Here is a 109,838-nt window from a genome sequence, read left to right as displayed (position 1 = left end):
CCGACACCCTCCGAGCTCCGCAAGGACCGGCGCCGCGCCACCGTGGCGCGGATTGCGGACGCTCATTTGTCCGCCATGGGTGGCACCCTGGCCGACACCATCGGTCACGACAGCCGGCAGCGCCTGGTCTGGCTGGCGCTGCTGGCCATGCCCCTGCTGTTTCCGGTGGCGCTGCCGGGCATGGGCTCGGCTGTCGGGGTCTTCTGTCTGGTGATCGCCTTCGGTCTCTGCGCCGGCCGGTCGGTGCCCCTGCCCGCTTGGCTCGGTGAGCGGACGCTGAACGACCGTGTCCGGGAACTGCTCACCCGCATGCTCGCCCGCGTCATCCATCTCATTGCGCGTCTGGGGCGGCCCCGGCTACTGGGCCTGAGCCACCACTCCGCGCGCTGGGCCAACGGCCTGATGCTGTCGGTGGCGGGGGTCTCCATGGTGGTGCCGGTGCCCGTCATCAGTTTTGACAACGTGCTGCCCGCCCTGGCCATGGTGCTGACGGCCTGGGGCCTGCGCCTGCGCGATGGCCTGATGCTGCTGGCCGGGCACGTGGCGACGCTGGTGGCCGCCGCGTCGGTGGTGCTGCTGTGGTGGGGAGGCTCGCAACTGGTGGTCGACCTGCTCACGAGACTTGGCGTCCCCGCCCTGCTGTGACCGCGTCGGGCGCCCGCGCCCGCTTCATCCGCCGGGTCGTCCGTCCCGTGTGTTCACCGCCGCCGGCGCCTGTGGCTCGGTCAGCAGCCGCACGCTGAACACGGCACCGCTGTGGCCATCCTCCCGGTTCCCCGCGACGATGCCGCCGCCGTAGCGCTCCACCAGCCCCAGGCTGATCCACAGGCCCAGGCCGTTGCCGTCGTTCTTGGTGGTGAAGAAGGGCCGGAACAGGCGCTCGGCCACGCCCGGTGCCAGCCCCGGCCCCGAGTCCTGCACCTGCAGCAGCGCACCGCACGCGCCCTGCTCGTCGGTCCAGTCCCGCGTGACCAGCCGCAGCGTGCCGCCCTGCGGCATGGCCTGGATGGCGTTGATGAGCAGGTTGATGATGACCTGCTGCAGCTCCTGCCGGTTCAGGCCCACGCGCTGCGTGGCCTGCAGGTCGCGCACGACCTTGATGCGGGTCTGCGCCAGCAGGTGCGCCACCAGCACCAGGCTGTCGTGCACGGTCTGGTTGAGGTCCAGCGTCTCCACGTAGCCGGCGTACTCGGTGGGCCGCGCGTACTGCAGCAGCTGGGTGACGATCAGGCGCATGCGCTCGACCTGTTCGTCCAGCAGCCTGAACTCTGCTGTCACCGGCTGGGCCTGCGGGCCCAGGGTGTCGCGGATCAGGTCGAGGTTGCCCTGCATCACCGCGATCGGGTTGTTGATCTCGTGCGCGATGCTGGCCGTGAGCTGGCCGATGGCGGCGAGCTTTTCGCTCTTGACCAGTTGCTGCTGCGCCAGCCGCAGCGAGGCGTTGCTCTCCTCCAGTTCGCGCGTGCGCTCGGCCACCTTCTGGTCCAGCTCTTCGCCCCAGCGGCGCAGCGCGGCGGTGTTCTCGTCGATCACGTCCAGCAGCTGGTCCAGGTGGCCGGCCAGGGCACCGAGCTCGTCGCGCGCCGGCAAGGTGCCCACACGGGCCGCGGCCTCGCCATCCTCCACGCGCTGCATGGTGCGGTTCATCTGCTCCACCGGTTTGAAGATGCTGCGCGCCCAGCGCACCGAGAACCAGGCCGACACCGCCATCACCGCCAGGAAGATCAGGCCCATGACGGCCAGCATGGCGTGGCGCACCCAGCGGAAGGGCGACTCCAGGAAACCCACGTAGAGCATGCCCACACGCTGTCCCGCGGCGTCCAGCAGCGGTTCGTAGGCCGAGACGTACCAGTCGTTGACAACAAAGGCGCGGTCCAGCCAGGTCTCGCCCTGTCCGAGCACCCGGTCGCGCACGGTCTGCGACACGCGGGTGCCGATGGCGCGCTGGTCCTGGAACAGGCGCACGTTGGTGGTGATGCGCACGTCGTCGAGGAACAGGGTGGCGGTGCCCTCGCTGCCGAAGGGCAGGGCGCCTTCGGGATAGACGATGCGGTTGATGTGGTCGATGAAATCCAGGTTCTGGTTGAGCAGCAGACCGCCCACCAGCAGGGCCTGAGGCTGGCCCGCGGCGTCCCGCACCGGCTGCAGCGCCAGCAGCACCAGGGCGCGGTCTTCCGTGGCGCGGGCATCGGGCGCGGCGTTGCGCGTGCTCACCAGCGGGATGTGCAGGCGAGGCAGCAACCGCGGGGCGAGGGCCGCGAGTTCGTCGCGCGAGAGGCGCACGATCTGCGCGGACCTTGCGGGCGTCGTCGCGGCCGTTTGCAGCAGCGACGCCACACCGGCGGGCAGGGTGGCGCTCGGGTCGTCCTGGCGCATGAGCAGCAGGAAGTCCAGCCCCAGCTCCTGCCGGTCGGCCGCCAGGCGTGCGGCCAGGTCACCACCGGCCATGGCCTGCAGCAGGCGCTGCGAACGCGCCACGCCGCGCGTGCCGCTGCCCACCTCGGCCAGGGTCTGGTCGAAGTAGCCGCGCGCCACGGCCAGATCGCTGCGCACCTTGGTGATCAGCAGCCGGTCGTAGGTGACGCTGCTCCACACCGCGATGGCCAGCACCAGGAGGGGGAACACCACCAGCAGCGGCAGCAGCGCCATGGCCAGCAGCTTGTTGCGCACCGAGGTGGCGAGCCAGTGCGGCGTGGGCAGCTTCATCAGCGGCCGAACGCCTGTGAGCCATGACCCCACTCGGCCACGCGCCGCTCCAGCGTGCGGCGCGACACGCCCAGCAGTTCGGCCGCGCGGGTCTTGTCGCCCTGCACCGAGTCGAGCACGCTGAGGATGTGCTGCTTCTCGAGCGTCGCCAGATCCATGGGGGCCCCTGCCTCGGTGCCGGCGCTGCGCACAGGGTCCCCGGGGTAGAGGGCCGAGATGTTGAGCGAACCGAGGATGAGCGAGCGCTCGATCAGGTTGCGCAGCTCGCGCACATTGCCCGGCCAGTCGTACTGCGCGAGGTAGTCGAGCTCCTGCGCACTGATCGCCAGCGGCGCCACGCCGAGCGCGGGCGCGAGCTGCTCCATGAAGTGCTGCACCAGGGCCGGGATGTCGGCCTTGTGCTCGCGCAGTGGTGGCAGGCTCAGCTCCACCACCTGCAGCCGGAAATACAGGTCCTTGCGGAAGCGGCCCGCGGCCACCTCGTCCGCCAGGCGGCGGTTGCTCGCGGCCATGATGCGCAGGTTCAGCGGCACCAGCTGTTCGCTGCCCACCGGGCGGATCTTCAGGTCTTCGATGGCCCGCAGCAGCGTGGCCTGGATCGGCAGGGGCAGTTCGGCCACTTCGTCGAGGAACAGCGTGCCCCCCTGTGCGTAGTGGAACAGGCCCTCGCGCGCCCGCGCAGCGCCGGTGAACGCGCCGCGGGCGTGGCCGAAGAGTTCGCTCTCCATCAGCTCGGGCGAGACGGCGGCGCAGTTGAGCGGCACGAAGGGGCCGTTGGCCCGCGGGCCGTTGGCGTGCAGGGTGCGGGCCACCAGCTCCTTGCCGGTGCCGGACTCGCCCTGCAGCAGCACGGTGCTGTCCACCGGTGCCACGCGAGCCACCGAGGCGCGCAGCCGCTGCATCGCTTCGGACGCGCCCACCAGCGCCTGGTTGCGGCCGTTGGAGCTGGCCACCGCGCGGCGCAGCACGAAGTTCTCGCGCCGCAGCCGCGAGCGCTCGAAGCAGTGCTTCACGGCGTTGAGGATCTGGGGTACGCGGAAGGGCTTGAGGATGAAGTCCGACGCACCGGCGCGCAGCGCCTCGATGGCGGTGTCCAGGTCGGCAAAGGCCGTGATCAGGATGACCTCGCCGCTGAAGCCCTGCTCGCGCAACTCCTTGAGCCAGGTCACACCGCTCTTGCCGGGCAGCGAGATGTCGAGGATGACCAGGTCGGCGTGGTGGCCGTGCAGCCAGTCGGCGCCTTCCTCGGCGCTGGTGGCGCTCATCACGAAGTGGCAGCGTGGCGCCAGCGTCTTGACGAGGAAATTGAGCATGCCCTGCTCGTCGTCCACGACCAGGATGGACCAGTCGGGCCAGCCTTCAAGGCCTTTGTCGGGGGAGGAGATAGGCGCAGGTGAGGTGTCCACCCGGCGGCATTCTACGGAGGAGGTGGAGCAATTCACTCGGATATTGGCGCCGATCCGACAACGTGGCCCACCGGAGCAGCGGTGATGGTGGGATGTGGGTCGCGACAAATTGTCGCGACTGGCCTCGACAGCTTGTCGGCGTGATGGGCGACTGCGGTGCCTGAGGTGCGGGTATTCCCTTGAATTCGGATGTTTCAAGGGCGATCAAGCGCCCCGGATACCGTCACAGGTGCTGGTGTCGGGTTGGCATGGTTCTCGCTGGGTTGTCGTCGCTTTCATGCCGGCGCAAATGGGGCGCGTCGGCCGGGTTGTCAACCCGCTCCGGCGCTGAGGGTCGGCACATGGCGTCGGCTTGCGCCGGCACTGGGCCTTGGTTAGATTCCACATATGCAAAAAGTCCACATGATGTGCCGTGCACGCCAGCCGGACGTCGTTCCACAGGAGACACGCATGAGCAAGCCCCAACCCGAATCCCGCGGCCGCCTGAGCCGCCGCACGCTGTTTGCGGGCGCTGGCACCGTCGGTGCGCTGGCCGCTGCGACCAGCCTGTTGCCCTCAGTGCAGGGCACGCCCGAACCCGAGGCTGCCGCCCGCCCGGCTCCCGAGCGGGGCGGTGGCTACAGCCTGACCGATCACGTCAAGCAGTACTACAAGACCACCCGGATCTGAACCCGAGGAGCCCCACGATGTTGCTCACCAAAAAAACCGCGGGCGCGGCCGCCACTGGCCGCAGCCACGCCTTTGTTCACAGCCTGCAGCGCGGCCTGGCGTCGGCGCTGCCCACCATGGACCGCCGGTCCTTCCTGCGCCGCTCGGGCCTGGGTGTCGGCGTCGGCATCGCCGCCTCGCAGCTGACCCTGGTCAAGAAGGCCAAGGCCGCTGCGGGTGGCTCGATCGACGGCACTGGAAAAATCGAGGTCCGCCGCACCGTCTGCACCCACTGCTCGGTGGGCTGTGCGACCGACGCCATCGTGGAGAACGGCGTCTGGGTGCGCCAGGAGCCGGTGTTCGACTCGCCGATCAACCTGGGATCGCACTGCGCCAAGGGCGCGGCCCTGCGCGAGCACGGCCACGGTGAATACCGCCTGCGCTATCCGATGAAACTGGTCGACGGCAAGTACCAGAAGATCAGCTGGGACCAGGCGCTGGACGAAATCACCGCCAAGATGAAGGCGCTGAAGGAAGCCAGTGGCCCGGATTCGGTCTACTTCATCGGCTCGTCTAAGCACAACAACGAACAGGCCTACCTGCTGCGCAAGTTCGTGAGCTTCTGGGGCAGCAACAACTGCGACCACCAGGCGCGCATCTGCCACTCCACCACGGTGGCCGGCGTCGCGAACACCTGGGGTTACGGCGCGATGACCAACTCGTACAACGACATGCAGAACAGCAAGTGCGCGTTGTACATCGGCTCCAATGCGGCCGAGGCGCACCCGGTGTCCATGCTGCACATGCTGCATGCCAAGGAGAACGGCTGCAAGATGATCGTGGTGGACCCGCGCTTCACCCGCACAGCCGCCAAGGCCGACGAATACGTGCGCATCCGCTCAGGCACCGACATTCCCTTCCTGTTCGGGCTGCTGCACCACATCTTCAAGAACGGCTGGGAAGACAAGCAGTACATCAACGACCGCGTCTATGGCATGGACAAGGTGCGTGAAGAGGTGCTGGCCAAGTGGACGCCGGCGGCCGTCGAAGAGGCCTGCGGTGTCAAGGAAGAGCAGATGGCCAAGGTGGCCAAGATGATGGCCGAAGCCAAGCCCGCCACCATCGTCTGGTGCATGGGCCAGACCCAGCACTCGATCGGCAACGCCATGGTGCGTGCATCCTGCATCCTGCAGCTGGCGCTGGGCAACGTGGGCAAGAGTGGTGGCGGCACCAACATCTTCCGCGGCCACGACAACGTGCAGGGCGCCACCGACGTCGGCCCCAACCCCGATTCGCTGCCGGGTTACTACGGCCTGGCCGCCGGCTCCTGGAAGCACTTTGCGGCCGCCTGGGGTGTGGAGTACGACTGGATCAAGGCCCAGTACGCCGAGGGCATGATGGAAAAGCCCGGCATCACCGTCTCGCGCTGGATCGATGGTGTGCTGGAGAAGAACGAGCTGATCGACCAGGAGAACAACCTGCGCGGCGTGTTCTTCTGGGGCCACGCGCCCAACTCGCAGACCCGCGGTCTGGAGATGAAGCGCGCGATGGACAAGCTGGACCTGCTGGTCGTGGTCGATCCCTACCCCTCGGCCACCGCGGCGATGGCCGCCATGCCCGGCAAGCCTGAAGACCTGAACCCCGACCGCGCGGTCTACCTGCTGCCGGCGGCCACGCAGTTCGAGACCAGCGGTTCCTGCACCGCATCCAACCGCTCCCTCCAGTGGCGCGAGAAGGTGATCGACCCGCTGTGGGAGAGCCGCAGCGACCACATGATCATGTACCAGTTCGCGCAGAAGCTGGGCTTCGACAAGGAGCTGTGCAAGAACTACAAGATGCAGCAGGTCAAGGGTCTGGACGAGCCCGTGCCCGAGGACATCCTGCGCGAGATCAACCGCAGCGTCTGGACCATTGGCTACACCGGCCAGAGCCCCGAGCGCCTGAAGGCCCACATGCGCAACATGGGCGCCTTCGACATCAAGACGCTCAAGTGCAAGGGCAAGGTGGTGGACAAGGAAACCGGCTACGACATGTCCGGCGACTACTTCGGCCTGCCCTGGCCCTGCTACGGCACGCCCGAGATCAAGCACCCGGGCTCGGCCAACCTGTACGACACCTCCAGGCACGTGATGGACGGTGGCGGCAACTTCCGCGCCAACTTCGGCGTCGAGCGTGAAGGCGTGAGCCTGCTGGCCGAGGACGGCTCGCATTCGCTGGGTGCCGAGATCACCACCGGCTATCCCGAGTTCGACCACCTGCTGCTCAAGAAGCTGGGCTGGTGGGACGACCTGAGCGATGCCGAGAAGGCCAAGGCCGAAGGCAAGAACTGGAAGACCGACCCGACGGGCGCCATCATCCGCGTGGCCATGGCCCACGGCTGCCACCCGTTCGGCAACGCCAAGGCGCGCGCGATTGTCTGGAACTTCCCCGACGGCATCCCTCAGCACCGCGAGCCGATCTACGGCATCCGTCCCGACCTGGTGGCCAAGTACCCGAGCCACGACGACCAGAAGAACCGCTGGCGCCTGCCCATCCTCTACAAGTCGCTGCAGCAGAAAAACGTCGAGGACAAGGTCCACGAGAAATTCCCGTTCATCATGACCTCGGGCCGGCTGGTCGAGTACGAAGGTGGCGGTGAAGAGACGCGTTCCAATCCTTGGCTGGCCGAGCTTCAGCAGGAGATGTTCATCGAGCTCAACCCGGCCGCTGCGGCGGCGCGCGGCATCCGCAACGGCGAGCGCGTCTGGGTCAGCACCCCCACCGGTGCGCGCCTGAACGTGCAGGCCCTGGTGACCGAGCGGGTGGACGAGCACACGGTGTTCATGCCCTTCCACTTCTCCGGCCGCTGGCAGGGTGAGGACATGAAGGCTTACTACCCGGCCGGCGCCATGCCGGTGGTGCGCGGCGAGGCCATCAACACCGCCACGACCTACGGTTACGACATCGTGACCATGATGCAAGAAACCAAGACGACGGTCTGCAACGTCGAAAAAGCATAAGGAGACGCGCGATGGCACGAATGAAATTCATCTGTGACGCCGAGCGCTGCATCGAGTGCAACGGCTGCGTCACCGCCTGCAAGAACGAGCACGAGGTGCCCTGGGGCGTGAACCGCCGCCGCGTGGTCACGCTCAACGACGGCGTGCCGGGCGAGAAGTCGATCTCGGTGGCCTGCATGCACTGCAGCGACGCGCCCTGCATGGCGGTCTGCCCGGTCAACTGCTTCTACCGCACCGACGAAGGTGTGGTGCTGCACGACAAGGATGTCTGCATCGGCTGCGGCTACTGCAGCTACGCCTGCCCCTTCGGCGCCCCCCAGTTCCCCAGCCAGGGCACCTTCGGTGTGCGCGGCAAGATGGACAAGTGCACCTTCTGCGCCGGTGGCCCGGAGGAGCACGGCAGCGAAGCCGAGTTCGAGAAGTACGGTCGCAACCGCCTGGCCGAAGGCAAGCTGCCGGCCTGCGCCGAGCAGTGCTCGACCAAGGCCCTGCTCGCGGGTGACGGCGACGTGGTGGCCGACATCTTCCGCAGCCGCGTGCTGCGCCGTGGCAAGGGCGCCGAAGTCTGGGGCTGGGGCACGGCCTACGGCACCGCACAGGGAGGGACCAAGTCGTGATGCGCAAGACCCTGACGATCCTCGGGCTGCTGGCGTCCGCCACGGTCCTCTCCGCCTGTGGCGAGAAGCCCAAGGAAACCACCGGTGTGCGCCAGGACACCGCGCCGTATGCCGGCGTCGGCAAGAGCCAGTACCAGCAGCCGGGATGGACGGTCGGCGACAAGGCCAGCTGGGAGCAGCAGCTCAAGGCGCGGGCCCAGTACGGCATGAACGACTACACCCGCGTCAGCTCTCAGTGAGGAACCGCGCATGAGCCAACCTACCTTTGCCCGACTGCGCGGCTGGGGCGTGGCGCTGTCGCTGGCCGGGACGCTGGGCCTGGTCCACGCACAGGCCGCCAGCACCCCGCCCGACGATCCCGCACCGCCCGCCACCCAGCAGGCGGCCCCGGCCGTGGGCGGCGTCAAGAGCGCGAACATCTTCGAGATCGCGCCCGACGCCAGCTCCGACCCGAACTACGCCAGCCAGACCAATGCCCAGCGCAAGCTGGTGCAGCCCGGCAACAACGCGCCCATGTGGCGCGATGTGGGCAAGGGCGTGACCGGCTACAGCAGCCTGCCGGTGACGCAGGCGCCCGAGGCCGGCAACCTGATCCAGCCCTTCGTGCAGTACCCGGGTTCGCGTCTGACGACCGCGGGCGAGGCCTGGCGCCAGGTGCGCAACGACTGGCTGATCCCCTACGGCGGTGCGCTGCTCTTCATCGTGCTGCTGACGCTGGCGATCTTCTACAAGACCAAGGGCCCGCTGGGCGGCCACCTGCCCGACACGGGCCGCAAGATCGAGCGCTTCACCCCGTTCGAGCGCGCCGCCCACTGGTCCAACGCAGGCGCCTTCATCGCGCTGGCGGTTTCGGGCATCGTCATGGCCTTCGGCAAGTTCTTCCTGCTGCCGGTGATCGGCAGCACGCTGTTTGGCTGGCTGACCTTCGCGCTGAAGAACGTGCACAACTTCGTCGGTCCGCTGTTCGCGGTGTCGCTGCTGATCATCGTGATCACCTTCATCAAGGACAACATCGCCAACGCCGCCGACTTCGTCTGGCTCAGCAAGGCCGGTGGCATGCTGAGCGACAAGGAAGTGCCTTCGCACCGCTTCAACGCGGGCGAGAAGGGTCTGTTCTGGTGGGGCGTGACCATTCCCGGCATCGTGGTGGTGGGCTCGGGCCTGTTCCTGGACAAGCTGCTGCCGGGCATGCTGTACCTGCGTGGCGACATGCAGATCGCCCACATGCTGCATCTGGTGTGCGCACTGGTGATGATGACGCTCATCATGGGCCACATCTACATGGGCACAGTCGGCGTCAAGGGCGCCTATGGCGCCATGAAGACGGGCTACGTGGACGAGGCCTGGGCCAAGGAACACCACGAGCTGTGGTATGACGACGTCAAGGCCGGCAAGATCCCCGCCCAGCGCAGCAAGTCCGGTCCGGCCGCACCGCTGCAGGCGCCCGCCAAGGCCTGATCCCGAGGACGACATGATGAAGAAGACATTCCTGCTGATGGCGCTGGTCGCCTTGTCCACGGCCGCGCTGGCCAAGTTGCCCGCCCCCGTGCTGGACGACGCCGCCAAGGCCAAGGCCGAGGAGGCCAAGGCCAAGACCGCACACGCCGGCAAGGTGGACGCCTACAAGCTCTGCCTGTCGATGGACAAGGCGGCGGCCAACCACCAGAAGACCCTGGCCGCCGCGGGCAAGGCGGCCAAGCCGGCCACGGCCACGCCGCCCTGCGCCGATCCGGGCCCCTTTGTCTGGCCGGCGCCGGCTTCGGCGGCGGCTCCTGCAGCCCCGGCGGCGCCCGCACCTGCCGCGGCAGCCCCTGCCAAGAAGTCCTGACGGCTGTCGCCGCCCGCGCGGCGGCGTATCCTCGACCGCATGAACCTGGCCGATCTGCCCCACGCCGTCGCTCCCGACCAAGCTGCTGCGCTGCGGCCGCGCCTGACGCAGGCCAATGCCGACCTCACCCGCGAGGTGACGGTGGTGGACGAGTCCGGCCAGCCGCGCGCCATCCGCATCCCGGCCGAGCGCGACCTCACGGTCTACGTGGACAAGCGCGAGCTGGTCACCCTCATGACCCTGGGGGCCAACCCCGAATGGCTGGTGCTGGGTTACCTGCTCAACCAGCGGCTGGTGGGTGGCGTGCACGACATCGAGTCCATCACCGTCGACTGGGACGTGGGCGCCGCCGCCGTGGTGACGCGCGCGGGCATCGACCGCATCGAGGAGCGCACCGCACGCCGCGTGGTCACCACCGGCTGTGGCCAGGGCAGTGTGTTCGGTGGCCTGATGGACGATGTGGACCGCATCGTGCTGCCGCCGCAAGCCACGCTGCGTCAGTCGCAGCTGTACGACATCGTCAACACCATCCGGCTGCACGACAGCACCTACAAGACCGCCGGCTCGGTGCACGCCTGTGCGCTGTTCGTCAACGAAGACCTGCAGCTGTTCGTGGAAGACGTGGGCCGCCACAACGCGGTCGACACCATCGCGGGCTGGATGGCCCTGCAGCAGCCGCTGCCCGCAGGCGAAAAGGTGTTCTACACCACCGGCCGCCTGACCAGCGAGATGGTCATCAAGTCGGCCCAGATGGGGGTGCCGGTGGTGGTTTCGCGCAGCGGCATCACCGAAATGGGACTGCACGTGGCCCAGCGCGTGGGCCTGTGCGCCGTCGGCCGGGCCACGCACAGGCGCTTCCTGTGCTTCTCGCACCCCCAGCGCATCGTCTTCGACGACATGCCGCCCCCCGCGGCATAAACTTGCGGCAGCGCCAGCCCAGGGTGGCTGGCCATTCATTTTTTCGAGTCCCCGTTCATGAGCCGCGACGTCCACATCATCGATCACCCCCTGGTCCAGCACAAACTCACGCTGATGCGCAAGAAGGACACCAGCACCAAGAGCTTCCGCGAGCTGGTGCACGAGCTGTCGGCGCTGCTGGCCTACGAGCTCACGCGCGACATGCCGATGCAGTTGATCGAGATCGAAACGCCGCTGGAGAAGATGATGTCGCCGGTGATCGACGGCAAGAAGATCGTGCTGGCCTCCATCCTGCGCGCCGGCAATGGCTTTCTGGACGGCATGCTGCAGGTGCTGCCCGGCGCCCGCGTGGGCCACATCGGCCTGTACCGCGACCCGGCCACGCTCAAGGCGGTGGAGTACTACTTCAAGATGCCCAGCGGCATGGAAGAGCGCGACGTGATCGTGCTCGACCCCATGCTGGCCACCGGCAACTCGGCTGTTGCCGCGGTGGACCGGCTCAAGGCCACGAACCCGCGCTCGATCCGTTTTGTGTGCCTGGTCACCTGCCCGCAGGGCATCAAGACCTTCCACGACGCTCATCCTGACGTGCCGATCTACACCCCGGCGGTGGACCGCGAGCTCAACGAACATGGTTACATCGTGCCGGGTCTGGGCGACGCGGGCGACCGGATCTTCGGCACGAAATAAGGTCCACCCCCATCGCCGGCTCACTGCGTGTAGCCGGCTCCGCCCCTCAAGGGGCAATGCCTGCGGGCCGGCGGAGCCGGACCCACGGCATTCTCGACGGGAATGTGCGCCCCGGCTGCGTTTCATGCTTATCCATACGGACGCGCGCGGTTGATGCGCTTGCGGTAAGGTCGCCGGATGGCTGCTGCTTCTGATTCCCTTCCGGTCTCGTTCTGGTCCCTGGGCTGGCGCTCGCTCTGGCGCGACTGGCGCGCGGGCGAGTTGCGGCTGTTGCTGCTGGCGGTGACGCTGGCGGTGGCGGCGCTGACGGCGGTGGCGTTTTTTGCCGACCGGCTGCAGGGTGGCCTGCAGCGCGACGCGCGGGCGCTGATCGGTGGCGATGCGGTGATCCAGAGCGACCAGCCGGCGCCCCCAGCGTTCGCCACCAAGGCCGCCGAGCTGGGCTTGCAGACGGTGCAGACCCTGAGTTTCCCGACCATGGGCAGGGCGCGTGACGAAGAGGGCGGCGCGGCGCGCCTCGTGGCGCTCAAGGTGGTGGCACCTGGGTATCCGCTGCGCGGCAGCCTGCGCGTGGCCGACGGCCCCGAGGCGGCCGACGCGCCCACCCGCGACATTCCCGCCCCCGGCACGGCCTGGGTCGACGCGGCCCTGCTGTCGGCGCTGCAGCTCCAGATCGGCCAGCCGCTGCTGCTGGGCGACGCGAGCCTCACGCTGGCCAAGGTGATCGTGGTCGAGACCGACCGCGGCGCCGGCTTCATGAGCTTCGCGCCGCGCGTCATGATCAACGCCGCCGACCTGCCCGCTTCCGGCCTGGTGCAGCCGGCCAGCCGCGTCGGCTACCGGCTGGCAGTGGCGGGTGCCGACCCCGCAGTGAAGCAGTACGTGGCCTGGGCAGAGGCCGAACTGAAGAAACCGGAGATTCGCGGGTTGCGGCTGGAGTCGCTCGAAGGCGGCCGGCCCGAGATGCAGCAAACGCTGGAACGCGCCGAAAAATTCCTCAACCTGGTGGCGCTGCTGGCGGCCCTGCTGTCGGCGGTGGCGGTGGCCATCGCGGCGCGCGGCTTTGCCCAGCGCCACCTGGACGACTGCGCCATGATGCGCGTGCTTGGCCTGTCGCAGGGCACCATGGCGCGCGCCTACGCCTTCGAATTCACCGTGGTCGGCCTGGTGGCCAGCGGCCTGGGGGTGCTGGCGGGCTTCGGGTTGCACTATGTGTTCGTGCTGCTGCTCTCCGGGCTGGTCGAGTCGGCCCTTCCCGCGGCCAGCATCTGGCCGGTGCTGCTCGGTCTGGGCATGGGCCTGACGCTGATGATGGCCTTTGGCCTGCCGCCGGTGCTTCAGCTGGCGCAGGTGCCGCCGCTGCGGGTGATCCGGCGCGACGTCGGACAGCTCAAGCCCGCCACGCTGGCGGTGCTGGGGCTGGGCGTGGCCGGCTTTGCGGTGCTGCTGCTGGCCGCCAGCCGCGACCTCAAGCTCGGCGGCATCGCGGTCGGTGGTTTTGCCGCCGCGGTGGCGGTGTTTGCGTTGGTGAGCTGGGCGGCCGTCTGGCTGCTGCGCCGCAGCGTCAACGAGAGCACCGCACCGCGCGCGCTGGTGCTGGCCACGCGCCAGCTCTCCGCCCGGCCGGCCTACGCCGTGGTGCAGATCAGCGCGCTCGCGGTGGGGCTGCTGGCCCTGGTGCTGCTGGTGCTGCTGCGCACCGACCTGATCGCCAGCTGGCGCAACGCCACGCCGCCCGATGCGCCCAACCGTTTCGTCATCAACATCCAGCCCGAGCAGGCCGATCCGTTCCGGCAGGCACTGACCGACGGCGGTATCGGCCAGTACGACTGGTACCCGATGATCCGCGGCCGCCTGGTGAGCGTGAACGGCGCTGCGGTGCAGCCGGAGAACTTCGAGACCGACCGCGCCCAGCGCCTGGTCGAGCGCGAGTTCAACCTCTCGCACAGCGCCCAGCCGCCGGTCCACAACGACATCGTCGCCGGCCGCTGGACGCCAGAGGAACAGGACGGGCTCAGCGTGGAAGAAGGGCTGGCCAAAGAACTGGGCCTCAAGCTCGGCGACCGGCTCGGCTTCGAGATGGCGGGCATCCCGGTCGAGGGCCGCATCACCAGCCTGCGCAAGGTCGACTGGGGTTCGATGCGGGTGAACTTCTTCGTGCTGTTCCCGGTGTCGCAGCTGCCCGATCTGCCGACCACCTACATCAGCGCCTACCGCGTGCCCGACGCGAACAAGACCTTCGACAACGCGCTGGTGCGCCAGTTTCCGAACATCACCAACGTCGACATGAGCCAGACCATTGCGCAGGTGCAGCGTGTGCTGGGGCAGGTGATCAGCGCGGTGGAGTTCCTGTTCGGTTTTGCGCTGGCCGCCGGCCTGGTGGTGCTGCTGGCCACGATCACGGCCACACGCGGCGAGCGCGAGCGCGAGTTCGCGGTGCTGCGCGCGGTGGGCGCGGGTTCGAAGCTGCTGCGCGACGTGCAGCGGGTCGAGCTGCTCGGTGTGGGCCTGCTGGCGGGCGTGCTGGCTTCGGTGGTGGCCATCGCCGTCGGCTGGGCGCTGGCGAAATACGCCTTCGAGTTCAGCTGGCAGCCGTCGCCCTGGGTGCCGTTGGCCGGCGGCCTGGCGGGCGGCGTGCTGGCGCTGGCGGCGGGCTGGTGGGGGCTGCGCAGCGTGTTGCGCACCCCGGTGGTCGAAACGCTGCGTCGAGCTGCAGTCTGAACTTCAAACAACATGAACGAACAAGAAACGCCCGTCCCCGTATCCCCCGCCACACCGTTCGAATGGATCGGCGGCGAAGCCCGTGTGCGCGCCCTGGTCGACCGCTTCTACGACCTGATGGACATCGAGCCGGGTTACCACGAGCTGCGGGTGGCGCACGGCAGCACGCTGGACGATGCGCGCCAGAAGCTGTTCTGGTTTCTCTGCGGCTGGCTCGGCGGCCCCTCGCACTACGAAGACCGCTTCGGCCACCCGCGCCTGCGCATGCGGCACATGCCCTTCAAGATCGGCATTGTCGAGCGCGACCAGTGGCTGGCCTGCATGGACCAGGCGATGGGAGAGACCGGCGTGCCTGAAGATCTGCGGTCCCGGTTGCGCGAGAGCTTCTTCAAGACCGCCGACTGGATGCGGAACACGCCGCAGTGAGTCGGCGGGGCTCAGCGCCCCACCGGCTTGAGCAGCACCACCAGCGCCCCGGCGCCACCCTCGGCCGGCCGCGCCTGCACGAAGGCCAGCACTTCCTTCTTCTGCACCAGCCAGCGCTGCACCCGGCCCTTGAGCACCGGCGTGCGGCCCGGCGAGCCCAGCCCCTTGCCGTGCACCACGCGCACGCAGCGCAGTCCCAGCTGGTGGGCCTCGCGGACGAAGCGGCCCAGCGCCTCGCGCGCCTCGTCGGTGCGCAGGCCGTGCAGGTCGATGTGCTTCTGGATGCTCCAGTGACCCTCGCGCAGCTTGCGCGTCACATCCGGACCCAGGCCCGGTCGGCGGAAGCTCAGCGCCTCGTCGGTGTGCAGCAGGGTCTCGACGTCAAACTCGTCCGACAGCGCCTCGCGCATCACCGCGTGCTCGTCGAGCTGCCGCTGCCGCGGCTCGGTGGAGACCGGCGCGGGTGGATGGATCACACGCCGGTGATGGGGCAGGGGCCGCACCGGGCCGACCGCCAGTTCAAACAGGCGCTTTTCGCGGTCCATGCGCAGCGCGTGCAGGCGCTCGGCCTCGCGCGCCGCGGCTTCGGCCGCCGCCCGCTGGGCGATCACCTTCTGCAGCGTCTTGAGGTCGGCGAGGGCGCGCACTTTCATGGTGGCGCGATTCTCGCCCAGGGGGCATGACCTGTCAGACCAGGCCCATTTCGGCCATCGAGGCGGCCTGGTCGCGGGTGACGATGAAGTGGTCCAGCACCCGCACGTCCACCAGCGCCAGCGAGGCCTTGAGCGACTGCGTCAGCGATTCGTCGGCGCGCGACGGGCGGGCTTCGCCACTCGGGTGGTTGTGGGCCAGCACCACGGCGGCTGCATGGTGGTGCAGGGCGCGCAGCACCACTTCGCGCGGATAGACCGAGGTCTGCGACAGGGTGCCGCGGAACAGCTCCTCCAGCGCCAGCAGCCGGTTCTGGCTGTCCAGGAACAGCACGCAGAACACCTCGTGCGCGCGGGCGCCCAGCTGCAGCTGCAGGTACTCGCGCACCGCCTTCGGGCTGTCGAACAACGGGCGCTGCTGCAGTTCCTGCGCCAGCGCCCGGCGGGCCAGTTCCAGCACCGCCACCACCTCGGCCCGCTTGGCCGGCCCCAGGCCCTTGACGGTCTTGAGCGCCTCCGCGCTGGTGTGCAGCAGCCCGCCGATGCCATCGAAGCGGTCGAGCAGTTCCTGTGCGAGCTGGATCACGTGTTTGCCGCTGATGCCGGTGCGCAGCAACAGCGCCAGCAGCTCGGCGTCTCCCAGTGCGCCGGGGCCCCGGCTGAGCAGTTTTTCGCGCGGGCGCGCGTCGGCGGGCAGGCTCTTGAGCCCGGTGGCGGCCAGTCCATTCATCTGTGTGTACTCCCTGTTGCCGCCGGGGCGGTCGCCGGTTTTTACAATAGAGGCCCTCGCCCGGCGCCGTCGCCCGGGCCGTTCTGTGCGCGCTGCGTTCGCCGCACCCCCTGTTTCATCCCCCATTTGTCCATGACACACGTCCAAGAAGGCTCCTTTCTCACCCTGCACTACCGCCTGTCCGGCCCGCAGGGCAAGGTGGTGATCGACACCTTCGAGCAGGGCCAGCCCGCCACCCTGAGCCTGGGCGCCGGCGAGCTCTCGCCCGCCATCGAGCAGCGCCTGATCGGCCTGGAAGAGGGCACGACCACGGTGATCGACCTGGCCGCTGGCGAGGCCTTTGGCGAACGGCAGCCCGAGATGGTCCAGTGGGTCGCGCGCAAGCTGCTCAACGAACTGGGCGACCCGCACGAGAAGTACACCGCGGGCGACGTGGTGCAGTTCCCCACACCCGACGGTCTGGGCCAGTACGCCGGTTCCGTGGTCGAGGTGCGCGAGGACGGTGCGGTGCTGTTCGACTTCAACCACCCGCTGGCGGGTCAGCCGGTGAAATTTGAAGTCCAGCTGATCGGGGTGCTCTGATGAGCGAAAAATCGAGCGCTGCGCCGGGCCGCCCCAAGCAAGCGAGGGCCCCCTCGGGGGGCAGCGAACCACACGAAGTGGGGAGCGTGGGGGCTGAGATCCTTCTGGCGGAGCCGCGCGGGTTCTGTGCCGGTGTGGACCGCGCCATCGAGATCGTCGAGCGCGCGCTGGCCAAGTTCGGCCGGCCCATCTACGTGCGCCACGAGATCGTGCACAACACCTACGTGGTCAACGACCTCAAGGACAAGGGCGCGATCTTCATCGAGGAGCTGGACGAGGTGCCGCCCGGCGCCACGCTGGTGTTCTCGGCCCACGGCGTGAGCCAGGCCGTGCAGAAGGAGGCCGAGCGGCGGGGCTTTCGCATCTTCGACGCCACCTGTCCGCTGGTGACCAAGGTGCACGTCGAGGTGGCCAAGCTGTTCAAGGAGGGCTACGAGTTCCTGATGATCGGCCACAAGGGCCACCCCGAGGTCGAAGGCACCATGGGCCAGCTCAGCGAAGGCATCCACCTGGTCGAAGACATCGACGACGTGGCCAAGGTGCAGCCGAAGCAGACCGAGCTGCTGGCGGTGGTGACGCAGACCACGTTGAGCGTGGACGACACGGCGGGCATCCTGGCCGCGGTGAAGGCGCGGTTCCCGAAGGTGCGCGAACCCAAGCAGCAGGACATCTGCTACGCCACGCAGAACCGGCAGGACGCGGTCAAGCTGCTGAGCCCGCAGGTGGACATCGTGATCGTGGTCGGCAGCCCGACCAGCAGCAACAGCAACCGCCTGCGCGAAGTGGCCCACCGCCTGGGCACCGAGGCCTACATGGTCGACAACGCCAGCGAGCTGAAGGCCGAATGGTTCAATGGCAAGCAACGTGTGGGCCTGACGGCTGGTGCCTCGGCGCCCGACATCCTGGTGCAGCAGGTGATCGACCGCCTGCGCGAACTCGGCGCGATTTCGGTGCGCAAGCTCGACGGCATCACCGAGACCATCAAGTTCCCGCTGCCCAAGGGGCTGAAGATCGACGGCGAGGGCGCCATCGACCATCTGCACTGAACCCGGTCCCTACAATTCCCCCATGCTAGACATCCTCCAACTCCGCAAAGACCTGGACGCCGTCGTCGCGCGCCTGGAAACCCGCAAGAACCCCCAGCCCTACCTCGACGTGTCCGCCTACCAGGCGCTGGAACACGAGCGCAAGGCGCTGCAGACCCGCACCGAAAGCCTGCAGGCCCAGCGCAACAGCCTTTCCAAGCAGATCGGCATGCTCAAGGGCAAGGGACAACACGCCGAGGCCGACGCGGTGATGGCCCAGGTGGGCGAGATGAAGGCCGAGCTGGAAGCCTCGGCCGCGCGGCTGGACGTGATCCAGGGCGAGCTGCAGACCCTGCTGCTGGCCGTGCCCAACCTGCCGCACGAGAGCGTGCCGGTGGGCGCGGGCGAAGAGGGCAATGTGGTGGTGCGCCAGTGGGGCACACCGAAGACCTTCGACTTCCCGGTCCGCGACCACGTGGACATCGGCGAGAAGCTCGGCCTGGACTTCGACACCGGCACCAAGCTGGCCGGCTCGCGCTTCACCTTCATGCGCGGCCCCATTGCCCGCCTGCACCGCGCGCTCGCCCAGTTCATGCTGGACACGCAGACCCAGCAGCACGGCTACACCGAGTGCTACACGCCCTACATCGTCAACGCCGACACCCTGCGTGGCACCGGCCAGCTGCCCAAGTTCGAGGCCGACCTGTTCGCGGCGAACAAGGGCGGGCAGGAGGGCGCTGAGGAGAACCAGGCGCTGTACCTGATTCCGACCAGCGAGGTGACGCTGACCAACGTGGTGCGCGACACCGTGCTGGCCGAGGCCGACCTGCCGATCAAGATGACGGCGCACACGCCGTGTTTCCGCTCCGAGGCGGGCAGCGCCGGACGCGACACGCGCGGCATGATCCGCCAGCACCAGTTCGACAAGGTGGAAATGGTGCAGATCGTGCACCCCGAGAAGAGCTACGAGGCGCTGGAAGAGATGACCGGCCACGCCGAGGCCATCCTGCGGGCGCTGGGCCTGCCCTACCGGGTGATGAGCCTGTGCACGGGTGACATGGGCTTTGGCGCCAGCAAGACCTACGACCTGGAGGTCTGGGTGCCGGCGCAGGGCACCTACCGCGAGATCAGCTCGGTGTCCAACTGCGAGGCCTTCCAGGCGCGTCGCCTGCAGGCGCGCTTCAAGAACGCCCAGGGCAAGAACGAGCTGGTGCACACCCTCAACGGCTCCGGCCTCGCCGTGGGGCGTGCGCTGGTGGCGGTGCTGGAAAACTTCCAGAACGCCGACGGCAGCGTGACCGTGCCCGTGGTGCTGCGGCCCTACATGGGTGGCCTGGAGCGCATCGGCGGCTGAGCCGGGCCATCAATTCAGCCGGAACCCCTTCGCCTGCATGCAGTGGCGAACCAGTTCTTCGGCCTGGTCGCCCTTGATCTTGGCAAGTCCGGTCTGGAACTTGCACTCCGACTCCACGTTGGCGGTGTCGAAGGCGCTCACACCTTCCTTCTGCCATTGCCGCTTGGTCGATGAGCACGCCGCCAGGGCGATGAGGACGGCGATGGCGAGCGGCAAACGGTACACGGGGCCTCCGGGGCGGACATTCGGGCAACAAGGGGAGCGCGCATTGTGCCCGCGGCGCTCCGGCCGGCCGCCATTCCCCGCCCCAAAAAACGGGATCAAGCGTGAATAAACAACGCCGGGTCCACCGAGGTCCGGTTGAGCAGCACACTCCAGTGCAGGTGCGGGCCGGTGACGCGGCCGGTGGCGCCCACCGCGCCCAGCGGCTGGCCGGCCGCCAGCGAATCGCCCGCCCGCACATCGGTGCGGCTGAGGTGGCACAGCATGGACAGCAGGCCACCGCCATGGTCCAGCCAGACGGTCTGGCCGTTGAAGAAGTAGTCGCCCGTGTCGGCCACCCGGGCCGCCAGCGGGGCCACCACCGGCGTGCCGGTCGCGGCCGCGATGTCCATGCCGCTGTGGGGCTGGCGCGCCTGCCCGTTGAACACGCGCCGCAGCCCGAAGGAGCTGGAGCGGCGCCCGTCCACCGGCGCCTGCATGCGCAGGTCGCGCGGCACCGGTTCGGTGAAGCGGGCGATGACGGCCTGCTGGTGGAGCCGTTCGCGCTCGTGCCGCGCCAGGTCCTTGGACGAGAGTTCGACCGTGCGTGGGGCCACCGTCAGGCGCTGCTCGGCGTAGGCCTTGGGGCCGATCCGGTAGGGCAGGGCGCGCCGACCCCCACCGGTCTCAACCTCGATCTGTGCGTCCCCGGGGGTGGCCGACAGCGGTATACCGACCAGCGCGGTCCAGCCCGCCGGATCGCCCACCACCAGCAGGGGCGCCTCGCCGGCCCAGGCCCTGGGCCGGTCCGTGGCTGGGCCGAGGGCCAGCCGGGCCACGCCGCCGGGCACGGCCGATGCCTGTGGCCAGTCGGTGGTCGGCAGACCTGTGGTGTCGGCCCGGGCCACGCTGAGCGCACCCAGACCCATGGCGGCCAGGGTGCCGAGCACCTGGCGGCGGGAGCGCGTGGGCCGCGTCATGCGGCCGTCCAGGCGCCACCGGCCTGCGCCGAGCGGATCACCGCGTCGACGAAGCGCATGCCCATCCAGCCGTCGTGCGCGTTGGGGAAGTGCAGGGCCAAGGGGTCGGGGTTCTGGCCGGTGCGCCGCGCCGCGATGGCCTCGGCCGCGTCCGAATAGAGGTTGGCGAAGGCCTCGGGGAAGCCCTCGGGGTGGCCGGCGGCCACGCGGGTGCCGCGCAGCGCCAGCGGCAGGGCGCCCGGGCCGCGCGGCGTCAGGCGCTGGGCGGGGGCGTCCAGCGGCTTGAAGTCCAGCACCTGCGGATGTTCCTGCTGCCATTCGAGCGAGCCGCGCGAGCCGCTGACGCGGATGCGCAGGCCGTTCTCCACCCCTGCGGCGGCCTGGGTGACCCAGAAGCTGCCGCGCGCACCGCCCGCCATGCGCAGCAGCACACCGGCGAAGTCGTGCGCGCTGCGCTCGGGCACCACGCAGCCGAGCTCGGCCGCGACCTCCCCGACCTCCAGCCCGCTGATGAAGCGCAGCAGCTGGTGGGCGTGGGTGCCGATGTCGCCCATCACCAGCGAAGGGCCGCCGCGCGCCGGGTCGGCCTTCCAGGCCACGCGGCCGGGGCCGGGCTTGGCACGCCCGCCCTGCACGTACTCCACCTGCACCAGACGGATCTCGCCGAGCTGGCCGTCGGCCACCATGGCGCGCGCCTGGCGCACCATCGGGTAGCCGCTGTAGTTGTGGGTCAGGCAGAACACCCGGCCGCTGGCCTGGACCTTCTCGAGCAGCGTCTGCGCCTCCGCCAGGGTGTTGGTCATGGGCTTGTCGCAGATGACGTCGAAGCCGTGCTCCAGCGCCGCCATCGCAGCGGGAAAGTGGCCGTCGTTGGGCGTCATGATCGCGACCGCGTCGATGCCGTCGGGGCGCTGCGATTCGACCGCCAGCAGGGTGGACAGATCGGGGTGGCAGCGGTCCGGGGCCAGGCCCATCGCCAGGCCGGCGGCCACCGAGCGCTGCGGGTCGGACGAGAGCACGCCGGCGACGATGTCGTAGCGGTCGTCCAGGCGGGCTGCCATGCGGTGGATGGGCCCGATGAAGGAGCCCGGGCCGCCGCCGATGACAGCGAGGCGAATGCGGCGCCCGAGCAGGGCGATGACGGGGTTGAGGTCGTTCACGGCAGGATCTAGAGAGGAAAGAACAAGAAACGACCTCCAGCATACGCAACCAAGGTGACAGCCGGCGGGCCTGCCACCGGTGATCCCCTCTGGCCGGACGAAGTCTTTCGGCGTACAAGCGGGGTCCATTCCAACACAGAGGAGTCCTGCCATGGCCGTTGCTTCCCGTCGCCTGCTGCTGTCGCTGTCCCTGGTGCTGCCCCTGGTGTCGTTGCCCGCCGCCGCGTTCACGCAGAACGTGTCGGTGCGCGACGACGACACGGCCGGTCCGTTCCCGAGCAACCGCCACACGGTGGTCGACTTCGGCAACGCGACCTTCCGCCGCGTCAACCTGCCCCGGCCCGACTGCGCGGTGCGGGTGAGCGACTGCCAGGACATCGACGTGATCAACACGCTGGACGGCTTCTCGACCCAGCCGCGCATCACGGTGCCGTTCACCGGCGACATCGATGTGGCCTCGGTCAGCAGCGAGACCGTGTTCCTCTACAACCTGGGCGACACGCAGACCCTGCGCGGTTTCGGCCAGAAGGTGGGCATCAACCAGGTGCTGTGGGACCCGGCCACGCGCACGCTGGTGTTCGAGCCCGACGAGCTGCTGGCCGAGCGCTCGCGCTACGTGCTGGTGGTGACCAACGGCGTGCGCGACACCAGGGGCCGGCGCATCGTGCCCGGTGCCGCGCTGGGCGGCGGGCGCCACCGCGCCGAACACCACCGCGAGATGCACGAAGGGGCGTCGGCGGTGCGCCTGGGGCGCGGGCTGGCGGTGGCGGCGGCCTCGGTGTTCACCACGCAGAGCGCCACCGGGGACCTGGTGAAGGTGATGCGCCGCATCAAGGCAACGAACCCGGCGCCGGTGGACTTCATGATCGGCAGCGCGGCCGGCGCACCGGTGCGCGCGGTGTTTCCGCTGAACGGTGTGGCGGCGGTCGACCTGCAGCGCCAGGTCGGGGCCGCCCCGGGCGCGCTGGCGCCGCAGGCCGTGCCGCTGGGTGCGCTCTATGTGGTGCCCGGCGCCGTCGGCCTGATCGCCTACGGCCGCTACCAGTCGCCCAACTACCTCGCCGCCGGCCAGTACATCCCCGCGACCCCGACGCTGGTGGGCCGGCCGCAACCGCAGGGCACGAACGAGCTGGTGTTCCAGCTCTTCCTGCCGGCCGGCGCCAAACCCGCGGCGGGCTGGCCGGTGGCCATCTTCGGCCACGGTTTCACCGACAGCATGTTCGGCGCGCCGTGGACGGTGGCCTCCGTGCTGGCCTCGCGCGGCATTGCGACGCTGTCGATCAACGTGGTGGGCCACGGCGGCGGCGCGGCCGGCGTGCTCAACCTGACCACCGCCGGCGGTGTGGTGTCGGTGCCTTCCGGCGGCCGCGGCTTCGACCAGGACGGCAACGGCGCCATCGACAGCACCGAGGGATCGAGCGCCGCGCCGCCGCGCACCGCGGTCTCCAGCCGCGACGGCTTGCGCCAGACCGCCATCGACCTGATGCAGCTGGTGCGCCAGGTGGAGGCGGGCATCGATGTCGAAGGCGATGGCAGCGCCGACCTGGACGCCCAGCGCATCTACTACGCCGGCCAGTCCTTTGGCGGCATCTACGGCACCATCCTGCTGGGCGTCGAGCCGTCCATCCAGGCGGGTGTGCCCAATGTGCCGGGCGGTTCGATCACCGAGGTGGCGCGGCTGGGCGCGTTCCGCGGCCTGACCGGCTTTGCGCTGGCCACCCGGGTGCCGCAGCTGCTGAACCTGCCGCCGTCGGCCAGCCTGCCGGTGCCGTTCAACTTCTTCGAGAACATGCCGCTGCGCGACCTGCCGCCGGTGGTCAACAACGTGCCGGGCGCAATGGAGATCGCGCAGGTGATCGACCGCTGGGAGTGGGTGCAGCAGGCGGGCAACCCGGTGTCCTACGCCCACCTGATCCGCCAGCAGCCGCTGCCGGGCAGCGCGGCCAAGCCGGTGATCCTGCAGATGGCCAAGGGCGACCAGACGGTGCCCAACCCGACCACCACCGCCATCGTGCGCGCCGGTGGCCTGCAGGCGCAGACCACCTACTTCCGCAACGACCTGGCCTTCGCCGCGAACCCGGCGGTGCCGAAGAACCCGCACACCTTCCTGACCGGGCTGGCGAGCCCGGCGGGTCCGACCATCGCGGTGCTGGCGCAGACGCAGATCGCGGAGTTCTTTCGCAGTGGCGGCAGCCTGGTGATCGACCCCGACGGGCCCGGGCCGCTGTTCGAGGTGCCGCTGGTGCCGCCGCTGCCCGAGGGGTTGAACTTCCTGCCCTGAGGCGCGGCCGCCGCCGCGCCGTCAGAGCGTCTGGCGGTAGCGCTCGAGCATCTGCTCCTGCGTTTCCGCGGCGACCTCCTCGCCGCGGAATTCGCGGATCTGGTCGCGCATCATCTCGGTCATGCTGGGCAGCGCTGAACGCTCGACCTGGTGTTGTGCGTCCCAGAGGTGCGAGCGCATCAGCGCCTTGGCGCAGTGCAGGTAGCAGGCTTGCACGGTGACCCGGATCGCGAGCTTGGGCAGGCGGTGCGGTTCGGCGCAGCGCTGCAGATCGTCCGGGTCGGTGCTGAGCAGGGCGCGGCCGTTCACGCGCAGGGTTTCGTCCACGCCCGGGATCAGGAACAGCAGCCCGACCGGCGCGCCTTCCTCGCCGCCGCGCACGATGTTCTCCAGCGTGTCCAGCCGGTTGTTGCCCGGCGCGTCGGGGATCAGCAGGGTGTGGACGTCCGGCGCGTGCACGAAGCCGGGCGCACCACCGCGCGGTGAGGTGTCCATGCCGTGCGCGGCATCGCCGCTGCCGATCACCACGAAGGGCGAAAGCCCGATGAAGCGGCGCGCGTGAGCGTCGAGCTGCGGAATCTCTTTCTTGGACGAGCGCTCGCGCACCGGGTCGTAGAGCGCGCGCAGGGCGTCGAGGGAGGTCAGGATGTTCATCGCGGGGAGCATACATTTGACGGATGTCTCCTGCCACCCCGGAAGCCGTCGCTCCCTCCTTTCCCCACGCGGTCGCGCGCCAGCGCACGCTGCGCCTGGCGGCGTCCAGCAAGCCCTATGTCGCCCGCGGCGCCGGCCTGGTGCGCTGCAGCGGCTGCCGCCTGCCCGCCACCCATTGCATCTGCGCGCTGCGGCCGGTGGTGCCGTCGAACGCGGGCTTCTGCCTGCTGCTGGGTGACATCGAGGCCCTCAAGCCCACCAACACCGGCTGGCTGATCGCCGACGTGGTGCCCGACACCTGGGCCTTCGGCTGGTCGCGCACCGAGGTCGACCCCGCCCTGCTGGCGCTGCTGGCCGATCCGCAATGGCGACCCCATGTGGTGTTCCCGACCGAGTACGCCGCGCCGTCGCGCGCCGTGACGGCGCCGGTGGTGGACGACGGGCGCCGGCCGCTGTTCGTGCTGCTGGACGGAACCTGGTCCGAGGCGCGCAAGATGTTCCGCAAGAGCCCCTGGCTGGACAGCGCGCCGGTGCTGGGGCTGCAACCGGCGCACGCCTCGCGCTACAAGCTGCGACGCTCGGCGCAGGACCACCACTTCTGCACCGCCGAGGTTGCGGCGATGTGCCTGGACCTGGCCGGCGATTACGCCGCCGCCGACGCGCTGGACGCCTGGTTCGGCCTGTTCAGCGAGCGCTACCTGAGCGCGCGGGGCCACCAGCCGCTGTCGGTGGACAGCGAGGCGACGCAGCGAGTGCGCGCGCTGCCCACGAAGTGAGTTTCGGCGCCGGGCCGCCCCAAGCCGAAACAGCCCCCTCGGGGGGCAGCGACCCGCGCAGCGGCGGAGCGTGGGGGCCTGTTCAACCCGGGATTTCGGGTTCGACCAGCTGGGCCAGCAGCGCCAGCGTCTCCTGCCAGCCGAGGTAACACATCTCGACCGGAATGGCCTCGGGGATGCCTTCCTGCACGGCCGTCAGCTCGGTGCCGCAGGAGACGGCCTTGAGGCTGATGGTGGTGATCATCTGGCCGGGCAGGTTGGGGTCGTCGAAGAGGTCGGTGTTGACGATCTTCTCGTTCGGCACCAGTTCCAGGTACTTGCCGCCGAAGGCGTGCGTGTGGCCGCTGGAGAAGTTGGTGAACTGCATGCGGTAGACGCCGCCGACGCGCGCGTCCATCTCCAGCACGCGGCCGGTGAAGCCGTGCGGCGGCAGGAATTTGGCCATCGCGTCGGGGTCGAGGAAAGCGCGGTAGACGCGCTCGGGCGGCGCCTTGAGGATGCGGTGGAAGCGGACGGTGCCGGTGCTCATGGGAAGCTCCTTTCAGGTGCCGCAGAAGGTGCGGTAACCCTGGGTCTGTTCGGGCGTGCCGGGCAGGGCGGCCGGGGCGTGTTCGCTGCGCTCGGTGTAGGGGTCGGTCACGATGGCCAGCAGACGCTCGAAAGGCCGCAGGTCGCCGGACTCGCTGGCGGCGTCCAGTGCGTTCTCGACCAGGTGGTTGCGCGGGATGAACAGCGGGTTGGTGGCGTCCATGCGGGCGGCCACTTCGTGCGCCGGCTCGCCTTGCGCGGTCAGGCGCTGCTGCCAGCGCGCCAGCCAATCGCCGGCGACGGCGGGCTGATCGCCCCAGAGCACGAGCCAGTCCCGCGGCGCCTCGCGCAGCACGGCCGAGAGGCGACGGAAGCCCAGCGTGAAGTCGACATGGTGTTCGTGCATGCGCTGCAGCAACTCGTTGACCAGGGCGCGGTCGGCCTCGTCGTCGGCGCTGTCGCTGCGCAGGCCCAGCTTGAGGCGGTGCAGGTTCAGCCAGTGCCGGTCGAAATGCCCGCCGAAGCCGTCCAGCACCCGGGTGGCGGCGGCCACGGCCTGCTCGTCGTTGGTGTGGAACAGTGGCAGCAGGGTTTCGGCCAGCCGCGCGAGGTTCCACTGCGCGATGCCCGGCTGGTTGCCGAAGGCGTAACGGCCGTGGGTGTCGATGGAGCTGAAGACCGTCTGCGGGTCGTAGGCCTCCAGGAACGCACAGGGGCCGTAGTCGATGGTTTCGCCCGAGACCGTCATGTTGTCGGTGTTCATCACGCCGTGGATGAAGCCGACCGACATCCACAACGCGACCAGTTTCGCCTGGCGCTGCACCACGGCCTCGTAGAAAGCGAGGAGCCGGTCCTCGCGGCCGACCAGCGCCGGGTCGTGGCGGGCGATGGCGTGTTCGGCGAGCTGCTGGACGCGTTCGGTGTCGTTGCGCGCGGCGAAGAACTGGAAGCTGCCGACGCGGATGTGGCTGGCCGCCACGCGCGTGAGGATGGCACCGGGCAGCGGGCGCTCGCGGCGGATGGTTTCACCGGTGGCCACGGCCGCCAGTGCGCGCGTGGTGGGGATGCCCAGCGCGTGCATGGCCTCGCTGATCAGCACCTCGCGCAGCACCGGCCCGACGGCCGCCTTGCCGTCGCCGCCGCGCGAGAACGGTGTGCGCCCCGAGCCCTTGAACGCGATGTCGCGGCGCTGTCCTCGAGCGTCCAGCACCTCACCCAGCAGCAGCGCGCGACCGTCACCCAGCTGTGGCGAGAAGCCGCCGAACTGGTGGCCGGCGTAGGCCTGCGCAATTGGCGTGGCACCCTCGGGCACGCGGTTGCCCGCGAACACCGCCAGGCCCTCGTCGGACGCCAGGGCATCGGCATCGAGCCCGAGTTCGTCGGCCAGCCCACGGTTCAGGTGCAGCCAGCGCGGCGCCGGCACCGCCGCCGGCTGCCAGGGCACGGACATGCCCTCCATCAGCGCGTAGGAGTTGTCGAAGGAGAAGAGGGGGGAGGACACGGGCAGGCCAAGAGCAGGAAAGCATTCATTGTGACCAGACCCCAAAAACCTTGAGGAACGCGTGTCTGCCTCCAGGGCACCCGTGGGACCGGCTCCGCCGGGCCACAGGGTGCGTCCCCCCTCCCAGCGCCGCAGGCGCGCCAGAGAGGGGGGAAGCCGCGCAGCGGCGCAGGGGGGCGTTACAGCGCTTTCACCACCGCGTCGCCCATCTCCACGGTGCCGACCTTGGTCGTGCCCTCGCTCCAGATGTCGCCGGTGCGCAGGCCCTGGGCCAGCACCTTCTGCACCGCGGCTTCGATGCGCTGGGCGGCTTCTTCCTGGTTGAGCGAGAAGCGCAGCATCATGGCAGCCGACAGGATGGTCGCCAGCGGGTTGGCGATGCCCTTGCCGGCGATGTCGGGCGCGCTGCCGTGGCTGGGCTCGTACAGGCCCTGGTTCCTGCTGTTGAGCGAGGCCGAGGGCAGCATGCCGATCGAGCCGGTCAGCATCGAGGCCTCGTCGGACAGGATGTCGCCGAACATGTTGCCGGTGACGACCACGTCGAACGCCTTGGGTGCCTTGACCAGCTGCATCGCGGCGTTGTCGACGTACATGTGCTGCAGTTCAACGTCGGGGTACTGGGCATGCACCTCGATCATGGTGTCCTTCCAGAACTGGAAGGTTTCCAGCACGTTGGCCTTGTCGACCGAGGTGACCTTCTTGTTGCGCTTGCGCGCGGCTTGGAAGGCGACGTGGGCGATGCGCTCGATCTCGGGCTTGGAATAGCGCATGGTGTCGAAGGCCTCGGGCGCGCCCTTGAACTCGCCGTCCGGGGCCTCGCGGCGGCCCCGCGGCTGGCCGAAATAGATGTCGCCGGTCAGCTCGCGAATGATCAGGATGTCCAGGCCGGCGATCAGCTCGGGCTTGAGGCTGGAGGCGCCGACCAGCTGCTCGTAGCAGATGGCGGGGCGGAAGTTGGCGAACAGGCCCAGGTTCTTGCGCAGGCCCAGGATGGCCTGCTCGGGGCGCAGCGGGCGGTCGAGCTTGTCGTACTTCCAGTCGCCGACGGCGCCGAACAGGATGGCGTCGGCTTCCTTGGCCAGCTTGAGCGTGGACTCGGGCAGCGGGTGGCCGTGCGCGTCGTAGGCGGCGCCACCGACCAGGGCCGATTCCATCTCGAACTTCAGGTCGAGCGCGTCGAGGACTTTGACCGCTTCGGCGACGATTTCGGTGCCGATGCCGTCACCGGGGAGAACTGCGATTTTCATTGTGTCTTGCTGTTGAAGTGGATTACATGGTGTGCGCGAGCCAGGGCTTGGTCGCCAGGCGCTCTTTCTCGAACGCCTCGATCTTGTCCTTGTGGCGCAGCGTCAGGCCGATGTCGTCCAGCCCGTTGATCAGGCAGTACTTGCGGAAGGCGTTGACCTCGAAGGGGATTTCTTCACCCTGCGGCTTGACGATGACCTGGCGCTCCAGGTCGATGGTCAGCTGGTAGCCCGGGAAGGCGTACACGTCGTTGAACAGCTGGTCCACCTGTGGCTCGCTCAGCACGATGGGCAGCAGGCCGTTCTTGAAGCAGTTGTTGAAGAAGATGTCGGCGTAGCTGGGCGCGATGATGGCGCGGAAGCCGTACTGGTCGATGGCCCAGGGCGCGTGTTCGCGGCTGGAGCCGCAGCCGAAGTTGCGGCGCGTGAGCAGCACCGAGGCGCCACGATAGCGCGGCTGGTTCAGCACGAAGTCCGGGTTGGGCTTGCGTGCGCTTTCGGGCACGCCGGGTTCGCCCGGCTGGTCCAGGTAGCGCCACTCGTCGAACAGGTTGGGGCCGAAGCCGGTCTTGCGGATCGACTTGAGGAACTGCTTGGGGATGATCGCGTCGGTGTCGACGTTCTCGCGGTCCATGGGGGCCACGAGGCCCTGGTGAATGGTGAATGTCTGCATGGTGTGGATGTTCAGTTGGTCGCGCCCTTGACGGCTTCGCCGGCTTTCTCCAGCCCGGAGCCGACCGCCTGGCCGGCGGACTTGCCGCCCTCGACGGCCTTGTCCTTGATCTCGATGGCCTTGTCGACCACCACGTCCTTGACCTCGATGGCTTTGTCCTTGACGACGTGGGCGTCCTGTTTGACACCTTGCACGGTGTTGGTGCTGCAGGCGGCCAGGGACATCAGGGTGGCGGTGGCGAGCAGGGTCTTGAACGAGGACATGGTGGGCTCCTTGGGAAAGTGCTCGGGAAAGACGTTCAGGCGATGGTGCGGATGTCGACGAAATGACCGTGGATCGCGGCGGCGGCGGCCATCGCAGGCGAGACCAGGTGGGTGCGGCCACCAGCGCCCTGGCGGCCTTCGAAGTTGCGGTTGCTGGTGCTGGCGCAGCGCTCTCCCGGCTCCAGCCGGTCGGCGTTCATGGCCAGGCACATCGAGCAGCCGGGCTCGCGCCATTCAAAGCCGGCGGCCTTGAAGATCTCGTGCAGGCCTTCGCGCTCGGCCTGTTCCTTCACCAGACCGGAGCCCGGCACGACCATGGCCAGCTTGATGTTCTTCGCGACCTTCTGGCCCAGCTTCTTGACGACCGCGGCGGCTTCGCGCATGTCTTCGATGCGGCTGTTGGTGCAGGAACCGATGAAGACCTTGTCGACGAAGATGTCGGCCAGCGGCTTGCCCGGTTCGAGCGCCATGTAGGTCAGCGCCCGCTCCATGGCGCCGCGCTTGCTGGCGTCCTTCTCCTTCTCGGGATCGGGCACGCGGGCGTCCACGCCCAGCACCATCTCGGGCGAGGTGCCCCAGGTGACCTGCGGCAGGATCTGCGTCGCATCGAGTTCGACCACGGCGTCAAACACCGCGTCGGCGTCCGAGTGCAGCGACTTCCAGTAGGCGACCGCCTGGTCCCACTCCACGCCGGTCGGGGCCAGCGGGCGACCCTTGACGTATTCGATGGTCTTCTCGTCCACGGCCACCAGACCGGCGCGCGCACCGCCTTCGATGGCCATGTTGCAGACCGTCATGCGGCCTTCCATGGACAGCGAGCGGATCGCGCTGCCGGCGAACTCGATGGTGTAGCCCGTGCCGCCGGCGGTGCCGATCTTGCCGATGATGGCCAGCACGATGTCCTTGGCGGTCACGCCCTTGGCGAGCTGGCCCTCGACCTTGACCAGCATGTTCTTGGCCTTCTTGGCCAGCAGGGTCTGCGTGGCCATCACGTGCTCGACTTCCGAGGTGCCGATGCCGTGCGCCAGCGCGCCGAAGGCGCCATGGGTGGAGGTGTGCGAGTCGCCGCAGACCACGGTCATGCCGGGCAGGGTGGCGCCGTTCTCGGGGCCGATCACGTGCACGATGCCCTGGCGCTTGGACATGAAGGGGAAGAACGCCGCAGCGCCGAATTCCTTGATGTTGCTGTCCAGCGTGGTGATCTGTTCCTTGCTGATCGGATCGGTGATGCCGTCGTAGCCCAGTTCCCAGCCGGTGGTGGGCGTGTTGTGGTCGGCGGTGGCGACCACCGAGCTCACGCGCCAGACCTTGCGGCCGGCCTGGCGCAGGCCCTCGAACGCCTGCGGGCTGGTGACTTCGTGCACCAGGTGGCGGTCGATGTAGAGGACGGACGTGCCGTCTTCCTCCGTGTGGACGACGTGTTCGTCCCAGATCTTGTCGTAGAGCGTGCGGGCCATGGGGTGGGGTTCTCCTGTGGGGCTTGAAATTCTAGGTCGGGGTTGCGGACCCGGCGGGCGGTGTGGACAGGTGGTCCACCAGCAGCCGGGCACTGACGGGCAGGCTGGAAAAGTCGCGCGCCACCAGGTCGATGTGGCGCGTGGCCCAGTCGTCGGTGAGATCGACCGCCTGCAGGTCGCCGGCGCCCTGCATCAGATCGAAGGCGCGGCGCGGCATCAGGCCGACGCCCAGTCCGTTGTGGATCATGCGGCACATGGCGTCCAGGCCCGAGACGCGGATGCGCAGCCGGATGTTGCGGCCGCTGGCGGTGGCGGCGGCGTGCATGGCACGGTAGATGGAACTGTTGGCGTGCAGGCCGACGTGGTCCCATTCGAGGCTGTCGGCGAAGGCCATGGCCGTGTGTCCGGTCAGCGGATGGCGGGCCGGCACGATCAGCACCAGGCGGTCCTGCCGGTAGGGCAGGGTCTGCAGGCCCTGGATCGGGTCGTCGCCGCCGACATGGCAGATGCCCAGGTCGGCCGCGCCTTCCTGTACCGCCCGCAGCACCTCGGTGGACAGGTGTTCTTCAAGGTCGATCTTGATCGCGTCGTGCGCGCGGATGAAACCGCCCAGGTCTTCGGGCAGGAACTGCACCGTGGCCGAGATGTTGGCGTGCACCCGCACATGGCCGCGCACGCCGTCGGCGTACTCCGAGAGCTCGCCCTGCATCTTGTCGAGGCTGAACAGCACCGAGCGGGCGTGGTGCAGCAGGCTCTGGCCAGCCGGGGTGGGCGTGACGCCGCGTGCGTGGCGCATGAGCAGCGGCGTGCCGACCGTGGTCTCCAGATCCGACAGCCGCTTGCTGACCGCCGACGGTGCCATGAACTCGGTCTCGGCCGCCTTGCCGATGCTGCCGCGCTCGCACACCGCCACGAACAGCTGCAGCGTGGTCAGGTCAAGTCGGCGGGTGAAGGCGCGGTCGGGGGCGTTCATGAGAAAGTCATCGTGTTTCAAGATGACTTCATGGATTCTCTTGATTTTGAGGTGACTTTGGCATCGTCATTGGCGATGTCAGGCCCCGCAAAAAACAAAACCCGCCAGAGGCGGGTTTTGTGGGGCAAGGCGGGATCAGCGCTTGAAACTGGCGGGGACGTCGCGGCGAGCAGCACCCGTGAACAACTGGCGCGGACGGCCGATCTTGTACTCGGGGTCGGCCAGCATTTCGTTGAGCTGGGCGATCCAGCCGACGGTGCGGGCCAGCGCGAAGATGCCGGTGAACAGGCTGACAGGAATGCCGATGGCGCGCTGCACGATGCCGGAGTAGAAGTCGACGTTCGGGTAGAGCTTGCGCTGCACGAAGTAGTCGTCTTCCAGGGCGATCTTTTCCAGTTCCTTGGCCAGCTTGAACAGCGGGTCATTTTCCAGACCCAGCTCGGCCAGCACCTCGTTGCAGGTTTCCTGCATCAGCTTGGCGCGCGGGTCGTAGTTCTTGTACACGCGGTGACCGAAGCCCATCAGCTTGACGCCGCTGTTCTTGTCCTTCACCTGGTTCATGAACTCGCCGACCTTGGCCACGCCGCCGTTGCGCTGGATGTCTTCCAGCATGTTCAGGCAGGCTTCGTTGGCGCCACCGTGGGCGGGGCCCCAGAGGCAGGCCACACCGGCTGCGATGGCGGCGAACGGATTGGTGCCCGACGAGCCGCACAGGCGCACGGTGGAGGTGGAGGCGTTCTGCTCGTGGTCGGCGTGCAGGATGAAGATGCGGTCCAGCGCTTTTTCCAGCACCGGGTTGACCTTGTAGTCCTCGCAGGGCGTGCCGAACATCATGCGCAGGAAGTTGCCCGAGTAGCTCAGGTCGTTGCGCGGGTACATGTAGGGCTGGCCCACACCGTATTTGTAGGACATGGCCACCAGCGTGGGCATCTTGGCGATCAGGCGGATCGCGGCGATGCGGCGGTGCTCGGGGTTGTTGATGTCGGTGCTGTCGTGATAAAAGGCCGACAGGGCGCCTACCAGACCGGTCAGCACGGCCATGGGGTGGGCGTCGCGCCGGAAGCCACGCAGGAAGAACTGCATCTGCTCGTTGACCATCGTGTGGTTGGTCACGAGCTTGTGGAAGTCGCCTCGCTCCGTCTCATTGGGTAGTTCGCCATTGAGCAGCAGGAAGCAGGTGTCGAGGTAGTCGGCCTGGGTGGCCAGCTGCTCGATCGGGTAGCCGCGGTACAGCAGTTCGCCCTTGTCGCCGTCGATGTAGGTGATGGCCGACTGGCAGGACGCCGTGGACAGGAAGCCGGGGTCGTAGGTGAACATGCCGGTCTGTGCATACAGCTTGCGGATGTCGATCACGTCCGGACCGATGCTGCCGCCGTACACCGGCATCTCGACGCTGGGGCTGCCGTTGGAGAACGACAGGGTGGCTTTGTTGTCTACGAGTTTCATGCGGTTTCCTGGTAGAGGTTAATCGGGTCGTCGGGCAGCGCGCAGCATGCCCAGCACCTGAGTGACGTCGTCACTGGCCTGTAGGCCCTCGGGCTTCTTGCGGCCGAGCAACAGATCAAGCAGATCGTTGTCGGAAAGGTCCATTAGAACCCCCAGAGCTTCGGCCTGCCTGACAGTCAAGCCAGACTCATGTCTGGCAAAGAACTGCTCGATGAACAGGTCGTTCTCGAGCAGCCCACGGCGGCAGCGCCAGCGCAGCTTGCTCAATGCCGGGGCATCGAGCACGGCGTCACCGGGGCTGGCATTCATGGTCATATAACGCGGGATCAGACGGCGCGGCGCACCATCAGTTCCTTGATCTTGCCAATGGCCTTGGTGGGGTTCAGGCTCTTGGGGCAGACGTCCACACAGTTCATGATGGTGTGGCAGCGGAACAGACGGTACGGGTCTTCCAGGTTGTCCAGACGCTCGGCGGTGGCCTGGTCGCGGCTGTCGGCGATGAAGCGATACGCCTGCAGCAGACCGGCGGGGCCGACGAACTTGTCGGGGTTCCACCAGAAGCTGGGGCAGCTCGTGGAGCAGCTGGCGCACAGGATGCACTCGTACAGGCCGTTGAGCTCTTCGCGCTCTTCGGGGCTCTGCAGGCGCTCGCGCTCGGGGGCGGGGGTCTCGTTGATCAGGTAGGGCTTGATGCTGTGGTACTGCTTGAAGAACAGCGTCATGTCCACGATCAGGTCGCGAACGACCGGCAGGCCGGGCAGCGGCTTGAGCACGATGTCGCCCTTGAGCGTGTTCAGGTTGGTCAGGCAGGCCAGGCCGTTCTTGCCGTTGATGTTCATGGCGTCCGAACCGCACACGCCTTCGCGGCAGGAGCGGCGGAACGACAGCGTGGGGTCCACGGCCTTGAGCTTGATCAGGGCGTCCAGCAGCATGCGCTCGGTGCCGTCCAGTTCGACCTGGATGGTCTGCATGTACGGCTTGGCGTCCTTGTCCGGGTCGTAGCGGTAGATCTTGAAAGTGCGTTGTGCCATTTTTCAGTGTCCTTGTGTTCGCTGATTCCGGTCAGAAGGTGCGGGGCTTCGGGGGCACCGTTTCGGCGGTCAGGGGCTTCATGCGCACCGGCTTGTAGTCCAGCTTGTTGCCGTCCTGGTACCAGAGGGTGTGCTTCATCCACTCGGCGTCGTTGCGGCCCAGCGGGCAGGTCGGGTGGTTGACGTCGTGTTCGTAGTCGCGCACCAGGTGGGCGCCGCGGCATTCCTTGCGGGCGGCCGCGCTGGTCATGGTGGCCTGGGCGGCCTCCATCAGGTTCTCGACTTCCAGCGCTTCGATGCGCGCGGTGTTGAACACCTTGGAGTTGTCCTTCAGGCCGATGGCGCCCACGCGCTCGCGCAGGGCGTTGATCTTCTGCACACCGGCGTCCATGGACTCCTGGCTGCGGAACACGCCCGCGTGCGTCTGCATGATGGCGCGCATGTCGTTGGCAACGTCCTGGGCGTACTCGCCGTTCTTGGCGCTGTCCAGGCGGGCCAGGCGGGCCAGGGTCTTGTCGGCGGCGTCCTTGGGCAGGTCCTTGTGCTCCTGCTTGGGGTTGACGTTGGCGATGATGTGGTTGCCGGCGGCCTTGCCGAAGACGAGCAGGTCCAGCAGCGAGTTGGTGCCCAGGCGGTTGGCGCCGTGCACCGACACGCAGGAGCATTCGCCCACCGCGTAGAGGCCGTTGACCGGACGGTCTTCACCGTTGAAGCGCTCGACCACCTGGCCGTGGATGTTGGTCGGGATGCCACCCATCTGGTAGTGGATGGTGGGCACGACCGGGATCGGCTCGCGCGTCACGTCGACGTTGGCGAAGTTCACGCCGATCTCATACACCGAGGGCAGGCGCTTGTGGATGGTGTCGGCACCCAGGTGGTCCAGCTTCATGTGGATGTAGTCCTTGTTGGGACCACAGCCACGGCCTTCCAGGATTTCCTGACCCATGCAGCGGGACACGAAGTCGCGCGGTGCCAGGTCCTTCAGCGTGGGCGCATAGCGCTCCATGAAACGCTCGCCATTGCTGTTGAGCAGGATGGCGCCTTCGCCGCGGCAGCCTTCGGTCAGCAGCACGCCCGCGCCGGCCACGCCGGTGGGGTGGAACTGCCAGAACTCCATGTCCTGCAGTGCGATGCCGGCACGGGCGGCCATGCCCAGGCCGTCACCGGTGTTGATGAAGGCGTTGGTCGAGGACTGGAAGATGCGGCCGGCACCACCGGTGGCCAGCAGCACGGTCTTGGCTTCGAGCACGTAGGTGTCGCCGGTTTCCATTTCGAGAGCGGTCACGCCCACCACGTCGCCGCTGGCGTCGCGGATCAGGTCCAGCGCCATCCACTCCACGAAGAAGGTGGTCTTGGCCGACACGTTGGCCTGGTACAGCGTGTGCAGCATGGCGTGGCCGGTGCGGTCGGCCGCGGCGCAGGCGCGCTGCACGGGCTTTTCGCCGTAGTTGGCGGTGTGGCCGCCGAACGGACGCTGGTAGATCGTGCCGTCGGGGTTGCGGTCGAACGGCATGCCGAAGTGTTCGAGCTCATACACGACCTTGGGCGCTTCGCGGCACATGAACTCGATGGCGTCCTGGTCACCGAGCCAGTCGGAACCCTTGACGGTGTCGTAGAAGTGGTATTCCCAGCTGTCTTCGCTCATGTTGCCCAGCGAGGCGGACACGCCACCCTGCGCTGCAACGGTGTGCGAGCGGGTCGGGAAGACCTTCGAGAGCACGGCCACCTTGAGGCCGGCGCGGGCCAGTTGCAGCGAGGCACGCATGCCGGAGCCGCCGGCTCCGACGATGACCACGTCGAACTTGCGCTTGGAAAGGGATGCGGTGGTGGTCATGGATCAGAGTCTCCAGAGAACTTGAACAGCCCAGCCCAGGCAGGCCACGAGCCAGACGATGGTGAAGATGTGCAGGGCCAGGCGGATGCCGGTGGGCTTGACGTAGTCCATCCAGATGTCGCGCATGCCGATCCAGATGTGATAGGCGATGGCGATGAAGGCCGCGAAGGTCAGTGCCTTCATCCACTGGGGGGCGAAGATGCCGGCCCAGCCCTCGTAGCCCAGAGGGCCGCTGGTGAGCAGCACCTTGGCCAGCACGATGAGGGTCAGCAGGGCGAAGAGCGCGCCGGTGATGCGTTGGGCGAGCCAGTCGCGCAGCCCGTAGTGGGCGCCAGTGACGACGCGTTTGGAACCGTAATTGACGGACATGTTGGTCTCCTTCTTTCGCGGGATCAGTACAGGCCGAACAGCTTGGCGCCGAGGATCAGCGTCAGTCCGATGGACAGGGCCAGCGTCACGATGGCGGAGGACTTGCCGAACTCCTTGGTCACCGAGTGCGTCATGTCCATGTACAGGTGGCGCAGGCCGGCAATCAGGTGGTGCAGGTAGGCCCAGATGATGGCCAGCACCACCAGCTTGAACAGCCAGCCGGGAACCAGTCCGATGCCGCCCGAGAAGGCTGCGCTGAAACGTTCGTAAGAGATCTCGGACGACACCGAGGTGTCGAACAGCCAGACGATCAGGGGCAGCAGGATGAACATCAGGCCACCGCTGGCGCGGTGCAGGATCGACACCCAGCCGGCCAGAGGCAGGCGGTAGGTGGTCAGATCCTTGAAGGCGTTGATGTTGCGGAACTCAGGCCGCTTCTTGGTCAACTCGGTCATGGTGGGGCTTTCTTCCGTGGGGTTCGGGGTTGGAAGGGAGCTTGTAACTCGGTGGTAACCCGAATTACAAACCTTGAAATTCTATTGCAACGCAGCATACCCAGGCCTGACATCTGGCCTTGGCATGTCGGGCTCCGGCGCGTTGGCGACTCAGTTCAGTTCGTTGTGATAGTGCCGGGTTTCCGTGCGGTAGAGGCCGCGCCGCAGTTCCATCGGCACGTCGTTGTAGGTGTAGGCCAGACGTTCCACGCTCAGCAGCGGGTGGCCCACTTCGACCCCCAGCAGTGCTGCGGCATCGGCATCGGCGGCCACGGCCTTGATCTTCTCGGTCGCGCGCACCATGCGCACGCCGAACTGTGCTTCGAACAGGGCGTACATGGGGCCCTTGTCGCTGGACAGGGTTTCGAGGCTCAGGCCCTTGAACGGCGCGCCGGGCAGCCAGATGTCTTCCAGGATGGCGGGCGTACCGGAGAACGAGAGCACGCGCCGGACCTGCACCAGCGAGTCGCCGCCCTTGAGGTCGAGTTGCCGGGCCACCTCGGCCGGCCCACGCAGGCGGCGGCATTCGATGATGCGGCGCTCGGCCGGACCCTGGGCTTCCGGCGCGCTCGCGTCGGGCAGCACGCGCAGGAAGCGGTACTGGATGTGCTGTTCGGCGTGGGTGGCGACGAAGGTGCCCTTGCCCTGGCGGCGCACCAGCAGGTTGTCGGTGGCCAGTTCGTCGATCGCCTTGCGCACCGTGCCCTGGCTCACGCGGAAGCGGGCGGCCAGATCGAACTCGCTGGGGATCATGTCGCCCGGTTTCCATTCGCCCGCCTGCAGGCTGCGCAGGATCAGCGACTTGATCTGCTGGTACAGGGGGCTGAAAGCTGGTGTTGGCGGAAGAGGCGCGGCCGGTCCGGTGCCCGCCGATTCGGCGGGCACACGCGAGTCCTCCGGGGACAGGTCGGGCTGCGAAGGGTGTGCGGAGGCCATGGTGTCGGTGGATGAACGGGCGAACGACCCAGCGTCGTGGCCCGCAGTTTGGTGTGCAATCATATCTTATATAAGACATAAGACAAATTGACGCCTACGGGTTTACGCGGGTACACTCGGGGGCTATCCAAGGGGTCACACCCCGCCGATTTTTCAACTTCCCAACGTCCCTTCTGGAGTTTTCACCATGAGCAAGAAGCCCGTCCGTGTTGCCGTCACTGGCGCCGCAGGTCAGATCGGTTACGCCCTGCTGTTCCGTATCGCCTCCGGCGAAATGCTGGGCAAGGACCAGCCCGTGATCCTGCAGCTGCTGGAAATCCCGGACGAGAAGGCCCAGAACGCGCTCAAGGGCGTGATCATGGAACTGGAAGACTGCGCCTTCCCGCTGCTGGCCGGCATCGAAGCTCACAGCGACCCGATGACCGCCTTCAAGGACACCGACTACGCCCTGCTGGTCGGCGCCCGTCCCCGTGGTCCCGGCATGGAGCGCGCCGACCTGCTGGCCGCCAACGCCCAGATCTTCACCGCCCAGGGCAAGGCCCTGAACGCCGTGGCCTCGCGCAATGTGCGCGTGCTGGTGGTCGGCAACCCCGCCAACACCAACGCCTACATCGCCATGAAGTCGGCCCCCGACCTGCCGGCCAAGAACTTCACCGCCATGCTGCGCCTGGACCACAACCGTGCCGCCAGCCAGATCGCCGCCAAGATCGGCTGCGCCGTGGGCGACATCGAGAAGCTGGCCGTGTGGGGCAACCACTCGCCCACCATGTACGCCGACTACCGCTTCGCCACGGTGAACGGCAAGTCTGTCAAGGACACCATCAATGACCACGACTGGAACGCCAACGTGTTCCTGCCCACCGTGGGCAAGCGCGGCGCCGCCATCATCGCCGCCCGTGGCCTGTCGTCGGCTGCTTCCGCCGCCAACGCCGCCATCGACCACATGCGCGACTGGGCCCTGGGCACCAACGGCAAGTGGGTCACCATGGGCATTCCGTCCAATGGTGAATACGGCATCCCCAAGGAAGTCATGTTCGGCTACCCCGTCACCTGCGAAGGCGGCGAGTACAAGATCGTCGAGGGCCTGCCCATCGACGCCTTCTCGCAAGAGTGCATCAACAAGACCCTGGCCGAGCTCGAAGGCGAGAAGGACGGCGTCAAGCACCTCCTCTGAGCTGGTAACCGCCTGGTAACTCCGTGAAACCTCACCCGCGTGACATCCTTGCTGGGGCCCAGGCCGGTGCGTTTGCGCTGCCGGTCTGTGACCACTACAGCGGTGTCGAGGCGCGGATGAGGAAGAGCCTGCAGCTGCAGGCCGAACTGAGTGCTGAGTTCGGCGCCTGCGTCTTCGATGTCACGCTCGACTGCGAAGACGGGGCGCCCGTCGGTGGTGAGGCCGAGCACGCGGCCCTGGTCACGGAACTGGCGTTGGGCGCCCCAGCAGCCGCCCGCGTCGCCGCCCGGGTCCACCCGGTGAACCATCCCCACTTCGAGGCCGATGTGGCCACGATTGCCGGTCAGGCCGGCGCGCGGCTGTGCCACCTCATGGTGCCCAAGGTGGAGTCGGTGGCCGACGTCGAACGCGCCGTGGCGGCCATGGACGCCGCTGGCGCCGCCGCCTTGCCGCTGCATGTGCTGATCGAGTCGCCGGCCGCGGTGCACCGCGCCTTCGACATCGCGGCCCACCCGCGCGTCGCATCCCTGAGCTTCGGTCTGATGGACTTCGTCTCGGCCCACGGCGGGGCGATTCCCGCCTCGGCGATGACGCTGGCGGGGCAGTTCAGCCACCCGCACGTGCTGCGGGCCAAGATCGAGATGGCGGCGGCATGCCACGCGCACGGCAAGGTGCCTTCACACAACGTGGTGACCGAGTTCAAGGACCTGCCTGCGCTGCAGAACGCCGTGCGCAAGGCGGCCACCGAACTCGGCTACACCCGCATGTGGAGCATCCACCCGGACCAGATCCGCGCCATCGTCGCCGCGTTTTCACCCGCCGAGGCTGAAATCGAGACCGCGCTGGCCATCGTCGAACGCGCCGCGGCCGCTGATTGGGCGCCGGTGCAGCACGAAGGCCGGCTGCACGACCGCGCCAGCTACCGCTATTACTGGCAAGTGATCGAGCGCGCGCACCAGACCGGGCATGCCCTGCCCGAGACCGTGCGCGGCTGGTTTCTTGCATGACTTTCGAACACCAACCATCACCCACCCCACCGGAGAACGCCATGTCGACCTTCCTGACCGACTACCGCGCCCACGTCGCTGAACGCGCCGCCCTGGGCATTCCCCCGCTGCCGCTCGACGCCAAGCAGGTCGCCGCCCTGATCGAACTGATCAAGAACCCGCCCGCCGGTGAAGACGCCTTCCTGCTGGACCTGCTGACGCACCGCGTGCCGCCGGGCGTGGACGACGCCGCCAAGGTCAAGGCCTCGTTCCTGGCCGCCGTGGCCCACGGTGACGAAAAGGTCGCCCTGATCTCCAAGGCCAAGGCCACCGAGCTGCTGGGCACCATGGTGGGTGGCTACAACGTGCACCCGCTGATCGAGCTGCTGGACGACGCCGAAGTGGCAGGCGTCGCCGCCGAAGGTCTGAAGAAGACCCTGCTGATGTTCGACTTCTTCAACGACGTCGCAGAGAAGGCCAAGGCCGGCAACGCCAAGGCCAAGGAAGTCATGCAGTCGTGGGCCGACGCCGAGTGGTTCACCACCCGCCCCGAAGTGCCCAAGAGCATCACCGTCACCGTGTTCAAGGTGCCCGGCGAGACCAACACCGACGACCTGTCGCCCGCTCCCGATGCCTGGAGCCGTCCCGACATCCCGATGCACTACCTGGCGATGCTGAAGAACACGCGTCCTGACGCGGCCTTCAAGCCGGAAGAAGACGGCAAGCGCGGCCCGATGCAGTTCATCGAAGACCTGAAGAAGAAGGGCCACCTGGTTGCCTACGTGGGTGATGTGGTTGGTACCGGTTCGTCGCGCAAGTCGGCCACCAACAGCGTGATCTGGGCCACCGGCCAGGACATTCCGTTTGTGCCGAACAAGCGCTTCGGAGGCGTCACGCTGGGCGGCAAGATCGCTCCGATCTTCTTCAACACGCAGGAAGACTCCGGCGCGCTGCCGATCGAAGTGGACGTCTCCAAGCTGGAGATGGGCGACGTCATCGAAGTCATGCCCTACGACGGCAAGATCGTCAAGAACGGCGAGACCGTCACCGAGTTCAAGCTGCGCAGCGACGTGCTGTTCGACGAAGTGCGCGCCGGCGGCCGCATCAACCTGATCATCGGACGCTCGCTGACCGCCAAGGCGCGCGAGTTCCTGGGCCTGCCCGCCTCGACCCAGTTCCGCCTGCCGCAGGCGCCCGCCGAGAGCAAGGCCGGCTTCACCCTGGCACAGAAGATGGTCGGTCGCGCCGTCGGCCTGCCGGAAGGCCAGGGCGTGCGCCCCGGCACCTACTGCGAGCCCAAGATGACGACCGTCGGTTCGCAGGACACCACTGGCCCGATGACCCGCGACGAGCTGAAGGACCTGGCCTGCCTGGGCTTCTCGGCCGACCTCGTGATGCAGTCCTTCTGCCACACGGCGGCCTACCCGAAGCCGGTGGACGTGAAGACCCACCGCGAACTGCCGGCCTTCATCAGCAGCCGCGGCGGCGTGTCCCTGCGCCCGGGCGACGGCGTGATCCACAGCTGGCTCAACCGCCTGCTGCTGCCCGACACCGTGGGCACCGGCGGTGACTCGCACACCCGCTTCCCGATCGGCATTTCCTTCCCAGCCGGTTCCGGTCTGGTGGCCTTCGGCGCCGCCACCGGCGTGATGCCGCTGGACATGCCCGAGTCGGTGCTGGTCCGCTTCAAGGGCCAGATGCAGCCCGGCGTCACCCTGCGCGACCTGGTGCACGCGATCCCGCTGTACGCTATCAAGGCCGGTCTGCTGACCGTGGCCAAGGCCGGCAAGAAGAACATCTTCTCGGGCCGCATCCTGGAAATCGAAGGTCTGCCCGACCTGAAGGTGGAACAGGCCTTCGAGCTCTCCGACGCCTCCGCCGAACGCTCGGCCGCCGGCTGCACCATCAAGCTCAACAAGGAGCCGGTGCAGGAGTACCTGAAGTCGAACATCGTTCTGATGAAGAACATGATCGCCGACGGTTACCAGGACGCGAAGACCCTGGCGCGCCGCATCGAGAAGGTCGAGGCCTGGCTGGCCAAGCCCGAGCTGCTCGAAGCCGACAAGGACGCCGAATACGCCGCCGTGATCGAGATCGACCTGGCCGATATCACCGAGCCGATCGTCTGCTGCCCGAACGATCCGGACGACGCCAAGTTCCTGTCCGAAGTCGCCGGCACCAAGATCGACGAGGCCTTCATCGGTTCGTGCATGACCAACATCGGCCACTTCCGCGCGGCCGCCACCGTGCTGGGCGGCGCGCGCGACATCCCGGTCAAGCTGTGGGTGGCACCGCCGACCAAGATGGATGCGGCCGAACTGACCAAGGAAGGCCACTACGCCAACTTCGGCGCCGCCGGTGCCCGCACCGAAATGCCCGGCTGCTCGCTGTGCATGGGCAACCAGGCCCAGGTGCGCGAAGGCGCGACGGTGATCTCCACCTCCACCCGCAACTTCCCGAACCGCCTGGGCAAGAACACCAACGTGTTCCTGGGCTCGGCCGAGCTGGCCGCCGTGGCGTCCAAGCTGGGCAAGTTGCCGACCAAGGAAGAGTACCTGGCCGCCACCGGCGTGATCACCGCCAAGGCCGACCAGATCTACAAGTACATGAACTTCGACCAGATCGAGGAGTACGTGGAGACCGCGAAGACGGTGGCCTGATCGGCATCCCTTCGATGAATGAAAAACGGCCCTTCGGGGCCGTTTTTCATGGCTGGTGACGGTTTGGCACAGGGTGGCCGCCGCTAACATCCGGCCCGGACGTGGCGGGACGTCCTGCCACGCCTTTCAATACATCAGGAGGAACTCACAATGAACAAGCCATTCCGCTATCCCACGCTGAGCCGTCGCCAGCTGGGTCTGGGTCTTCTGTCCGGCCTCGGGCTGGCGCTGGCCGGTTGTGGTGGTGGCGATGACGACGACGACCAGCCGCTCTACGCCGCCTTCAACGACCTGCGCGCCGGCATGACCCGGGACGATGTGCAGCGCCTGGTCAACCGGGCGCCGGTGTCCGGTACCTCGGCCTCGGTGCTGCGCTGGGAGACCGATACAGAAATCCTGGAGGTGACTTTCTCCGGCGACCGGATCGCGACGGCCCGCTGGACCGACCGCACCACCGGGCGCTCCTATCTGCGCACCTTCCGCTTTGCGGGCAATGGCGGTGGCGGCACCGGCACCCTCTACCAGGCCTTCCTGGCCTTGCGCCCTGGCATGACCCGGGGGGAAGTGATCCAGCGGGTGCCCGTGGCCGTGTCGCAGGGGGCCACCACCAGCCAGGTGCTCTGGATCGATGGTGAGGAGGCGCTGGGCGTGCGCTTCAACGGCTCCTCCGACGGTTCCACCATCACCTTTGCGCAATGGGGACTGTCCATCGCGGCGGGCAGCCGCAACGAAACGCGCACCTTCTGATCGGGTGTCCGTTTCAGGCCGGGCCGCCCGTGAGGGCCGCCCAGCCCGGCCAGCCGTCGCGCGCAATCGCAAACTTGCGACTGGCAGAACTCCACGACGCACCGGTGGCCATGGCCTCGGCGAAGGCGGCGCCATCGACCACCTGCGTGCCGCCCAACAGCGTCACGCCACGATCAAACAGCGCGTCGGGCCAGAGCCCGGCCGAGGGGCCGATGACGGCAAAGCGTGTGGCGTTCGGTGCCGCCGCCAGCATCTCGTCCAGAGAATCGTTGAGCAGCATGGTCGAGGTGCCGACCACGGTGTTGCAGGCGGCCAGCGCCGAGCGGTCCAGCGTGATGTGGACCTTCGGAAAACGCTCCCGCTGCCGCGCCACCATCTCCGCGTTCATCTCCACCACGGTGAGGCGTCCGCCGGCTTCGTCGACACGCCGCACCAGCGGCGGGAAGAAACCGATCATGCCCAGGTGGTCCTGCGGACCGAGCACCACATCGCCCAGCGAGTTGCCGGCCGGCGGTGGCGTGTAGCCGATGCGTCGCCAGACCGAGTCGGTCAGCGCGTTGACCGCGGCCAGCGCGACCGCGCGCTCCACCTCGTCGCCACCGGCCAGCCGCTGCGCCAGTGCCATCGGGTCGGCGCCCGCCAGCGCGTCGTGCCGGTCGCTGCCGTGCCGGGCGAGCAGGTGGTCGAGCGTGCCCCCGAGCAGGATGTAGGACAGGCCGAAGGCGCCGTCTTCCAGCTCGATGGCGCAGAACTCGGCGTCGTGTTCGCCCGGTTCGCCGGGGCGCTGCGGGATGTGCAGGCGCCGGACCTTCGGACTCGGCCATCGGGTGGCGATGGCGGCGAGCTGCTGGAGCAGGGCGGTGGAGATCGGAGTCCGGTTCTGGCGCTGGTTCATGCAGCCATGGTAGCGGCGAGCGCGCGCAGCGCCTGTGCCGTGGCTTCGTCGCCGGGAAAGAAGGTCTCCAGCGCCAGTTCCTGCAAGGTGATGTCGGCGGGCGAGCCGAACACGGTGGTGGTGCTGATCAGGTGCAGCACGCCGGCCGGGGTATGGACCAGGAAGGGCATCAGCACCCCCGGGTGCTCGCCGGCCAGGCGCGCCGCCGCCCCGGGCGCCTGCCCCGGGTAGGCGCGCAGCTCGGCGAGCAGGTCCGCCAGGGCCTCGTCGCCGGTGGCGCGGATCTGCTGCTGCAGCCGCGCGAACAGGTGCTCGCGCCACTGGTCGAGGTTGGCAATGCGCGGCGCCAGGCCGCCCGGGTGCAGGCTCACGCGCAGCAGGCTCACCGGCGGCTGCAGCAGGGCCGGGTCGACGCCGCTCAGCAGCGGCGCGACCATGCGGTTGGACAGCACCATGTGCCAGTGGCGGTCGAAGGCCACGGCGGGCCAGGGCTCGTGGCTGTCGAGGATGTGCTGCACCGCACGCCGCGCCGCGTCCATCGCCGGCTCGTCCAGCCGCTGTTCGCGGTACATGGGCGCGTAGCCGGCCGCGACCAGCCAAGCGTTGCGCTCGCGCAGCGGCACCGCCAGCCGTTCGCACAGGCGCAGCACCAGCTCGCGACTGGGGCTGGCCTTGCCGGTCTCCACGCAACTGAGGTGGCGGGTCGAGAGTTCGGCGTCGAGCGCGAGGTCCTGCTGGCTGAGGTGGCGTAGCTGGCGCCAGTGGCGCAGGTGGTCGCCGACCGAGAGGCGGCGGCTGGCGTGGGGAAGGGCGGCGTTTGACATGGGCGCATGGTAGGCCCGGACGCCGCGCGAACCATGACCTGCGAGGTCATGGACGCCATGCCCTGGCGCCGCGAGCATCGGGCTCCCATCGTTTCACTTCAAGGAGTCCACCATGTTCACTGTCTCTGCTTCCACCCTGCGCCGCGTGCTCTGGCTCGATGCCGCCAGTGGCCTGGGCATGGGCCTGTCCCATCTGGCGCTGTCGGAACCGCTGTCCGGCTGGACCGGCATTCCGGCCACCTGGCTGCAGGTGGCGGCGCTGGTCGTGTTCGGCGCGGCCTCACTGGCCGCCTGGCTCGCGAGCCGGGCCGAACCCCCGGCGGGCGGCGTCAAGCTGCTGGCGGTGGGCAACTTCGCCTGGGTCGCGGCGAGCCTCTGGCTGGCCTTCGGTGCCGGCCTGTCGCTGACCGCGCTGGGCCTGGGCTGGGTGCTGGCGCAGGCGCTGATGGTGCTGGTCCTGGCCGAGCTGGAGTGGGCCGGCGCACGACGGGCGCAGGGCCTGGCAATGGCCTGAGCCTTCGGTCCGCCGGGCGGGTTCCGGGAGGCGACAGCCGCGGCGGGACGCCGGTGGCAGGGAGGCACAATGCCGCGTCTGTCACCACTGTCCCGCTGTCACATGCCTTTCAACGACAACCACATCGAGCCTTCCTCCGTCGCCACCGTCCGCCGCCTGCCCATCGAATTCACCGGCTCCGGCAGCGAGTACTTCCGCATCTGGATCGTCAACCTGCTCCTCCTCCTGGTCACGCTGGGCCTGTACTGGCCCTGGGCCAAGGTGCGGCGGCAGCGCTACTTCTGGGGCAACACACTGGTCGATGGCGATCCGCTGGGTTTTCACGGCGACCCCAAACAGATGTTCAAGGGCTGGGCGCTGGTCGGGGTGCTGTTCGTGCTCTACAACTGGGCCAGCAGCTTCTCCGCCGTGGCGAGCCTGGTGGCTTTCGTGGCGCTGGCCGCGCTGTGGCCGGCCCTGTGGCGCTCGTCCATGGCCTTCCGCATGGGCAACACCAGCTGGCGGGGCTTGCGGTTCCGCTTCGTGGGTTCGCTGCGCGACGCCTACCTCGCGCACCTGCCGCCGTTTCTGGTGGTGCTGCCGATGGTGCTGCTGACCTTTGCCATCCCCGAAGACCAGGAGCAGGCCCCGCCCGAATGGGTGATGGCGTCCTTCGGTGGGGCGTTTGTGCTGCTGGTGCTGACGCTGCCGTGGCTGCTGTGGCGCATGAAGGCCTACCAGCACCGGCACTACGCGCTCGGCCCCTTGCAGACCGATTTCCGCGCCACCGTGGGTTCGTTCTACCTGCTGGCGATCAAGCCGTTCCTGCTGTTCGCCGGTGTCATGGCCTTGATCGCGCTGTACATCGTGGCCAGCTTCGGCAGCGCCGACGCGCTGGGCGGCTTGCTGGGCGAGATGATGTGGGTGCTGCCTGTCCTGGTGGTCGGCTTCTGGGTGCTCATGTTCCTGGGCATCGGTCCCTGGATCACCACCCGCCTGCAGAACCTGGTCTGGACCAAGACCGGCAATGGCCAGATGCGCTTCATCAGCCAGCTGCGTTTTCGCGACATGCTCTGGCTGAGCGTCAAGAACGGGCTGCTGATCGGCATTACCCTGGGGCTGTACTGGCCCTTCGCCAAGGTGGCCATGGCGCGCCTGCGGCTGGAGGCGGTGCACGTGCGCACCGTCACCGACATGCAGGCCCTGCTGGCTGCGGAACATGATCGGCCCGCCGAGGCGGCGGGTGACGCGGCCGGCGATTTCTTCGGTCTGGACGTGGGCCTCTGAGCACGGCACGCATGGCCACCTCAACCCCGTCCGCGAGCCAGGGCCTCGCGGTCCGCTATTTCGACGGCCGCAGCAGCCGCCCGCGCGAGGTGCTGGCCTCGCTCGAAGGTGGGAGGCTGCACCTGAAAGGGCCGGACGTGGACCGCGTGATCGAGGCCCGGCGGGTGCAATGGCCCGAGCGCACGCGGCGCGGGCCGCGCATCGCCCAGCTGCCCGACGGCGGCAGCATCCAGTCCGACGACGCGGCGGCCTGGGACGCCTGGGTCCGCGATGCGGGTCACGTGGAATCGGTGGTGGTGCGGCTGCAGCAGAGCTGGCGCGGCGTGCTGGCCAGCCTGCTTCTGCTGGTGGCAGTGAGCGTGGCTGGCTACGTCTGGGGCCTGCCCTGGGCGGCGCGTGCGGTGGCCGACCGCTTCCCGGAAGGTGTCGAGCAGCAGATCGGCGAGACGGTGCTGGATCAGGTCGACGATTTCGTGAAGCCCAGCCAGCTGAGCGCCCAGGAGCAACAGGCCATCGAGCAGGCCTGGCAGCGGGTGCTGCGCGCGCACACGGCGGCCCAGGCGGCGCGCGGCGTGGCGGTGCGGCCCTCGCGCCTGCTGATCCGCGCCAGCGAGGACATCGGCCCCAACGCGCTGGCTCTGCCGGGCGGCACCATGCTGCTGACCGACGACATGGCGCGGCTGCTGCAGCACGACACCGAGGTGATCGCGGGCGTGCTGGCGCACGAACTGGGCCATGTGCAGCATCGGCATGGCGTGCGCATGCTGGTGCAGGTGGGCGTGCTGGGCTTCGTCACCTCGACGCTCTGGGGCGACTACAGCGGCGTGCTGGCCACGGTACCGCTCTGGCTGGGCCAGGCCCACTACTCGCGCGAGGCCGAGCGCGAGGCCGACGCCTACAGCGTGACCGTGCTGCGCGACGCGGGTCTGTCGCCAGCGGTGATGACCCGGCTGTTCGAGCGCTTTGCGCTGTTCAAGCGCTGCGGCGACGACATCCTCAAACCCGTGCCGGCGGGCAGCGCGCCGGTGTGCAAGGCCGAGCAGAAGACGGGCTCCGACGGCGATGAGGACATGGGCGGCTTCTGGGGCCTGGGCTTCGCCTCGCACCCGGCAGACGAGGACCGCACCGCCTTCTTCCGCGACGCGGCGCGCTGAAAGCCAATCAGGCGATCAACCGGGCGATCAGCGCGCCTTCGCTGGGCGCCGCCAGCGGCACCCAGACCTTGATGGGGCTGCCCTGGGCCACGTCGATGGCCTCGCCGTCCTGGTTGCGCATGGCGTCCAGCTGCACCACGCGGTTGCCGCTGGGGTGGATGACTTCCAGCCGGTCACCCACCGCAAAGCGGTTCTTGGTCTCGACCTGTGCCCAGCCGTCTTCGCGCACCTGCAGCACCTCGCCCACGAACTGGCTGCGGTGGCTTTCGCTGTGGCCGGTGATGTAGTTCTGGTAGTCCTGCGCCGGGCGGCGTTCCATCAGGCCGCCGGTGTAGCCGCGGTTGGACAGGCCTTCGAGTTCGAGCAGCAGCTCGGGGTTGAAGGGCTTGCCGGCCATGGCGTCGTCGATGGCGCGGCGGTAGACCTGCGCGGTGCGCGCCACGTAGTAGTGGCTCTTGGTGCGGCCCTCGATCTTGAGCGAGTCGATGCCCATGGCGGCCAGCTTGCCCACGTGCTCGACGGCGCGCAGGTCCTTGCTGTTCATGATGTAGGTGCCGTGCTCGTCTTCCATGATGGGCATCAGCTCGCCGGGGCGGCCGGCTTCCTCGATCAGCCAGACCTTGTTGGCCTCGGGGTGGCGCTGGCCGCTGCCGGTGGTCGAGAAGGCGCTGGCGGCTTCCTCGTCTTCCTGCGCGAAGTTGAAGCCGTCGAGCTTAGCCACCGGGGCAGCGTCGCCGGTGTCGGTGTCGGTGGTCGCGGCCTGGGTCTTGTATTCCCAGCGGCAGGCGTTGGTGCAGGTGCCCTGGTTGGGGTCGCGCCGGTTGAAGTAACCGCTGAGCAGGCAGCGGCCCGAATAGGCGATGCACAGCGCGCCGTGCACAAACACTTCCAGCTCGATGTCCGGGCAGTCGTTGCGGATCGCCTGCACCTCGTCCAGGCTCAGCTCGCGGCTGAGGATGATGCGGCTGACGCCCTGTTTCTGCCAGAACTTCACCGCCGCGCTGTTGGTGGTGTTGGCCTGCACCGAGAGGTGGATCGGCACCTCGGGCCAGAGGCCTTTTTCCATCTGCTCGCGCACCAGCATGATCAGGCCGGCGTCGGCCATGATCAGCGCGTCGGGCCTGAGTTCCACCACCGGCTGCAGGTCGCGCAGGTAGGTGCGCAGTTTGTCGTTGTGGGCGATCAGGTTGCTGGTGACGAAGAATTTTTTGCCGCGCTGGTGCGCCTCGGCGATGCCCTCCGCAATCTGTTCGAGGCGGAATTCGTTGTTGCGCGCGCGCAGGCTGTAGCGCGGCTGGCCGGCGTAGACGGCGTCGGCGCCAAAGTTGTAGGCGGCGCGCATGCGGTGCAGCGAGCCGGCGGGCAGGAGCAGTTCGGGGGCTTTCATCAGGGTGTGGATTGTCCCGCATCGACCGGTTGTGTGCTTGCCGGATACCCGCGCGCCCCGCACAGGCATTCGCCCTGACCACAATGGGCCGCGTATTCCAAGGAGACGCCCCCGTGCCGAACACCCGCTTCCAGCATCCGTTTTCCAGCACTGTCAAAACCTTTCGAACTGCGTCCGGCAAGTCGGGGCGCTTCTATTCGCTGCCCGCCCTGGCGCAGCAGTTCCCCAATGTGAGCCGACTGCCGGTGTCGCTGCGCATCGTGCTGGAGAGCGTGCTGCGTCACTGCGACGGCGAGAAGGTGCTGCCCGAGCAGGTGGCGCAACTGGCCAACTGGCAGCCCGACGCACCCCGCACCGACGAGATCCCGTTCATGGTGGCGCGCGTGGTGCTGCAGGACTTCACCGGCGTGCCGCTGCTGGCCGACCTGGCCGCCATGCGCAGCACCGCGCAGCGCCTGGGCCACGATCCGAAGCGCATCGAACCCCTGGTGCCGGTGGACCTGGTGGTGGACCACTCGGTGATGGTGGACCACTACGGCACCAAGAACGCCCTGGACCTGAACATGAAGCTGGAATTCCAGCGCAACAAGGAGCGCTACCAGTTCCTCAAGTGGGGCATGCAGGCCTTCGAGACCTTCGGCGTGGTGCCGCCGGGCTTCGGCATCGTGCACCAGGTCAATCTCGAACACCTGGCGCGCGGCGTGCACCTCAAGGGCGGGCTCTACTACCCCGACACCCTGGTGGGCACCGACAGCCACACGACGATGATCAACGGCATCGGCGTGGTGGGCTGGGGTGTGGGCGGCATCGAGGCCGAGGCCGCCATGCTGGGCCAGCCGGTGGCCTTCCTCACGCCCGACGTGGTGGGCTTCGAGCTGACCGGCCGTCTGCGCGAGGGCTGCACCGCCACCGACCTCGTGCTCACCGTCACCGAGATCCTGCGCAAGCACAAAGTGGTGGGCAAGTTCGTCGAATTCTTCGGCGAGGGCACGGCCTCACTCTCCCTGCCCGACCGCGCGACCATCGCCAACATGGCGCCCGAGTACGGCGCGACCATGGGCTTCTTCCCGGTCGACGGCAAGACCATCGACTACTTCCGCGGCACCGGCCGCAGCAGCGTCGAGATCGAGGCCTTCGAGGCCTACTTCCGCGCCCAGGGCCTGTTCGGTGTGCCGGGGGCCGCGGGGGCCTCTCAGGCGGCGGGCGACATCCACTACTCGCAGGTGGTGCGGCTGGATCTGGGGCAGGTGACGCCCAGCCTGGCCGGTCCCAAGCGCCCGCAGGACCGCATCGAACTCGGCTATGTGGCCCGGCAGTTCGCCGACCTGTTCAGCCGGCCCGCCGCCGAAAACGGCTTCAACCAGCCGGCGGCGCTGCTGCACACGCGCCACCAGCCCGATCCGGGTGAGCCGGCCGACACCCTGGCACCCGAGAAGGCCACGCCCACCCCGCCTGGCGCACCACGCTTCGTGGCCGAGATGGAGGCCAACAGACCCGCGCGCGCCACCGCCCACGCCCCGGCCGACCCGCCCCTGCCTGCGGCGCAGAAGAAGCTGACCATCGGCAATGGCGACGTGCTGATCGCCGCCATCACCAGCTGCACCAACACCAGCAACCCCAGCGTGATGCTGGCCGCCGGGCTGCTGGCGAAGAAGGCCGTCGAGGCCGGGCTGAAGGTGCAGCCGCACATCAAGACCTCGCTCGCGCCCGGTTCGCGGGTCGTCACCGAGTACCTGACCCGAACCGGCCTGTTGCCGTACCTGGAGAAACTGGGTTTCGCCCTGGCCGGCTATGGCTGCACCACCTGCATCGGCAATGCAGGGGACCTCCGGCCGGACATCGGCGAGGCCATCGCCCGGAACGACCTGGTCTGCGCGGCCGTGCTCTCGGGCAACCGCAATTTCGAGGCGCGCATCCATCCCCGGCTCAAGGCCAACTTCCTGGCCAGCCCGCCGCTGGTGGTGGCCTATGCCATCGCCGGAACCGTGCTGCGAGACCTGATGACCGAACCGGTCGGCTTCGGCACCCGGGGGCAGGCGGTGTACCTGGGCGACATCTGGCCCTCAAGCGACGAGGTGCATGCGCTGATGAAGGCCGCGATGCACGGCAAGGCCTACCGGGAGAACTACGAGCGCATTGCCACCGAGCCGGGCCCGCTGTGGGAGCGCATTCGTGGCGTGGACGGCCTGGCCTACACCTGGCCCCAGAGCACCTACATCGCCGAGCCGCCGTTCTTCGACGGCTTTGCGCTGCAGGCGCCGGAACAGACCGACCCCGGCGTGCGCGCCGCGCGCGTCATGGCGCTGTTCGGCGACTCGATCACCACCGACCACATCTCGCCCGCGGGCTCGATTGCCGAAGCTTCGCCGGCCGGCCAGTGGCTGCTGGCCCACGGTGTGCAGAAGGCCGACTTCAACAGCTACGGCGCACGGCGCGGCCACCACGAGGTGATGATCCGCGGCACCTTTGCCAACGTGCGCATCAAGAACCTGATGTTGCCGGCGGGCGCCGACGGCTCGCGCGAGGAGGGCGGCTGGACGCTCTACCAGCACGAGGGCACGGGCCAGGGCCAGAAGATGAGCATCTACGACGCGGCCATGCGCTACCGCGCGGCCGGCGTGCCGACGGTGGTGTTCGCGGGCGAGGAGTACGGCACCGGGTCGAGCCGCGACTGGGCCGCCAAGGGCACGCAGCTGCTGGGCATCCGGGCGGTGGTGGCGCGCAGCTTCGAGCGCATCCACCGCAGCAACCTGGTGGGCATGGGCGTGCTGCCGCTGCAGTTTGCGCCGGGCGATTCCTGGGAGTCGCTGGGCCTGCGCGGTGACGAGCAGATCGACGTGCTGCCCCGGCCCGACCTGCGGCCGCTGAGCGAAGCCACCCTGGTGGTGACCCGCGCCGATGGCACGCGCCTGACCCGTCCGCTGGTGCTGCGCATCGACACGCCGGTGGAAGTGAACCAATTCCGGGCCGGCGGAATCCTCCCCTACGTGTTGAGGCAGTTGCTGGGCGCTTGAGCCCGGCGCCGCAAACCGGCATCATCCGTTCAACGCGCCCGCGCCGGGCGCATCAGGAGTCCGCCATGCGCCAGACCCCGCTCTACAGCCGATCGGCCCGCCCCGGCCCAGCGCCGGAGGCGGCGCGGGTGAAGAGCGATGTGGTCCAGGGCGAGGCGCCACCGGCACCGGCACCCGCAGCGCCCCGGCCGCACTGGCGCCAGCGGCTGGCCGGCGCCGGCCGGGACCACCGCGTGATCTGGAGTGCTTGGCTGCTGGTGCTGGCACTGCTGGGCGGTCTCTGGTGGCAGCAGTCCGCGAAGGCGCCCAGGGCCCTGACACAGAAGGACATCGACGCCGCCGTCCTGCGCACCCTCACCACCCAGAACCTGCCCTCGCGCGCCGCGCGCGCCGCCGAGAAGATCCGCCCCGCCGTGGTGCGCGTGGTGGCCTACGACAAGGACAAGAAGGGCGAGGAAGTGGAGCAAGGCGTGGGCACCGGCGTGGTGATCCAGGACGAGGGCATCATCCTGACCAACCTGCACGTGGTGCAGTCCGCCCAGGGCATCAAGCTGACCTTCGCCGACGGCAGCGAGTCCCGGGCCAGCGTGGTGGGCGTGCAGGCCCAGCACGACCTGGCCGTGCTGCAGGCCCACACCCTTCCAGACGACCTGCACGCGGCCACGCTGCGCACCACGGCCGACCTGGTGCCCGGTGACGAGGTGGTGGCGGTGGGCTTTCCCTTCGGCATCGGCCCCTCGACATCGGCCGGCGTGATCTCCGGCCTCGGCCGCTCCTTCAAGTCGCCCGAGGGCACGCAGGAGATCGACAACCTGATCCAGTTCGACGCCGCCGCCAACCCCGGCAACTCCGGCGGCCCGCTGGTCACCATGGACGGCGAGGTGGTGGGTGTGGTCACCGGCATCCTCAACCCGACACGGGCGCGGACCTTCCTGGGCATCGGTTTTGCTGTGCCCATCGAGAGCGCGGCCTCCGCCGCCGGACTTCCTCCCTTCTGACACCAAGGAGCGTTTCATGAGCGACCACACCAGCCCCGACACCGCCCAGCTCATGGAGCAGATCCTCTACGAGGTCAAGCGCGTGGTGGTCGGGCAGGACCGGTTCCTGGAGCGCGTCATGGTCGCGCTGCTGGCGGGCGGGCACCTGCTGGTCGAGGGCGTGCCCGGCCTGGCCAAGACACTGACGGTCAAGACCCTGGCGAACGTTGTGCAGGGCCGCTTCAAGCGCATCCAGTTCACGCCCGATCTGGTGCCCGCCGACCTGGTGGGCACGCGCATCTACAACCAGAAGACGGGCGACTTCTCCACCGCGCTCGGCCCGGTGTTCGCCAACCTGCTGCTGGCCGACGAGATCAACCGCGCGCCGGCCAAGGTGCAGAGCGCGCTGCTGGAGGTGATGCAGGAGCGGCAGGTGACCATCGCCGGCGAGACGCACCGTGTGCCCGAGCCTTTCCTGGTGATGGCGACGCAGAACCCGATCGAGACCGAAGGCACCTACCCGCTGCCCGAGGCGCAGGTGGACCGCTTCATGATGAAGGTGCTGGTGGACTACCCGACCGACGAGGAGGAATACGTCATCGTCGAGCGCGTCACCGGCCCGGCGGTGCAGGTCAACGCCGTGGCCACCACCGACCAGCTGGCGGCGCTGCAGGCCCAGTGCCGCGAGGTGTATGTCGATCCTTCACTGGTGCAGTACGCGGTGAAGCTGGTGTCGGCCACACGCACGCCCGAGAGGCACGGGCTCAAGGACGTGGGCCGACTGATCACCTACGGCGCCAGTCCGCGTGCCACCATCGGCCTGGTCGAGGGCGCGCGGGCGCTGGCCCTGCTGCGCGGCCGCAGCTACGCGCTGCCCGAGGACATGGTGGCCTTGGTGCCCGACGTGCTGCGCCACCGCGTGGTGCTGTCCTACGAAGGCCTGTCCGAAGGGCTGAGCAGCGACGCCCTGATCGAGCGCATCATGAAGGCGGTGCCGGCCCCGGCCAAGCCGCTGGAGTATGAGCGCAAGGTGGCCTGACCGGAGCACCGCCATGCTGCTGAGCCTGTTCAAGCGAAAGGCGCCACCGCCACCGGCCGATCTGCCGGTGGGCGACGGCGGGCGCACGGAGGCCTTGCTGCGGCGTCTGGAATGGACGGTCCTGAAACGGCTCGACGGCCTGCTGCAGGGCGACCACCGCACGCTGATGCGCGGCACCGGGCTGGACCTGGCGGACCTGCGCGAATACCAGCACCACGACGACGTGCGCCACATCGACTGGAACGTCACCGCGCGGCTGCAGACGCCGCACGTGCGCGTGTTCACCGAGGACCGCGAGATGGCCGCCTGGTTCCTGCTGGACCTCAGCCCCTCGGTCGATTTCGGCTCGGGCGAGCAGCGCAAGCGTGAGCTGCTGCAGGGCTTTGTCGGCGTGCTGGCGCGCCTGATCAGCCGCCACGGCAACCGCGTCGGCGCGATGCTCTATGGCGCGCGCGGTGGTGCCGCGGTCGACACCGTGCTGCCCGCGCGCGGCGGGCGCCTGCAGGTCTTGCGGCTCTTGCAGCTCATCGGCGCCGATGCCTCGGCGCCGCCCCCGCGTGGCACGAAGGAAGCGGGTGCCACCCGCCTGGCCGACCTGCTGCACGCCGCGACGCTCAGCGTGCGCCAGCGCTCCACGGTGTTCGTGGTGTCCGACTTCATCAGCGAGCCCGGCTGGGAGAAGCCGCTGGGTGAGCTGGCGCGGCGCCACGACGTGGTGGCGGTGCGCCTGCTGGACCCGCTGGAGCTGGAACTGCCCGACCTTGGCATGATCCCCATCCGCGACGCCGAAACCGGCGAGCAGCTGATGGTGGACACCGCCGACAAGGGCTTCCGCCAGCGCTTTGCCCGCCTGGCCGCGCAGCGCGAGGCCACGCTGCGCGAGAGCCTGGGCCGCGCTGGCGTGGACACGCTGGAGCTGTCCACCGGCGACGACCTGGCCGACGCCATCCTGCGTTTCGTGGACCTGCGCAAGCGCCGCAGCAGCCTGTGGCAGGGCCGGCCCGCCCACCTCGCGCCCACGCTTTCCGGAGCCGCCGCATGAAGGACCTGCCCGTCAACTTCCTCTGGCCGCAGTTCCTCTGGCTGCTGGCCGTGCTGCCCTTGCTGGTGCTGCTGTACTGGTGGATCCTGCGCCGCCGCAAGAAGGTGGCGCTGCGCTACGCCAGCCTGTCCATCGTGCGCGAAGCCATGGGCCGCACAACCGGATGGCGGCGCCACATCCCGCCCCTGCTGCTGCTGCTGGCGTTTGCCGCCATGCTGCTGGCCGCGGCGCGACCGGTGGCCACCGTCACGCTGCCCTCGACCCAGCAGACCATCATCCTGGCCATGGACGTCTCGGGCAGCATGCGCGCCACCGACGTGCAGCCCAACCGCCTGGTGGCCTCGCAGAACGCGGCCAAGGCCTTCCTCAAGGAGCTGCCGCGGCATGTGAAGGTGGGCATCGTGGCCTTTGCCGGCTCGGCCCAGGTGGTGCAGCCGGTCACGCTCAGCCGCGAAGACCTGAACGTCGCCATCGACAAGTTCCAGCTGCAGCGCGCCACGGCCATCGGCAGCGCCATCGTGGTCGCCCTCTCCGAGCTGTTTCCGGGCGAAGTCGATCTGGCCAGTGTGACCTACGGCCGTGCCAGCAACGACCCGTTCGCGCCGCAGGGCCGGGCCATCGACCAGCCGCAGACCGAGAAGAAACCGTTCGAGCCAGTGCCGCCGGGCTCCTACGGTTCGGCCGCGATCATCCTGCTGACCGACGGCCAGCGCACCACCGGTGTCGACACGGACGAGGCGGCCAAGATGGCGGCCGACCGCGGCGTGCGCGTCTACACCGTGGGTGTGGGCACGGTGGACGGCGAGGTGATTGGTTTCGAGGGCTGGTCGATGCGGGTGCGGCTGGACGAGGACACGCTCAAGGCGGTGGCGCGCGACACCAAGGGCGAGTACTTCTACGCCGGCACGGCCGAGAACCTCCAGCAGGTGTACGAGTCGCTGAGCACGCGGCTGACGGTAGAGAAGAAGGAGACCGAGGTCTCGGGCCTGCTGGCGCTGGCGGCGGCGGTGCTGGTTCTGTTGTCTGCGGGCTTGTCGCTGTTCTGGTTCAACAGGGTGCTGTAGCCCCCACGATCCGTCGCTGCGCGGGTCGCTGCCCCAGGACCGGGGAGGGCCCCGGTCCTTGCCGGGTCCGGGGGCTGGTCCGGCTTGGGGCGGCCCGGCGCCGGACCGTCGCAAACAACCCTGACATTCGTCAACGCCGGCGGGTGGCGCACCGGCACAATCGCCGCCATGAATCAAAAGGTCGTCGTCGCCGGTGGCGGCATCGGTGGGCTGGCGTGTGCGCTGGCCCTGTCGCGCGCTGGCGTGGGGGTGGACCTGCTGGAGCAGGCCGCCGCGTTCGGTGAGGTGGGGGCCGGTCTGCAGCTTGGTCCCAACGCCGTCCGGGTGCTTGAGGCCTGGGGCCTGTCCGGTGCGCTGCGCGCCTGCGCAGCCTTCCCCGAGTCGCTTCAGGTGCGCGACGCGCACAACGCGGCCTCGCTGGGCATCCTCCGTCTGGGGGCCGTCAGCCGGGCGCGCTACGGCGCGTCCTACGCCACCGTCCACCGCGCCGACCTGCACGGCCTGCTGCTCGAAGCGGTGCAGCGCGAGCCCCGCATCCGGCTGCATCTGGACACCCGGCTGGCCGGGTACGAGGAGACGGCCGACGGCCTGCGCGTGACCTGCGAGAGCGACGCCGTCTACGAGGCCGATGCCCTGGTCGGGGCCGACGGGCTCTGGAGCCGGGTGCGCATCGGCCTGCTGGGCAACCGGCCGGCGCGGGTGAGCGGCCACCTGGCCTACCGCGGCATGGTGGCGGCCAACGAGTTGCCGGACGTGATGCGAGCACCGGTGGTCACCGCCTGGCTTGGGCCCCGCCTGCACGTGGTGCACTACCCGGTGCGGCGCGGTGAGTGGTTCAACGTGGTTGCGGTGGTCGAGGGGCTGCTCGGTCGCGGCCACGGCGGCCCGCCCGGCAGCGACCCCCAGAGCTGGAGCCACCAGGCGCGGCAGGCCGACCTGTTGCGCGCGCTGGGGCCGGTCTGCCCGGACCTCAGGGCCATGCTCGACCGGGTGGGGGAGTGGAAGCTCTGGGCGCTGAACGACCGCTCGCCGGTGGCCGGACCCGGCGAACACGCCCGCGGCCGCGTGGCCCTGCTGGGCGATGCGGCCCACCCGCTGCGGCCCTACCTGGCGCAAGGAGCGGCCATGGCCATCGAAGACGCCTGGACGCTCGGTCGCCTGGCCGGCGCGGCCCAGGGCCCCATCGACTGGGCCACGCTGTTTGCGCGCTACGCGCAGACCCGCTGGCAGCGCAACGCGCGCGTGCAGGCCCGCTCGCAGCGCAACGGCACCATCTTCCACGCCAGCGGGGCCCTGCGCCTGGCGCGCAATGCGGCCATGGCGGTGCTGGGCGAATCGCTGATGGACAATCCCTGGCTGTACAGCGGGCCGCCCGATCCCCTCGCGGCCTGATCACTTTCCAAGGAGCCGACCCATGCCCAGCCAGCCACGCCGCCAAGCCATTGCCGCCACCATCGCCGCAGGGATGTTTTTTGCACTCGGTGCGTCGTCCACCTTCGCCCAGACCGCCTGGCCCAGCAAGCCGCTGAAGATGGTGGTCGGTTTCCCGGCCGGATCCTCGCCCGACCTGACCGCGCGCCTGCTGGCCGAGCCGCTGTCGCAGGCGCTGGGCCAGCCGGTGATCGTCGAGAACAAGGCCGGCGCGGGCGGCAACATCGGTGCCGACGCCGTGGCCCGCGCCACCGACGACCACACCATCGGGCTGATGATCAACGGCAACCTCACCATCGCCAAGATCCTCAACCCCGCCACCACCTACGACCCGCTCAAGGACCTGCAGCCGGTCTCGCTGATCGCGGTCTCGCCGCTGGTGCTGGCGGCGCCCGCAGGCGCACCGGTCGGCAAGGCCTTCTTCGACCAGGCCAAGGCGCAGGGCGACAAGCTCAACTACGGCACCCCCGGCGTGGGCACGGTGGCCCACCTGGGCATGGAACTGCTCAAGGCCAAGGCCGGCATTGCGCCGGTGCATGTGCCCTACCCGGGCAACCCGCAGGTGATCACCGGGCTGATCGGCGGCCAGGTCCAGATGGCCCTGCTGCCACCGGGACTGGCGATGGCCCAGGTCAAGGGCGGCAAGCTGCAGGCTGTCGGCGTCACATCCACGGGCCGCAGCAGCGTGGTGCCCGAGGTGGCGAGCCTGGCCGACGCGGGTGTGCAGGGTCTGCAGCTGGAGATCTGGAACGCGGTGGCCGCACCGGTGGGCATGCCCAAGGCCCATGTGCAGAAGCTGGCCACGCTGCTGGCCGAGATCGTGCGCCGCCCCGAGATCCGCCAGAAAATCCTGAACCAGGGCTGGCAGGTGGCGGGCACGTCGCCGGAAGGTCTGGCCAAGCGCATCGCCGCCGACACCGCGGCCATGGCCGACGTGATTCAGAAGAACAACATCAAGGCGAATTGACGCCGAGACAAGCGGCCATGTCCGCCAGCTCGGCATCCAGCGCCTGCCGGAACTCCTGGTCTTTCGGCGCCTGTCCGTTGACATGGCCGATGTCGGGCTGCAGGCGCCCACCCACCACCGACAGGTTGCCCCAGCCGATCACTTCGTCGCGCCACAGCAGCGGCAGCGCGTAGTAGCCGCGCACGCGCTTCGCGGGCGGGGTGTAGGCCTCGAAGCGGTAGGCCCAGCCCCACAGCCGCTCGAAGCGGCCGCGGTCCCAGACCACGGGGTCGAAGGGGGCGAGCAGGCGTACGCGCTCTTCCACTTTCCAGCGGCGCGCGGCCGGGTCTTCGCCCTCAGGCCAGAACCAGCGCACGCCGTCCAGCTCGGCATTCGGCAGGCGCTGGGTGGCGCGTTGCAGCGCCGCGCGCAACAGGCCCTTCCACTGCGGCACCGCGTGCTGCAGCATGGCCACCAGCTGGCGCAGGCCGGGCTGGGGCAGGGGCGCGTACTTGTTCACCAGCACGTCCACCAGCCGGTCCAGCGTGGCGGGCACATCGTCGGGCGCGGTCTGCGGCTGGTGAGCCGTATAGAGGCGGATGCCGTTGTCGCGCCGCGCCACGCGCAGCAGGCCGCGGTAATGCATCGCGTCCAGCAGCTGGGTGCTGGCCTTGGACCGACCACCGAAGCCGTTGGTGGTGTGGCCGTGGGCGAAGTGCTCGTCCACCTCGCGTGGGTGGGCCTCGCCGCGTGCGTGCACGAAGTGCCACACCGCTTCCGCTTGCGTCCAGCGCTCGGCCGGCCATTCGCGCAGCGCGCTGCGCGGGTGCATGAGCGCGTGCAGTTCGGGTGTGACGAAGCCGTAGTTGACGAAGAAGTCCTCTTCGACCTGGAGCCTCGGATAGCGCCGTTCCAGGTCACCGACCCGGTAGCCCTGGACGCGGTGGCGCAGCGTCAGGTCCTGCGCGCGGGCGGGCGAACGGATCGGGTCGGCCTGCACGAAGCCCAGGCGATCGATGGCTTTGGGCAGGGTGGTGGGAGGGAACAGGCTGCGCGCCACGGCGTGGCGGCGCAGGTGGGCGAGGGTGATGGCGGCCATGCGCCATCATGCCGGAGCGGGGAGATCAGAGCGCCGTGCGCAGGGTCCAGATCTCGGGGAAAAGAACGACATCGAGCATCTTGCGCAGGTAGCTCACGCCGCCGGTGCCGCCGGTGCCGCGCTTGAAACCGATCACGCGCTCGACCGTGGTGACGTGGCGGAAACGCCAGAGGCGGAAGGCGTCTTCCAGGTCGGTGAGTTCTTCGCCGAGCTGGTACAGATCCCAGTGCTGCTTCGGGTTGCGGTAGACCTGCAGCCAGGCCTGTTCGACCGCCTCGCTGGCCTCGTAGGGCTGGGTCCAGTCGCGCTCCAGATGGCTGGCCGGCACGGCGATGCCGCGGCGCGCCATCAGGCGCAGACACTCGTCGTAGAGCGAAGGCGCTTCGTAGGCCGCCTGCACCATGGCCGCGCGCTCCGGGTGGTGCGCGTGCGGCTTGAGCATGGCGGCGTTCTTGTTGCCCATCGCGAACTCGATGCAGCGGTACTGGAAGCTCTGGAAGCCGCTGGAATGGCCCAGGTAGGGGCGGATCGCGCTGTACTCGGGCGGCGTCATGGTGGCCAGCACGTCCCAGGCGTGCACCAGCTGCTCCATGATCTTCGAGACGCGCGCCATCTGCTTGAAAGCGGGGTTCAGCTCGTCGGCCGCGATGTTGCGGATCGCGGCGGTCAGCTCGTGCAGCATCAGCTTCATCCAGAGCTCGCTGGTCTGGTGCTGCACGATGAACAGCATCTCGTCGTGGGCGGGCGAGAGCGGCTTCTGCGCCGTCAGGATGGCGTCGAGCTGCAGGTAGTCGCCGTAGCTCATGTCGTGGCTGAAATCCAGCTGCGCCTTCTCGTCGCGCACGATGGATTCGGTGGCCGAGGCGGGCGTGCTGCCGCCGGTGTCGTGGTAGGGGCAGGTCATGGCGTCTCCTCTCAGGTCACCGCATGTTTCTGGTTGAACTCGGGGCGCTTCCACTCGCCCGATTCGAGCACCTGCTTCAGGTACTCGACCGCGTTCCACACGTCGACAAAGCCGATGTACAGCGGCGTGAAGCCGAATCGCAGGATGTCCTTGTGGCGCCCGCCGTCGCCGGCGCGGTAGTCGCCGATCACGCCGCGCGCGATCAGGGCCTGCACGATGGCGTACGCCCCTTCGTCTCGGGTCAGACAGACCTGGGAACCGCGCAGCGCGTGTTCCCGTGGCGTCGCCAGACCCAGGCCGTGGCCCGCGCAGCGCTCTTCGACGAGTTGAATGAAGAGGTCGGTCAGCGCCAGCGACTTGGCGCGCAGCGCGGCCATGCCGCCGAAGGGCTCGGCGCCCAGCACGGTGTCCACACCGCATTCCAGCGCGGCCAGGCTGATCATGGGTTGCGTGCCGCACTGGTAGCGCGTGATGCCCGGTGCGGGCTGGTAGTCGGGCGTGAAGGCGAAGGGCGCGGCGTGGCCCCACCAGCCGGCCAGCGGTTGCCAGAAGCGGTCGGCGTGCAGCGGGTTGACCCAGACGAAGGCGGGCGCGCCGGGGCCGCCGTTGAGGTACTTGTAGCCGCAGCCGACCGAGAAGTCGGCCTTGGCCTTCTTCAGGTCCACCGGCACCGCGCCCGCGCTGTGCGCCAGGTCCCACACGGTCAGGATGCCCTCGGCGTGCGCGGCCGCGGTCACGGCCGCCATGTCGTGCATGGCGCCGGTGCGGTAGTTCACGTGCGTGAGCATGAGGATGGCGACCTCGGCGGTCAGCGAGGCGGCAATCTCCTCGGGCTCGACCAGCACCAGTTCCATGCCGTGCTGCTTGCACAGCGCCTCGGCGATGTAGAGGTCGGTCGGGAAGTTGCTGCGCTCGCTCACGATGCGCTTGCGCTGGGGTGCGTCGGCGGCGGCGATGTTCATGGCCGCGCTCAGCACCTTGAACAGGTTGACCGAGGTGCTGTCGGTGGCCACCACCTCGCCCGGGCCGGCGCCGATCAGTCGGGCAATCTTGTCGCCCACCTTGCCCGGCATCTGGAACCAACCGTGCTTGTTCCAGCTTTGAATCAGGTCGGTGCCCCATTCCTGCGTCACCACCTGGGCCACGCGGCCGGGGGCGGCCCGCGGCATCACGCCCAGCGAGTTGCCGTCGAGGTAAATGGTGTCGACGGGCAGGTTGAACTCGTCGCGCAGGTCGCGCAGCGGGTCCTGGATGTCCCTCTGCAGGCAGTCTTCTTTGGTGGTCATCGGTGGGTCTCCTTCGGGTTCACAGTTCACGCAACACCGCGCGCACCGGGCTGGCGTCGGCGGTGGTCAGCTTCAGGGGCAGGGCAATCAGCTCGTAGTCGCCCTCGGGCACGTCGTCCAGCAGCAGGTTCTCCAGCACGCGCAGGCCGCGCCGGCGGATGGTCTGGTGGCTGTCCAGGGTCTTGCTCTCGGCCGGGTCGATGCTGGCGCTGTCGATGCCGATCAGCACCACGCCGCGGTCGGCCAGCAGGGCCACGGTCTCGGGTGCGAAGGCGGGCAGGGCGGTATCGAAGCGGTCCTGCGGCATGCGCTCGTAGACCCTGACCAACACCCGTGGCGGGAGGCCGTCCATCGCGTGCGCGATGTGCTCCGGCCGCACCAGCGGCCCGCAGCCGATGGCGTGGACCACCCGGCACGGGCCGATGAAGGCCTGCAGGTCCACAGCGCCGATGGCCGCGCCCTCGGGGTCGTAGTGCAGCGGCGCGTCGGCGTGGGCGCCCACGTGCGGGCTCAGCGTGATGGCACTCACGTTGACCGGGCAGCCGGGGCCGATGCGGGCCACCCACTGTTGCGAATAGGCCGTGTCGCCCGGAAACACGGGCGATCCGGCATGCACAGGAGGGGAAATGTCCCAGAGCTTTTTCATGGTTAGCGGAAGGTAGCACCCACGAAAAAACCGTGGTGTCGGTTATTCCCAACGATCAGAAAATAATTTAAACCTAAAGCAAATTGGATGCAGGGCAAAGAAATCGGCCAGACTTTGATTAAAAGCAAATGAGAACCACTCTCGTTTGATTACATTGAGAACATCTCTTCTTCCAATGTCGGGTTCCACCATGTCCACTGCCCCGTCCCCTTCCTGCACCGGCGCCTGCCCGGACGCCCGCGACACCGCGCCGCGCACGCTCGACGCTTGGCCCCTGCGCACCCCGGCGCTGCTGCAGGGTTTTGCGACGGTGCACGACCCCGAGGTTCGCCGGACCCTGCACCGCCTGGCCGAGATCGGCTTCCTGCCCGGCGAGGTGGTCGAAATCGTGGCGCGCGCCGGCGGCCGTGGTGGGCCGATCGCCGTGCGCGTGGGTGGCTCGACCTTCGCGCTGCGGGCCCACGAGGCGGCGCTGCTGCGCGTGCGGGAGGCGGCATGAACGGCGCTGTGGCACTGCCCCGCCTGGCGCTGCTGGGCAACCCGAACTGCGGCAAGACCGCGCTGTTCAACCTGCTCACCGGTGCGCGCCAGAAGGTCGCCAACTACGCCGGCGTGACGGTCGAGCGCAAGCAGGGCTGGCTCGAAACCCCGCAGGGCCGGCGGGCCCAGGTGCTGGACCTGCCGGGCACCTACAGCCTGGAGCCGCTGAGCCAGGACGAGTCGGTCACGCGCGACGTGGTCACCGGCCGCCTGCCCGGCGAGGCGCGGCCCGACCTGCTGGTCTGCGTGGTCGACGCCACCCACCTGCGCCTGAACCTGCGCCTGGTGCTCGAAGCCCAGGCGCTGGGCCTGCCGATGGTGCTGGTGCTGAACATGGCCGATGTGGCGCAGGCGCGGGGGCTGCGCATCGACACCGCCCGCCTGGCCGAAGAACTGGGCCTGCCGGTGGTCACGGCCGTGGGCGTGCAGCGCGACGGTGCCCAGGCCCTGCTGCGCCAGCTCGACGAACTGATGGCGGCCGGTCTGCCGCCAGCGCAAGCACCCGGCGACCTGGGCGTGGCGACCGACCCCGGGCAGCTGAACCTGCGCGTGCGCACCCTGCTGGCCGCGGTGCTGGACGAGCCGCCGCGCCGCTGGACCGCCGACGACCGCATCGACCGCTGGGCGCTGCACCCGGTCTGGGGCTACGTGCTGCTGGCGGGCCTGTTGCTGCTGATGTTCCAGGCGGTGTTCGCCTGGGCCGCCTGGCCCATGGACCTGATCGAAGCGGGCATGGGCTGGCTGGGCGAACAGGTGGCTGCGCACATGGCCGAGGGGCCGCTGCGCAGCCTGCTGGTGGACGGCGTGATCGCGGGCGTGGGTGGCGTGCTGGTGTTCCTGCCGCAGATCCTGGTGCTGTTCCTGTTCATTTTCCTGCTCGAAGACTCGGGTTATCTGCCGCGCGCGGCTTTCCTCATGGACCGGCTGATGGGCAGCGTGGGGCTCTCGGGCCGCTCGTTCATTCCACTGCTGTCCAGCTTCGCCTGCGCGGTGCCCGGCATCATGGCCACGCGCACCATCAGCCACTGGCGCGACCGCTGGCTCACCATCCTGGTGGCGCCGCTGATGACCTGCTCGGCGCGGCTGCCGGTGTACGCGCTGCTGATCGGCGCCTTCGTGCCTCAGCGCAGCGTGGCGGGCCTGTTCAACCTGCAGGGTCTGGTGCTGTTTGGGCTGTACGCGCTGGGCATCGCCAGCGCGATGGCGGTGGCTTTCATCGTCTCGCGCCGCGGCGCCGGCCGCCGGTCGACGCCGCTGCTGATGGAGCTGCCGGCCTACCGCTGGCCCAGCGTGCGCAACATCGCGCGCGGCCTGTGGGAGCGCGCGCTGATCTTCATCCGGCGCGTGGGCGGGATCATCCTGGCGCTGATGGTGCTGCTGTGGTTCCTCTCCAGCTACCCGGCGCCGCCGGAGGGATTCACCGGCGCGCCGGTTGAGGCCAGCTTCGCCGGCCGCCTGGGCCTGTTGCTGGCGCCGCTGTTCGCGCCGCTGGGTTTCGACTGGCGCATCGTGGTGGCGCTGATCCCGGCCATGGCCGCGCGCGAGGTCGTGGTTGCGGCGCTGGGCACGGTGTACGCGCTGAGCGCCAGCGGCGACCAGGTGGCCGACGCACTCGGTGGCCTGATCGGCAGCCAGTGGTCACTGGCCACGGCGCTGTCGCTGCTGGTGTGGTTCGTCTACGCGCCGCAGTGCGTGGCCACGCTGGCGGCGATCCGGCGCGAGGCGGGGGGTTGGCGCCACGCGGCCATCGTCACGGTCTACCTGTTCGCCCTGGCCTGGGTGGCCTCGTGGTTCACCTACCGGCTGGTGCTGGCCTGGAGCGGTTCATGAACATCCAGTTTCTGATCGTGCTGCTGTGCGTGGGCGGCGCGCTGGTCTACCTGCTGCAGCCGTGGTGGCGCCGCGTGCGGTCCGGGTCGCCGCTGCGCAACCCGGCGGAGGCCGAGGCCCCACCACCGTCGGCCTGCGGGGCCTGCAAGGGCTGCAGCGGCCGCTCGGGCGGCTGCCACTGAAGCCGGTCAGGCCAGCGCCGGCAGCCGCACCACCAGCACCTTCAGCGCGCGGTCGGGCGACACGTCGGCGAAGGCGGCGGGGTTGGGCAGGCGCTGCTCGATCACCAGTGCCTGCGCCTCGGCGGCCAGCTGGTCGCGCAGGAACTGTTCGGGGATCTCCGGCGCATTCAGGCAGAGCAGGGCACGGCCGCCGGGCTTGAGCAGGTCGGGCAGGCGGCGCAGCAGGCGCGGCCAGTCCTTGGTCGCCACGAAGCTGCCCTTCTGGTAGCTCGGCGGGTCGGCAACCACCAGGTCGTACGGCCCCATGCGCGTGACCTTGCCCCAGGAACTGAACAGGTCGTGCGCGAGGAACTTGGCGCGGCCGTGGATGCCGTTGAGCTGGTGGTTCTGCTGGCCGGTGGTCAGCGCGCCCTGCGCCATGTCGAGGTTGATGACCTCTTTCGCGCCGCCCTGCAGCGCGGCCACCGAAAAGGCACAGGTGTAGGCGAACAGGTTGAGCACCTTGGCGCCTTGCGCATGCGCGCGCACCCAGCGCCGGCCTTCGGCCATGTCGAGGAACAGGCCGTGGTTCTGGCCGCGCTGCACCTGCACGCGGTAGCGTGCGCCATCCTCGCTGACCAGATGCGGATCGGGCACATCGCCCGCCATCACGTCGGTGACGGGGCGGCTCACCGGGCCGTCGGGCTGGCGGCGCTGGAACACCCAGTTCAGCGGCTGGCCGGGCGCGACTTGGGCCTGCCGGGCGGCCAGCGCCTCACCCACGGCACGGGTCTCGTCGTCGGTGGCCTCTCCGAACTTGGTGAGCACCCACACGGGCGGGTACCAGTCGAGTGCCCAGTCCTCGCTGCCGGGGTGCAGGCCACCGCGGCCATGGAACAGGCGTTGCGCGTCGGAGCCCGGTGTGGTGCGGGCGATGGCGTCGAGCAGGGCTTGCATTGGGGCGCGTGTTCAGAGAGACCGGCCATCGCCCAGGGCAGGCAGGCCGTGGCGGCGGCGCGCCGACGCACAGGCGTCGCTGCCTTCCTCGAACTCGCGGCAGGGGCTGGGTCGCCATTCGTAGATGCCGCAGGTCGCCTTCTGGCCCACGGGGCCGTACAGCGCCGCGCAGCGCGGACGGCCGTGGTCGGTGCCGCGCATGCGGCTGATGCCGTCGGTCACCGGCACCCACAGGCCATCGGGCACGCTGCCGCCTTCGGATTGCGTCTCGAACACCGAGAAGTCCACGCGGAAGCTGGCGCAGCAGGCGCCGCAGGTCGTGCAGGCGCTCACGGGACGGCTCAGGCCAGGTGGCCCAGCAGCAGGTATTCCATCAGCGCCTTCTGCACGTGCATGCGGTTCTCGGCCTCGTCCCAGACCACGCTCTGCGGGCCGTCGATGACCTCGGCGGTCACTTCCTCGCCGCGGTGGGCGGGCAGGCAGTGCATGAACAGCGCGTCGGGCTGGGCCACGGCCATCATGGCCTCGTCCACGCACCACTGCTTGAAGGCGGCACGGCGCACCTCGTTCTCGGCCTCGTAGCCCATGCTGGTCCACACGTCGGTGGTCACCAGGTCGGCGCCCTGGCAGGCTTCCTTCGGGTCCTTGAACACCTTGTAGCAGGCCGGGTTGCTGATGCCGGCCAGCTTCGCGTCCACCTCGTAGCCGCTGGGCGTGCTCACGTGCACCGTGAAGCCCAGCAGCTCGGCCGCCTGCAGCCAGGTGTTGGCCATGTTGTTGCCGTCGCCCACCCAGGCCACCACCTTGCCGCGGACGGCGTCCAGCGGGTCGCCGCTGGGGGCCGGGCGGTACTCGGTCAGGGTGAACAGGTCGGCCAGGATCTGGCAGGGGTGGAATTCGTTGGTCAGGCCGTTGATGACGGGTACGCGCGAGAACTGCGCGAACTTCTCGATCTTGTCCTGGCCGAAGGTGCGGATCATCACGATGTCGACCATGCGGCTGATCACGCGCGCGCTGTCTTCGATCGGTTCGGCGCGGCCGAGCTGGCTGTCGCCGGTGGTCAGGTGCACCACCGAGCCCCCCATCTGGTACATGCCGGCCTCGAAGCTCACGCGGGTGCGCGTGCTGGCCTTCTCGAAGATCATGGCCAGGGTGCGGTCCGGGTCGGCGAAGGGCTGGTACTTCTCGACCGCCTTGAACTTGGCCTTGATGAAGGCGGCGCGGCGCAGCAGGTAGCCGTATTCCTCGGCGCTGAAATCCTTGAACTGCAGGTAGTGGCGGATGCTCATGCGGTGCGCTCCGGGCGGTCAGCCCTGTTCTTTCAGGAAGGTCTCGATGATCGGCAGCAGGCGGGCGACAATTTCGTCGGCCTCGGCGCCGCTGATGATCAGCGGCGGCACCAGTCGGATCACGTTGTCGGCCGTGACCGACAGCAGCAGGCCGGCGTCGGCCGCGCGCTGCGTGATCACGCCGCAGGGCTGCTCCAGCTCGATGCCGATCATCAGGCCTTGGCCGCGCACCTCTTTCACGCCCTTCTTGCCCATCAGGGCGGTGACCAGCTTGGTCTGGATCAGCGTGCCCATCCTGGCGGCGTTCTGCAGCAGGCCATCCTCTTCCATGATGCGGATGGTCTCTATGCCCGCGCGCATGGACAGCGGGTTGCCACCGAAGGTGGTGCCATGGTTGCCCGGACCGAAGATGTTCGCGGCCTTGGGGCCGGCGACGACGGCGCCAATCGGCACGCCCGAACCCAGGCCCTTGGCCAGCGGCATCACGTCCGGCTTGATGCCGGCCCACTGGTGGGCAAACCACTTGCCGGTGCGGCCCATGCCGCACTGCACCTCGTCGATCATCATCAGCCAGTCGTTGGCGTCGCACAGCGCACGCACGCCCTGCAGGTACTCGGCACGCATGGGGTTGATGCCGCCTTCGCCCTGGATGGTCTCGAAGAACACGGCGACCACGTTCGGGTTGCCCTGGGTCGCTTTCTTCAGTGCCTCCAGGTCGTTGGCCGGCACGCGGATGAAGCCTTCGACCAGCGGGCCGAAGCCGGCCTGCACCTTGGGGTTGCCCGTGGCCGACAGGGTGGCGATGGAGCGGCCGTGGAAGGCCTTCTCGTAGACCACGATCTGCGGCTTCTCGATGCCTTTGTCGTGGCCGAACTTGCGCGCCAGCTTGAGCGCGGCCTCGTTGGCCTCCAGCCCGGTGGAGCAGAAGAAGGCATTGGTCAGGCCCGAACGTTCCACCAGCAGCTTCGCCAGTTCTTCCTGGCCGGGCACGTGGTAGTAGTTGCAGCAGTGGATCATGTCCGCCACCTGCTGCTGCAGCGCCTTCACCAGTTTGGGGTGGCCATGCCCGAGGGTGTTCACCGCGATGCCGGCCAGCGCGTCCAGGTACTCCTTGCCGTTGACGTCCCAGACACGGCAGCCCTTGCCGTGCGTCAGGGCGATCGGCAGGCGGCCGTAGGTGTTCATCACATGGGGCGAAGACGGAACGATGGGGGCGGCTTTCATGAGGGAACTCCGGAAGCAGGGGCCAGAAAAAGAAGCGGCTCAACGCAGGTTGAGCCGTTGAAAGGCGATTTTAGGGGCAGGCACCGGCATCTTCTTTGCTTGTTCTGCATCACAGAGATGCGGCACAGTACCGTCAGCCGCCGTCGGCCGGGTTAACCCTGATCTCAAGTCTTATATAAGATAGAATACCGCCATCCGCAACGGCATTCCATTCCATGGCCGACCGCCCCACCACCAAACAAGTGTTCATCCAGGGAATCACCCGGGATGGGCGCACGTTTCGCCCCAGCGACTGGGCGGAGCGTCTGGCGGGCGTGATGAGCCCGTTCGGCCCGGGTGGTGCGTCCGGCCGCATCGGCAGCCACATCGCCTACTCGCCCTGGTGCGTGCCGACGGTGATGAACGGCACCAAGGTGGTGATCGTGCACACCGACCTGCGCGAGGCCGAGCCCATGGCCTGGGACTTCGTCATGAACTTCGCCAAGGACAACGACCTGCAGGTCGTCGAAGGCTGCCTGCTGCCCGAGCCGCCCGCCAAGGGCTGAAGCCCGCGTTTCTTCGCGGGTATGCTCCCGCTCCGGATTTCTTCCCAACCGAATCAGGAGCGTGTTCCCATGGCAATGGACGTTGTTGACTACTACCTGCACGGCGACGACATGCAGTTCGTCGAGATCGAGCTGGACCCGGGCGAGGCCGCGATCGGCGAGGCCGGCAGCATGATGTACATGGAGGACGGCATCGGCATGACCACCGTCTTCGGTGACGGCTCGGCCGGGTCGGGCGCCGGCGGCCTCTTCGGCAAGCTGCTGGGTGCGGGCAAGCGCCTGATCACCGGCGAGTCGCTGTTCACCACGGTCTACACCAACCAGGGCAGCGGCAAGCGCAAGGTGGGGTTCGCGGCGCCCTACACCGGCAAGATCATTCCCTTCGACCTGTCGCAGATCGGCGGCACCCTGATCTGCCAGCGCGACGCCTTCCTCTGCGCGGCCAAGGGCGTGTCCCTGGGCATCGCCTTCCAGCGCAAGCTGGGCACCGGCTTCTTCGGCGGTGAAGGGTTCATCATGCAGAAGCTCGAAGGCGACGGCCTGGCCTTCGTGCACTCGGGCGGCACGGTGCTCAAGCGCGATCTGGCGCCGGGCGAGGTGCTGCGGGTGGACACCGGCTGCGTGGTGGCCTACACCACGGGCATCGATTTCGACATCCAGTTCGTGGGGGGCGTGAAAACCGCGCTGTTCGGCGGCGAGGGCCTGTTCTTCGCCACCCTGCGAGGCCCCGGTACGGTCTGGATCCAGTCGCTGCCGTTTGCGCGCCTGGCCTCGCGCATCTTCGCGGCGGCGCCGCGCACGCAGGGCGGCGGTGGCTCGGGTGGCGAGCAGGGCGGTCTGGCCGCGGGCATCCTGGGTGGCGGCCTGCTGGGTGGGCTCATCGGCGGGGACGGTGACTGAGCGTCCCGAGCGCCCAAAGAAAAACCGCCCCGGAGGGCGGTTTTCTTTTTTTGCTGGCAGCGCACCGTTTCAAACGGCGGACCGGAGAACCGGTCCGGGCTGGTGCACGTCGCCCGATCAGGCTGCGGCGGTGGCCAGGGCCTTGACCTTGGCGGACAGGCGGCTCTTGTCGCGAGCGGCCTTGTTCTTGTGGAAGATGCCCTTGTCGGCGACGCTGTCGACCACGGCCTGCATCTTGCCGAACAGCTCGGCGGCCTTGGTCTTGTCACCGGCCAGAACAGCCTTCTCGACGTTCTTGACGGCGGTGCGGTACTTGGAACGCAGCGAGGTGTTGGCGGCGTTCAGTTTGACGTCCTGGCGGACGCGCTTGCGGCCAGACGCCAGACGGGGGTTCTTTTTCTTCGGCTTGGTTGCCATGTGTATATCCTTTGAGTGTTTGGGGATGTTGCCAGCAAAGCCAGCAATTCTATCACGCACCCCCAGGTGAGGCCAGTTCTGGCCGCCGGGCGGCGACCGGGTGGTTACACTGCCGCGGTGTCGCTCTTCAAGTCCGCCTCCCTGGTTTCCCTGTTGACCCTGGCCTCGCGCATCACCGGTCTGGTGCGCGAGCTGCTGATGGCGTCCACCTTCGGCGCCAGCGCCCTGACCGACGCCTTCAACGTCGCCTTCCGAATTCCGAACCTGCTGCGCCGCCTGTTCGCCGAGGGCGCGTTCAGCCAGGCCTTCGTGCCGGTGCTCGCGGGTGTGCGTGCCAAGGATGGCGACGACGCCACCCGCGAACTGGTGAACCAGATCGCCACCGTGCTGGTCTGGGCCTTGGTGGCCACTTGCGTGGTGGGGGTGGCGATCTCTCCGGTGCTGGTCTGGGCCATGGCCAGCGGCCTCAAGCAGAGTCCCCAAGGCTTCGAGTCGGCGGTGCTGATGACGCGCTGGATGTTTCCCTACATCGGCTTCATGTCGCTGGTGGCGCTGTCGGCGGGTGTGCTGAACACCTGGAAAAAATTCGCCGTGCCAGCTGCGACGCCGGTACTGCTGAACGTGGCCATGATCGGGGCCGCCTGGCTGGGCGCACCCTGGTTCGAGTCCTTGGGCATCGAGCCGATCTACGCGATGGCGGCCGGCGTGATGCTGGGTGGTGCCCTGCAGCTGGGGGTGCAGATCCCGGCGCTGTTGCGCATCGGCATGCTGCCGCGCGTAGGCCTGCGCTGGTCGTCGCTCAAGGCGGCCTGGGCGCACCCGGGCACGCGGCGCGTGACCACGCTGATGCTGCCGGCCTTGCTGGGTGTGAGCGTGGCGCAGGTCTCGCTGCTGATCAACACGCAGATCGCATCCCACCTGGCCACCGGCAGCGTGAGCTGGCTCAGCTACGCCGACCGGCTGATGGAGTTCCCGACCGCGATGCTGGGTGTGGCGCTGGGCGTGGTGCTGCTGCCTCAGTTGGCGGCCGCCCGGGCTGCCGACGACGGCGAGCGCTACAGCGCGCTGCTGGACTGGGGTCTGCGGCTGGTGGTGCTGCTGGCGGTGCCCTGCGCGGTGGCCCTGTTGACCTTTGCCAAGCCCCTGGTGGCGGTGCTCTACCACTACGGCGCGTTCTCCGAGCGCGACGTGGCCCAGACCACGACCGCCCTCATGGGCTACGGCGCCGGCCTGCTGGGCCTGGTGGCGATCAAGGTGCTGGCGCCGGGCTTCTATGCGCGCCAGGACATCCGCACGCCGGTGAAGATCGCCATCGTGGTGCTGCTGCTGACCCAGGCCATGAACCTGCTGTTCGTACCCCGTTTGGCCCATGCCGGCCTGGCGCTGGCCATCGGCCTGGGCGCAATGGTCAACGCGCTGTGGCTGCTGATCGGTCTGGTGCGGCGCGGCGCCTACCGGCCGGCCCCGGGCTGGGCACGGTTTTCGATGCAGGTGCTGGCCGCCAGCGCCTTGCTGGCGGTGTTCCTGATGTGGAGCGCCGGTTCGGTGAACTGGGTGGCGTTCGAGGGCGGTGCGCTGCTGCGGGTCGGCCTGATGGCCGCGATCGTGGTGGGGGCGGCGCTGCTGTACTTTGTCGCGCTGATGCTCTCGGGTTTAAAACTTCGGCAATTCGTCCGAAAATGAACCCATCATGCCTTCTGCCTTTGAACTCCCTTCGTCGACGCCGCTGGCGTATTTCGCCTCGCTGGTGAAGGACGACGACAGCCTGCCCCTGCTGGAGGCGGCGGCCTCCATCGCCCAGGACGAGTACCCGGACCTGGATGTGCAGGAGGTGCTGGGTGAGGTGGATGTGCTGCTCTCGCGCCTGCGCCGGCGCAGCCCGTCGGACGCCGAGCCCCTGCAGCGCCTGCGCGCGCTCAACCAGTTTTTCTTCCGGGATCTGGGCTTCGGCGGCAACGTCAACGACTACCACGACCCGGACAACAGCCACCTCAACGTGTTGCTCAGGACGCGCCGCGGCATCCCGATCTCGCTGGCGGTGCTGTGGCTGGAGCTGGCGCAAGGCCTGGGCCTGAAGGCGCGCGGCATCAACTTCCCCGGGCACTTCCTGGTCAAGATCAATCTGCCCGAGGGGCAGGTGGTGATTGACCCCTTCACCGGCCAGTCGCTCAGCCGCGAGGAGCTGTCCGAGCGGCTGGAACCCTACAAGCGGCGCAACGGGCTGGTCGACGACTTCGACGTGCCGGTGGGCCTGTACCTGCAGGCGGCGCCCTCGCGCGACATCATCGCCCGCATGCTGCGCAACCTGAAGGAAATCCACCGCACGCAGGAAGACTGGCTGCGCCTGATCGCAGTGCAGGACCGGCTGCTGATCCTGCTGCCCGACGCCTGGATCGAGTACCGCGACCGGGGCCTGGCCTGGGCCGAAATGGGCGATGCCGCCCTGGCCGCGCAGGACCTGGAGGTCTACATCGCCCACACCGACGATGCGCTGGACCGCGACGCCATTCAGTCGCGGCTGAACGAGCTGCGCCGCGCCCGGGGCTGAGCGCTCAGCGGGCCGCCGCTCTGTGCGTGGTGCCGGGCGTGCCCGGCTGTCCGTGCCGGTGCCAGGCGCGGCGCAACTGGGTGTCCGACCCGAACCCCGAGATCTGCGCGGCCTGCGTGACGTTGTGCCCGCTGTGCAGCGCCGCCTGGGCCACCGCGAGCCGGATGCGCTGCAGGTAGGTGAGCGGTGACACCCCCGCGTGTTCTTCGAACAGGCGGGTCAGGTGGCGCGCCGAGGTGTGGCCCCGGTCTGCCATGCGCGGCACGGTCCAGGCCTCCTGCGGCGCCTGGCTCACCGCGTCCTGCACCCGGTGAAGGACGGGGTGCAGGTGGTCGCGGTGGTGCAGGAAGGGCGAGAGTTCGGGGTCCTGCGGGCCCCGGCGCAGCGCCACCACCATGGTCTGTGCCACTTCGGCTGCGAGTGCCGGCCCCAGACGGGCGGCGATGCGGTGCAGCGTGAGGTCGATGCCGGTGGTCACGCCGGCGCTGCTGAACACCGGAGCGTCCAGCACGAACACCCGGTTGGCCAGCACCTCGCAGTCGGGCGCGGACTGGCGCAGCTCGTCCAGGTGGTGGTGGTGCGTCGTGGCCTTGCGGCGCGTCAGCAGGCCGGCGCGGGCGGCCACCACGGCACCTGCGCAAATGCACATCAGCTCCACCTGTCCCTCAGTCAGGCGCAGGCCGCGCAGCCAGTGCAGCAACTCGCGCGCCGCAGGGCTGTCCAGCTCCACCCGGTCGCCCGGCTGGCCCACCAGCACCACCCACTGCGGGCGCTGGGGCTGAGACAGGTCGGGCAGCGGGGCCAGATGCGACACCCGGGCACCCACCGAACTGACCGTTTCGGCGCGGGGGCCGGTGAAATGCAGCACAAAGGCCGCCGGCCGGCCTTTGGCCAGCAGCGACTGGTTGGCCATGCGCAGCGCCTCGGCCGGGCCCGCCCAGTCGAGGATCAGGCTGTCGTCCAGCAGCACAAAGTGCACGTCCACCAAGGTGGGTGGTGTCAGTCGGGTCGGCTCATCCATCGGTAGTCCATCTGTCGCGCGGTGCGTTCGGCCAGTTCGGGGCAGATCAGGCGGGCCACGAGGTGCAGCGACAGGTCGATACCGGCGCTGATGCCCGCCGAACTGAACACGCGGCCGTCCTCGACCCAGCGCACGCCATCGACCACGTCCAGCAACGGCCACTGGCGACGCAGGTCGGCCAGGTCCTCCCAGTGCGTCGTCACCCGGTGGTTGGTCACCACCCCGGCGGCGGCCAGCACGAACACGCCCGTGCAGACCGAGGCCGTGAGCGTCGCCTGAGCGCCGGCGCGCCGCACCCAGGCCAGCGTGTCCGGGCAGCGGGCGGCGGCGTCGACCACACCACCGGGCACGACCAGCAGGTCCACCGTCGTCTCGTCGCTGAAATCCCGGGTCGGCAGCACCTGCAACCCGGCCCGGGCGCGCACCGGCGCCCGGGTGCGCGCCACACAGGCCACCTGCCATCCCGCTGCGACGGGTTGACCGGGCCAGTCCGCGGCCTCGGGGCGGGCCGCCATGCGGGCGGCCGTGGTGAACACTTCGTAGGGACCGGCCAGGTCCAGCGTCTCGACATCGTCGAAAGCCAGGATGGCGATTCCGAACGGACGGGTCACGCCGAGGCCCCGGCGCGTGCCAGCGCCTCGCGCACCGAGGTGAGGGTGCAGAAGCGGCCCTGCAGCACGGTGGCGGTGCGCGCCTTGATCTCGGCCGCGGTCAGGGGCGAGCCGTCGGGCTGGGTCATGTCGAAGGTCAGCGTGGCGTCCAGCACATAGTCGACCTCCCAGCCGAGATCGGAGGCGTGGCGGGTGGTGGTTTCGCAGCACTGCTCGGTGCGGATGCCACTCACGATCAGCCGGCGGATGCCGTTTGCGGTCAGCCAGACGTCCAGCCCGGTGCCGACCAGGGCACTGTGGCGGTGCTTGACGAAGCTGGCGGCCGGATCAAAAACGGACAGCTCGGCCAGCGGACGGACATGGCCGCTGGCGTGCGAGAAGGGGTTGTCCAGTGTCTCCGGTCCGTCGCTGTGCAGGATGCGCACCACGGGGATGCCCTGGGCGACGCAGCCGTCGATCAGGGCGTTCTGCTCGGCCATGTAGGCCGGCAGTGCCGTGGCGTCAAAGTAGGGACGGTGGCGGAAGGATTCCTGGACGTCGATGACCAGCAGGGCGGTGTTCATGGGGCAGCTCCTTTGAAAAGATGGCCGCATTGTTCCCGCCGGGGCGTCCCCTGTCCGCCACTGCTGCGGACAGGTTTCGATCAGATCAGGACATCAGGCCACGACCACCGCGGCAGCGTCGCCCTTGGGCGCGATGGCGCCGATCTCGTAGACCGTCTCGCCCAGTTCGCGCAGCGTGGCGGCGCAGGCCGCGGCTTCGGCGGCGCCGATCACCACCACCATGCCGATGCCGTTGTTGAAGGTGCGGTTCATCTCGATGTCGTCGATGCCGGCGACCTTCTGCAGCCAGGCGAACAGCTCGGTCTGCGGCCAGCTACCCTTCCTCAGGTGGGCGGCCGTGCCCTCGGGAAGCACGCGCGGGATGTTCTCCAGCAGGCCGCCGCCGGTGATGTGGGCCAGGGCCTTGACGGGGTGCTTGGCGAGTGTGGCCAGCACGTTCTTCACGTACAGGCGGGTCGGGGCCATGATGGCCTGCTTGAACGGCTGGCCGTCCAGCGTGGCGGGCAGGTCGCTGCCGGCGCGTTCGATGCACTTGCGCACCAGCGAGAAGCCATTGGAGTGCACGCCGTGCGAGGCCAGGCCCAGCACCACGTCGCCCGGTTTCACGTCCTTGCCGGTCAGGATCTTGGACTTTTCGACCGCGCCGACGCAGAAGCCGGCCAGGTCGTATTCGCCGGCTGGGTACATGCCGGGCATCTCGGCGGTTTCGCCGCCGATCAGGGCGCAGCCGGAGAGTTCACAACCCTTGGCGATGCCGCCGACCACGGCCGCAGCGGTTTCCACGTCCAGCTTGCCGCAGGCAAAGTAGTCGAGGAAGAACAGCGGCTCGGCGCCCTGCACCAGCACGTCGTTGACGCTCATGCCCACCAGGTCGATGCCCACGGTGTCGTGCAGGTTCCATTCAAAGGCCAGCTTGAGCTTGGTGCCCACGCCGTCAGTGCCGCTCACCAGCACCGGCTCCTGGTAGCGCTTGGGCACTTCGAACAGCGCGCCGAAGCCGCCGATGCCGGCCAGCACGCCTTCGCGCATGGTCTTCTTGGCCAGCGGCTTGATGCGCTCGACCAGCGCGTCGCCCGCGTCGATGTCGACGCCGGCGTCTTTGTAGGAAAGGGGGGTGGTGCTGGAGGTCATAGGGGGGAGGGCGGGGAGAGGGCCCGCGCGGGCCGGGGACTAGAATTTGCGGCTGATTTTAAGGGTTCGCCCTCCGGCCCCCGTTCACCCGAGCTTGCACCCCATGACCCTTTCCCCCGCGCAGATCCGTTCCCTGACCTGGGTCGCCATCGCCGTGGCGATCTGGGCGCTGCTGACGGTGCTGGCGCCGGTGCTGATGCCCTTCGTGCTGGCCGCAGTGATGGCCTACGCGCTGCATCCCCTGGTGGAAAAGCTCAACGACCGGCGGATTCCCCGCTGGCTCGGGGCGGGTGTGGCCATCGCCCTGCTCATGCTGGTGCTGCTGGCTGTGGTGCTGCTGATCGTGCCGGTGATCACCAAGCAGGTGCCGCTGCTCAAGGAGCAGGTGCCGGCGCTGCTGGACCGGGTCAACGACAGCCTGGTGCCGCTGGCGGGGCGCTTTGGCATCGACCTGCAGATCGATGTGGCCCAGGTGCGCGAGTGGCTCAAGGATCTTGTCACCGGGCACGAACAGGAACTGATCAACGGCCTGCTGTCCTCGCTGCGCATCGGCGGCAGCGCGCTGGCGGCGGTGTTCGGCAACCTGGTGCTCACGCCCATCGTGGCCTACTACCTGCTGCTGGACTGGGCGGGGCTGGTGGAACGCAGCAAGCGGCTGATTCCTCCCCGCTGGCTGCCTTCGGTGCAGAGCTTCCTGGACGAAACGGACGAGGTGCTGGGCCAGTACCTGCGCGGCCAGCTGCTGGTGATGGGGGTGCTGGCGGTGTTCTACACCGTGGCGCTGGCCCTGGTGGGCCTGAAGCTGGCGCTGCCGATCGGCGTGTTCACCGGTCTGGCCGTGTTCGTGCCCTACCTGGGCTTCGGCCTGGGCCTGGTGATGGGCCTGCTGGCGGCGGTGCTGCAGTTCCAGAGCCTGACCGGCGTGGTGCTTGTCGGTGTGGTCTACACGGTGGGCCAGGTGGCCGAAAGCATGTACGTGACGCCGCGCCTGCTGGGCGAGCGCATCGGCCTGCACCCCATCGCGGTCATCTTCGCCCTGATGGCCTTTGGTCATCTGTTCGGCTTCGTGGGGGTGCTGATCGCGCTGCCGGCCAGCGCCGTGCTGCTGGTGGCGATCCGCCGCGCCAGGGCCGGTTACCTGGCCAGCGACCTGTACCTGCCCGGCGCAGCCACCGCCCCGGCCGCGCCGGCCCAGCCGAAGGACGGCGCGGAATGAAACCGGTTCAGCCGCCCATGAAACAGATGGCGCTGGACATCGGGCTGGCGCCCGTGCCCACGCTGGACAACTTCGTGGCGGCGGGCAACGAGGCCGTGCTGGAGCACCTGCGGCTGTGGACCTACAACCCCTTGCGGTCGCCGGTGCCCACCTATCTCTGGGGCGAGCCCGGCAGCGGCAAGACCCATTTGCTGCGGGCGGTGCGCGAAACCCTGCGCGACCTGGGCGCCCGCACCGGCTGGATCGGGGCGGGCATCCTGCACCCGATCGAGTTCGACGAGAGCTGGGACGCGGTGATCCTCGACGACTGCCACCTCTACACCGCCGAGCAGCAGGCCGCGGCTTTCAACTGGTTCGTCAACGCCCAGACCCCGGCCCACGGCCCGGCGCGCTGGGTGCTGGCCGCGGCCGACCGGCCGCCGGCCGACCTGCGCCTGCGCGAAGACCTGCGCACGCGCCTGGGCTGGGGCCATGTGTTCCAGCTCAAGGCCCTGGGCGAGACCGAGCGCCGCTCCGTGCTGCGGCGGGCCGCCGACGAGCGCGGCGTGTTCCTGGGCGACGAGGTCATGGACTTCATGCTCAACCGCTTCTCGCGCGACCTCTCCAGCCTGATGATGCTGCTGGACCAGCTCGACGCCTACGCCCTGCGCACGCAGCGCGCCATCACGATTCCGCTGATCAAGTCCATGCTGGACAACGAATGAAACTCGCTCTTTTTGACCTGGACCACACCCTGCTGCCCCTGGACTCCGACCACGCCTGGGGCCAGTTCACCGTGGAGCTGGGCTGGCGCGACGCCGAAACCCACACCCGTGCCAACGACGCCTTTTACGAGCAGTACAAGGCCGGCACGCTGGACATCCACGAGTACATCCGCTTCTCGGTCGCCCCGCTGGCCGAGCACGGGGTGGACAAGTCCAACGCTGCGCACCGCCGCTTCATGGACCAGGTGATCCGCCCCGCCATCCGGCCGGTGGCCGTCGAGCTGGTGCGCCGCCACCAGGCGGCGGGCGACCAGGTGCTAATCGTCACCGCCACCAACGAGTTCGTCACCCGGCCCATCGCCGCGGCCTTCGGTGTTTCCGAGCTGATCGCCATCGACCTGGAGCGCGACCCGCAGGGCAACCCGACCGGTGCCATCTGGGGCACCCCCTCGTTCCGCGAGGGCAAGGTCGCGCGTGTGGAACAATGGCTGGCTTCCCGCGGCCTGTCCTGGGCCGACGTGGAGCACAGCAGCTTCTACAGCGACTCCCTCAACGATCTCCCGCTGCTGGAGAAAGTGACCGAGCCGGTGGCGACCAACCCGGACCCCCGCCTCAGCGCCATCGCCACCGAGCGAGGCTGGCGCATCCTGAACCTATTCGAATGATCAAGAAATTCATCGACAAGCTGCTGGGCAAGGCCTCCGGCAAAAGCGCCAAGGCCAGCAAGTTCGGCAAGCGCGAGGACGTGCCGGTTTCCGTCCACGGCATCGACCCGAAGCTGGTCGACCAGCGCGCCCTGGACGTGGTGCGCACCCTCAAACAGGCCGGCTTCGAGGCCTACATCGTCGGCGGCGCGGTGCGCGACCTGCTGCTGGGCCTGCGGCCCAAGGACTTCGACGTCGCCACCAGCGCCACGCCCGAGCAGGTCAAGAACCTGTTCCGCCGCGCCTTCATCATCGGCCGGCGCTTCCGCATCGTGCACGTGATCTATGGCCGCGGCCGTGAACACGAGGTGATCGAGGTCTCGACCTTCCGCGCCTACCTCGACAGCGCCGACGCCGAGCAGGTCAGCGGCAACGAGCGCACCAGCAAGGGCGAGCTCTCGGGCATGAAGCACGCGGTGGACGCCAGCGGCCGGGTGCTGCGCGACAACGTCTGGGGTCCGATCGAGCAGGACGCCGCGCGGCGCGACTTCTCGATCAACGCCATGTACTACGACCCCGAGGCGCAGATCGTGGTCGACTTCCACCACGGCATCCGCGACGCGCAGAAGAAGACGCTGCGCATGATCGGCGACGCCGCCACGCGCTACCGCGAAGACCCGGTGCGCATCATCCGCGCCGTGCGTTTCGCCGCCAAGCTCAATGCCCTGGGTTTCAAGTTCGACGCCAAGACGCGCGAACCCCTGGTGTCCTCGGTGGATCTGCTGAAAGAAGTCCCGCAGAGCCGCCTGTTCGACGAGATGCTCAAGCTGCTGCAGACCGGCCACGCGCTGGCCAGCGTCGAGGCGCTCAAGACCCACGGCCTGGCTCGCGGCATCTACCCGCTGCTCGACCTGGTGGTCGAGCGGGCCGAGGACGACTTCGTCAAGCTGGCGCTGCAGGACACCGACCGCCGCGTCGGCGAGGGCAAGCCGGTGGCGCCCAGCTTCCTGCTGGCCTGCGTGCTCTGGGCCGACGTGCGCAAGGGCTGGGAGCGGCGGCTGCAACCGCGCGGCAACCAGCGCCCGCCCACGCCGTTCGCGGCGCTGCAGGACGCGGTGGACGAGGCCTTCGACGCCCGCATCGGTGATGTGTCCGGTCGCGGCAAGCTGGGCACCGACATGCGCGAGATCTGGATGATGCAGCCGCGCTTCGACAAGCGCGTGGGCACCGGTCCGTTCAGCCTGGTTGAACAGCCGCGCTTCCGCGCCGGCTTCGACTTTTTGCGCCTGCGCGCGCAAACCGGTGAAGTCGACGAAGAGCTGGCGCACTGGTGGGAAACCTTCAGCACCGCCGACGACGACCACCGCCAGGACATGGTCGACGCGCAGCGCAAGGCCGGTCAGCCCAAGGGGGCTGGCGGTGGCGGCAAGGCGCGCCGCGTGAAGAAGACCGACGCCGACCATCCGGCGTCGGGCGTCGCCGAGCCGGTGCGGGACGATCCGCGTTTCCGCCCCGCGGAGGGCGGTGACGAGCAGGACGAGAGCCCTGCGCGCACCGTGTTCTATGGCAGCGCTTTTGCACCCGACAGCGACCATGTCGACGACGCCGCCGCGCCCGGCGAGGGCGAGGCGCCGGCCCGCAAGCGCCGCCGTCGCCGCCGCAAGGCGTCCGGTGGTGGTGAAGGCGCCCCTCCTGCGCCGTCGGCCGACTGACAATAGACCTCTTGCAGATATGAGCGACACCGGGCGCCCCGAGGTCACGGCCTACGTGGCCCTCGGTGCCAACCTCGGAGATGCCGCCCGCACGCTGCGTGATGCGCTGCAGGCGCTGGGCAGCACGCACGGCCTACGGCTCGTCAAGGCCTCCAGCCTCTACCGCACCGCCCCCATCGAGTCCAGCGGCCCCGACTACCTCAATGCCGTGGCCGAAGTGGCCAGCACGCTCACTGCGCCCGCGCTGCTGCACGCCTTGCAGGCGATCGAAAACGCCGCCGGCCGCGAGCGCCCCTACCGCAACGCCCCGCGCACGCTGGACCTGGACCTGTTGTTGTACGGCGGCGCCCGCATCGACTCACCCGCACTGACCGTACCGCACCCGCGCATGTGGGAACGGGCGTTTGTGCTGGTGCCGTTGCACGAGATTGCGCCCAGTCTGGTGACCGGGCAACGCCTCTCAGCCGTTGCCGACCAGGCGATCGAACGTCTCTGAAAAGGGGCTCACGGCGCCAGCCGCTCCCGCAACCACTGACCGTCGGCCTGCAGCGAATAGCGCAGCCGGTCGTGCAGGCGGCTTTTGCGACCCTGCCAGAACTGCCAGGTGTCGGGTTTGAGGCGGTAGCCGCCCCAGTGCGGCGGGCGGGGCGGGCGCAGCATGAACTGGGCGCCGTACTTCGCGGCGTTGGTCACGAGCACCGTGCGGTTCTCGATCACCTCGCTCTGCGGGCTGGCCCAGGCGCCGATGCGGCTGTCCAGCGGGCGGCTGTGGAAGTACTCGTCGCTCTCTTCGTCGCTGACCTTCTCGACGAGGCCTTCGATGCGCACCACGCGCTCGAGTTCGACCCAGTGGAACTGCAGCGCGGCGTACGGGTTGCCAGCCAGCTGCCGGCCCTTCTGGCTGTTGTAGTTGGTGTACCAGACGATGCCGCGTTCGTCGTACCCCTTGATGAGCACCACGCGCGTGGTGGGCCGCAGGTTGGCGCCCACGGTGGCCAGCGTCATGGCGTTCGGCTCGGGCACTTCACCACGGATGGCCTCGTTCAGCCATTGGTCGAATTGCTGCAGTGGGTCGGCGTGCGAGGCGGATTCGCTGAGTTCGGCTTTTTCATAGCTCTTGCGCAGGTCGGCGATGTTCATGGTGGGTCCTGGTGGTGTCGTGTTCAGGGCAGATCGTTTGCGATGCTGAGCAGCCGCGCCAACGCACGGTCTTCAATACCGTGCGCGCGCAGGCCCTGCAGGGTCTGGCGTGCGTAGTCCAGCGTGGTGCCGTAGCGGCCGCGTGCGTGTTCGAAGATGTCGCGGTACTGAGCGTCGCTCAGCGGTCCGGTGTGGTTGGGGCTGCGGGGCGAGAGGGTGAAGGCCAGGGCGCAGACCGGCCCCTGCGCGGTCCGGCAGAGCAGCCACTTGGGGTCGTAGACCGGGTTCGGCATCTCGCGCGCCCACAGTGCGGGCATGGCCGCCTCGACCTGGTCGTGCGGCAGGCGCAGCGCCATGCCGGTGCAGCTGCCGCCGGGCATGAGCGCGAACACCAGGCCCGGGCGCTCGGGCGTGCCGCGGTTGACGCGGCTGTACATGTTCAGGCAGCGGTGGTAGCCGTGCACCTGGGCCAGGCGCTGCTCGGCGGCCTCGAACTCGGGGCGCCAGACCAGCGAGGCGTAGCCGAACACCCAGAGGTCGGCGTCGGGGCCGAGCGAGCGCCACTGCGCCAGGGTGTCCGCCATCATCTGCCGTCCATCGCGTTGCGAGGGTTCCCAGGTGCTCTGGGGGCGGTTGCGGGGCATGAAGGGCAGCGGTCGGGCGCGAGGGGCAGCCATTTACAATCTTCGGGTTTTTGCGCCTGTCGGACTCCTTCAGGGAGGAGCTGCAGGGGGCTGAAGTTCAATCCCTCATTATTCTTCACGGAGTGTTGCCCATGTCTTCCCAGGACGAACAACAGGAATACCGCGTCGCGGCGGTGGTGCTGATCGCAGTGGTGCTGATGGCGGTCGGTCTGGCCATCGGTGTGGCGATCCAGAAGGTGCGTGGCTCGGGCGCAAAGGCAGCCCCGGCCGCGGTGGCTGCAGCGACGGCGGGCGACGCCTCCGCAGGGGCAGCGAACGGTGCCGCGGCCAGCGCCCCGCCCGCGGCGGCACCCGAGGCCGCGGCCCCGGCGGCGGGCAGCGACGATGCCAGCGTGGTGGTGGAAAACGGCGTGGTGAAGTTCTACTTCGCGTCGGGCAAGTCCGACCTGGCGCCGGGCGCTGTGGAAGCGCTGGCCGATGCCATCGCCGCCGGCAAGGCGGGCCAGAAGCTGGTGATCTCCGGTTTCCACGACTCCACTGGCGATCCGGCCAAGAACGCCGAGCTGGCCAAGCAGCGTGCCCTTGCGGTGCGCGACGCGCTCAAGGCCGCCGGCGTGGCCGAGTCGGGCATCGAACTCAAGAAGCCCGAGACCGCCACGGGCTCCGGCAACAACGCCGAGGCCCGCCGTGTGGAGGTGGTGATCGCTCCCTGAGCGACCCCTTCGCCAACAAAAAAGCCCGCTGTCCAGCGGGCTTTTTTGTTGGTGGTCCGGCTCAGCGCAGGCCCTGACCGGCGCCGGTGTCGGCGCGCTGGATGAGTTCGATCTTGTAGCCGTCGGGGTCGGTGACGAAGGCGATCACCGTGGTGCCGCCCTTGACCGGGCCGGCCTCGCGCGTGATGGTGCCGCCGGCGGCGCGGATCTTGTCGCAGGCCGCATAGGCGTCGGGCACGCCCAGCGCGATGTGGCCGTAGGCCGTGCCCAGCTCGTACTGCTCCACGCCCCAGTTGTAGGTCAGCTCGATCTCGGCCTGGCCGGGGTTGCCACCGTCGAAACCGAGAAAGGCGAGGGAGTACTTGTATTCCGGGTTCTCGGACGTGCGCAGCAGCTGCATGCCCAGCACCTGGGTGTAGAAGTCGATGGAGCGTTGCAGGTTGCCGACGCGCAGCATGGTGTGGAGGATTCGCATGGTCTTGATGGTCAGGGAAGAGTGGCGCGCACGCCGGTGAGGGCCTGATAGCCCTCCCGCGTGGCAGGGGAAACCGCCTGCAGCACCTGCGCGTAGGCGGTTTTGTGGCGGGCCAGCAGCCGAGCCGACGCCAGAGCGTGCGAGCGGCAGAACCAGTGGCAGCTGTGCTGCATCAGGTAGAGCTCGGCCAGCAGGGTGCGGGCGCGCTCGCGCACCGGCCACTGCTGCGGGTTGGCGACCACACGCGCGATGCCCTGCGCGTGCAGCTGCATCAGGGCCCGAGCATCGAAGCCCGGGGCCAGCCAGGCGGGCAGCCAGCGGTGGGCCTGGGGCAGCGGGTTGCGGTTGACCCAGGTGGAGGAGGCGTCGGCCTGCGAGAACGTCTGCGCAAAGCGCTCGAACTGCTGGGCCAGCGCTTCCTCGGTGGCGGTGTGCAGCGACCAGATCTGCTGCTGGCGCTGCTCGTCCGGCTCGTCCAGCGCCCTCAGGTAGCCGTCGTTGAGCCGCTCCATCAGCTTCTCGATCTGGAACTGTCCGAGGTGGGCGCCCAGCAGGGCGATGCGCTGGCGCTGTTCGCGGGTCTTGAGCAGGAAACTGCCCACCGCAAACAGCAGGGCGAGGGTGAGGATGTCCATGCAGCGGGCCGGCGCGTCAGGGCTGCATGCCCAGCCAGCTGGAGAGGCTGGCGGTGTCCATGGAGCCCGCGCGGGTGATCACCTGGCCGCTGCCCGCGTGGCGCGCCACGATGAAGGGCACAGAGTCGGCGCCCAGCCGGTCCAGCAGGCCGGTGTTGGCCTTGATGGTGGCCTCGATCTCGGCCGGGATGCTGGCCGAGGCGGACATGCCACCCTGTCCCGCCAGCAGCGATTTTTCGTGCGCGGTCATGGTCTCGACCGGGTTGGCCGCCTGCATCAGCGCCGCGCCCTGCGGCAAGCTCTTGGGCCCGATGATGGCCACCGGCGCCCAGACGAATTTCACCTTGGTCTGCAGCGGCAGGGACGACGCCCAGAGGTGGCTGCAGTGCGGGCACTGCGGGTCGAACAGCACATAGACCGTGTGGGCACTCATCATCGCGCCGGCGGTGAACCCCTTGGCCTCCCGGGACACGGTGTCGTAGGCCTGGGCGGGATCGATCGGGGCGGCGGCCGCGGGCTGTCCGCTGGCAGCATCTTCTTTGGAGCAGGCCATCAGCCCGAGGGCGGAGGTGGCCAGCAGGGCGAGCGAGAGGCGGCGGGTGATCATGGTGTTCTCCGGAAAATGGGTTGGGATCGGCCGGCAGAGAGGAAGTTCGTCAGGCGCGGGCGCGCAGGCCCTGCAGCAGGGCGCCCAGGGCAATGCCGCCCAGCGCCCACAGCAGGTCCCAGTTGCCGGTGCCCAGCCCGGCGATGGCCGGACCCGGGCAGACGCCACACAGGCCCCAGCCGGCACCGAACAGGGCGGCACCCATCAGAGTGTCGCGGTTCCAGACACTCACGTGCTGGTGAAAGTAGCCGCCCAGCAGCGGCTGGCGCAGCAGTGCAGGGCTGAAGCGGTAGGCCAGCAGGGTGACCAGCACCGCGCCACCCATGACCAGCATCAGCCCCATGTCCTGAAAGCGCAGGAAGCTCAGCACCACCTCGGGCCGGATCATGGTGGCCAGCGAGAGCCCGAAGCCGAACAGCGCCCCGCTGGCGAGCACGGCCAGGGCTTTCGAGGGGGTCAGAGAAAAACCGCTCATGCGAAGCTTCCGACCAGATTGGCCACCAGAAAGGCGGTGGCCATGAAGGTCAGCACCGCCCCCAGCGAGGGCAGTTGCAGCGAACCCAGGCCGCAGATGCCGTGGCCCGAGGTGCAGCCGTTGCCAAGTCGCGCGCCGTAACCCACCAGCACGCCCCCCAGCAGCAACTGCCAGGCCGGGATGTCGGTGGAACCGGGCGTGCCATCGGAAAATCCGAGCCACCAGACCAGCGCTCCCAGGACCAGGCCGGCGGCGTAGACCAGGCGCCAGACCCGCGAATCGGTGAACCGCGCCTGCTGGAAGAACGGCCGCCGCACGACGAACGACCAGGTGGACGAGAACACCGTGCTCATGCCGCCCACCAGGCCGGTGCAGACGAACAGCAGGGCCACGCCCGCGCCGATCAGCAGCCCGCCGGCCAGGTAGTGGATCCAGCCCAGGGGGAACAGGGCGGCAATGGAAGAGGCGATGGCGTCCATGGGGTGAATGAAATGAAAAAGCCCTGAGTCTTTCGAGTCAGGGCTTTGAGATTGGTGCCGGAGAGAGGAGTCGAACCCCCGACCTTCTCATTACGAATGAGCTGCTCTACCAACTGAGCTACACCGGCGAAGCCCGAGATTCTAGCAAAAACTCATTTGGCCGCTTCGGCCTCGAGGTGGTAGGCCGTGATGCGCTCGACCTCGTTCTTGGAACCCAGGATCACGCTCACGCGCTCGTGCAGCTTGGTCGGGGTGATGTCCAGGATGCGACCGTGGCCGTTGGTGGCGGCGCCACCGGCCTGTTCCACGAGCCAGCCCATGGGGTTGGCCTCGTACAGCAGGCGCAGCTTGCCCGGCTTGTCCGGGTCGCGCTTGTCCCAGGGGTACATGAAGACGCCGCCGCGGGTGAGGATGCGGTGCACATCGGCCACCATCGAGGCCACCCAGCGCATGTTGAAGTCCTTGCCGCGCGGGCCCTCCTTGCCGGCCAGGCATTCGTCCACATAGCGCTTCACCGGCGGCGCCCAGTGGCGCATGTTGCTCATGTTGATCGCGAACTCCTTGGTGTCGGCCGGGATCGTCACGTTTTCCTTGGTCAGCACGAACGAGCCCTGCTCGCGGTCCAGCGTGAACATGACCACGCCGTCGCCCACGGTCAGCACCAGCGTGGTCTGCGGGCCGTAGACGCAGTAACCGGCGGCCACCTGCTGGCTGCCCGGCTGCATGAAGTCGGCCTCGCTGACGCCCGGGCTGCCCTCGGGCTTCTTCATCACGCTGAAGATGGTGCCGATGGAGACGTTGACATCGATGTTGGACGAGCCGTCCAACGGGTCGAACATCAGCAGGTACTCGCCCTGCGGGTAGCGGTTGGGCACCAGGTAGATGCTGTCCATTTCCTCGCTGGCCATGGCCGCCAGGTGGCCGCCCCATTCGTTGGCCTCGATCAGCACCTCGTTGGCGATGATGTCCAGCTTCTTCTGGACCTCGCCCTGCACGTTCTCGGTGTCGGCCGTGCCCATGACCTCGCCGAGGTCGCCCTTGTTGACGGCCTGGCTGATGCGCTTGCAGGCGCGCGCGACCACTTCCAGCAGCAGGCGCAGGTCGCCGGGGATGTGGCCGTCGACGCGCTGCTGCTCGACGAGGTAGCGGGTGAGGGAAATGCGTTTCATGGGAGCTCCAGAGTTTTCTATTCGGCCAAGGCGCGGGTGACGACTTCGCGCACGTCGGCGCTCAGGTCGGACTTGGCGGCCACGCGGGCGATGGCCTCGCGGGCGGCGCTGCGGTAGGGTTCGGCCAGCTTCTTCCAGCGGTCCAGCGCGCGCGCCAGGCGGGCGGCGACCTGCGGGTTGATGGCGTCGAGTTCGAGCACGCGCTCGCTCCAGAACACGTAACCCGCCGCGTCGCTGCGGTGGAAGCCGGCCGGATTGGCACTGCAGAAGCTGAAGATCACGCTGCGCGCGCGGTTGGGGTTCTTCAGGTTGAAGTCGGGGTGGTTCATCAGCTGGCGCACAGCGGGCAGCACGTTGCCGCCGCGGTCGGGGGCGCCGGCCTGCAGCGCGAACCACTTGTCGATCACCAGGGCCTCGTCCTTGAACATCGCGTGGAAGCGCGCCAGCGCCTCCTGCGCCAGCGGCTGGCCGCTGACCACCAGGGCCGACAGCGCGTTGAAGCGGTCGGTCATGTTGCCCGCGTCCTTGAAGCGCTGGTAGGCCTTGCCGGGCCAGACGGTGTCGCCGGTCTCGCGCGCTGCGATGCATAGCATGGTCAGCGCCATGCCCGCCAGGGCGCGGCGGCCGCTGCTGAGCGGGTCGGGCCGGTAGGCGCCGTTGTCCTTGTGCTGTTCATAGGCCCAGGCCCAGTCGGCCTGCAGCGCTTGGGCCAGCTGCTCGCGCATGATTTCGCGCACCGCGTGGATGCGCTGCGGATCGACCACGTCCAGCTGCTCGGCGATGTAGGTTTCGGCCGGCAGGGTGAGCACCAGCTCCTTGAGCGCGGCGTCCAGCGTGGGGTGGCGCAGCACGGCGCGCATCGCGCCGATGAAGGCTTCGTCCAGCGGCGCAGCGCCCACCGGACCCTCGGCGCGCACGGCCTGCACCGCGCGGCGCAGGGCCAGTTGCTGGCCCGCTTCCCAACGGTTGAAGGCGTCGCTGTCGTGGGCCAGCAGGTGCAGCAGCTGGTCGTCGGTCAGACCGTTGTCGACGATCACCGGCGCAGAGAAGCCGCGCAGCAGGGACGGCACCGGCTCGGCGTCGATGTCCTCGAAGGCAAAGCTCTCGCTGGCCTGCGTCAGCACCAGCAGGCGGGTGCCGCGGCTGGTCTGCGATTCGCCCTGCAGCCGCAGCGCCAGGTCCTGGCCCTGGGCGTCGATCAGGCCGAGCGTGACCGGGATCACGAAGGGCTGTTTCTCGCTCTGGCCCGGTGTGGCCGGGCAGCTCTGGCTGAGCGTGAGGGTGTAGCGGCGCTCGGCGGCGTCGTAGTGGCCGCTGGCCTGCAGCCGCGGCGTGCCCGACTGGCTGTACCAGCGCTTGAACGGCACGAGCTGGCGCGCCAGTTCGCTGTCGGGGTTGGCGTCGGCGATGGCCTGCGCGAAGTCGTCGCAGGTGACGGCCTGGCCGTCGTGGCGCTGGAAGTACAGGTCCATGCCCTTGCGGAAGCCGTCGCGCCCCACCAGGGTCTGCATCATGCGCACGACCTCGGCGCCTTTTTCATAGACCGTGACGGTGTAGAAGTTGTTGATCTCCACGTACTGGTCGGGCCGCACCGGGTGGGCCATCGGACCGGCGTCCTCGGGGAACTGCATGGTGCGCAGCACGCGCACGTCCTCGATGCGCTTGACCGCGCGCGCCGAAGGCTCGGCGCACAGATCCATGCTGAACTCCTGGTCGCGGAAGACGGTCAGGCCTTCCTTGAGCGAGAGCTGGAACCAGTCGCGGCAGGTGATGCGGTTGCCGGTCCAGTTGTGGAAGTACTCGTGGCCGACCACCGACTCGATGTTGGCGAAGTCGGTGTCGGTGGCCGTGGCGCTGTTGGCGAGAACGTACTTCGTGTTGAAGATGTTGAGGCCCTTGTTCTCCATCGCTCCCATGTTGAAGTCGCTGGTGGCGACGATCATGAAGCGCTCCAGATCCAGCGGCAGGCCGAAGCGGGCCTCGTCCCAGACCACGCTGGCGATCAGCGAGTTCATGGCGTGCTCGGTCTTGTCCATGTCGCCCGGGCGCACGTAGACCTGCAGCAGGTGTTCCTTGCCGGCGCGGGTGACTATGCGCTGCTCGCGCGAGATCAGGCGGCCGGCCACCAGGGCAAACAGGTAGGACGGCTTGCGGTGCGGGTCGACCCACTTCGCGAAGTGGCGGTTGTCGGGCAGTTCACCCTGCTCGACCAGGTTGCCGTTGGACAGCAGGACGGGGTATTTGTCCTTGTCGGCGCGCAGCGTCACGGTGTAGCTGGCCATCACGTCGGGACGGTCCAGGAAGTAGGTGATGCGGCGGAAGCCCTCGGCCTCGCACTGGGTGAAGAAGTCGCCCTGGCTGAGGTACAGGCCCGAGAGCTGGGTGTTCTTCTCGGGCGAGCAGGTGGTGAAGATCTCCAGTTCGAAGGGCTCGGGTCCTTCGGGCAGGCTGCCCAGCACCAAGGCGTCGCCGTCCATCTTGAACGAGCAGCCGCCGCCATTGAGCACCACGCGCGCCAGGTTCAGCTCTTCGCCGTCCAGGCGCAGAGGCTGCGCCGGCACCTCGGTGTTGCGGCGCAGGACCATCTTGTTGAGCACGCGGGTCTTGGCCGGGTCGAGGTCGAACGTGAGTTCGATGCGGTCGATCCAGAACGGGGGCGGGGTGTAGTCTTCGCGACGGATCACCATCGCAGGGCCGGTGGCCTCACGCAGTTGCATGGACGGTCTCCAGAAAACGGGTTTTGATCAGGGTCTGGTAGTCGGGAACACGGGCCAGCACATGGGGCCCGTCGAGTTCGTCGGCGTGGTGCGAGCTGCAGATGCCCACGGCGCGCATGCCGGCGCGGCGCGCGGCCTCGATGCCCAGCGGCGCATCCTCGAACACGATGCAGTGTTCGGGCTGCACGCCGAGCCGGCGCGCCACCTCCAGGAAGATCGCGGGTTCGGGCTTGCCGGGCAGGCCTTCGTCACCGCCCACGGTGGGCAGGGTTTGGCCCAGCGCCAGGTGCCGGTAGGCAAAGGCCTGGTTGTGGCGGTCACCGGCCGTGCCCACGCCGACCGCCAGTCCGCGCGACTGCGCCTGGCCGAGGAAGGCCTTGAAGCCGGCGATCTCGGCGAACACGGGGGCGAACAGCTCGCGGTAGATGCCTTCTTTCTCGTCGACATAGGCCTGCGCCTGTTCGGGCGGCAGGCCGCCGAACAGCTCGACCATGCATTCGATGCCGGTGCGGCCGGTGGTGCGGCGCATCAGGTCGGGCACGTCGATGTCCAGGCCGCGGCGTTCGCAGAACGCGACCCAGCTCTTCTGGTGCCACGGCATCGAATCGATCATCGTGCCGTCCATGTCGAAGATCAGCGCGCCGACCATCACACGCCCTGCTTGAGCGAGGCTTCGATGAACGGGTCCAGATCGCCGTCAAGCACCTTCTGTGTGGCCGAGATTTCGACGTTGGTGCGCAGGTCCTTGATGCGGCTGTTGTCCAGCACGTAGCTGCGGATCTGATGGCCCCAGCCCACATCGGTCTTGGTGTCTTCCAGCTTCTGCTGCTCTTCCTGGCGCTTGCGCATCTCGTGGTCGTACAGGCGCGAGCGCAGGCGTTGCCAGGCGACGTCGCGGTTGCTGTGCTGGCTGCGGCCGTCCTGGCACTGCACGACGATGCCGGTCGGAATGTGCGTCAGGCGCACGGCCGAGTCGGTCTTGTTGATGTGCTGGCCACCGGCGCCGGAGGCGCGGAAGGTGTCCACCCGCACGTCGGCGGGGTTGATGTCGATCTGGATCGAGTCGTCGATCTCGGGGTAGACGAACAGCGAGGCGAACGAGGTGTGACGGCCGCCCGAGCTGTCGAACGGGCTCTTGCGCACCAGGCGGTGTACGCCGGTCTCGGTGCGCAGCAGGCCGTAGGCGTATTCGCCCTCGACCTTGATGGTGGCGCTCTTGATGCCGGCGGTGTCGCCCGGGGTCTCGTCCTCGACCGTGGTCTTGAAGCCCTTGCGCTCGGCGTACTTGAGGTACTGGCGCAGCAGCATGCTGGCCCAGTCGCAGGCCTCGGTGCCGCCCGCGCCGGCCTGGATGTCGACGAAGCAGTTCAGCGGGTCGGCCGGGTTGTTGAACATGCGGCGGAATTCGAGCTTCTCGACCTCGGCCTGCACGTTCTTCGCTTCGTCCTCGATGGTCTCCAGCCCGGCGTCGTCGCCCTCGGCCTCGGACATCTCGAACAGCTCGCTGTTGTCGGCCAGTTCACTGGTCAGGCGGTCGAGCACGAGCACCACGTCTTCCAGCGATTTCTTTTCCTTGCCCAGCTCCTGGGCGCGTTTGGGGTTGTCCCAGACGGTGGGGTCTTCCAGCGCGCTGGTGACCTCCGACAACTTCAATGCCTTGGCATCGTAGTCAAAGATACCTCCGGAGCTCGACCACGCGTGCGCTGAGGTCGGCCAGTTGATTGCGGATGGCGTTGATGCGTTCGGCTTCCATGGTGTGTTCTCGCTGACGGTGGCGCGGGGCGGGCCCGCGAAACCAGCGATTTTCTCACGCCAGGAAGTTTTCGATCAGCTGTGCCAGTTCTTCCGGCTGGTCGTGGTGCAGCATGTGGCCCGCGTCGTCGATGTGGGCTTCGGTGAGCCGGGGCACATGGCGCAGGCGCTCGCGGTACTGCTCCAGCGTGAACCGGCCCTTCCACCACTGGCCCAGGCTGTCGTCGCCGGCCGTCACCGAGAGCACCGGCGCACTGATCCGCTCGTACAGCGCGAGCGCCTCGGGCACCTGGTAGAGGTGGGCGTTGACCACCTTGTGCGCCGCGTCGCCCAGGATGGTCCAGCGCCCCTGGGCGTCGGGTGCGGCCCACTGGCGGGCCAGCCAGTCCGCCTTGTCTTGTGTCAGGCGCGGGTTGGTCTTCATCAGCCGGCGCGCCACACCCTCGGCGCTGTCGTAGGACTTGAGGTCCATCTCGCCACGGTGCAGCGCCTTGAGTTCGTCGATCCACTGGGCGTAGCGGCCGGGCGCCTGGGCGGGGCGGGTTTCGGGCATGCCGAAGCCTTCGAGGTTGACCAGGCGGCGGATGCGCTCGGGCCGAACGCCCGCGTACATCATGGCCACATTGCCGCCCATGCTGTGGCCCACCAAGTCCACCGCCTGGCCGGGCGCGAGCGCGTCGAGCAGGAAGTCCAGGTCGGCCAGGTAGTCGGGGAACCAGAAGTTGTCGGCCGGAGGTCCGTCGCCGATGCCCGACTTGGTGAGGCCGTAGCCGCGCCAGTCGGGCGCCAGGATCCAGCGCGGCGTGCGCAGCGCATCCACCATGAACTGCCACGAGGCCGCGACGTCCATCCAGCCATGCACCAGCACCAGCGGCGGTTCACCGGCCACCGGTGTGCCCCATTCGCGCACGTGGTAGGACAGGTGGCGCACGGGCACGAAGCGGCTGCGGGAGGCGTTCAGGGCTTGATACATTCGATCCATCATAAGGAACGAGACGGAGACACGCGATGCGGCAGCGTCAACACAGCGACACCCACAAACCCCGCCCGCAGGCCGATGGCTACGCCGATCTGCACCGGCGTTTCGGCTGGAAGGTGCCGAGGCACTTCAACATGGCCGAGGTCTGTTCGCGCCGCTGGGCGGCTGACCCCGCCACGGCCTCGCAGACGGCGGTCATCGCCTGTTCGCCCGACCGTGAGGACCGTTACCACGGCTATGCCGAGCTGCAGGCGCAGGCCAACCGGCTGTCCAACGCGCTGCAGGCGCTGGGTGTGCGCCGCGGCGACCGTGTGGCCATCGTGCTGCCGCAGCGCTTCGAAACCGCCGTGGCCTACATGGCGGTGCTGCAGATGGGCGCGGTCGGCATGCCGCTGTCGCAGCTGTTCGGCCCCGAGGCGCTGGAGTTCCGCCTGCACGACAGCGAGGCCGTGGTGGCCATCTGCGACGCCAGCACCCTGCCGGCGCTGCAATCGGTGACGGCGCAGTGCCCGCTGCTGCGCAGCGTTATCGCGGTGGAGGCCGGGGCGCCTGGTGTGCTCGACTGGTCGGCGTTGCTGGCGCAGGAGCCGGCCTCCTTCAACCTGGTGAACACCTTGGCCGAAGAGGCCGCGGTGCTGATCTACACGAGCGGCACCACCGGCAACCCGAAAGGCGCGCTGATTCCTCACCGCGCGCTGATCGGCAACCTCACCGGTTTCGTCTGCAGCCAGAACTGGTTCGGTTTTGACCCGTTCGATGCGTCGGTGCCCTCGCAGGCGGTGTTCTGGTCGCCGGCCGACTGGGCCTGGACCGGTGGCCTGATGGACGCGCTGCTGCCCACGCTGTATTTCGGCCGCCCCATCGTTGGCTTCAACGGCCGCTTCGCGCCACAGACCGCGTTCGAGCTGATGCAGCGCCACGGCGTCACCCACACCTTCCTGTTCCCCACCGCGCTCAAGGCCATGATGAAAGCCTTCCCGACGCCGCGCGGACAGTGCACGCTGAAGCTCGAAGCCATCATGAGTGCGGGCGAGGCGGTGGGCGACGCGGTGTTCGCCTACTGCCGCGAGCAGCTGGGTGTGACCGTCAACGAGATGTTCGGTCAGACCGAGATCAACTACATCGTCGGCAACTGCGCGCGGCTGTACCCCGCGAAGCCGGGCAGCATGGGCAAGGGCTACCCGGGTCACCGCGTGGCGGTGATCGACGAGGAAGGCCACGAGTGCCCGGTCGGCGTGCCGGGCGATGTGGCGGTGCACCGGCTCGACATCCACGGCGACCCGGACCCGATCTTCTTCCTGGGCTACTGGAAGAACGAGGCGGCCACAAAAGCCAAGTTCACCGGTGACATGGCGGACAGCTGGTGCCGCACCGGCGACCTCGCGGTGCGCGACGCCGACGGCTACCTCTGGTACCAGGGCCGCAGCGACGACGTGTTCAAGGCCGCCGGCTACCGTATCGGGCCCAGCGAGATCGAGAACTGCCTGGTCAAGCACCCGGCGGTGGCCAACGCCGCGGTGGTGCCCAAGCCCGACCCCGAACGCGGCGCGGTGGTCAAGGCCTATGTGGTGCTGACCCCGGGCACCACCGGCGACGAGGCGCTGGTCGCCAGCCTTCAGGCCCACGTCAAGGGCAAGCTCGCGCCCTACGAGTACCCCAAGGAGATCGAGTTCGTCGACGCCCTGCCCATGACCACCACCGGCAAGGTGCAGCGGCGCGTGCTGCGCCTGAAGGAGGAGGAGCGGGCGCGGGAACGCGCAGGACAGCGTGGGCTTTGATTCGCTTCTAAACTCGCCGGCTGTCTCGCGTTTCCACCCTTTCCAGAACCACCCATGAACCACGTCACCCTCGGCCAGAGTGGCCTGTCCGTCACCCCCATCTGCCTGGGCACCATGACCTTTGGCGAGCAGGTGAACGAGGCCGACGCCCACGCCATCCTCGACCGCTCGCTGGCGCGCGGTGTCAACTTCATCGACGCCGCCGAGATGTACTCGGTGCCGGCCAGGGCCGAGACCTGCGGCTCCACCGAAACCATCATCGGGAACTGGTTCGCCAAGAACCCCGGCGCGCGGCAGAAGGTGGTGCTGGCGACCAAGGTCGCCGGCCCGGCGCGCGGGATGCCCTGGATTCGCGGCGAAGTCAGCAAGGCCGGGATCATCGAAGCCTGCGAAGGCAGCCTCAAGCGCCTGCAGACGGACGTCATCGACCTCTACCAGATCCATTGGCCAGCGCGCAACGTGCCGGCGTTTGGCGCGATCTACTTCGATCCGGCCAAGGACCGGCCCATGCCGTCCATCGAGGTGCAGCTCGAAGCCATGGCCGAGCTGGTCAAGGCCGGCAAGGTGCGCGCCATCGGCCTGTCCAACGAGTCGCCCTACGGCGTGCACGAGTTCGTGCGCATCGCCGAGCAGATGGGCCTGCCGCGCGTGGCCACGGTGCAGAACCCGTACTGCCTGATCAACCGCGCCTACGAAAACGGCCTGGACGAAACCTGCCACCGCCTGGGGGTGTCGCTGCTGGCCTACTCGCCGCTGGGCTTCGGCCTGCTGACCGGCAAGTACGACGAAACCGGGCTGGTCGGCAACCACGGCCGCATGGCCCTGTTCGACAGCATGAAGGCGCAGCGTTGGGGCAGGCCTGAGGCGTTGGCCGCCGCGAAACGCTACAACGCGCTGGCGCGCGAACACGGCCTGACGCCGGCCCAGCTGGCGCTGGCCTTCTGCTACCACCACCCCAAGGTGGCCAGCACCATCATCGGCGTGACCTCGGTGACACAACTGGAGCAGTGCCTGGACGCGTGGGACACCACGCTCTCGCCCGAGCTGCTCAAGGCCATCGACACGATCCGCTGGGAGCTGCGCGACCCGGCCCAGTGATGGCGAAGAAGAGCTACGTCAGTGAAACGCCCGCCGCCGCCTGGCTCAAGGCCCACGGCGTGGTGTTCACCGAGCATCCCTACGAGTACCTGGAGCACGGCGGGGCCCAGCACAGCGCGGCGGTGCTGGGCTTCGACCCGTTCGCGGTGGTCAAGACGCTGATCATGCAGGACGAGGCGGCGAAGCCGCTGGCCATCCTGATGCACGGCAACCGCACAGTGTCCACCAAGAACCTCGCTCGGCAGATCGGCGCCAAGTCGGTCGAGCCCTGCAAGCCCGAGGTGGCCAACCGCCACAGCGGCTATCTGGTGGGCGGCACCTCGCCGTTCGGCCTGAAGCGCGACATGCCGGTCTACGTGGAGTCGACCGTGCTCGAATTGCCGAAGATCTGGATCAACGGCGGGCGCCGCGGCTTTCTGGTCGGCATCGATTCCGCCGTGCTCGTGGGGCCGCTGGGCGCGAAGCCGGTGCAGTGCGCGCTGGCAGAATAGTTGCCCGCGCCGCCGCCGTGCGGCGTCAACAAGGACGTCGAACGTGGAATTCCTGACCCCCGCCATCGCCACCGTCGTGGCCTACCTGATCGGATCGCTGTCGTTTGCCGTGGTCGTCAGCCGCCTCATGGGGCTGCAGGACCCCCGCACCTACGGCAGCAAGAACCCGGGCGCCACCAACGTGCTGCGCTCGGGCAGCAAGAAGGCGGCCATCCTCACGCTGCTGCTGGACGCGCTCAAGGGCTGGGTGCCGGTGGTGGCCGTGAAATGGTGGGGCGAGGCCTGGGGCCTGGGCGATGGCTCGGTGGCCCTGGTCGGGCTGGCGGCCTTCCTGGGTCACCTCTGGCCGGTGTTTTTCCGATTCGAGGGCGGCAAGGGCGTGGCCACCGCGGCGGGCGTGATCATCGGCTTCAACCCCTGGCTGGGGCTGGCCTCGCTGCTGACCTGGGTGATCGTGGCCTACGCGTTCCGCTATTCGTCGCTGGCGTCCATGGTCACGGCCATCTTCGCGCCCACGTTCTTCCTGTTCGGCAACCACGTGGCCTGGACCGCACCGTCGACCCAGGTGCTGGCGCTGGCGCTCATGGCCCTGCTGCTGATCTGGCGGCATGCGGAAAACATCAACCGCCTGCTCGCAGGCAAGGAAAGCAAGCTGGGAGCGAAGAAGTCATGAGCCACGACACCACCCGAGAGATTCAGCGCCACGGCATGGCCGCGCGCTACAGCGAAGCCGCCGTGTTCAACGGCGTGGTCTACCTCGCCGGCATGGTGCCGGAATGCGAGGCCACCGACATCCGCAGCCAGACCGCCGACGTGTTGGCCCAGGTCGAGCAACGGCTGAAGGAAGCGTGCAGCGACAAGTCGCGCATCCTGCGCACGCAGATCTACCTGACCGACATCCGCGAGATCGGGGCCATGAACGAGGTCTGGGACGCCTGGGTGGTGCCGGGCACCGCGCCGCCCCGGGCGACGGTGCAGGCCGCGCTGGCCGACCCGGTGTGGAAGATCGAGATCGTCGTGACCGCGGCGCAGGTCTAGAAACGTTTCTCCAGCGTCAGCTGGTCGTTGTTCTTCTGCATCTGGAAGCGGTTGAGGAAGCTGTTGCCCAGCAGCACGAAGGGCATGGGCTGTGGCGAGACCACGGCGTCCACGTCGTAGGCCACGACATCGCCCACCCGCACCGACGCCAGACGGATCAGGTAGCCAGTGGACAGGCCATTGGCGGTGCTCATCTGGATGCGGCGCCCGTGGTCGTACTTCAGGTTGATGCGCCGGGCTTCGGCCGCCCCGAGGGCGACGGTGGTGGCGCCGGTGTCCACCAGAAACTTCACCGACTTGCCGTTGATCTGGCCATCGGGCAGGAAGTGGCCGCTGGGGTCGGCGGTCAGCACGATGCGCTGTCCTCCCCCGTCCGAACGCCCGTTGCCGACGCTCACCGGCGCCGCGCCCACCTGCAACACGTGTCGCTGGCCCTGGATGTCCACGGTGGCCGAGTCACCATCCACCGACAGGAGCTTCACTCCCTGGTGTGTCTGTCCGGCGACCAGGAACTTTGGTGCAGCGCCGTCGACCACGAGCAAGGCCTTCTGCCCGGACACGCCGGACAGTGCCACCTGTGGTGAGGTCTGGGCGGCCGCCTGACCCGCGAGCAGGGTCAGGAGCAGGGCGGTCGACACGGCGTGAAAGACGGGCTTCGTCGACATGCATCCCCACGTGGTGAGTATCAGCGGCCGCTGCCGACCGCCGAATAGATATCGGTGTGGCGGTTGTCCAGGAAGGAGCGCAGCTTGACCGGCGCGCTCTTGCAGTTGTCCGTGTTGCGCGCCGCATCGTTGCCGGCCCGTGTTTGAAGGGACTGCTCCAGCAGGGCGACGATGTCGCTGACACCATCGGCACGCTCGCGCGTGGTGGTGTACTTCTCGATCAGCCGGTCGGCGGTGTTGATCGCCGCTGCGTGCTGCTGGCGCCACTCGCTGTAGACCTGCTCGATGCCGGCCACATGCGCGGCCGCGTGGGTCTTGCAGAACTCGATGCCTTTGCGCATGCCCAGATCAAGCCCTGCGATCTTGAGGGCCGCCATCAGCCGGTCCCTTTCTTCGGGTGTCTTGAATCGTTTGTCCAGAGGCTGGGTCAGATCGACCGGGGGGCTGTTGCCAGCTTTCGGCGCCTGCAGCGGCTGGCTTCCGGGACCACATTCGCTGTCCTGGAAGATGGTGGCGCCATCCGGGGCCTTGCACTTGAAGACAGCGGCGAGAGCCGGCCCGCCGAGCATCAGCGGTATTGCCAGGACCAGCGCCGGGACAGGACAGAAGGGGCTGCGCATGAGGCGAGGGAGCCGGTGTCGCTCAGTCGCGGAAGTTGTTGAAGCCCAGCGGCAGTTCCTTGAGTTCGCTGCGGATCAGGGCCATCGCCGCCTGCAGGTCGTCGCGCTTGGCGCCGGTCACGCGCACCGCGTCGCCCTGGATCGCGGCCTGCACCTTCATCTTGCTGTTCTTGATGGTCTGCTGGATCTTCTTGGCGTCTTCGCTGGCGATGCCATTGCGCACCTTGACCACCTGCTTGACCTTGTCGCCGCCGATCTTCTCGACCTTGCCGATGTCCAGGAAGCGCACGTCGACGTTGCGCTTGGTCATCTTGTTGCGCAGGATGTCCTCGACCTGCTGGAGCTGGAAGTCGGCGTCGCCGAACAGGGTGATTTCCTTGTCTTTTTCCTTGAGCTCGATGCCGGCGCTGGTGCCCTTGAAATCGAAGCGCGTGCCGATCTCCTTGGCCACCTGGTCGACCGCGTTTTTCACTTCCACGAAATCGGCTTCAAGAACGGTGTCGAAAGAGGGCATGAGTGGTACTCCCGGATGCGTGAATGAGACAATCCATGGATGTTAGTCGAGAACAATGTCGCCCTCCAGCCGATGAACACCTTCGGCATCGCCGCGCGTGCGCAACGCCTCGTTCGTCTGCGCTCCGTCGATGATCTGCTCGGCCTGATGGCCAGCCCCGACTGGCGGCAGCCGTCGGCGGAACACCCGGTGTTCGTGCTGGGCGGCGGGAGCAACCTGGTGCTGACGGGAGACCTCAAGGCCCTGGTTCTCAAGGTGGAGATCGCCGGGCGGCGGCTGGTCGAAGAAACGGACAAGGGCTGGCTGGTGGAGGCCGGCGGCGGAGAGGGCTGGCACGACTTCGTGCACTGGACGCTGGAGCAGGGCTGGCCGGGGCTGGAGAACATGGCGCTGATCCCGGGCACGGTGGGGGCGGCGCCGGTGCAGAACATTGGCGCCTATGGCGTCGAGCTGCAGGACCGGTTCCACTCGCTGGACGCGATGGACCTGGAGACCGGGCGGATGTTTTCGCTGGATGCGGCCCAGTGCGGTTTCGGTTACCGCGATTCGGTGTTCAAGCACGCACCCTCGGACGAGCGCAGTTTTGGCCTGAAAGGTCGTGCACTCATCACGCGGGTGCGCTTCTGGCTGCCCAAGCCCTGGAAACCGGTGCTGGGCTATCTGGACCTGGAGCGCAAGATGGACGAGACGGGCATCCGCCAGCCCGATGCGCGCCAGATCTTCGACTGGGTGGTCGCGATCCGCCGCGCCAAGCTGCCCGACCCGGCCGTCATCGGCAACGCCGGCAGCTTCTTCAAGAACCCGACGGTGACGCCCGAGCAGTGCGCCGACATCATCGCGCGCGATCCGAAGGTGGTGCACTACCCGATGGATGACGGCAGCATCAAGCTGGCCGCCGGCTGGCTCATCGACGCCTGCGGCTGGAAGGGCAAGACCATGGGCCATGCGGGCGTGTACGACAAGCAGGCGCTGGTGCTGGTCAACCGGGGGGATGACGAGCACCCTTGCACCGGTGGCGAGGTGATGACCCTGGCCAAGGCGATCCAGACCAGCGTCTACGAGCGCTTTGGCATCCGGCTGGAGCCGGAACCAGTCGTCATCTGAAGTCTTCGATTCTTTGCGTGCCCACGGCGGTGCCGGGGTGGGGTGCTGCAAAGCGAAGTAAAGGAGGAGGCGGCCGCAGGCCGCCGGGGGACATGAGCGGCGCAGCGCCGCACCCCGGCACCGCCCGCTCCACGAAGTCAGATCACTTCCCGCCTTCGAGCTTGAAGATCTCCGACGTGCCGTCGCCCATCGACAGCAGGCCGGTGTGGGCGTAGATGCCCAGCTTGGCGCGGGTGTCGGTGATGTCCAGGTTGCGCATGGTCAGCTGGCCGATGCGGTCCAGCGGGCTGAACGGCGCGTCTTCCACCTTTTCCATCGACAGGCGCTCGGGCGCGTAGGTCAGGTTGGGCGACTCGGTGTTGAGGATGGAGTAGTCGTTGCCGCGGCGCAGCTCCAGCGTCACTTCGCCGGTCACGGCGCGGGCCACCCAGCGCTGGGCGGTTTCGCGCAGCATGATGGACTGCGGGTCGAACCAGCGGCCCTGGTACAGCAGGCGGCCGAGCTTGAGGCCGTTGATGCGGTACTGCTCGATCGTGTCCTCGTTGTGGATGCCGGTGACCAGTCGCTCGTAGGCGATGTGCAGCAATGCCATGCCCGGGGCTTCGTAGATGCCGCGGCTCTTGGCTTCGATGATGCGGTTCTCGATCTGGTCGCTCATGCCCAGACCGTGGCGGCCGCCGATCTCGTTGGCCTTGAGGAACAGCTCGACCGGCGAGGCGAAGGTCTGGCCGTTGAGGGCGACCGGCTGGCCTTCCTCGAAGCGGATCGTGACCTCTTCGGCCTTCACTTCCACCTCCGGCTTCCAGAACGCCACGCCCATGATGGGGTTGACGATGCGGATGCCGCTGTTGAGGTGCTCAAGGTCCTTGGCCTCGTGCGTGGCGCCGAGCATGTTGCTGTCGGTGCTGTAGGCCTTCTCGACCGACATCTTGTAGTCGAAGCCGTTGGCGATCAGGAACTCGCTCATTTCCTTGCGGCCGCCCAGCTCGTCGATGAAGCGCTGGTCCAGCCAGGGCTTGTAGATCTTCAGGCTCGGGTTGGTCAGCAGGCCATAGCGGTAGAAGCGCTCGATGTCGTTGCCCTTGAAGGTGCTGCCGTCGCCCCAGATGTGGACGTCGTCCTCCTTCATGGCGGCCACCAGCATGGTGCCGGTCACGGCGCGGCCCAGCGGGGTGGTGTTGAAGTAGGTGATGCCGCCGGTGCTGATGTGGAAGGCGCCGCATTGGATGGCGGCAATACCTTCGTGCGCCAGCTGCAGGCGGCAGTCCACCAGGCGGGCTTTTTCAGCGCCGTAGGCCATGGCCTTGCGCGGGATCTCTTCGTAGTCGCTCTCGTCGGGCTGGCCGAGGTTGGCGGTGTAGGCGTAGGGCAGGGCGCCCTTCTGCTTCATCCACAGCAGGGCGGCGGAGGTGTCCAGGCCGCCGGAGAAGGCGATGCCGACTTTCTGCTGGGCGGGCAGGTTCTGAAGAATGGTGGCCATGTGTGTGCTCTCTTTGGGATCGGCCGCGGATCAGCCGAAGTGGCAGATGTAGTGGTAGGCCTCGGTCACGCGGATGTCGAAGCTGCTGTTGCCGGGCACGCTGAACTTGTCGCCCGGGCCGGACTTGATCCAGGCATCGGTGCCGGCCAGCTTGTACTCGCAGCCACCGGCCACGCATTCCATGATCTCGGGCGCGCCGGTGTTGAAGGTCAGGGTGGCGGGCAGCACCACGCCGACCGACTTTTTGGTGCCGTCGGGGAAGGTGATGCCATGGCTGACGCACTTGCCGTCGAAGTAGACATTGGCCTGGGTGGTGACGGCAACGCCGTCGATGCGCGAGGTGGTCATGAGGAGGGTCCGGAAAAAGAAACGGGCGCCGAACGGCGCCCGGGCAACCAGTAATTTTAGTGGACCACGTCCAACGCACCTGCGATGTGGTCGGCCGGATGACTCTGCCGGTATTCTGTCCAGCCCGTCCCAACCAAGGCACACGCTCGTGAACCACACCATCGTGATCATCGGCTCCGGCCACATGGGCGCTGGCATCGCTGCCATCTTCAGCGCCGCTGGCCACACCGTGGTGCTGCTCGGCCGCGATGTGGCCCGATTGCAGGCCCGGCTGCCCGCCATCGGCGCACTGGCCGCGACGCTGCAGCCGGTGCATCCACCCGGTCCCTTGTTGGCCGCCGACCTGAACGAATGGAACGACTGGGGCGGCGTGGCCCTGGTCATCGAAACCATCAGCGAGGACCTGGCCGCCAAGCGCGCCCTGTTCGCCGACCTTGACCACCGCGTGCCGCCGCACATTCCCATCGGCAGCAACAGTTCGGGTTATGGCATCGACGAGATGACCGAGGGTCTGGGCACCACCGATCGCATGCTCAACGTGCACTACTCCATGCCCGCGCACATCGTGCCCATGGTGGAGGTGGCGATGGGTTCCAGGACGAGCCTGCCGCTGGCCGAAGGCGTGTGCCGCCTCATCCAGGCCACCGGCAAGAAGACCACGCTGATCAGGCAGTACATCCCCGGCCTGCTCATCACGCGCCTGCAGCACGCGCTGATGCGCGAAGCCCTCTCGCTGGTGGATCGTGGGCTGGTCACCCCGCAGGACATCGACGACGCGGTGCGCTTCGGCTTCGGTTTCCGCTTCGCCGCGCTTGGCCCCATGGCGCAGAAAGAAATGTCCGGATGGGACACACACGTCGCCTCCGGCGCGTCGGTCTACCCCAGCCTGTCGAACATCAGCACCCCGCCGGCCTGCGTGGCCGATCTGGTGAGGCAGGGTCGCACCGGCATGAAGAGCGGCGCGGGGTTTGAGGAGTGGACGCCCGACGAAGTGGCCGCGTTCAGGCAGCGGTACGAGGCGCGCTTGCAGGCGGCGTTTGCGGTGCTGGGGGTTGCGCCTGACTGAGTCAGGCAGCGCGCCGCACCATCATTTCCTTGATCTTGCCGATGGCCAGTGCCGGGTTCAGACCCTTGGGGCACACATCGGTGCAGTTCAGGATGGTGCGACAGCGGAACAGGCGATAGGGGTCGTGCAGGTTGTCCAGCCTTGCTCCGGTGGCCTCATCGCGACTGTCCACGAGAAATCGGTAGGCCTGTAGCAGGCCAGCAGGGCCAACGTACTTGTCCGGGTTCCACCAGAAGCTCGGGCACGCGCTCGAACAGCAGGCGCACAGAATGCATTCGTACAGGCCGTTGAGTTCTTCACGGGCTTGGCTGGACTGCAGTCGCTCCCGGGATGGTGGCGGCGACTCGGTCATGAGCCACGGCTTGACCGAGTGGTACTGCTTGAAATATCCGGTCATGTCGACGAACAGGTCGCGCACCACCGGCAGCCCAGGCAGTGGCTTGAGGGTCACGGTCTGCGGCAAGGTCGTCATGTTGGTGAGGCAGGCCAGCCCGTTCTTGCCATTGATGTTCATGGCGTCTGAACCACAGACACCCTCGCGGCAGGACCGGCGGAAGCTCAGTGTCGGGTCCATGGCCTTGAGTCGGATCAGGACATCCAGCAGCATCCGGTCGCCCGGATGCACGTCGATCTGGTAGCGCTGCATGCGCGGCGCTACATCCTTGTCCGGGTCGTAGCGGAAGATGTTGAAGACCCGCATGAGCCGTTCCCTCAGCCAGCCTGCTCGGACTGGAGGCGGTCCGCGTGATCCACCAGGTGGCGCATCTGGTCTTCCGAATGGATGGTGAGTGAGTGAGCTGTGCAGCCTGGCCGAGTGGAGAGGTCGCTGGCCATTTCACGGCATTGTGCCGTTTTATGGTGTCCGCACAAGCCTGCCCGTGCGCTGACGCTTCTTGCGCATCCTGCGACTGGCTGGCGGCCAGCAGGTGCGGCGCCAGCCCTCAGAACAGCACGCGGCTGCGCAGGGTGCCCGGCACGCGCGCCAGCTCGGCCAGCGCCAGCTCGGAGTGCGCAGCGTCGATGTCCATCACCACGTAGCCCACGTCGTCGCGCGTCTGCAGGTACTGCGCCGAGATGTTGATTTGGTGGTTCGAAAAAATGCGGTTGATGCCGGAGAGCACGCCGGGCACATTGCGATGGATGTGCAGCAGGCGGTGTTTGCCGGGGTGCGCGGGCAGGGCCACCTCGGGAAAGTTGACGGCCGAGGTGGTGGTGCCGTTGTCGCTGTACTTGACCAGCTTTTCCGCCACCTCGATGCCGATGTTCTCCTGCGCCTCCAGCGTGGAGCCGCCGATGTGCGGCGTGAGGATCACGTTGTCCAGGCCGCGCAGGGGCGATTCGAACGTGTCCTTGTTGCTGTGGGGCTCTTCGGGGAAGACGTCGATGGCGGCTCCGAGCAAGGACTGGTTTTGCAGCGCGCTGGCCAGCGCGTCCACCTGCACCACGGTGCCGCGCGAGGCGTTGATCAGCACGGCGCTGGGCTTCATGCGCGCGATCTGGGCGGCGCCGATCATCCATTGCGTGGCGGGCGTTTCGGGCACGTGCAGGCTCACCACGTCGGCGGTGGCCATCAGCTCGTCCAGGCTGGTGAGCGGTCTGGCGTTGCCCAGTGGCAGCTTGGTCGCGACGTCAAAAAACACCACCTGCATGCCCAGCGCTTCGGCCAGCACCGAGAGTTGCGTGCCGATGGCGCCATAGCCCACGATGCCCAGTGTCTTGCCGCGGATCTCGAACGAGTTGCTGGCCGATTTCAGCCAGCCGCCGCGGTGCGCCACGGCGTTCTTTTCGGGGACTCCGCGCATCAGCAGGATGGCTTCGGCCAGCACCAGTTCGGCCACCGAACGGGTGTTGGAGAAGGGGGCGTTGAACACCGCGATGCCGCGTTCGCGCGCCGCGGCCAGGTCCACCTGGTTGGTGCCGATGCAGAAGCAGCCCACGGCGGCCAGGCGGTGGGTGTGGCTCAGCACCTCGGCGGTGAGCTGGGTGCGCGAGCGGATGCCCAGAAAGTGCACGTCGGCGATCTTGGCCTTGAGTTCATCGTCGGGCAGGGCCCCTGGAAGGCTCTCGATCTGGCTGTAGCCCGCCGCGCGCAGCACCTCGACGGCCGAGGGGTGAATGCCTTCCAGCAACAGGAAGCGGATCTTGCTCTTGTCGGTCGAGGTTTTCGGGCGAGGCGGTGGAGTCTGGGGCGTCGTGGTGCTTGCATTCATGGCTGATGAATGTAGTCACTTCTTTCGCTGGCGCCCTCTTCGCGGCTCATACCCCTCAGCCGGTTGCGGGTAGGCCCGTCACGCGGTCCGCGCCCGCCCACCTTTCTCCGCCCAGGTCCGCGTCCAGCGCACCTGCATCTTGCGCATCACACCCAGCATCAGCAGCGAAAACACGGCCAGCACGATGAAGCCGGTGAGGAAGCTGTCGGTGTTCTGTTTGGACTGGCCCATGAGCATGGGCACCAGGCCGCCGCCGAGGGCGCCGATCTCTCCGATCATCGAGCCGGCCACGGCGGTGGAGGTGGGCCAGCGCAGCGGTACCAACTGAAACAACGCACCGTTGCCCGCGCCCAGCGCAGCAAAACACACGATGAGCAGCAGGGTGGTGAGCACGATGGACTGCGAGGACAGGCCCACGCCGACCAGCGCCGCGGCCACCACCACCAGCACCACGGTCAGGGTGTTGACACCGCCCCAGTGGTCCGAAATCCAGCCGCCGAAGACGCGCACTGCGGCGCCCATGAAGGCGGCGAGCATGGTGAGCTGGCCGGCCTGCACCTTGCTCACGCCGAACTGGTCGTAGTAGTAGGTGGGCAGAAAGGTGGTGATGCCGATGAAGCCGCCGAAGGTGACGACGTAGATCAGGCTGAACACCCAGCCGTCCTTCTCCAGCAGGCAGGCCAGGTGGTCTTTCAGGTTCGCATGTTCGTCGCGGTCGGGCGGTTCCTTGGCCATGAAGGCCACCACCAGCATGGGCACGAAGGAGGCGAGGGCGGCGAAGCCGTACACCGTCTGCCAGCCGAACGTCTGCGCCAGCGGCGGCGCGAGCAGCGCGGCCACGGCGGTGCCCACATTGCCCGCGCCCACGAGGCCCATGGCCAGTCCCTTGTATTTCGGCGGGTACCAGCCCGCGCCCAGCGACATGGCCACGCCGAAGCTGGCGCCGGCTACGCCCAGCAGCAGCGCCATCTTCAGCAGGTCGTCGTAGCTGTGCACGAAGAAGTAGCCGAAGGCCATGGTCAGCGTGATCAGGCTCAGCTCGACCAGCGTGGCGGTCTTGCGGCCCACGTACTGCGCCAGCAGGCCCAGGGGGAAACGCATGATGGCGCCGGCCACGATGGGGATGGACAGCAGCAGGCCCTTCTGAGCGGCGGTGAGGTTGAACTCCTCGCTGATGAAGGGGGCCATGGCGCCGTTCATCACCCAGATGACGAAGGAGAACATCAGGTAGAAAAAGGCGGCGAACAGCGTGGGCGTGTGGCCACTTTGGAGGAACGAGCGGAATCCGGCCATGGTCGTGGTCTGTGGAGTGGGGCGGGGTGGATGCACCACGGCCGCAGGCCACCCGGGCGGGCGCTGCGGTCGCGGAGGCGCCTGTTCACCGCGAACGCGGCGTGGCGCAGAGAGGGAAGGCCTTCGTCAGCCTTCGCCCGATTTCTTGCAAGCTTCGTGCCCGTCGAATCACGGGCGGGATGCACCAGCTTGGGGTGCGTGCGCTCAGGCGGCTTTCTCGACGTGCGCCTGGCGCGTGTAGAGGAAGTCGATGACCGCCTTGCGGTGCTGCTGGTACTGCGGATCGTCGGCCAGGGCGACGCGGTGGCGCGGGCGCGGCAGGTCGACGCTCAGCACCTCGCCGATGGTGGCGGCCGGCCCGTTGGTCATCATCACGATCTTGTCGGACAGCAGCACCGCCTCGTCCACGTCGTGCGTGACCATGACCACGGTGGCGTGGGTCTTGCCGACGATCTCCAGCAGCTCGTCCTGCAGCTTGGCGCGGGTGAGCGCGTCCAGCGCGCCGAAGGGCTCGTCCATCAGCAGCACCTTGGGCTCCATCGACAGCGCACGGGCAATGCCCACGCGCTGCTTCATGCCGCCCGAGATTTCGCCGGGGCGCTTCTGCGCGGCGGCCTTCAGGCCCACCAGTTCCAGCGCCGCATCGGTGCGCACCTTCAGCTGGATGCGGGTTTCGGTGCGGCCGAACACCCGCTCCACAGCCAGGAAGATGTTCTCGTAGCAGGTCAGCCAGGGCAGCAGCGAATGGTTCTGGAACACCACGGCGCGCTCGGGGCCAGGGCCAGCGATTTCCTTGTCGGCGCACAGCAGCACGCCGCTGGTGGGCGTGGTCAGGCCGGCGATCAGGTTCAGCAGTGTGGACTTGCCGCAGCCCGAGTGGCCGATCAGCGCGACGAACTCGCCTTTGGCGACGGAGAGGTTGATGTCCTTGAGCGCGGGGAACAGGCCCTTTCTGGTCTTGAAGGTCTGCTCGACGCCCTGGATGTCGATGTACTTCGTGTTCATGCTTTCACTTCCTCATAGGTGAAGAGAGAGGCCAGCTTGATGAGCGCGAACTCCAGCAGCAGGCCGACGATGCCGATCACGAAGATGGCGATGATGATGCTGGAGACGTTGAGGTTGTTCCACTCGTCCCAGACCCAGAAGCCGATGCCCACGCCGCCGGTCAGCATCTCCGCCGCTACGATCACCAGCCAGGCGGTGCCCACCGCCAGGCGCACGCCGGTCAGCAGGTAGGGCAGCACGGCGGGGAACAGGATCTTGGTGAAGATCTTCCACTCGCTGAGGTTGAGCACGCGGGCCACGTTCATGTAGTCCTGCGGCACGCGCTGCACGCCCACCGCGGTGTTGATGACCATGGGCCAGATCGAGCAGATGAAGATGGTCCAGATGGCGGCCGGGTTGGCGCCCTTGAACACCAGCAGACCGATGGGCAGCCAGGCCAGCGGCGAGACCGGGCGCAGCAGGCTGATGAGCGGGTTGAACATGCGCGAGAGGAAGACCGAGCGGCCGATGGCAAAGCCCGCCGGGATGCCCACCAGCGCCGCCATGCCGAAGCCGATGGCCACGCGCTGCAGCGAGGCCAGCACGTTCCAGCCCACGCCCTGGTCGTTCGGACCGTTGCGGTAGAACGGGTCGGAGAACACCTGCACCGCCTGCGCCCAGGTCTCGGCCGGTTTGGGTATGCCGCTGTTGGAGGTGGACGCGATGGCCTGCCAGACCAGCACGAGCACCGCCAGACCCAGCACCGGCGGCAGCACGGCCATCCAGAAGCTGCGCAGATCGACCGCGGGCTTTTTCGGAGCAGGGGGCGCTGCGGCGGGCCTGGCTTGAGAGGCGGTCATGGCTTTGGCGATCGGCGAGGTGGTGGGGCTGGCGGCGGGCGGGGCCGAAGCCTCCAGCGGCATGTGAAAAACAGCGGCGACCATGGTGGTGCTCCTTGTGAAGGGTCAGGCCTTGATGGCGAAGCCGTCGGCGTACTTGGCGGGGTCCTTGCCGTCCCACACCACGCCGTCCATCAGCTTGCTGCTGCGCATCGGGTCCTTGGGCACGCTGATGCCCATGGCGCCTGCGACGGACTTGTAGAGCTCGATCTGGTTGATCTGCTTCGCGATGCCGAGGTAGTCGGGGTGGCTCTTGATCAGGCCCCAGCGCTTGTGCTGGGTGAGGAACCACATGCCGTCGGACAGGTAGGGGAAGTTGACCTTGCCGTCGTTGAAGAACTTCATGTGGTTGGGGTCGTCCCAGGTCTTGCCCATGCCGTTCTGGTAACGGCCCAGAATGCGCTGGTTGATCGCGTCGACACCGGTGTTGATGTAGGCCTTCTGCGCCACGGTCTCGGCCATCTTCAGCTTGTTCTGCAGACCGGCATCGATCCACTTGCTGGCTTCGAGCACGGCCATCATCACGGCGCGCGTGGTGTTGGGGTACTTCTTGGTGAACTCGGCCGTGGTGCCCAGCACCTTTTCAGGGTGGTCCTTCCAGAGGTCCTGCGTGGTGTTGGCCGTGATGCCGATGCCGTCCATGATGGCGCGGTGGTTCCAGGGCTCGCCCACGCAGAAGCCGTCCATGTTGCCCACGCGCATGTTGGCCACCATCTGCGGCGGCGGCACGGTGATCAGCTTGGCGCCCGACAGCGGGTTGATGCCCGCGGCGGCCAGCCAGTAGTGCATCCACATGGCGTGGGTGCCGGTCGGGAAGGTGCCCGCGAAGGTGTACTCGCGTTTGTTGGCGGCCATGAACCTGGCCAGGGACGGGCCGTCCACCGCGCCCTTGTCGGCCAGCGCCTTGGACAGCGTGATCGCCTGGCCGTTGTTGTTCAGGCTCATCAGCACCGCCATGTCCTTCTTGGGGCCGGCCGTGCCCATGTGCACACCGTAGACCAGGCCATAGAGCACGTGGGCGAAGTCCAGCTCGCCGTTGACCAGCTTGTCGCGCACGCCGGCCCAGCTCGCCTCCTTGGTCGGCACGATGGTCACGCCGTATTTCTTGTCGAAGCCCAGCACGCTGGCCATCACCACGCTGGCGCAGTCGGTCAGCGGGATGAAACCGATCTTGACCTCGGTCTTCTCCGGCGCGTCGGAGCCGGCGGCCCAGACGCCGCTGTGGCCCAGGGTGGAGAAGACGGTGGCGGCGGCCGCGCCCTTCTTGATGAAGTCGCGGCGCGAGCCGCTGTCGGC

The 109,838-nt window shown here is 68.3% G+C and carries 111 protein-coding genes and 1 tRNA gene (1 of these 112 only partly in view); 50 read left to right on the top strand and 62 right to left on the bottom strand.

Annotated features, from left to right (window positions below):
* The first annotated feature begins 75 nt into the window (after positions 1-75).
* A complete protein-coding gene (locus BC358_RS19015; protein ID WP_079367028.1) occupies positions 76-645 on the top strand; it encodes an exopolysaccharide biosynthesis protein in 570 nt (189 codons plus the stop codon).
* Positions 646-669: 24 nt separating this feature from the next.
* Here the strand turns inward: BC358_RS19015 and BC358_RS19010 are convergent, their stop codons facing one another.
* Together BC358_RS19010 and BC358_RS19005 are read right to left on the bottom strand one after the other, a co-directional pair.
* Positions 670-2,706, bottom strand: a complete 2,037-nt coding sequence (locus tag BC358_RS19010) for a cache domain-containing protein (protein WP_079367027.1) — start codon at positions 2,704-2,706, stop codon at positions 670-672.
* Positions 2,706-4,112: a sigma-54 dependent transcriptional regulator gene (locus BC358_RS19005; protein ID WP_243721695.1), complete on the bottom strand. Its 1,407-nt coding sequence runs from the start codon at positions 4,110-4,112 to the stop codon at positions 2,706-2,708. Before BC358_RS19005 ends, BC358_RS19010 begins: the two co-directional genes overlap by 1 nt.
* Before the next feature lie 450 nt (positions 4,113-4,562).
* On the opposite strand from BC358_RS19005, the gene BC358_RS19000 reads away from it, so the two are divergent.
* The 10 genes from BC358_RS19000 to BC358_RS18955 all read left to right on the top strand — a co-directional run bounded on the left by BC358_RS19000 (position 4,563) and on the right by BC358_RS18955 (position 14,959).
* Positions 4,563-4,781: a formate dehydrogenase gene (locus tag BC358_RS19000; RefSeq protein ID WP_066149667.1), complete on the top strand. Its 219-nt coding sequence runs from the start codon at positions 4,563-4,565 to the stop codon at positions 4,779-4,781.
* 17 nt (positions 4,782-4,798) lie between these two features.
* Positions 4,799-7,759, top strand: a complete 2,961-nt coding sequence (locus tag BC358_RS18995; protein WP_066149670.1) for a formate dehydrogenase subunit alpha — start codon at positions 4,799-4,801, stop codon at positions 7,757-7,759.
* 11 nt (positions 7,760-7,770) lie between these two features.
* Positions 7,771-8,376 carry a formate dehydrogenase FDH3 subunit beta gene (fdh3B, locus tag BC358_RS18990; protein WP_066149674.1) on the top strand — a complete coding sequence of 202 codons (606 nt, stop codon included), beginning with the start codon at positions 7,771-7,773 and terminating at the stop codon, positions 8,374-8,376.
* Positions 8,376-8,615 (top strand): hypothetical protein, encoded by a 240-nt coding sequence (locus tag BC358_RS18985; RefSeq protein ID WP_079367025.1) that lies wholly within the window; start codon positions 8,376-8,378, stop codon positions 8,613-8,615. The genes fdh3B and BC358_RS18985 overlap by 1 nt, the downstream gene beginning before the upstream one ends.
* A gap of 10 nt (positions 8,616-8,625) precedes the next feature.
* Positions 8,626-9,834 carry a formate dehydrogenase subunit gamma gene (locus BC358_RS18980; protein WP_079367024.1) on the top strand — a complete coding sequence of 403 codons (1,209 nt, stop codon included), beginning with the start codon at positions 8,626-8,628 and terminating at the stop codon, positions 9,832-9,834.
* A 16-nt stretch (positions 9,835-9,850) separates the two neighbouring features.
* Positions 9,851-10,204 carry a hypothetical protein gene (locus BC358_RS18975; protein WP_079367023.1) on the top strand — a complete coding sequence of 118 codons (354 nt, stop codon included), beginning with the start codon at positions 9,851-9,853 and terminating at the stop codon, positions 10,202-10,204.
* A gap of 39 nt (positions 10,205-10,243) precedes the next feature.
* Positions 10,244-11,122: a formate dehydrogenase accessory sulfurtransferase FdhD gene (locus BC358_RS18970; protein ID WP_079367022.1), complete on the top strand. Its 879-nt coding sequence runs from the start codon at positions 10,244-10,246 to the stop codon at positions 11,120-11,122.
* Positions 11,123-11,179: 57 nt separating this feature from the next.
* The gene (upp, locus tag BC358_RS18965; protein ID WP_079367021.1) at positions 11,180-11,812 is read left to right on the top strand and encodes a uracil phosphoribosyltransferase; all 633 of its coding nucleotides are present in this window, start codon (positions 11,180-11,182) and stop codon (positions 11,810-11,812) included.
* 177 nt (positions 11,813-11,989) lie between these two features.
* Positions 11,990-14,533: an ABC transporter permease gene (locus BC358_RS18960; RefSeq protein ID WP_079367020.1), complete on the top strand. Its 2,544-nt coding sequence runs from the start codon at positions 11,990-11,992 to the stop codon at positions 14,531-14,533.
* Positions 14,534-14,545: 12 nt separating this feature from the next.
* Complete coding sequence (locus BC358_RS18955) at positions 14,546-14,959, top strand: group II truncated hemoglobin (protein WP_079367019.1); 414 nt, start codon at positions 14,546-14,548, stop codon at positions 14,957-14,959.
* Positions 14,960-14,970: 11 nt separating this feature from the next.
* Here BC358_RS18955 and BC358_RS18950 read toward each other — a convergent pair whose 3' ends face one another.
* Together BC358_RS18950 and radC are read right to left on the bottom strand one after the other, a co-directional pair.
* Positions 14,971-15,612 carry a Smr/MutS family protein gene (locus tag BC358_RS18950; RefSeq protein WP_079367018.1) on the bottom strand — a complete coding sequence of 214 codons (642 nt, stop codon included), beginning with the start codon at positions 15,610-15,612 and terminating at the stop codon, positions 14,971-14,973.
* Positions 15,613-15,646: 34 nt separating this feature from the next.
* Positions 15,647-16,339 carry a DNA repair protein RadC gene (radC, locus tag BC358_RS18945; RefSeq protein WP_079367017.1) on the bottom strand — a complete coding sequence of 231 codons (693 nt, stop codon included), beginning with the start codon at positions 16,337-16,339 and terminating at the stop codon, positions 15,647-15,649.
* Positions 16,340-16,471: 132 nt separating this feature from the next.
* Between radC and BC358_RS18940 the strand changes: the two genes are divergently transcribed.
* The 3 genes from BC358_RS18940 to serS all read left to right on the top strand — a co-directional run bounded on the left by BC358_RS18940 (position 16,472) and on the right by serS (position 19,300).
* Complete coding sequence (locus tag BC358_RS18940; protein ID WP_066149701.1) at positions 16,472-16,921, top strand: peptidylprolyl isomerase; 450 nt, start codon at positions 16,472-16,474, stop codon at positions 16,919-16,921.
* Positions 16,922-17,007: 86 nt separating this feature from the next.
* A complete protein-coding gene (ispH, locus tag BC358_RS18935) occupies positions 17,008-17,967 on the top strand; it encodes a 4-hydroxy-3-methylbut-2-enyl diphosphate reductase (protein WP_256861582.1) in 960 nt (319 codons plus the stop codon).
* 22 nt (positions 17,968-17,989) lie between these two features.
* A complete protein-coding gene (gene serS, locus BC358_RS18930) occupies positions 17,990-19,300 on the top strand; it encodes a serine--tRNA ligase (RefSeq protein WP_066149707.1) in 1,311 nt (436 codons plus the stop codon).
* A gap of 9 nt (positions 19,301-19,309) precedes the next feature.
* Here serS and BC358_RS18925 read toward each other — a convergent pair whose 3' ends face one another.
* The 3 genes from BC358_RS18925 to BC358_RS18915 all read right to left on the bottom strand — a co-directional run bounded on the left by BC358_RS18925 (position 19,310) and on the right by BC358_RS18915 (position 21,641).
* Positions 19,310-19,525 (bottom strand): hypothetical protein, encoded by a 216-nt coding sequence (locus BC358_RS18925; RefSeq protein ID WP_066149709.1) that lies wholly within the window; start codon positions 19,523-19,525, stop codon positions 19,310-19,312.
* Between the two features lie 95 nt (positions 19,526-19,620).
* Positions 19,621-20,481: a peptidoglycan DD-metalloendopeptidase family protein gene (locus BC358_RS18920; RefSeq protein WP_066149712.1), complete on the bottom strand. Its 861-nt coding sequence runs from the start codon at positions 20,479-20,481 to the stop codon at positions 19,621-19,623.
* Positions 20,478-21,641: a Gfo/Idh/MocA family protein gene (locus BC358_RS18915; RefSeq protein WP_066149714.1), complete on the bottom strand. Its 1,164-nt coding sequence runs from the start codon at positions 21,639-21,641 to the stop codon at positions 20,478-20,480. Before BC358_RS18915 ends, BC358_RS18920 begins: the two co-directional genes overlap by 4 nt.
* A 151-nt stretch (positions 21,642-21,792) precedes the next feature.
* On the opposite strand from BC358_RS18915, the gene BC358_RS18910 reads away from it, so the two are divergent.
* Entirely contained in the window at positions 21,793-23,922 is a 2,130-nt protein-coding gene (locus tag BC358_RS18910) for a S9 family peptidase (protein WP_066149717.1), read from the top strand.
* 21 nt (positions 23,923-23,943) lie between these two features.
* Here the strand turns inward: BC358_RS18910 and BC358_RS18905 are convergent, their stop codons facing one another.
* Positions 23,944-24,576 carry an MSMEG_1061 family FMN-dependent PPOX-type flavoprotein gene (locus BC358_RS18905; protein WP_066149720.1) on the bottom strand — a complete coding sequence of 211 codons (633 nt, stop codon included), beginning with the start codon at positions 24,574-24,576 and terminating at the stop codon, positions 23,944-23,946.
* A gap of 23 nt (positions 24,577-24,599) precedes the next feature.
* Between BC358_RS18905 and BC358_RS18900 the strand changes: the two genes are divergently transcribed.
* Entirely contained in the window at positions 24,600-25,352 is a 753-nt protein-coding gene (locus BC358_RS18900) for a tRNA-uridine aminocarboxypropyltransferase (RefSeq protein ID WP_079367014.1), read from the top strand.
* 82 nt (positions 25,353-25,434) lie between these two features.
* Here BC358_RS18900 and BC358_RS18895 read toward each other — a convergent pair whose 3' ends face one another.
* The 14 genes from BC358_RS18895 to BC358_RS18830 form a co-directional block, all read right to left on the bottom strand.
* The gene (locus tag BC358_RS18895; protein WP_079367013.1) at positions 25,435-25,881 is read right to left on the bottom strand and encodes an SRPBCC family protein; all 447 of its coding nucleotides are present in this window, start codon (positions 25,879-25,881) and stop codon (positions 25,435-25,437) included.
* Between the two features lie 12 nt (positions 25,882-25,893).
* Entirely contained in the window at positions 25,894-27,381 is a 1,488-nt protein-coding gene (locus tag BC358_RS18890; RefSeq protein ID WP_079367012.1) for a YdiU family protein, read from the bottom strand.
* 179 nt (positions 27,382-27,560) lie between these two features.
* Positions 27,561-28,628 carry a 3-isopropylmalate dehydrogenase gene (gene leuB, locus BC358_RS18885; protein ID WP_066149732.1) on the bottom strand — a complete coding sequence of 356 codons (1,068 nt, stop codon included), beginning with the start codon at positions 28,626-28,628 and terminating at the stop codon, positions 27,561-27,563.
* 22 nt (positions 28,629-28,650) lie between these two features.
* The gene (leuD, locus tag BC358_RS18880; protein ID WP_079367011.1) at positions 28,651-29,298 is read right to left on the bottom strand and encodes a 3-isopropylmalate dehydratase small subunit; all 648 of its coding nucleotides are present in this window, start codon (positions 29,296-29,298) and stop codon (positions 28,651-28,653) included.
* A gap of 11 nt (positions 29,299-29,309) precedes the next feature.
* Positions 29,310-29,561, bottom strand: a complete 252-nt coding sequence (locus tag BC358_RS18875; protein ID WP_066149738.1) for a hypothetical protein — start codon at positions 29,559-29,561, stop codon at positions 29,310-29,312.
* Positions 29,562-29,596: 35 nt separating this feature from the next.
* Positions 29,597-31,018, bottom strand: coding sequence for a 3-isopropylmalate dehydratase large subunit (gene leuC, locus BC358_RS18870; RefSeq protein ID WP_079367010.1), 1,422 nt, complete (start codon positions 31,016-31,018; stop codon positions 29,597-29,599).
* A gap of 31 nt (positions 31,019-31,049) precedes the next feature.
* On the bottom strand, positions 31,050-31,991 hold the full coding sequence (locus BC358_RS18865) for a LysR family transcriptional regulator (RefSeq protein WP_079367009.1): 942 nt from the start codon (positions 31,989-31,991) through the stop codon (positions 31,050-31,052).
* Positions 31,992-32,126: 135 nt separating this feature from the next.
* Positions 32,127-33,437 (bottom strand): citrate synthase, encoded by a 1,311-nt coding sequence (locus BC358_RS18860; RefSeq protein WP_066149747.1) that lies wholly within the window; start codon positions 33,435-33,437, stop codon positions 32,127-32,129.
* Between the two features lie 18 nt (positions 33,438-33,455).
* A complete protein-coding gene (locus tag BC358_RS18855; protein ID WP_371836586.1) occupies positions 33,456-33,752 on the bottom strand; it encodes a succinate dehydrogenase assembly factor 2 in 297 nt (98 codons plus the stop codon).
* 11 nt (positions 33,753-33,763) lie between these two features.
* Entirely contained in the window at positions 33,764-34,468 is a 705-nt protein-coding gene (locus BC358_RS18850; protein WP_066149750.1) for a succinate dehydrogenase iron-sulfur subunit, read from the bottom strand.
* A gap of 31 nt (positions 34,469-34,499) precedes the next feature.
* On the bottom strand, positions 34,500-36,302 hold the full coding sequence (gene sdhA, locus BC358_RS18845) for a succinate dehydrogenase flavoprotein subunit (RefSeq protein ID WP_066149753.1): 1,803 nt from the start codon (positions 36,300-36,302) through the stop codon (positions 34,500-34,502).
* A gap of 3 nt (positions 36,303-36,305) precedes the next feature.
* Positions 36,306-36,671, bottom strand: coding sequence for a succinate dehydrogenase, hydrophobic membrane anchor protein (gene sdhD / locus BC358_RS18840; RefSeq protein ID WP_066149756.1), 366 nt, complete (start codon positions 36,669-36,671; stop codon positions 36,306-36,308).
* A 23-nt stretch (positions 36,672-36,694) separates the two neighbouring features.
* Positions 36,695-37,126, bottom strand: coding sequence for a succinate dehydrogenase, cytochrome b556 subunit (gene sdhC, locus BC358_RS18835; protein WP_066149759.1), 432 nt, complete (start codon positions 37,124-37,126; stop codon positions 36,695-36,697).
* Between the two features lie 150 nt (positions 37,127-37,276).
* Positions 37,277-38,101, bottom strand: coding sequence for a GntR family transcriptional regulator (locus BC358_RS18830; RefSeq protein WP_079367124.1), 825 nt, complete (start codon positions 38,099-38,101; stop codon positions 37,277-37,279).
* 187 nt (positions 38,102-38,288) lie between these two features.
* Here BC358_RS18830 and BC358_RS18825 point away from each other — a divergent pair, with 187 nt between their 5' ends.
* From BC358_RS18825 to BC358_RS18810, 4 genes are all read left to right on the top strand, one after another.
* Positions 38,289-39,275, top strand: a complete 987-nt coding sequence (locus BC358_RS18825) for a malate dehydrogenase (protein WP_066149765.1) — start codon at positions 38,289-38,291, stop codon at positions 39,273-39,275.
* 23 nt (positions 39,276-39,298) lie between these two features.
* Positions 39,299-40,282 (top strand): CoA ester lyase, encoded by a 984-nt coding sequence (locus BC358_RS18820; protein ID WP_256861581.1) that lies wholly within the window; start codon positions 39,299-39,301, stop codon positions 40,280-40,282.
* 41 nt (positions 40,283-40,323) lie between these two features.
* Entirely contained in the window at positions 40,324-42,921 is a 2,598-nt protein-coding gene (acnB, locus tag BC358_RS18815) for a bifunctional aconitate hydratase 2/2-methylisocitrate dehydratase (protein WP_079367008.1), read from the top strand.
* A gap of 150 nt (positions 42,922-43,071) precedes the next feature.
* Positions 43,072-43,668 carry a hypothetical protein gene (locus BC358_RS18810; protein ID WP_079367007.1) on the top strand — a complete coding sequence of 199 codons (597 nt, stop codon included), beginning with the start codon at positions 43,072-43,074 and terminating at the stop codon, positions 43,666-43,668.
* A 13-nt stretch (positions 43,669-43,681) separates the two neighbouring features.
* Here the strand turns inward: BC358_RS18810 and BC358_RS18805 are convergent, their stop codons facing one another.
* Both BC358_RS18805 and BC358_RS18800 read right to left on the bottom strand, forming a co-directional pair.
* The gene (locus BC358_RS18805; RefSeq protein WP_079367006.1) at positions 43,682-44,563 is read right to left on the bottom strand and encodes a Rossmann-like domain-containing protein; all 882 of its coding nucleotides are present in this window, start codon (positions 44,561-44,563) and stop codon (positions 43,682-43,684) included.
* Positions 44,560-45,387 (bottom strand): helix-turn-helix domain-containing protein, encoded by an 828-nt coding sequence (locus BC358_RS18800; RefSeq protein WP_079367005.1) that lies wholly within the window; start codon positions 45,385-45,387, stop codon positions 44,560-44,562. The genes BC358_RS18805 and BC358_RS18800 overlap by 4 nt, the downstream gene beginning before the upstream one ends.
* Positions 45,388-45,499: 112 nt before the next feature.
* On the opposite strand from BC358_RS18800, the gene BC358_RS18795 reads away from it, so the two are divergent.
* The 3 genes from BC358_RS18795 (at position 45,500) to BC358_RS18785 (ending at position 48,321) form a co-directional block, all read left to right on the top strand.
* Complete coding sequence (locus BC358_RS18795) at positions 45,500-45,901, top strand: hypothetical protein (RefSeq protein ID WP_066149778.1); 402 nt, start codon at positions 45,500-45,502, stop codon at positions 45,899-45,901.
* 102 nt (positions 45,902-46,003) lie between these two features.
* The gene (locus BC358_RS18790; protein WP_179130102.1) at positions 46,004-47,167 is read left to right on the top strand and encodes a YjgN family protein; all 1,164 of its coding nucleotides are present in this window, start codon (positions 46,004-46,006) and stop codon (positions 47,165-47,167) included.
* 11 nt (positions 47,168-47,178) lie between these two features.
* Positions 47,179-48,321, top strand: coding sequence for a M48 family metallopeptidase (locus tag BC358_RS18785; RefSeq protein WP_079367003.1), 1,143 nt, complete (start codon positions 47,179-47,181; stop codon positions 48,319-48,321).
* Positions 48,322-48,328: 7 nt separating this feature from the next.
* On the opposite strand, the gene yegQ is transcribed toward BC358_RS18785, so the two are convergent.
* Entirely contained in the window at positions 48,329-49,708 is a 1,380-nt protein-coding gene (gene yegQ, locus BC358_RS18780) for a tRNA 5-hydroxyuridine modification protein YegQ (protein ID WP_079367002.1), read from the bottom strand.
* A gap of 113 nt (positions 49,709-49,821) precedes the next feature.
* Between yegQ and BC358_RS18775 the strand changes: the two genes are divergently transcribed.
* The 7 genes from BC358_RS18775 to BC358_RS18745 all read left to right on the top strand — a co-directional run bounded on the left by BC358_RS18775 (position 49,822) and on the right by BC358_RS18745 (position 59,242).
* Positions 49,822-52,722 (top strand): aconitate hydratase, encoded by a 2,901-nt coding sequence (locus BC358_RS18775; RefSeq protein ID WP_256861580.1) that lies wholly within the window; start codon positions 49,822-49,824, stop codon positions 52,720-52,722.
* 65 nt (positions 52,723-52,787) lie between these two features.
* Complete coding sequence (locus BC358_RS18770; protein ID WP_079367000.1) at positions 52,788-53,720, top strand: S1C family serine protease; 933 nt, start codon at positions 52,788-52,790, stop codon at positions 53,718-53,720.
* 16 nt (positions 53,721-53,736) lie between these two features.
* Positions 53,737-54,738 (top strand): MoxR family ATPase, encoded by a 1,002-nt coding sequence (locus BC358_RS18765; protein ID WP_079366999.1) that lies wholly within the window; start codon positions 53,737-53,739, stop codon positions 54,736-54,738.
* 13 nt (positions 54,739-54,751) lie between these two features.
* Complete coding sequence (locus BC358_RS18760) at positions 54,752-55,780, top strand: DUF58 domain-containing protein (protein ID WP_143434367.1); 1,029 nt, start codon at positions 54,752-54,754, stop codon at positions 55,778-55,780.
* A complete protein-coding gene (locus BC358_RS18755; protein ID WP_066149801.1) occupies positions 55,777-56,844 on the top strand; it encodes a VWA domain-containing protein in 1,068 nt (355 codons plus the stop codon). Before BC358_RS18760 ends, BC358_RS18755 begins: the two co-directional genes overlap by 4 nt.
* 168 nt (positions 56,845-57,012) lie before the next feature.
* Positions 57,013-58,236 carry an FAD-dependent monooxygenase gene (locus BC358_RS18750; RefSeq protein ID WP_079366997.1) on the top strand — a complete coding sequence of 408 codons (1,224 nt, stop codon included), beginning with the start codon at positions 57,013-57,015 and terminating at the stop codon, positions 58,234-58,236.
* Positions 58,237-58,258: 22 nt separating this feature from the next.
* A complete protein-coding gene (locus tag BC358_RS18745) occupies positions 58,259-59,242 on the top strand; it encodes a tripartite tricarboxylate transporter substrate binding protein (RefSeq protein ID WP_079366996.1) in 984 nt (327 codons plus the stop codon).
* Here BC358_RS18745 and BC358_RS18740 read toward each other — a convergent pair.
* Genes BC358_RS18740 through kynB form a run of 4 tightly spaced genes read right to left on the bottom strand, consistent with a single transcriptional unit; the run spans position 59,229 to position 63,156 of the window.
* Entirely contained in the window at positions 59,229-60,320 is a 1,092-nt protein-coding gene (locus tag BC358_RS18740) for a DNA glycosylase AlkZ-like family protein (RefSeq protein ID WP_079366995.1), read from the bottom strand. The two genes, BC358_RS18745 and BC358_RS18740, sit on opposite strands and share 14 nt — an antisense overlap.
* A 25-nt stretch (positions 60,321-60,345) precedes the next feature.
* Positions 60,346-61,224, bottom strand: coding sequence for a tryptophan 2,3-dioxygenase (kynA, locus tag BC358_RS18735; RefSeq protein ID WP_079366994.1), 879 nt, complete (start codon positions 61,222-61,224; stop codon positions 60,346-60,348).
* 11 nt (positions 61,225-61,235) lie between these two features.
* Entirely contained in the window at positions 61,236-62,510 is a 1,275-nt protein-coding gene (gene kynU, locus BC358_RS18730) for a kynureninase (protein ID WP_066149814.1), read from the bottom strand.
* A gap of 19 nt (positions 62,511-62,529) precedes the next feature.
* On the bottom strand, positions 62,530-63,156 hold the full coding sequence (gene kynB, locus BC358_RS18725) for an arylformamidase (RefSeq protein WP_079366993.1): 627 nt from the start codon (positions 63,154-63,156) through the stop codon (positions 62,530-62,532).
* Positions 63,157-63,346: 190 nt separating this feature from the next.
* Here kynB and BC358_RS18720 point away from each other — a divergent pair, with 190 nt between their 5' ends.
* The 3 genes from BC358_RS18720 to BC358_RS18710 are packed head-to-tail and all read left to right on the top strand — an operon-like array spanning position 63,347 to position 65,708.
* A complete protein-coding gene (locus tag BC358_RS18720) occupies positions 63,347-63,655 on the top strand; it encodes a FeoA family protein (protein ID WP_079367123.1) in 309 nt (102 codons plus the stop codon).
* Positions 63,652-65,526, top strand: coding sequence for a ferrous iron transport protein B (gene feoB / locus BC358_RS18715; protein WP_079366992.1), 1,875 nt, complete (start codon positions 63,652-63,654; stop codon positions 65,524-65,526). Before BC358_RS18720 ends, feoB begins: the two co-directional genes overlap by 4 nt.
* Positions 65,523-65,708: a hypothetical protein gene (locus BC358_RS18710; RefSeq protein ID WP_079366991.1), complete on the top strand. Its 186-nt coding sequence runs from the start codon at positions 65,523-65,525 to the stop codon at positions 65,706-65,708. The genes feoB and BC358_RS18710 overlap by 4 nt, the downstream gene beginning before the upstream one ends.
* A gap of 6 nt (positions 65,709-65,714) precedes the next feature.
* Here BC358_RS18710 and BC358_RS18705 read toward each other — a convergent pair whose 3' ends face one another.
* From BC358_RS18705 to BC358_RS18690, 4 genes are read right to left on the bottom strand one after another with little or no spacing between them, the layout of a single operon-like run.
* Entirely contained in the window at positions 65,715-66,644 is a 930-nt protein-coding gene (locus tag BC358_RS18705; protein WP_079366990.1) for a class I SAM-dependent methyltransferase, read from the bottom strand.
* 12 nt (positions 66,645-66,656) lie between these two features.
* Positions 66,657-66,977 carry a YkgJ family cysteine cluster protein gene (locus BC358_RS18700; RefSeq protein ID WP_079366989.1) on the bottom strand — a complete coding sequence of 107 codons (321 nt, stop codon included), beginning with the start codon at positions 66,975-66,977 and terminating at the stop codon, positions 66,657-66,659.
* A gap of 8 nt (positions 66,978-66,985) precedes the next feature.
* Positions 66,986-67,933 (bottom strand): ornithine carbamoyltransferase, encoded by a 948-nt coding sequence (argF, locus tag BC358_RS18695; protein WP_066149833.1) that lies wholly within the window; start codon positions 67,931-67,933, stop codon positions 66,986-66,988.
* An 18-nt stretch (positions 67,934-67,951) separates the two neighbouring features.
* Positions 67,952-69,157 (bottom strand): aspartate aminotransferase family protein, encoded by a 1,206-nt coding sequence (locus BC358_RS18690; RefSeq protein ID WP_066149836.1) that lies wholly within the window; start codon positions 69,155-69,157, stop codon positions 67,952-67,954.
* 215 nt (positions 69,158-69,372) lie between these two features.
* Between BC358_RS18690 and BC358_RS18685 the strand changes: the two genes are divergently transcribed.
* Positions 69,373-69,702 (top strand): DUF3579 domain-containing protein, encoded by a 330-nt coding sequence (locus BC358_RS18685; RefSeq protein ID WP_079366988.1) that lies wholly within the window; start codon positions 69,373-69,375, stop codon positions 69,700-69,702.
* Positions 69,703-69,771: 69 nt separating this feature from the next.
* Positions 69,772-70,602: a TIGR00266 family protein gene (locus BC358_RS18680; RefSeq protein ID WP_079366987.1), complete on the top strand. Its 831-nt coding sequence runs from the start codon at positions 69,772-69,774 to the stop codon at positions 70,600-70,602.
* A gap of 117 nt (positions 70,603-70,719) precedes the next feature.
* On the opposite strand, the gene rpsT is transcribed toward BC358_RS18680, so the two are convergent.
* Complete coding sequence (gene rpsT / locus BC358_RS18675) at positions 70,720-71,019, bottom strand: 30S ribosomal protein S20 (RefSeq protein ID WP_066149844.1); 300 nt, start codon at positions 71,017-71,019, stop codon at positions 70,720-70,722.
* A 117-nt stretch (positions 71,020-71,136) separates the two neighbouring features.
* Here rpsT and murJ point away from each other — a divergent pair, with 117 nt between their 5' ends.
* Positions 71,137-72,702, top strand: a complete 1,566-nt coding sequence (gene murJ / locus BC358_RS18670) for a murein biosynthesis integral membrane protein MurJ (protein ID WP_079366986.1) — start codon at positions 71,137-71,139, stop codon at positions 72,700-72,702.
* A gap of 7 nt (positions 72,703-72,709) precedes the next feature.
* Positions 72,710-73,567, top strand: a complete 858-nt coding sequence (locus tag BC358_RS18665; protein WP_066149852.1) for a SirB1 family protein — start codon at positions 72,710-72,712, stop codon at positions 73,565-73,567.
* A gap of 4 nt (positions 73,568-73,571) precedes the next feature.
* Here the strand turns inward: BC358_RS18665 and BC358_RS18660 are convergent, their stop codons facing one another.
* From BC358_RS18660 to purM, 4 genes are all read right to left on the bottom strand, one after another.
* The gene (locus BC358_RS18660; RefSeq protein ID WP_079366985.1) at positions 73,572-74,588 is read right to left on the bottom strand and encodes a GlxA family transcriptional regulator; all 1,017 of its coding nucleotides are present in this window, start codon (positions 74,586-74,588) and stop codon (positions 73,572-73,574) included.
* Positions 74,567-75,199 (bottom strand): DJ-1/PfpI family protein, encoded by a 633-nt coding sequence (locus tag BC358_RS18655; RefSeq protein WP_079366984.1) that lies wholly within the window; start codon positions 75,197-75,199, stop codon positions 74,567-74,569. Before BC358_RS18655 ends, BC358_RS18660 begins: the two co-directional genes overlap by 22 nt.
* Positions 75,196-75,762: an isochorismatase family protein gene (locus tag BC358_RS18650; protein ID WP_079366983.1), complete on the bottom strand. Its 567-nt coding sequence runs from the start codon at positions 75,760-75,762 to the stop codon at positions 75,196-75,198. Before BC358_RS18650 ends, BC358_RS18655 begins: the two co-directional genes overlap by 4 nt.
* A 93-nt stretch (positions 75,763-75,855) precedes the next feature.
* On the bottom strand, positions 75,856-76,893 hold the full coding sequence (gene purM / locus BC358_RS18645; RefSeq protein WP_079366982.1) for a phosphoribosylformylglycinamidine cyclo-ligase: 1,038 nt from the start codon (positions 76,891-76,893) through the stop codon (positions 75,856-75,858).
* Positions 76,894-76,996: 103 nt separating this feature from the next.
* Here purM and BC358_RS18640 point away from each other — a divergent pair, with 103 nt between their 5' ends.
* From BC358_RS18640 to folK, 5 genes are read left to right on the top strand one after another with little or no spacing between them, the layout of a single operon-like run.
* A complete protein-coding gene (locus BC358_RS18640) occupies positions 76,997-78,109 on the top strand; it encodes an AI-2E family transporter (RefSeq protein WP_066149866.1) in 1,113 nt (370 codons plus the stop codon).
* Between the two features lie 17 nt (positions 78,110-78,126).
* Positions 78,127-78,813, top strand: a complete 687-nt coding sequence (gene hda / locus BC358_RS18635) for a DnaA regulatory inactivator Hda (RefSeq protein WP_066149869.1) — start codon at positions 78,127-78,129, stop codon at positions 78,811-78,813.
* Positions 78,810-79,478, top strand: coding sequence for an HAD family phosphatase (locus BC358_RS18630; protein WP_079366981.1), 669 nt, complete (start codon positions 78,810-78,812; stop codon positions 79,476-79,478). Before hda ends, BC358_RS18630 begins: the two co-directional genes overlap by 4 nt.
* Positions 79,475-81,169, top strand: a complete 1,695-nt coding sequence (pcnB, locus tag BC358_RS18625) for a polynucleotide adenylyltransferase PcnB (RefSeq protein WP_079366980.1) — start codon at positions 79,475-79,477, stop codon at positions 81,167-81,169. The genes BC358_RS18630 and pcnB overlap by 4 nt, the downstream gene beginning before the upstream one ends.
* 19 nt (positions 81,170-81,188) lie before the next feature.
* Positions 81,189-81,665 carry a 2-amino-4-hydroxy-6-hydroxymethyldihydropteridine diphosphokinase gene (gene folK / locus BC358_RS18620; protein ID WP_079366979.1) on the top strand — a complete coding sequence of 159 codons (477 nt, stop codon included), beginning with the start codon at positions 81,189-81,191 and terminating at the stop codon, positions 81,663-81,665.
* 8 nt (positions 81,666-81,673) lie between these two features.
* Here the strand turns inward: folK and pdxH are convergent, their stop codons facing one another.
* Together pdxH and BC358_RS18610 are read right to left on the bottom strand one after the other, a co-directional pair.
* Complete coding sequence (gene pdxH, locus BC358_RS18615) at positions 81,674-82,309, bottom strand: pyridoxamine 5'-phosphate oxidase (protein ID WP_079366978.1); 636 nt, start codon at positions 82,307-82,309, stop codon at positions 81,674-81,676.
* A gap of 23 nt (positions 82,310-82,332) precedes the next feature.
* Positions 82,333-82,953 (bottom strand): gamma-glutamylcyclotransferase, encoded by a 621-nt coding sequence (locus BC358_RS18610; RefSeq protein ID WP_143434371.1) that lies wholly within the window; start codon positions 82,951-82,953, stop codon positions 82,333-82,335.
* A gap of 131 nt (positions 82,954-83,084) precedes the next feature.
* Here BC358_RS18610 and BC358_RS18605 point away from each other — a divergent pair, with 131 nt between their 5' ends.
* A complete protein-coding gene (locus BC358_RS18605) occupies positions 83,085-83,666 on the top strand; it encodes an OmpA family protein (protein ID WP_079366977.1) in 582 nt (193 codons plus the stop codon).
* Positions 83,667-83,727: 61 nt separating this feature from the next.
* Here BC358_RS18605 and gloA read toward each other — a convergent pair whose 3' ends face one another.
* The 11 genes from gloA to BC358_RS18555 all read right to left on the bottom strand — a co-directional run bounded on the left by gloA (position 83,728) and on the right by BC358_RS18555 (position 92,948).
* Positions 83,728-84,141, bottom strand: a complete 414-nt coding sequence (gene gloA, locus BC358_RS18600; RefSeq protein WP_066149888.1) for a lactoylglutathione lyase — start codon at positions 84,139-84,141, stop codon at positions 83,728-83,730.
* An 11-nt stretch (positions 84,142-84,152) separates the two neighbouring features.
* Positions 84,153-84,776, bottom strand: a complete 624-nt coding sequence (locus tag BC358_RS18595; protein ID WP_079366976.1) for a hypothetical protein — start codon at positions 84,774-84,776, stop codon at positions 84,153-84,155.
* A 16-nt stretch (positions 84,777-84,792) separates the two neighbouring features.
* Complete coding sequence (locus BC358_RS18590; protein ID WP_256861579.1) at positions 84,793-85,383, bottom strand: thioredoxin fold domain-containing protein; 591 nt, start codon at positions 85,381-85,383, stop codon at positions 84,793-84,795.
* 49 nt (positions 85,384-85,432) lie between these two features.
* The gene (locus BC358_RS18585) at positions 85,433-85,858 is read right to left on the bottom strand and encodes a DUF6691 family protein (protein WP_079366975.1); all 426 of its coding nucleotides are present in this window, start codon (positions 85,856-85,858) and stop codon (positions 85,433-85,435) included.
* Positions 85,855-86,337, bottom strand: a complete 483-nt coding sequence (locus tag BC358_RS18580) for a YeeE/YedE family protein (RefSeq protein ID WP_079366974.1) — start codon at positions 86,335-86,337, stop codon at positions 85,855-85,857. The genes BC358_RS18585 and BC358_RS18580 overlap by 4 nt, the downstream gene beginning before the upstream one ends.
* 52 nt (positions 86,338-86,389) lie before the next feature.
* Positions 86,390-86,465: transfer RNA gene (locus BC358_RS18575), tRNA-Thr, on the bottom strand.
* 24 nt (positions 86,466-86,489) lie between these two features.
* A complete protein-coding gene (locus tag BC358_RS18570; protein ID WP_079366973.1) occupies positions 86,490-87,506 on the bottom strand; it encodes a class 1 fructose-bisphosphatase in 1,017 nt (338 codons plus the stop codon).
* A 17-nt stretch (positions 87,507-87,523) separates the two neighbouring features.
* Positions 87,524-90,223, bottom strand: coding sequence for an aminopeptidase N (gene pepN, locus BC358_RS18565; protein ID WP_079366972.1), 2,700 nt, complete (start codon positions 90,221-90,223; stop codon positions 87,524-87,526).
* Positions 90,210-90,872 carry an HAD family phosphatase gene (locus BC358_RS18560; RefSeq protein ID WP_079366971.1) on the bottom strand — a complete coding sequence of 221 codons (663 nt, stop codon included), beginning with the start codon at positions 90,870-90,872 and terminating at the stop codon, positions 90,210-90,212. Before BC358_RS18560 ends, pepN begins: the two co-directional genes overlap by 14 nt.
* A protein-coding gene (prfB, locus tag BC358_RS21985) for a peptide chain release factor 2 (protein WP_143434366.1) occupies positions 90,872-91,976 on the bottom strand; the annotation gives its coding sequence in 2 pieces (ribosomal slippage) (positions 90,872-91,894 and positions 91,896-91,976; 1,104 coding nt in all). The genes BC358_RS18560 and prfB overlap by 1 nt, the downstream gene beginning before the upstream one ends.
* 54 nt (positions 91,977-92,030) lie before the next feature.
* Positions 92,031-92,948 (bottom strand): alpha/beta fold hydrolase, encoded by a 918-nt coding sequence (locus tag BC358_RS18555; RefSeq protein WP_079366970.1) that lies wholly within the window; start codon positions 92,946-92,948, stop codon positions 92,031-92,033.
* A 35-nt stretch (positions 92,949-92,983) separates the two neighbouring features.
* Here BC358_RS18555 and BC358_RS18550 point away from each other — a divergent pair, with 35 nt between their 5' ends.
* Genes BC358_RS18550 through BC358_RS18530 form a run of 5 tightly spaced genes read left to right on the top strand, consistent with a single transcriptional unit; the run spans position 92,984 to position 97,359 of the window.
* Complete coding sequence (locus BC358_RS18550) at positions 92,984-94,732, top strand: acyl-CoA synthetase (protein WP_079366969.1); 1,749 nt, start codon at positions 92,984-92,986, stop codon at positions 94,730-94,732.
* Between the two features lie 54 nt (positions 94,733-94,786).
* Positions 94,787-95,830, top strand: coding sequence for an aldo/keto reductase (locus tag BC358_RS18545; protein WP_079366968.1), 1,044 nt, complete (start codon positions 94,787-94,789; stop codon positions 95,828-95,830).
* On the top strand, positions 95,830-96,321 hold the full coding sequence (locus BC358_RS18540; RefSeq protein WP_079366967.1) for an aminoacyl-tRNA deacylase: 492 nt from the start codon (positions 95,830-95,832) through the stop codon (positions 96,319-96,321). Before BC358_RS18545 ends, BC358_RS18540 begins: the two co-directional genes overlap by 1 nt.
* A gap of 43 nt (positions 96,322-96,364) precedes the next feature.
* Positions 96,365-96,994, top strand: a complete 630-nt coding sequence (gene plsY, locus BC358_RS18535; RefSeq protein ID WP_066149927.1) for a glycerol-3-phosphate 1-O-acyltransferase PlsY — start codon at positions 96,365-96,367, stop codon at positions 96,992-96,994.
* The gene (locus BC358_RS18530) at positions 96,991-97,359 is read left to right on the top strand and encodes a RidA family protein (RefSeq protein ID WP_079366966.1); all 369 of its coding nucleotides are present in this window, start codon (positions 96,991-96,993) and stop codon (positions 97,357-97,359) included. The genes plsY and BC358_RS18530 overlap by 4 nt, the downstream gene beginning before the upstream one ends.
* Here the strand turns inward: BC358_RS18530 and BC358_RS18525 are convergent.
* Genes BC358_RS18525 through BC358_RS18515 form a run of 3 tightly spaced genes read right to left on the bottom strand, consistent with a single transcriptional unit; the run spans position 97,356 to position 99,158 of the window.
* Complete coding sequence (locus tag BC358_RS18525) at positions 97,356-98,024, bottom strand: TIGR02281 family clan AA aspartic protease (protein ID WP_079366965.1); 669 nt, start codon at positions 98,022-98,024, stop codon at positions 97,356-97,358. The two genes, BC358_RS18530 and BC358_RS18525, sit on opposite strands and share 4 nt — an antisense overlap.
* A 20-nt stretch (positions 98,025-98,044) precedes the next feature.
* Positions 98,045-98,644: a hypothetical protein gene (locus BC358_RS18520; RefSeq protein WP_143434365.1), complete on the bottom strand. Its 600-nt coding sequence runs from the start codon at positions 98,642-98,644 to the stop codon at positions 98,045-98,047.
* A 22-nt stretch (positions 98,645-98,666) separates the two neighbouring features.
* The gene (locus tag BC358_RS18515; protein ID WP_079366963.1) at positions 98,667-99,158 is read right to left on the bottom strand and encodes a YajQ family cyclic di-GMP-binding protein; all 492 of its coding nucleotides are present in this window, start codon (positions 99,156-99,158) and stop codon (positions 98,667-98,669) included.
* 39 nt (positions 99,159-99,197) lie between these two features.
* On the opposite strand from BC358_RS18515, the gene murB reads away from it, so the two are divergent.
* A complete protein-coding gene (gene murB / locus BC358_RS18510; RefSeq protein ID WP_079366962.1) occupies positions 99,198-100,262 on the top strand; it encodes a UDP-N-acetylmuramate dehydrogenase in 1,065 nt (354 codons plus the stop codon).
* Positions 100,263-100,404: 142 nt separating this feature from the next.
* Here the strand turns inward: murB and argG are convergent, their stop codons facing one another.
* Positions 100,405-101,742: an argininosuccinate synthase gene (gene argG / locus BC358_RS18505; RefSeq protein ID WP_066149945.1), complete on the bottom strand. Its 1,338-nt coding sequence runs from the start codon at positions 101,740-101,742 to the stop codon at positions 100,405-100,407.
* A gap of 30 nt (positions 101,743-101,772) precedes the next feature.
* Positions 101,773-102,090 carry a pyrimidine/purine nucleoside phosphorylase gene (locus BC358_RS18500; protein ID WP_066149948.1) on the bottom strand — a complete coding sequence of 106 codons (318 nt, stop codon included), beginning with the start codon at positions 102,088-102,090 and terminating at the stop codon, positions 101,773-101,775.
* Between the two features lie 148 nt (positions 102,091-102,238).
* Here BC358_RS18500 and BC358_RS18495 point away from each other — a divergent pair, with 148 nt between their 5' ends.
* Positions 102,239-103,156: a 3-hydroxyacyl-CoA dehydrogenase NAD-binding domain-containing protein gene (locus BC358_RS18495; RefSeq protein ID WP_256861578.1), complete on the top strand. Its 918-nt coding sequence runs from the start codon at positions 102,239-102,241 to the stop codon at positions 103,154-103,156.
* A gap of 1 nt (position 103,157) precedes the next feature.
* On the opposite strand, the gene BC358_RS18490 is transcribed toward BC358_RS18495, so the two are convergent.
* The 6 genes from BC358_RS18490 to BC358_RS18465 form a co-directional block, all read right to left on the bottom strand.
* On the bottom strand, positions 103,158-103,856 hold the full coding sequence (locus BC358_RS18490) for a succinate dehydrogenase iron-sulfur subunit (protein ID WP_079366960.1): 699 nt from the start codon (positions 103,854-103,856) through the stop codon (positions 103,158-103,160).
* Positions 103,857-104,097: 241 nt separating this feature from the next.
* Positions 104,098-105,366 carry a phosphoglycerate dehydrogenase gene (gene serA / locus BC358_RS18485; RefSeq protein WP_079366959.1) on the bottom strand — a complete coding sequence of 423 codons (1,269 nt, stop codon included), beginning with the start codon at positions 105,364-105,366 and terminating at the stop codon, positions 104,098-104,100.
* 78 nt (positions 105,367-105,444) lie between these two features.
* On the bottom strand, positions 105,445-106,659 hold the full coding sequence (locus tag BC358_RS18480; RefSeq protein ID WP_079366958.1) for a nitrate/nitrite transporter: 1,215 nt from the start codon (positions 106,657-106,659) through the stop codon (positions 105,445-105,447).
* A gap of 204 nt (positions 106,660-106,863) precedes the next feature.
* Positions 106,864-107,664 (bottom strand): ABC transporter ATP-binding protein, encoded by an 801-nt coding sequence (locus BC358_RS18475; RefSeq protein WP_079366957.1) that lies wholly within the window; start codon positions 107,662-107,664, stop codon positions 106,864-106,866.
* Positions 107,661-108,587 carry a nitrate ABC transporter permease gene (gene ntrB / locus BC358_RS18470; protein ID WP_079366956.1) on the bottom strand — a complete coding sequence of 309 codons (927 nt, stop codon included), beginning with the start codon at positions 108,585-108,587 and terminating at the stop codon, positions 107,661-107,663. The genes BC358_RS18475 and ntrB overlap by 4 nt, the downstream gene beginning before the upstream one ends.
* Positions 108,588-108,608: 21 nt before the next feature.
* On the bottom strand, positions 108,609-109,838 hold the 3' portion of the coding sequence (locus tag BC358_RS18465; protein WP_143434364.1) for a CmpA/NrtA family ABC transporter substrate-binding protein. Its footprint extends 48 nt past the window's final position; the window shows 1,230 of its 1,278 coding nt (coding positions 49-1,278); its start codon lies off the right edge, out of view — the gene reads right to left on this strand; its stop codon occupies positions 108,609-108,611.

The organism is Hydrogenophaga sp. H7 (assembly GCF_002025745.1).
GTDB lineage: Bacteria > Pseudomonadota > Gammaproteobacteria > Burkholderiales > Burkholderiaceae_C > Hydrogenophaga > Hydrogenophaga pseudoflava.
The sequence above is the reverse complement of the archived record's forward strand: the minus strand, read 5'-3'. Positions and strand labels throughout refer to the sequence as shown.

Excerpts from the sequence above, each read along its gene's own strand:
- BC358_RS18480 (WP_079366958.1), bottom strand. The coding sequence starts at position 106,659 with ATGGCCGGATTCCGCTCGTTCCTCCAAAGTGGCCACACGCCCACGCTG.
- yegQ (WP_079367002.1), bottom strand. The coding sequence starts at position 49,708 with ATGAAAGCCCCCGAACTGCTCCTGCCCGCCGGCTCGCTGCACCGCATG.
- BC358_RS18490 (WP_079366960.1), bottom strand. The coding sequence starts at position 103,856 with ATGCGGGTCTTCAACATCTTCCGCTACGACCCGGACAAGGATGTAGCG.
- BC358_RS18865 (WP_079367009.1), bottom strand. The coding sequence starts at position 31,991 with ATGAACGCCCCCGACCGCGCCTTCACCCGCCGACTTGACCTGACCACG.
- BC358_RS18705 (WP_079366990.1), bottom strand. The coding sequence starts at position 66,644 with ATGCAAGCCCTGCTCGACGCCATCGCCCGCACCACACCGGGCTCCGAC.
- BC358_RS18755 (WP_066149801.1), top strand. The coding sequence starts at position 55,777 with ATGAAGGACCTGCCCGTCAACTTCCTCTGGCCGCAGTTCCTCTGGCTG.
- BC358_RS18595 (WP_079366976.1), bottom strand. The coding sequence starts at position 84,776 with ATGGACATCCTCACCCTCGCCCTGCTGTTTGCGGTGGGCAGTTTCCTG.
- kynB (WP_079366993.1), bottom strand. The coding sequence starts at position 63,156 with ATGAAAAAGCTCTGGGACATTTCCCCTCCTGTGCATGCCGGATCGCCC.
- BC358_RS19015 (WP_079367028.1), top strand. The coding sequence starts at position 76 with ATGGGTGGCACCCTGGCCGACACCATCGGTCACGACAGCCGGCAGCGC.
- rpsT (WP_066149844.1), bottom strand. The coding sequence starts at position 71,019 with ATGGCAACCAAGCCGAAGAAAAAGAACCCCCGTCTGGCGTCTGGCCGC.
- upp (WP_079367021.1), top strand. The coding sequence starts at position 11,180 with ATGAGCCGCGACGTCCACATCATCGATCACCCCCTGGTCCAGCACAAA.
- BC358_RS18555 (WP_079366970.1), bottom strand. The coding sequence starts at position 92,948 with ATGTATCAAGCCCTGAACGCCTCCCGCAGCCGCTTCGTGCCCGTGCGC.
- leuD (WP_079367011.1), bottom strand. The coding sequence starts at position 29,298 with ATGCAGACATTCACCATTCACCAGGGCCTCGTGGCCCCCATGGACCGC.
- BC358_RS18545 (WP_079366968.1), top strand. The coding sequence starts at position 94,787 with ATGAACCACGTCACCCTCGGCCAGAGTGGCCTGTCCGTCACCCCCATC.
- BC358_RS18995 (WP_066149670.1), top strand. The coding sequence starts at position 4,799 with ATGTTGCTCACCAAAAAAACCGCGGGCGCGGCCGCCACTGGCCGCAGC.
- BC358_RS18770 (WP_079367000.1), top strand. The coding sequence starts at position 52,788 with ATGCGCCAGACCCCGCTCTACAGCCGATCGGCCCGCCCCGGCCCAGCG.
- sdhC (WP_066149759.1), bottom strand. The coding sequence starts at position 37,126 with ATGACCGAGTTGACCAAGAAGCGGCCTGAGTTCCGCAACATCAACGCC.
- ntrB (WP_079366956.1), bottom strand. The coding sequence starts at position 108,587 with ATGGTCGCCGCTGTTTTTCACATGCCGCTGGAGGCTTCGGCCCCGCCC.
- serS (WP_066149707.1), top strand. The coding sequence starts at position 17,990 with ATGCTAGACATCCTCCAACTCCGCAAAGACCTGGACGCCGTCGTCGCG.
- BC358_RS18760 (WP_143434367.1), top strand. The coding sequence starts at position 54,752 with ATGCTGCTGAGCCTGTTCAAGCGAAAGGCGCCACCGCCACCGGCCGAT.
- leuB (WP_066149732.1), bottom strand. The coding sequence starts at position 28,628 with ATGAAAATCGCAGTTCTCCCCGGTGACGGCATCGGCACCGAAATCGTC.
- pdxH (WP_079366978.1), bottom strand. The coding sequence starts at position 82,309 with ATGAACATCGCCGACCTGCGCAAGAGCTATGAAAAAGCCGAACTCAGC.
- gloA (WP_066149888.1), bottom strand. The coding sequence starts at position 84,141 with ATGCGAATCCTCCACACCATGCTGCGCGTCGGCAACCTGCAACGCTCC.
- kynA (WP_079366994.1), bottom strand. The coding sequence starts at position 61,224 with ATGACCTGCCCCTACCACGACACCGGCGGCAGCACGCCCGCCTCGGCC.
- fdh3B (WP_066149674.1), top strand. The coding sequence starts at position 7,771 with ATGGCACGAATGAAATTCATCTGTGACGCCGAGCGCTGCATCGAGTGC.
- BC358_RS18940 (WP_066149701.1), top strand. The coding sequence starts at position 16,472 with ATGACACACGTCCAAGAAGGCTCCTTTCTCACCCTGCACTACCGCCTG.
- BC358_RS18585 (WP_079366975.1), bottom strand. The coding sequence starts at position 85,858 with ATGAGCGGTTTTTCTCTGACCCCCTCGAAAGCCCTGGCCGTGCTCGCC.
- BC358_RS18800 (WP_079367005.1), bottom strand. The coding sequence starts at position 45,387 with ATGTCAAACGCCGCCCTTCCCCACGCCAGCCGCCGCCTCTCGGTCGGC.
- BC358_RS18740 (WP_079366995.1), bottom strand. The coding sequence starts at position 60,320 with ATGGCCGCCATCACCCTCGCCCACCTGCGCCGCCACGCCGTGGCGCGC.
- BC358_RS18475 (WP_079366957.1), bottom strand. The coding sequence starts at position 107,664 with ATGAACACGAAGTACATCGACATCCAGGGCGTCGAGCAGACCTTCAAG.
- BC358_RS18745 (WP_079366996.1), top strand. The coding sequence starts at position 58,259 with ATGCCCAGCCAGCCACGCCGCCAAGCCATTGCCGCCACCATCGCCGCA.
- acnB (WP_079367008.1), top strand. The coding sequence starts at position 40,324 with ATGTCGACCTTCCTGACCGACTACCGCGCCCACGTCGCTGAACGCGCC.
- BC358_RS18860 (WP_066149747.1), bottom strand. The coding sequence starts at position 33,437 with ATGAAACTCGTAGACAACAAAGCCACCCTGTCGTTCTCCAACGGCAGC.
- BC358_RS18920 (WP_066149712.1), bottom strand. The coding sequence starts at position 20,481 with ATGACGCGGCCCACGCGCTCCCGCCGCCAGGTGCTCGGCACCCTGGCC.
- pcnB (WP_079366980.1), top strand. The coding sequence starts at position 79,475 with ATGATCAAGAAATTCATCGACAAGCTGCTGGGCAAGGCCTCCGGCAAA.
- BC358_RS18500 (WP_066149948.1), bottom strand. The coding sequence starts at position 102,090 with ATGACCACCTCGCGCATCGACGGCGTTGCCGTCACCACCCAGGCCAAT.
- argG (WP_066149945.1), bottom strand. The coding sequence starts at position 101,742 with ATGGCCACCATTCTTCAGAACCTGCCCGCCCAGCAGAAAGTCGGCATC.
- BC358_RS18590 (WP_256861579.1), bottom strand. The coding sequence starts at position 85,383 with ATGATCACCCGCCGCCTCTCGCTCGCCCTGCTGGCCACCTCCGCCCTC.
- hda (WP_066149869.1), top strand. The coding sequence starts at position 78,127 with ATGAAACAGATGGCGCTGGACATCGGGCTGGCGCCCGTGCCCACGCTG.
- BC358_RS18650 (WP_079366983.1), bottom strand. The coding sequence starts at position 75,762 with ATGAACACCGCCCTGCTGGTCATCGACGTCCAGGAATCCTTCCGCCAC.
- BC358_RS18605 (WP_079366977.1), top strand. The coding sequence starts at position 83,085 with ATGTCTTCCCAGGACGAACAACAGGAATACCGCGTCGCGGCGGTGGTG.
- BC358_RS19000 (WP_066149667.1), top strand. The coding sequence starts at position 4,563 with ATGAGCAAGCCCCAACCCGAATCCCGCGGCCGCCTGAGCCGCCGCACG.
- BC358_RS18720 (WP_079367123.1), top strand. The coding sequence starts at position 63,347 with ATGTCCACTGCCCCGTCCCCTTCCTGCACCGGCGCCTGCCCGGACGCC.
- BC358_RS18950 (WP_079367018.1), bottom strand. The coding sequence starts at position 15,612 with ATGAAAGTGCGCGCCCTCGCCGACCTCAAGACGCTGCAGAAGGTGATC.
- BC358_RS18980 (WP_079367024.1), top strand. The coding sequence starts at position 8,626 with ATGAGCCAACCTACCTTTGCCCGACTGCGCGGCTGGGGCGTGGCGCTG.
- BC358_RS18765 (WP_079366999.1), top strand. The coding sequence starts at position 53,737 with ATGAGCGACCACACCAGCCCCGACACCGCCCAGCTCATGGAGCAGATC.
- BC358_RS18900 (WP_079367014.1), top strand. The coding sequence starts at position 24,600 with ATGTCTCCTGCCACCCCGGAAGCCGTCGCTCCCTCCTTTCCCCACGCG.
- BC358_RS18805 (WP_079367006.1), bottom strand. The coding sequence starts at position 44,563 with ATGAACCAGCGCCAGAACCGGACTCCGATCTCCACCGCCCTGCTCCAG.
- BC358_RS18855 (WP_371836586.1), bottom strand. The coding sequence starts at position 33,752 with ATGACCATGAATGCCAGCCCCGGTGACGCCGTGCTCGATGCCCCGGCA.
- BC358_RS18560 (WP_079366971.1), bottom strand. The coding sequence starts at position 90,872 with ATGGTCGGCGCGCTGATCTTCGACATGGACGGCACGATGATCGATTCG.
- BC358_RS18795 (WP_066149778.1), top strand. The coding sequence starts at position 45,500 with ATGTTCACTGTCTCTGCTTCCACCCTGCGCCGCGTGCTCTGGCTCGAT.
- BC358_RS18710 (WP_079366991.1), top strand. The coding sequence starts at position 65,523 with ATGAACATCCAGTTTCTGATCGTGCTGCTGTGCGTGGGCGGCGCGCTG.
- BC358_RS18520 (WP_143434365.1), bottom strand. The coding sequence starts at position 98,644 with ATGCGCAGCCCCTTCTGTCCTGTCCCGGCGCTGGTCCTGGCAATACCG.
- BC358_RS18685 (WP_079366988.1), top strand. The coding sequence starts at position 69,373 with ATGGCCGACCGCCCCACCACCAAACAAGTGTTCATCCAGGGAATCACC.
- BC358_RS18825 (WP_066149765.1), top strand. The coding sequence starts at position 38,289 with ATGAGCAAGAAGCCCGTCCGTGTTGCCGTCACTGGCGCCGCAGGTCAG.
- BC358_RS18680 (WP_079366987.1), top strand. The coding sequence starts at position 69,772 with ATGGCAATGGACGTTGTTGACTACTACCTGCACGGCGACGACATGCAG.
- BC358_RS18790 (WP_179130102.1), top strand. The coding sequence starts at position 46,004 with ATGCCTTTCAACGACAACCACATCGAGCCTTCCTCCGTCGCCACCGTC.
- BC358_RS18850 (WP_066149750.1), bottom strand. The coding sequence starts at position 34,468 with ATGGCACAACGCACTTTCAAGATCTACCGCTACGACCCGGACAAGGAC.
- BC358_RS18550 (WP_079366969.1), top strand. The coding sequence starts at position 92,984 with ATGCGGCAGCGTCAACACAGCGACACCCACAAACCCCGCCCGCAGGCC.
- serA (WP_079366959.1), bottom strand. The coding sequence starts at position 105,366 with ATGAATGCAAGCACCACGACGCCCCAGACTCCACCGCCTCGCCCGAAA.
- BC358_RS18985 (WP_079367025.1), top strand. The coding sequence starts at position 8,376 with ATGCGCAAGACCCTGACGATCCTCGGGCTGCTGGCGTCCGCCACGGTC.
- BC358_RS18640 (WP_066149866.1), top strand. The coding sequence starts at position 76,997 with ATGACCCTTTCCCCCGCGCAGATCCGTTCCCTGACCTGGGTCGCCATC.
- pepN (WP_079366972.1), bottom strand. The coding sequence starts at position 90,223 with ATGCAACTGCGTGAGGCCACCGGCCCTGCGATGGTGATCCGTCGCGAA.
- BC358_RS18960 (WP_079367020.1), top strand. The coding sequence starts at position 11,990 with ATGGCTGCTGCTTCTGATTCCCTTCCGGTCTCGTTCTGGTCCCTGGGC.
- folK (WP_079366979.1), top strand. The coding sequence starts at position 81,189 with ATGAGCGACACCGGGCGCCCCGAGGTCACGGCCTACGTGGCCCTCGGT.
- sdhD (WP_066149756.1), bottom strand. The coding sequence starts at position 36,671 with ATGTCCGTCAATTACGGTTCCAAACGCGTCGTCACTGGCGCCCACTAC.
- BC358_RS18970 (WP_079367022.1), top strand. The coding sequence starts at position 10,244 with ATGAACCTGGCCGATCTGCCCCACGCCGTCGCTCCCGACCAAGCTGCT.
- BC358_RS18905 (WP_066149720.1), bottom strand. The coding sequence starts at position 24,576 with ATGAACATCCTGACCTCCCTCGACGCCCTGCGCGCGCTCTACGACCCG.
- kynU (WP_066149814.1), bottom strand. The coding sequence starts at position 62,510 with ATGACCACCAAAGAAGACTGCCTGCAGAGGGACATCCAGGACCCGCTG.
- BC358_RS18610 (WP_143434371.1), bottom strand. The coding sequence starts at position 82,953 with ATGCCCCGCAACCGCCCCCAGAGCACCTGGGAACCCTCGCAACGCGAT.
- BC358_RS18910 (WP_066149717.1), top strand. The coding sequence starts at position 21,793 with ATGGCCGTTGCTTCCCGTCGCCTGCTGCTGTCGCTGTCCCTGGTGCTG.
- leuC (WP_079367010.1), bottom strand. The coding sequence starts at position 31,018 with ATGGCCCGCACGCTCTACGACAAGATCTGGGACGAACACGTCGTCCAC.
- purM (WP_079366982.1), bottom strand. The coding sequence starts at position 76,893 with ATGACCTCCAGCACCACCCCCCTTTCCTACAAAGACGCCGGCGTCGAC.
- BC358_RS18580 (WP_079366974.1), bottom strand. The coding sequence starts at position 86,337 with ATGGACGCCATCGCCTCTTCCATTGCCGCCCTGTTCCCCCTGGGCTGG.
- radC (WP_079367017.1), bottom strand. The coding sequence starts at position 16,339 with ATGAATGGACTGGCCGCCACCGGGCTCAAGAGCCTGCCCGCCGACGCG.
- BC358_RS18830 (WP_079367124.1), bottom strand. The coding sequence starts at position 38,101 with ATGGCCTCCGCACACCCTTCGCAGCCCGACCTGTCCCCGGAGGACTCG.
- BC358_RS18570 (WP_079366973.1), bottom strand. The coding sequence starts at position 87,506 with ATGAAACGCATTTCCCTCACCCGCTACCTCGTCGAGCAGCAGCGCGTC.
- BC358_RS18665 (WP_066149852.1), top strand. The coding sequence starts at position 72,710 with ATGCCTTCTGCCTTTGAACTCCCTTCGTCGACGCCGCTGGCGTATTTC.
- BC358_RS18810 (WP_079367007.1), top strand. The coding sequence starts at position 43,072 with ATGAACAAGCCATTCCGCTATCCCACGCTGAGCCGTCGCCAGCTGGGT.
- BC358_RS19010 (WP_079367027.1), bottom strand. The coding sequence starts at position 2,706 with ATGAAGCTGCCCACGCCGCACTGGCTCGCCACCTCGGTGCGCAACAAG.
- BC358_RS18975 (WP_079367023.1), top strand. The coding sequence starts at position 9,851 with ATGAAGAAGACATTCCTGCTGATGGCGCTGGTCGCCTTGTCCACGGCC.
- murB (WP_079366962.1), top strand. The coding sequence starts at position 99,198 with ATGTTAGTCGAGAACAATGTCGCCCTCCAGCCGATGAACACCTTCGGC.
- BC358_RS18530 (WP_079366966.1), top strand. The coding sequence starts at position 96,991 with ATGAGCCACGACACCACCCGAGAGATTCAGCGCCACGGCATGGCCGCG.
- BC358_RS18690 (WP_066149836.1), bottom strand. The coding sequence starts at position 69,157 with ATGAAAGCCGCCCCCATCGTTCCGTCTTCGCCCCATGTGATGAACACC.
- BC358_RS18955 (WP_079367019.1), top strand. The coding sequence starts at position 14,546 with ATGAACGAACAAGAAACGCCCGTCCCCGTATCCCCCGCCACACCGTTC.
- feoB (WP_079366992.1), top strand. The coding sequence starts at position 63,652 with ATGAACGGCGCTGTGGCACTGCCCCGCCTGGCGCTGCTGGGCAACCCG.
- BC358_RS18750 (WP_079366997.1), top strand. The coding sequence starts at position 57,013 with ATGAATCAAAAGGTCGTCGTCGCCGGTGGCGGCATCGGTGGGCTGGCG.
- BC358_RS18875 (WP_066149738.1), bottom strand. The coding sequence starts at position 29,561 with ATGTCCTCGTTCAAGACCCTGCTCGCCACCGCCACCCTGATGTCCCTG.
- sdhA (WP_066149753.1), bottom strand. The coding sequence starts at position 36,302 with ATGACCACCACCGCATCCCTTTCCAAGCGCAAGTTCGACGTGGTCATC.
- BC358_RS18660 (WP_079366985.1), bottom strand. The coding sequence starts at position 74,588 with ATGGATGAGCCGACCCGACTGACACCACCCACCTTGGTGGACGTGCAC.
- BC358_RS18895 (WP_079367013.1), bottom strand. The coding sequence starts at position 25,881 with ATGAGCACCGGCACCGTCCGCTTCCACCGCATCCTCAAGGCGCCGCCC.
- BC358_RS18785 (WP_079367003.1), top strand. The coding sequence starts at position 47,179 with ATGGCCACCTCAACCCCGTCCGCGAGCCAGGGCCTCGCGGTCCGCTAT.
- argF (WP_066149833.1), bottom strand. The coding sequence starts at position 67,933 with ATGAGCATCCGCCACTACCTGCAGTTCAAGGATTTCAGCGCCGAGGAA.
- BC358_RS18525 (WP_079366965.1), bottom strand. The coding sequence starts at position 98,024 with ATGTCGACGAAGCCCGTCTTTCACGCCGTGTCGACCGCCCTGCTCCTG.
- BC358_RS18630 (WP_079366981.1), top strand. The coding sequence starts at position 78,810 with ATGAAACTCGCTCTTTTTGACCTGGACCACACCCTGCTGCCCCTGGAC.
- BC358_RS18540 (WP_079366967.1), top strand. The coding sequence starts at position 95,830 with ATGGCGAAGAAGAGCTACGTCAGTGAAACGCCCGCCGCCGCCTGGCTC.
- BC358_RS18515 (WP_079366963.1), bottom strand. The coding sequence starts at position 99,158 with ATGCCCTCTTTCGACACCGTTCTTGAAGCCGATTTCGTGGAAGTGAAA.